The sequence below is a fragment of the Priestia endophytica genome, from assembly GCF_026790145.1.
Classification (GTDB): Bacteria; Bacillota; Bacilli; order Bacillales; family Bacillaceae_H; genus Bacillus_I; species Bacillus_I endophytica_A.
Map to the genome: position 1 here is coordinate 172,767 of NZ_JALAMS010000001.1, position 112,168 is coordinate 284,934.

111 protein-coding genes, 1 tRNA gene, 1 pseudogene and 1 riboswitch (1 of these 114 running past the window's edge) are annotated in these 112,168 nt (G+C 35.9%); of the genes and pseudogenes, 81 read left to right on the top strand and 32 right to left on the bottom strand.

The annotated features are described in order from the left end of the window. Both MOC86_RS00915 and MOC86_RS00920 read right to left on the bottom strand, forming a co-directional pair. Positions 1-866: the 5' end (the start) of an efflux RND transporter permease subunit gene (locus MOC86_RS00915; protein ID WP_268582349.1), read on the bottom strand. 2,185 nt of this gene lie to the left of the window's left edge; the window shows 866 of its 3,051 coding nt (coding positions 1-866); it begins with the start codon at positions 864-866; its stop codon lies beyond the left edge, outside the window. Next, positions 863-2,056, bottom strand: a complete 1,194-nt coding sequence (locus tag MOC86_RS00920) for an efflux RND transporter periplasmic adaptor subunit (RefSeq protein WP_268582350.1) — start codon at positions 2,054-2,056, stop codon at positions 863-865. Before MOC86_RS00920 ends, MOC86_RS00915 begins: the two co-directional genes overlap by 4 nt. Before the next feature lie 460 nt (positions 2,057-2,516). Here MOC86_RS00920 and spxA point away from each other — a divergent pair, with 460 nt between their 5' ends. Continuing rightward, positions 2,517-2,915, top strand: a complete 399-nt coding sequence (gene spxA, locus MOC86_RS00925; RefSeq protein WP_019393828.1) for a transcriptional regulator SpxA — start codon at positions 2,517-2,519, stop codon at positions 2,913-2,915. On the opposite strand, the gene MOC86_RS00930 is transcribed toward spxA, so the two are convergent. After that, a complete protein-coding gene (locus MOC86_RS00930) occupies positions 2,905-3,543 on the bottom strand; it encodes a TerC family protein (RefSeq protein ID WP_268582351.1) in 639 nt (212 codons plus the stop codon). The two genes, spxA and MOC86_RS00930, sit on opposite strands and share 11 nt — an antisense overlap. 463 nt (positions 3,544-4,006) lie before the next feature. Between MOC86_RS00930 and mecA the strand changes: the two genes are divergently transcribed. The 4 genes from mecA to pepF all read left to right on the top strand — a co-directional run bounded on the left by mecA (position 4,007) and on the right by pepF (position 9,569). Continuing rightward, the gene (gene mecA / locus MOC86_RS00935; RefSeq protein WP_061803305.1) at positions 4,007-4,684 is read left to right on the top strand and encodes an adaptor protein MecA; all 678 of its coding nucleotides are present in this window, start codon (positions 4,007-4,009) and stop codon (positions 4,682-4,684) included. A gap of 121 nt (positions 4,685-4,805) precedes the next feature. Continuing rightward, a complete protein-coding gene (gene cls, locus MOC86_RS00940; RefSeq protein WP_268582352.1) occupies positions 4,806-6,311 on the top strand; it encodes a cardiolipin synthase in 1,506 nt (501 codons plus the stop codon). 104 nt (positions 6,312-6,415) lie between these two features. Continuing rightward, a complete protein-coding gene (locus tag MOC86_RS00945; protein ID WP_268582353.1) occupies positions 6,416-7,603 on the top strand; it encodes a competence protein CoiA in 1,188 nt (395 codons plus the stop codon). Positions 7,604-7,757: 154 nt separating this feature from the next. Then, positions 7,758-9,569 carry an oligoendopeptidase F gene (gene pepF, locus MOC86_RS00950; RefSeq protein WP_268582354.1) on the top strand — a complete coding sequence of 604 codons (1,812 nt, stop codon included), beginning with the start codon at positions 7,758-7,760 and terminating at the stop codon, positions 9,567-9,569. Positions 9,570-9,601: 32 nt separating this feature from the next. Here pepF and MOC86_RS00955 read toward each other — a convergent pair whose 3' ends face one another. The 5 genes from MOC86_RS00955 to MOC86_RS00975 form a co-directional block, all read right to left on the bottom strand. Continuing rightward, on the bottom strand, positions 9,602-9,778 hold the full coding sequence (locus MOC86_RS00955) for a hypothetical protein (RefSeq protein ID WP_019393822.1): 177 nt from the start codon (positions 9,776-9,778) through the stop codon (positions 9,602-9,604). A gap of 286 nt (positions 9,779-10,064) precedes the next feature. Further along, on the bottom strand, positions 10,065-10,946 hold the full coding sequence (locus MOC86_RS00960) for a ClpXP adapter SpxH family protein (RefSeq protein ID WP_326847697.1): 882 nt from the start codon (positions 10,944-10,946) through the stop codon (positions 10,065-10,067). Then, a complete protein-coding gene (locus tag MOC86_RS00965; RefSeq protein ID WP_040057143.1) occupies positions 10,943-11,344 on the bottom strand; it encodes a globin in 402 nt (133 codons plus the stop codon). Before MOC86_RS00965 ends, MOC86_RS00960 begins: the two co-directional genes overlap by 4 nt. A gap of 246 nt (positions 11,345-11,590) precedes the next feature. Further along, positions 11,591-12,235, bottom strand: coding sequence for a lytic transglycosylase domain-containing protein (locus MOC86_RS00970; protein ID WP_268582355.1), 645 nt, complete (start codon positions 12,233-12,235; stop codon positions 11,591-11,593). After that, positions 12,228-12,824 carry a CYTH domain-containing protein gene (locus MOC86_RS00975; RefSeq protein ID WP_268582845.1) on the bottom strand — a complete coding sequence of 199 codons (597 nt, stop codon included), beginning with the start codon at positions 12,822-12,824 and terminating at the stop codon, positions 12,228-12,230. The genes MOC86_RS00970 and MOC86_RS00975 overlap by 8 nt, the downstream gene beginning before the upstream one ends. A 226-nt stretch (positions 12,825-13,050) precedes the next feature. Here MOC86_RS00975 and MOC86_RS00980 point away from each other — a divergent pair, with 226 nt between their 5' ends. The 4 genes from MOC86_RS00980 (at position 13,051) to MOC86_RS00995 (ending at position 15,939) form a co-directional block, all read left to right on the top strand. Next, positions 13,051-13,431: a hypothetical protein gene (locus tag MOC86_RS00980; RefSeq protein ID WP_268582356.1), complete on the top strand. Its 381-nt coding sequence runs from the start codon at positions 13,051-13,053 to the stop codon at positions 13,429-13,431. Positions 13,432-13,475: 44 nt separating this feature from the next. Further along, on the top strand, positions 13,476-14,099 hold the full coding sequence (locus tag MOC86_RS00985) for a GTP pyrophosphokinase (protein WP_061803313.1): 624 nt from the start codon (positions 13,476-13,478) through the stop codon (positions 14,097-14,099). Between the two features lie 22 nt (positions 14,100-14,121). Further along, positions 14,122-14,916: an NAD kinase gene (locus tag MOC86_RS00990; RefSeq protein WP_019393815.1), complete on the top strand. Its 795-nt coding sequence runs from the start codon at positions 14,122-14,124 to the stop codon at positions 14,914-14,916. A gap of 123 nt (positions 14,917-15,039) precedes the next feature. Next, on the top strand, positions 15,040-15,939 hold the full coding sequence (locus tag MOC86_RS00995) for an RluA family pseudouridine synthase (RefSeq protein ID WP_268582357.1): 900 nt from the start codon (positions 15,040-15,042) through the stop codon (positions 15,937-15,939). Between the two features lie 16 nt (positions 15,940-15,955). On the opposite strand, the gene prpE is transcribed toward MOC86_RS00995, so the two are convergent. Further along, positions 15,956-16,711 carry a bis(5'-nucleosyl)-tetraphosphatase PrpE gene (prpE, locus tag MOC86_RS01000; protein ID WP_268582358.1) on the bottom strand — a complete coding sequence of 252 codons (756 nt, stop codon included), beginning with the start codon at positions 16,709-16,711 and terminating at the stop codon, positions 15,956-15,958. A gap of 261 nt (positions 16,712-16,972) precedes the next feature. Between prpE and mgtE the strand changes: the two genes are divergently transcribed. From mgtE to MOC86_RS01025, 5 genes are all read left to right on the top strand, one after another. Then, positions 16,973-18,346 carry a magnesium transporter gene (mgtE, locus tag MOC86_RS01005; RefSeq protein WP_268582846.1) on the top strand — a complete coding sequence of 458 codons (1,374 nt, stop codon included), beginning with the start codon at positions 16,973-16,975 and terminating at the stop codon, positions 18,344-18,346. A gap of 34 nt (positions 18,347-18,380) precedes the next feature. Beyond that, the gene (locus MOC86_RS01010) at positions 18,381-20,261 is read left to right on the top strand and encodes a monovalent cation:proton antiporter family protein (RefSeq protein ID WP_268582359.1); all 1,881 of its coding nucleotides are present in this window, start codon (positions 18,381-18,383) and stop codon (positions 20,259-20,261) included. Positions 20,262-20,374: 113 nt separating this feature from the next. After that, positions 20,375-21,154, top strand: coding sequence for an enoyl-ACP reductase FabI (fabI, locus tag MOC86_RS01015; RefSeq protein ID WP_268582360.1), 780 nt, complete (start codon positions 20,375-20,377; stop codon positions 21,152-21,154). Positions 21,155-21,298: 144 nt separating this feature from the next. Beyond that, the gene (locus tag MOC86_RS01020) at positions 21,299-21,754 is read left to right on the top strand and encodes a CotO family spore coat protein (RefSeq protein WP_268582361.1); all 456 of its coding nucleotides are present in this window, start codon (positions 21,299-21,301) and stop codon (positions 21,752-21,754) included. Between the two features lie 57 nt (positions 21,755-21,811). After that, positions 21,812-22,147, top strand: a complete 336-nt coding sequence (locus tag MOC86_RS01025) for a DUF1360 domain-containing protein (RefSeq protein WP_268582362.1) — start codon at positions 21,812-21,814, stop codon at positions 22,145-22,147. A 36-nt stretch (positions 22,148-22,183) separates the two neighbouring features. Here MOC86_RS01025 and MOC86_RS01030 read toward each other — a convergent pair whose 3' ends face one another. Continuing rightward, positions 22,184-22,951 (bottom strand): hypothetical protein, encoded by a 768-nt coding sequence (locus tag MOC86_RS01030; RefSeq protein WP_268582363.1) that lies wholly within the window; start codon positions 22,949-22,951, stop codon positions 22,184-22,186. 156 nt (positions 22,952-23,107) lie between these two features. Continuing rightward, positions 23,108-23,830 carry a hypothetical protein gene (locus MOC86_RS01035; protein WP_268582364.1) on the bottom strand — a complete coding sequence of 241 codons (723 nt, stop codon included), beginning with the start codon at positions 23,828-23,830 and terminating at the stop codon, positions 23,108-23,110. A 269-nt stretch (positions 23,831-24,099) separates the two neighbouring features. On the opposite strand from MOC86_RS01035, the gene MOC86_RS01040 reads away from it, so the two are divergent. From MOC86_RS01040 to MOC86_RS01060, 5 genes and pseudogenes are all read left to right on the top strand, one after another. Then, the gene (locus MOC86_RS01040; protein WP_268582365.1) at positions 24,100-24,561 is read left to right on the top strand and encodes a hypothetical protein; all 462 of its coding nucleotides are present in this window, start codon (positions 24,100-24,102) and stop codon (positions 24,559-24,561) included. A 120-nt stretch (positions 24,562-24,681) separates the two neighbouring features. After that, complete coding sequence (locus MOC86_RS01045) at positions 24,682-24,831, top strand: hypothetical protein (RefSeq protein ID WP_268582366.1); 150 nt, start codon at positions 24,682-24,684, stop codon at positions 24,829-24,831. Positions 24,832-24,916: 85 nt separating this feature from the next. Further along, entirely contained in the window at positions 24,917-25,111 is a 195-nt protein-coding gene (locus MOC86_RS01050) for a hypothetical protein (RefSeq protein ID WP_268582367.1), read from the top strand. Between the two features lie 154 nt (positions 25,112-25,265). Next, positions 25,266-25,346 (top strand): annotated as a pseudogene (locus tag MOC86_RS27440) (YjcZ family sporulation protein); the annotation flags it as partial. A gap of 136 nt (positions 25,347-25,482) precedes the next feature. Further along, on the top strand, positions 25,483-25,737 hold the full coding sequence (locus tag MOC86_RS01060; protein ID WP_019393801.1) for a stage VI sporulation protein F: 255 nt from the start codon (positions 25,483-25,485) through the stop codon (positions 25,735-25,737). Positions 25,738-25,765: 28 nt separating this feature from the next. Here MOC86_RS01060 and MOC86_RS01065 read toward each other — a convergent pair whose 3' ends face one another. Continuing rightward, positions 25,766-28,039, bottom strand: coding sequence for an ATP-dependent helicase (locus tag MOC86_RS01065; RefSeq protein WP_268582369.1), 2,274 nt, complete (start codon positions 28,037-28,039; stop codon positions 25,766-25,768). Between the two features lie 153 nt (positions 28,040-28,192). Between MOC86_RS01065 and MOC86_RS01070 the strand changes: the two genes are divergently transcribed. Continuing rightward, positions 28,193-28,426 (top strand): hypothetical protein, encoded by a 234-nt coding sequence (locus tag MOC86_RS01070; RefSeq protein WP_268582370.1) that lies wholly within the window; start codon positions 28,193-28,195, stop codon positions 28,424-28,426. A 335-nt stretch (positions 28,427-28,761) separates the two neighbouring features. Here the strand turns inward: MOC86_RS01070 and MOC86_RS01075 are convergent, their stop codons facing one another. Together MOC86_RS01075 and MOC86_RS01080 are read right to left on the bottom strand one after the other, a co-directional pair. After that, entirely contained in the window at positions 28,762-29,274 is a 513-nt protein-coding gene (locus MOC86_RS01075) for a YjcG family protein (RefSeq protein ID WP_268582847.1), read from the bottom strand. A gap of 97 nt (positions 29,275-29,371) precedes the next feature. Continuing rightward, a complete protein-coding gene (locus MOC86_RS01080; protein WP_268582371.1) occupies positions 29,372-30,097 on the bottom strand; it encodes an alpha/beta hydrolase in 726 nt (241 codons plus the stop codon). Positions 30,098-30,273: 176 nt separating this feature from the next. Here MOC86_RS01080 and MOC86_RS01085 point away from each other — a divergent pair, with 176 nt between their 5' ends. Continuing rightward, complete coding sequence (locus MOC86_RS01085) at positions 30,274-30,804, top strand: phosphatidylglycerophosphatase A (RefSeq protein WP_268582372.1); 531 nt, start codon at positions 30,274-30,276, stop codon at positions 30,802-30,804. A gap of 39 nt (positions 30,805-30,843) precedes the next feature. On the opposite strand, the gene MOC86_RS01090 is transcribed toward MOC86_RS01085, so the two are convergent. From MOC86_RS01090 to MOC86_RS01100, 3 genes are all read right to left on the bottom strand, one after another. Continuing rightward, positions 30,844-31,314 (bottom strand): GNAT family N-acetyltransferase, encoded by a 471-nt coding sequence (locus tag MOC86_RS01090; RefSeq protein WP_268582373.1) that lies wholly within the window; start codon positions 31,312-31,314, stop codon positions 30,844-30,846. A gap of 70 nt (positions 31,315-31,384) precedes the next feature. Further along, positions 31,385-32,137: an arylamine N-acetyltransferase family protein gene (locus MOC86_RS01095; protein ID WP_268582374.1), complete on the bottom strand. Its 753-nt coding sequence runs from the start codon at positions 32,135-32,137 to the stop codon at positions 31,385-31,387. A gap of 101 nt (positions 32,138-32,238) precedes the next feature. Further along, entirely contained in the window at positions 32,239-32,376 is a 138-nt protein-coding gene (locus tag MOC86_RS01100) for a hypothetical protein (RefSeq protein WP_268582375.1), read from the bottom strand. A 143-nt stretch (positions 32,377-32,519) separates the two neighbouring features. On the opposite strand from MOC86_RS01100, the gene MOC86_RS01105 reads away from it, so the two are divergent. Beyond that, entirely contained in the window at positions 32,520-32,885 is a 366-nt protein-coding gene (locus tag MOC86_RS01105; RefSeq protein ID WP_268582376.1) for a hypothetical protein, read from the top strand. A 123-nt stretch (positions 32,886-33,008) separates the two neighbouring features. Continuing rightward, positions 33,009-33,080, top strand: a tRNA-Val gene (locus tag MOC86_RS01110). A 137-nt stretch (positions 33,081-33,217) separates the two neighbouring features. On the opposite strand, the gene MOC86_RS01115 is transcribed toward MOC86_RS01110, so the two are convergent. Then, complete coding sequence (locus MOC86_RS01115; RefSeq protein ID WP_268582377.1) at positions 33,218-33,520, bottom strand: MTH1187 family thiamine-binding protein; 303 nt, start codon at positions 33,518-33,520, stop codon at positions 33,218-33,220. Between the two features lie 269 nt (positions 33,521-33,789). Between MOC86_RS01115 and MOC86_RS01120 the strand changes: the two genes are divergently transcribed. The 8 genes from MOC86_RS01120 (at position 33,790) to MOC86_RS01155 (ending at position 42,198) form a co-directional block, all read left to right on the top strand. Further along, on the top strand, positions 33,790-34,449 hold the full coding sequence (locus MOC86_RS01120; protein ID WP_268582378.1) for an HAD family hydrolase: 660 nt from the start codon (positions 33,790-33,792) through the stop codon (positions 34,447-34,449). Between the two features lie 517 nt (positions 34,450-34,966). Next, positions 34,967-36,067 carry an amidohydrolase/deacetylase family metallohydrolase gene (locus tag MOC86_RS01125; protein ID WP_268582379.1) on the top strand — a complete coding sequence of 367 codons (1,101 nt, stop codon included), beginning with the start codon at positions 34,967-34,969 and terminating at the stop codon, positions 36,065-36,067. Next, entirely contained in the window at positions 36,045-37,148 is a 1,104-nt protein-coding gene (locus MOC86_RS01130) for a DgaE family pyridoxal phosphate-dependent ammonia lyase (RefSeq protein WP_268582380.1), read from the top strand. Before MOC86_RS01125 ends, MOC86_RS01130 begins: the two co-directional genes overlap by 23 nt. Position 37,149: 1 nt before the next feature. Further along, positions 37,150-37,905 (top strand): 2-dehydro-3-deoxy-phosphogluconate aldolase, encoded by a 756-nt coding sequence (gene dagF, locus MOC86_RS01135; protein WP_268582381.1) that lies wholly within the window; start codon positions 37,150-37,152, stop codon positions 37,903-37,905. After that, a complete protein-coding gene (locus MOC86_RS01140) occupies positions 37,898-38,914 on the top strand; it encodes a sugar kinase (RefSeq protein WP_268582382.1) in 1,017 nt (338 codons plus the stop codon). The genes dagF and MOC86_RS01140 overlap by 8 nt, the downstream gene beginning before the upstream one ends. After that, entirely contained in the window at positions 38,914-39,639 is a 726-nt protein-coding gene (locus MOC86_RS01145; RefSeq protein WP_268582383.1) for a GntR family transcriptional regulator, read from the top strand. Before MOC86_RS01140 ends, MOC86_RS01145 begins: the two co-directional genes overlap by 1 nt. 79 nt (positions 39,640-39,718) lie before the next feature. After that, the gene (locus MOC86_RS01150) at positions 39,719-41,044 is read left to right on the top strand and encodes a gluconate:H+ symporter (RefSeq protein ID WP_268582384.1); all 1,326 of its coding nucleotides are present in this window, start codon (positions 39,719-39,721) and stop codon (positions 41,042-41,044) included. Between the two features lie 296 nt (positions 41,045-41,340). Beyond that, complete coding sequence (locus MOC86_RS01155) at positions 41,341-42,198, top strand: dimethylarginine dimethylaminohydrolase family protein (RefSeq protein ID WP_268582385.1); 858 nt, start codon at positions 41,341-41,343, stop codon at positions 42,196-42,198. 30 nt (positions 42,199-42,228) lie between these two features. Here MOC86_RS01155 and MOC86_RS01160 read toward each other — a convergent pair whose 3' ends face one another. Next, positions 42,229-43,725, bottom strand: a complete 1,497-nt coding sequence (locus MOC86_RS01160) for a sodium:solute symporter family protein (RefSeq protein WP_268582386.1) — start codon at positions 43,723-43,725, stop codon at positions 42,229-42,231. Next, positions 43,725-43,928 (bottom strand): DUF3311 domain-containing protein, encoded by a 204-nt coding sequence (locus MOC86_RS01165; protein ID WP_268582387.1) that lies wholly within the window; start codon positions 43,926-43,928, stop codon positions 43,725-43,727. The genes MOC86_RS01160 and MOC86_RS01165 overlap by 1 nt, the downstream gene beginning before the upstream one ends. Before the next feature lie 371 nt (positions 43,929-44,299). Between MOC86_RS01165 and MOC86_RS01170 the strand changes: the two genes are divergently transcribed. From MOC86_RS01170 to MOC86_RS01265, 20 genes are all read left to right on the top strand, one after another. Next, positions 44,300-45,181, top strand: coding sequence for a foldase protein PrsA (locus MOC86_RS01170; RefSeq protein ID WP_268582388.1), 882 nt, complete (start codon positions 44,300-44,302; stop codon positions 45,179-45,181). Positions 45,182-45,489: 308 nt separating this feature from the next. Beyond that, positions 45,490-46,218, top strand: coding sequence for an amino acid ABC transporter ATP-binding protein (locus MOC86_RS01175; protein WP_019393769.1), 729 nt, complete (start codon positions 45,490-45,492; stop codon positions 46,216-46,218). 25 nt (positions 46,219-46,243) lie between these two features. Continuing rightward, positions 46,244-47,065 carry a transporter substrate-binding domain-containing protein gene (locus tag MOC86_RS01180; protein ID WP_268582848.1) on the top strand — a complete coding sequence of 274 codons (822 nt, stop codon included), beginning with the start codon at positions 46,244-46,246 and terminating at the stop codon, positions 47,063-47,065. A 73-nt stretch (positions 47,066-47,138) separates the two neighbouring features. Beyond that, positions 47,139-47,792 (top strand): amino acid ABC transporter permease, encoded by a 654-nt coding sequence (locus tag MOC86_RS01185; RefSeq protein ID WP_268582389.1) that lies wholly within the window; start codon positions 47,139-47,141, stop codon positions 47,790-47,792. Positions 47,793-47,806: 14 nt separating this feature from the next. Continuing rightward, positions 47,807-48,457, top strand: coding sequence for an amino acid ABC transporter permease (locus tag MOC86_RS01190; protein ID WP_243514324.1), 651 nt, complete (start codon positions 47,807-47,809; stop codon positions 48,455-48,457). Between the two features lie 151 nt (positions 48,458-48,608). Then, positions 48,609-49,175, top strand: coding sequence for a shikimate kinase (locus MOC86_RS01195; protein WP_243520964.1), 567 nt, complete (start codon positions 48,609-48,611; stop codon positions 49,173-49,175). Between the two features lie 181 nt (positions 49,176-49,356). Further along, positions 49,357-51,978 carry an endonuclease gene (locus tag MOC86_RS01200; RefSeq protein ID WP_268582390.1) on the top strand — a complete coding sequence of 874 codons (2,622 nt, stop codon included), beginning with the start codon at positions 49,357-49,359 and terminating at the stop codon, positions 51,976-51,978. 163 nt (positions 51,979-52,141) lie between these two features. Continuing rightward, positions 52,142-52,252 carry a YjcZ family sporulation protein gene (locus tag MOC86_RS01205; RefSeq protein WP_019393763.1) on the top strand — a complete coding sequence of 37 codons (111 nt, stop codon included), beginning with the start codon at positions 52,142-52,144 and terminating at the stop codon, positions 52,250-52,252. A gap of 193 nt (positions 52,253-52,445) precedes the next feature. Next, on the top strand, positions 52,446-53,384 hold the full coding sequence (locus MOC86_RS01210) for a phosphate/phosphite/phosphonate ABC transporter substrate-binding protein (protein WP_268582391.1): 939 nt from the start codon (positions 52,446-52,448) through the stop codon (positions 53,382-53,384). Between the two features lie 90 nt (positions 53,385-53,474). Beyond that, on the top strand, positions 53,475-54,245 hold the full coding sequence (gene phnC / locus MOC86_RS01215; protein WP_019393761.1) for a phosphonate ABC transporter ATP-binding protein: 771 nt from the start codon (positions 53,475-53,477) through the stop codon (positions 54,243-54,245). After that, a complete protein-coding gene (gene phnE / locus MOC86_RS01220) occupies positions 54,242-55,051 on the top strand; it encodes a phosphonate ABC transporter, permease protein PhnE (RefSeq protein WP_268582392.1) in 810 nt (269 codons plus the stop codon). The genes phnC and phnE (MOC86_RS01220) overlap by 4 nt, the downstream gene beginning before the upstream one ends. Then, positions 55,048-55,851, top strand: coding sequence for a phosphonate ABC transporter, permease protein PhnE (gene phnE / locus MOC86_RS01225; protein ID WP_268582393.1), 804 nt, complete (start codon positions 55,048-55,050; stop codon positions 55,849-55,851). The genes phnE (MOC86_RS01220) and phnE (MOC86_RS01225) overlap by 4 nt, the downstream gene beginning before the upstream one ends. Positions 55,852-56,326: 475 nt before the next feature. Continuing rightward, on the top strand, positions 56,327-56,941 hold the full coding sequence (locus MOC86_RS01230) for a DUF47 domain-containing protein (RefSeq protein ID WP_243520962.1): 615 nt from the start codon (positions 56,327-56,329) through the stop codon (positions 56,939-56,941). Positions 56,942-56,953: 12 nt separating this feature from the next. Beyond that, a complete protein-coding gene (locus MOC86_RS01235) occupies positions 56,954-57,952 on the top strand; it encodes an inorganic phosphate transporter (RefSeq protein WP_243514297.1) in 999 nt (332 codons plus the stop codon). Between the two features lie 70 nt (positions 57,953-58,022). Continuing rightward, positions 58,023-58,679, top strand: a complete 657-nt coding sequence (locus MOC86_RS01240; protein ID WP_268582394.1) for an MOSC domain-containing protein — start codon at positions 58,023-58,025, stop codon at positions 58,677-58,679. Positions 58,680-58,950: 271 nt separating this feature from the next. Beyond that, positions 58,951-59,739, top strand: coding sequence for a 5'/3'-nucleotidase SurE (gene surE / locus MOC86_RS01245; RefSeq protein ID WP_268582395.1), 789 nt, complete (start codon positions 58,951-58,953; stop codon positions 59,737-59,739). Beyond that, complete coding sequence (locus tag MOC86_RS01250; protein WP_268582396.1) at positions 59,739-60,758, top strand: ABC transporter substrate-binding protein; 1,020 nt, start codon at positions 59,739-59,741, stop codon at positions 60,756-60,758. The genes surE and MOC86_RS01250 overlap by 1 nt, the downstream gene beginning before the upstream one ends. A 13-nt stretch (positions 60,759-60,771) precedes the next feature. Next, positions 60,772-62,499, top strand: a complete 1,728-nt coding sequence (locus tag MOC86_RS01255) for an ABC transporter permease (protein WP_268582397.1) — start codon at positions 60,772-60,774, stop codon at positions 62,497-62,499. After that, positions 62,496-63,572: an ABC transporter ATP-binding protein gene (locus tag MOC86_RS01260; protein WP_268582398.1), complete on the top strand. Its 1,077-nt coding sequence runs from the start codon at positions 62,496-62,498 to the stop codon at positions 63,570-63,572. Before MOC86_RS01255 ends, MOC86_RS01260 begins: the two co-directional genes overlap by 4 nt. Positions 63,573-63,715: 143 nt before the next feature. Beyond that, positions 63,716-64,297 carry a TIGR00730 family Rossman fold protein gene (locus MOC86_RS01265; RefSeq protein ID WP_268582399.1) on the top strand — a complete coding sequence of 194 codons (582 nt, stop codon included), beginning with the start codon at positions 63,716-63,718 and terminating at the stop codon, positions 64,295-64,297. Between the two features lie 147 nt (positions 64,298-64,444). On the opposite strand, the gene cspD is transcribed toward MOC86_RS01265, so the two are convergent. Then, positions 64,445-64,642: a cold-shock protein CspD gene (gene cspD, locus MOC86_RS01270; RefSeq protein WP_019393750.1), complete on the bottom strand. Its 198-nt coding sequence runs from the start codon at positions 64,640-64,642 to the stop codon at positions 64,445-64,447. A gap of 321 nt (positions 64,643-64,963) precedes the next feature. Here cspD and MOC86_RS01275 point away from each other — a divergent pair, with 321 nt between their 5' ends. From MOC86_RS01275 to MOC86_RS01285, 3 genes are read left to right on the top strand one after another with little or no spacing between them, the layout of a single operon-like run. Beyond that, complete coding sequence (locus MOC86_RS01275; protein ID WP_268582400.1) at positions 64,964-66,538, top strand: bifunctional metallophosphatase/5'-nucleotidase; 1,575 nt, start codon at positions 64,964-64,966, stop codon at positions 66,536-66,538. A 27-nt stretch (positions 66,539-66,565) separates the two neighbouring features. Next, a complete protein-coding gene (locus MOC86_RS01280; RefSeq protein ID WP_268582401.1) occupies positions 66,566-66,934 on the top strand; it encodes a DUF1992 domain-containing protein in 369 nt (122 codons plus the stop codon). 50 nt (positions 66,935-66,984) lie between these two features. Next, positions 66,985-67,818, top strand: a complete 834-nt coding sequence (locus MOC86_RS01285; RefSeq protein WP_268582402.1) for an alpha/beta fold hydrolase — start codon at positions 66,985-66,987, stop codon at positions 67,816-67,818. 19 nt (positions 67,819-67,837) lie between these two features. Here MOC86_RS01285 and MOC86_RS01290 read toward each other — a convergent pair whose 3' ends face one another. Further along, on the bottom strand, positions 67,838-68,914 hold the full coding sequence (locus tag MOC86_RS01290; protein ID WP_243514266.1) for a branched-chain amino acid aminotransferase: 1,077 nt from the start codon (positions 68,912-68,914) through the stop codon (positions 67,838-67,840). 244 nt (positions 68,915-69,158) lie between these two features. Between MOC86_RS01290 and MOC86_RS01295 the strand changes: the two genes are divergently transcribed. Then, positions 69,159-69,764 (top strand): histidine phosphatase family protein, encoded by a 606-nt coding sequence (locus MOC86_RS01295; protein ID WP_268582403.1) that lies wholly within the window; start codon positions 69,159-69,161, stop codon positions 69,762-69,764. A gap of 378 nt (positions 69,765-70,142) precedes the next feature. After that, positions 70,143-71,045, top strand: a complete 903-nt coding sequence (rocF, locus tag MOC86_RS01300) for an arginase (RefSeq protein WP_243514261.1) — start codon at positions 70,143-70,145, stop codon at positions 71,043-71,045. Positions 71,046-71,105: 60 nt separating this feature from the next. On the opposite strand, the gene MOC86_RS01305 is transcribed toward rocF (MOC86_RS01300), so the two are convergent. Further along, complete coding sequence (locus tag MOC86_RS01305; protein WP_268582404.1) at positions 71,106-72,311, bottom strand: ornithine--oxo-acid transaminase; 1,206 nt, start codon at positions 72,309-72,311, stop codon at positions 71,106-71,108. Positions 72,312-72,614: 303 nt separating this feature from the next. On the opposite strand from MOC86_RS01305, the gene MOC86_RS01310 reads away from it, so the two are divergent. From MOC86_RS01310 to MOC86_RS01320, 3 genes are all read left to right on the top strand, one after another. After that, positions 72,615-74,024 (top strand): sigma-54 interaction domain-containing protein, encoded by a 1,410-nt coding sequence (locus tag MOC86_RS01310; RefSeq protein ID WP_268582405.1) that lies wholly within the window; start codon positions 72,615-72,617, stop codon positions 74,022-74,024. A gap of 195 nt (positions 74,025-74,219) precedes the next feature. Beyond that, positions 74,220-75,158: an arginase gene (gene rocF, locus MOC86_RS01315; RefSeq protein WP_113713758.1), complete on the top strand. Its 939-nt coding sequence runs from the start codon at positions 74,220-74,222 to the stop codon at positions 75,156-75,158. 258 nt (positions 75,159-75,416) lie between these two features. Next, on the top strand, positions 75,417-76,853 hold the full coding sequence (locus tag MOC86_RS01320) for an amino acid permease (protein WP_243514253.1): 1,437 nt from the start codon (positions 75,417-75,419) through the stop codon (positions 76,851-76,853). A gap of 29 nt (positions 76,854-76,882) precedes the next feature. Here MOC86_RS01320 and recQ read toward each other — a convergent pair whose 3' ends face one another. Beyond that, positions 76,883-79,015: a DNA helicase RecQ gene (recQ, locus tag MOC86_RS01325; RefSeq protein ID WP_268582406.1), complete on the bottom strand. Its 2,133-nt coding sequence runs from the start codon at positions 79,013-79,015 to the stop codon at positions 76,883-76,885. 261 nt (positions 79,016-79,276) lie between these two features. Here recQ and treP point away from each other — a divergent pair, with 261 nt between their 5' ends. From treP to MOC86_RS01350, 5 genes are all read left to right on the top strand, one after another. Continuing rightward, on the top strand, positions 79,277-80,713 hold the full coding sequence (gene treP, locus MOC86_RS01330) for a PTS system trehalose-specific EIIBC component (protein ID WP_268582407.1): 1,437 nt from the start codon (positions 79,277-79,279) through the stop codon (positions 80,711-80,713). 30 nt (positions 80,714-80,743) lie between these two features. Next, positions 80,744-82,405, top strand: a complete 1,662-nt coding sequence (gene treC, locus MOC86_RS01335) for an alpha,alpha-phosphotrehalase (RefSeq protein ID WP_268582408.1) — start codon at positions 80,744-80,746, stop codon at positions 82,403-82,405. A gap of 56 nt (positions 82,406-82,461) precedes the next feature. After that, positions 82,462-83,178, top strand: a complete 717-nt coding sequence (gene treR / locus MOC86_RS01340) for a trehalose operon repressor (RefSeq protein WP_268582409.1) — start codon at positions 82,462-82,464, stop codon at positions 83,176-83,178. A 77-nt stretch (positions 83,179-83,255) separates the two neighbouring features. After that, positions 83,256-83,696, top strand: a complete 441-nt coding sequence (locus tag MOC86_RS01345) for a YrvL family regulatory protein (protein ID WP_268582410.1) — start codon at positions 83,256-83,258, stop codon at positions 83,694-83,696. Between the two features lie 306 nt (positions 83,697-84,002). After that, positions 84,003-85,439 (top strand): amino acid permease, encoded by a 1,437-nt coding sequence (locus MOC86_RS01350; RefSeq protein ID WP_268582411.1) that lies wholly within the window; start codon positions 84,003-84,005, stop codon positions 85,437-85,439. 45 nt (positions 85,440-85,484) lie between these two features. Here MOC86_RS01350 and MOC86_RS01355 read toward each other — a convergent pair whose 3' ends face one another. From MOC86_RS01355 to MOC86_RS01375, 5 genes are all read right to left on the bottom strand, one after another. Continuing rightward, positions 85,485-86,252: an energy-coupling factor transporter transmembrane component T family protein gene (locus MOC86_RS01355; RefSeq protein WP_268582412.1), complete on the bottom strand. Its 768-nt coding sequence runs from the start codon at positions 86,250-86,252 to the stop codon at positions 85,485-85,487. After that, on the bottom strand, positions 86,242-87,915 hold the full coding sequence (locus MOC86_RS01360; RefSeq protein WP_268582413.1) for an ABC transporter ATP-binding protein: 1,674 nt from the start codon (positions 87,913-87,915) through the stop codon (positions 86,242-86,244). Before MOC86_RS01360 ends, MOC86_RS01355 begins: the two co-directional genes overlap by 11 nt. Beyond that, the gene (locus MOC86_RS01365) at positions 87,890-88,498 is read right to left on the bottom strand and encodes an ECF transporter S component (protein ID WP_268582414.1); all 609 of its coding nucleotides are present in this window, start codon (positions 88,496-88,498) and stop codon (positions 87,890-87,892) included. The genes MOC86_RS01360 and MOC86_RS01365 overlap by 26 nt, the downstream gene beginning before the upstream one ends. Next, positions 88,495-89,106 (bottom strand): YkoF family thiamine/hydroxymethylpyrimidine-binding protein, encoded by a 612-nt coding sequence (locus MOC86_RS01370; protein WP_268582415.1) that lies wholly within the window; start codon positions 89,104-89,106, stop codon positions 88,495-88,497. Before MOC86_RS01370 ends, MOC86_RS01365 begins: the two co-directional genes overlap by 4 nt. A gap of 97 nt (positions 89,107-89,203) precedes the next feature. After that, positions 89,204-89,307: riboswitch (TPP riboswitch) on the bottom strand. Positions 89,308-89,374: 67 nt separating this feature from the next. Beyond that, positions 89,375-90,592, bottom strand: coding sequence for a DUF418 domain-containing protein (locus MOC86_RS01375; protein WP_268582416.1), 1,218 nt, complete (start codon positions 90,590-90,592; stop codon positions 89,375-89,377). 180 nt (positions 90,593-90,772) lie between these two features. Here MOC86_RS01375 and MOC86_RS01380 point away from each other — a divergent pair, with 180 nt between their 5' ends. From MOC86_RS01380 to MOC86_RS01390, 3 genes are read left to right on the top strand one after another with little or no spacing between them, the layout of a single operon-like run. Continuing rightward, the gene (locus tag MOC86_RS01380; RefSeq protein WP_268582417.1) at positions 90,773-91,489 is read left to right on the top strand and encodes a response regulator transcription factor; all 717 of its coding nucleotides are present in this window, start codon (positions 90,773-90,775) and stop codon (positions 91,487-91,489) included. After that, positions 91,486-93,240 (top strand): sensor histidine kinase, encoded by a 1,755-nt coding sequence (locus MOC86_RS01385; protein ID WP_268582418.1) that lies wholly within the window; start codon positions 91,486-91,488, stop codon positions 93,238-93,240. The genes MOC86_RS01380 and MOC86_RS01385 overlap by 4 nt, the downstream gene beginning before the upstream one ends. An 18-nt stretch (positions 93,241-93,258) precedes the next feature. Continuing rightward, positions 93,259-93,792 (top strand): DUF5823 family protein, encoded by a 534-nt coding sequence (locus MOC86_RS01390; RefSeq protein ID WP_268582419.1) that lies wholly within the window; start codon positions 93,259-93,261, stop codon positions 93,790-93,792. 13 nt (positions 93,793-93,805) lie between these two features. On the opposite strand, the gene MOC86_RS01395 is transcribed toward MOC86_RS01390, so the two are convergent. Both MOC86_RS01395 and MOC86_RS01400 read right to left on the bottom strand, forming a co-directional pair. Next, the gene (locus tag MOC86_RS01395) at positions 93,806-94,141 is read right to left on the bottom strand and encodes a hypothetical protein (protein WP_268582420.1); all 336 of its coding nucleotides are present in this window, start codon (positions 94,139-94,141) and stop codon (positions 93,806-93,808) included. A 370-nt stretch (positions 94,142-94,511) separates the two neighbouring features. Then, positions 94,512-95,606 carry an AbrB family transcriptional regulator gene (locus tag MOC86_RS01400; RefSeq protein WP_268582421.1) on the bottom strand — a complete coding sequence of 365 codons (1,095 nt, stop codon included), beginning with the start codon at positions 95,604-95,606 and terminating at the stop codon, positions 94,512-94,514. Between the two features lie 172 nt (positions 95,607-95,778). On the opposite strand from MOC86_RS01400, the gene MOC86_RS01405 reads away from it, so the two are divergent. The 3 genes from MOC86_RS01405 (at position 95,779) to MOC86_RS01415 (ending at position 98,775) form a co-directional block, all read left to right on the top strand. After that, positions 95,779-97,131: an NCS2 family permease gene (locus tag MOC86_RS01405; protein ID WP_268582422.1), complete on the top strand. Its 1,353-nt coding sequence runs from the start codon at positions 95,779-95,781 to the stop codon at positions 97,129-97,131. A gap of 123 nt (positions 97,132-97,254) precedes the next feature. After that, positions 97,255-98,166: a DMT family transporter gene (locus MOC86_RS01410; RefSeq protein ID WP_268582423.1), complete on the top strand. Its 912-nt coding sequence runs from the start codon at positions 97,255-97,257 to the stop codon at positions 98,164-98,166. A gap of 330 nt (positions 98,167-98,496) precedes the next feature. Continuing rightward, positions 98,497-98,775 (top strand): hypothetical protein, encoded by a 279-nt coding sequence (locus tag MOC86_RS01415; RefSeq protein ID WP_243514204.1) that lies wholly within the window; start codon positions 98,497-98,499, stop codon positions 98,773-98,775. A 54-nt stretch (positions 98,776-98,829) separates the two neighbouring features. On the opposite strand, the gene MOC86_RS01420 is transcribed toward MOC86_RS01415, so the two are convergent. Next, a complete protein-coding gene (locus tag MOC86_RS01420) occupies positions 98,830-99,756 on the bottom strand; it encodes a manganese-dependent inorganic pyrophosphatase (protein WP_268582424.1) in 927 nt (308 codons plus the stop codon). A 233-nt stretch (positions 99,757-99,989) separates the two neighbouring features. On the opposite strand from MOC86_RS01420, the gene MOC86_RS01425 reads away from it, so the two are divergent. From MOC86_RS01425 to MOC86_RS01475, 11 genes are all read left to right on the top strand, one after another. Further along, positions 99,990-100,664 carry a response regulator transcription factor gene (locus MOC86_RS01425; protein WP_243514198.1) on the top strand — a complete coding sequence of 225 codons (675 nt, stop codon included), beginning with the start codon at positions 99,990-99,992 and terminating at the stop codon, positions 100,662-100,664. Beyond that, on the top strand, positions 100,661-101,998 hold the full coding sequence (locus tag MOC86_RS01430) for a HAMP domain-containing sensor histidine kinase (protein WP_268582425.1): 1,338 nt from the start codon (positions 100,661-100,663) through the stop codon (positions 101,996-101,998). The genes MOC86_RS01425 and MOC86_RS01430 overlap by 4 nt, the downstream gene beginning before the upstream one ends. Before the next feature lie 147 nt (positions 101,999-102,145). After that, complete coding sequence (locus tag MOC86_RS01435) at positions 102,146-103,072, top strand: ABC transporter ATP-binding protein (protein ID WP_046216739.1); 927 nt, start codon at positions 102,146-102,148, stop codon at positions 103,070-103,072. Next, entirely contained in the window at positions 103,053-103,787 is a 735-nt protein-coding gene (locus tag MOC86_RS01440; RefSeq protein WP_268582426.1) for an ABC transporter permease, read from the top strand. Before MOC86_RS01435 ends, MOC86_RS01440 begins: the two co-directional genes overlap by 20 nt. Before the next feature lie 15 nt (positions 103,788-103,802). Further along, entirely contained in the window at positions 103,803-103,994 is a 192-nt protein-coding gene (locus tag MOC86_RS01445; protein WP_268582427.1) for a hypothetical protein, read from the top strand. 44 nt (positions 103,995-104,038) lie between these two features. Continuing rightward, positions 104,039-105,379 carry a sensor histidine kinase gene (locus MOC86_RS01450; protein WP_268582428.1) on the top strand — a complete coding sequence of 447 codons (1,341 nt, stop codon included), beginning with the start codon at positions 104,039-104,041 and terminating at the stop codon, positions 105,377-105,379. Then, positions 105,357-106,022, top strand: a complete 666-nt coding sequence (locus tag MOC86_RS01455; protein WP_243514183.1) for a response regulator — start codon at positions 105,357-105,359, stop codon at positions 106,020-106,022. The genes MOC86_RS01450 and MOC86_RS01455 overlap by 23 nt, the downstream gene beginning before the upstream one ends. 261 nt (positions 106,023-106,283) lie before the next feature. Beyond that, complete coding sequence (locus MOC86_RS01460) at positions 106,284-106,460, top strand: hypothetical protein (protein ID WP_074842839.1); 177 nt, start codon at positions 106,284-106,286, stop codon at positions 106,458-106,460. A gap of 152 nt (positions 106,461-106,612) precedes the next feature. Beyond that, positions 106,613-109,765 carry a type 2 lanthipeptide synthetase LanM family protein gene (locus tag MOC86_RS01465; protein WP_268582429.1) on the top strand — a complete coding sequence of 1,051 codons (3,153 nt, stop codon included), beginning with the start codon at positions 106,613-106,615 and terminating at the stop codon, positions 109,763-109,765. Positions 109,766-109,780: 15 nt separating this feature from the next. Then, positions 109,781-111,922: a peptidase domain-containing ABC transporter gene (locus MOC86_RS01470; protein WP_268582430.1), complete on the top strand. Its 2,142-nt coding sequence runs from the start codon at positions 109,781-109,783 to the stop codon at positions 111,920-111,922. A gap of 28 nt (positions 111,923-111,950) precedes the next feature. Beyond that, on the top strand, positions 111,951-112,112 hold the full coding sequence (locus MOC86_RS01475; RefSeq protein WP_268582431.1) for a class II lanthipeptide, LchA2/BrtA2 family: 162 nt from the start codon (positions 111,951-111,953) through the stop codon (positions 112,110-112,112). Positions 112,113-112,168: the final 56 nt, after the last annotated feature.

Consider the following 112,168-nt stretch of genomic DNA (forward strand, 5'->3'; position numbering starts at 1 on the left):
GTTCCGGACTGTTTTAAAATAGAAAGACCAACAGCATCTTTTCCATTTAAATAACTTAACCCATTTTCTCTTTGTTCTTTTTGTTCTATTTCTACTAAGTCGTTTAAAAGAACAGTTCCTTTCTTAGTTGGAATGGGAAGCATTTCTAAATCATTTAAAGAGGCAAACTTACCTGTAATGCGAATTGGCAGTGTTTCTTGGTGATCTTCCACATTTCCGCCAGGTAAATCAATATTCTCTGATCCAATGATTTCTTGTAGATTCTTCAATGTGATGCCATAAGAAAGTAGCTTTTGCGGGTTTGCAATAAGTTGAACTTCTCTTTCTGGTCCACCTTCAATAGAAGTTGAGGCAATTCCATCGAGCCGGTCAACCGCTGTCTTTACTTCCTTCTCGGCTACTTCTTTTGCGTTTTCAATATTTCCCTTTGTATCTGTTATAGCAAGCTGCATAATGGGAAGGTCACTTGGATTGAAGCGAAGTACTTTTGGTGTTTGGACACCGTCTGGCAGAATATCACGAACAGCATCAATTTGTTCTCTCATTTTTAGAGTGGCAAAATCCATATCTGTTCCCCAATTAAACTGAACAAGAACAAGAGCACCACCATTTTGAGAAACAGAAGAAACCTTTTCGATATTTGGAATGGTCCCCATTGCACCTTCAATCGGTTGGGCAAGCAAATTTTCTACTTCTGTTGGACTCGCTCCATCATATGTAGCTGTCACAACGGCTGTAGGAAACGTAAGCTCAGGAAATAAATCAATAGACATGTTTTTAACGCTAACACTGCCAAGGATAATAAGAAAGAAAATAACCATTGACATAGCGATAGGACGAAGAACAGAGAATTGGACAATTTTCATGAAACGTCTCCTTTGATCACTTCTATATCACTGGTGTCTTTTACATCTTCTTTTCCTTCAATAATTACAAGGTCTCCTTTTTTTAGCCCTTTTTTCACTTCATATGCATTATCACTTTTTATTCCAAGTTCAATTTCTCTTCGTTGTGCTTTATTATCATTTACAACATAAACGTATGGTTTAGAGTTGTTATAAAGCAAAGCTTCTACTGGAACTGTAAGAGCATCGTTGACTTCTTGAACAGAAACTGAGGCAGAAACCCGAACACCACCTTTAATGGCACCGTTCTCATTTTGTACAGAAATGGAAGCAGGAAATAGGCCTGTCTCTGGATTTGCCGTTGGAGAAATGCTTGTAACTGTTGCTCGGTAGTTTTCTTTAATTCCATCAAAAGAAAGGGAAGCATTCATATTCGGTTTTATTTCTGCTACTTCATAGCTGTTTAGCTGAAATGTTGCCGTTATTGTATCTTGATTCACAATGACAGCAGCGGGAGAGTTTGGTGAAAGCGGACTTCCTTCCACAGCTGCAATATCTGCAACTTGTCCACTGAAAGGAGCACGAAGTACAGTGTTTTCAATCGCTGTCTTAGCTTCATCAACAGCTGCTTGTGCTTGTTGTTTTTGTAGATTCAACGTTTCTGCTGGGACAGTTGCTGTTTGGTTTTCTAGAATCTTTTGAGAAAGCTGAGCCTGAGTTACCACTACTTCTAGTCCTTTTGCTAAAGCTTCTTGTTGTACTTTTTCTCCTTGCTCCATTCCCTCTAACAGAGATTTAGAAGCAGAAATAGAGGTTTGCAAATCTTTACGAAGCTTTTGAACTTCAGCACCAACTTCTTCATTTTTAGTTTCATTTAGGATGGAATCAATAGATGATAATGTATCTGATGCTGTATTAAGCTGTTGCTGAGCTTTTGTATCGTTAAGCGTGATAAGCACATCTCCTTTTTCTACGCTATCGCCCACTTTAACATGAACTTTTTCCACAGGAAGGGAGAGAGATGTTACAATAGGAGCCTGTTTGGCAGGCTTAGCTACGCCTGATAGCTCCATTATCCCTGATATATCTTGTTCTTTTACTTTGGCTGTTTGAATGGGGATGGCTGTTTTCTCATTATTATCTGTTGTAATTTCTTTTGGAGCACAAGCAGCTAAAGTAAGAATACTGGTTATTAACCATAACTTACGCATATGTTCACCGCCTTGATGAGTTTATGTAGTATTTCTTCATAAATAAATGAAATCATATTTAACGTGCGCTCTTTTTCAACTTTTATAACGAAAAGGGAGGAATATTCCTTCAGGTAAGCCAAATTTTACAGGAGAATTTCTTTTTTAAGAAAAGAAAAATAATTTGTTCAAAAAGTTGTCACGAATATTTATCAAGAACATGAAACCCCTTATGACGTTTATTCGTATATTAGGTGTGGTAAAAAAAAGGGAAGCACAAGAAAAATTCGAAAAAGTATACCATTAAGGTCAGATTTGTTGTATAATACTGATAGAGATTCTCAATTTAAACTTATTTTAAATTAGTATCTATTTTAAATAAGTATTATACAAACTATGCTATTTTTAGTATACAAAAAAGAACCGCTTCCATCATATTTGAAGTGTTTATGATTTTATTCCAATGAGGAGGAATGAAAGAATGGTTACACTATATACTTCACCAAGTTGTACTTCATGTCGAAAAGCAAGAGCGTGGTTAGAGGAAAATGATATTGCTTATACAGAACGTAACATTTTTTCAGAGCCATTGTCTATTGATGAGATTAAAGAAGTTCTACGTATGACTGAGGACGGAACAGATGAAATTATTTCAACTCGTTCTAAAACGTTCCAAAAGCTGAACGTTCAGCTCGATGCAATGCCATTAAAAGATTTATACAGTCTAATTAAAGACAATCCTGGTTTATTGCGTCGCCCAATTATTCTTGATGAAAAACGCCTGCAAGTTGGGTATAACGAAGATGAGATTCGTCGTTTCTTGCCAAGAAAAGTTCGTACATTTCAACTACGTGAAGCACAAAAATTGGTTAACGAATAAGAAACATATTTCTTTCTATAAAAAAAGTGAGTGTTGGAACAATGTAGAGAGTTGACGAGGAGTGAAAGAAAAAAGCAAGCTTTTCTTCGTGGGTGATCATTTTACCTGCTGTAAACGCAAGGATACCAGAACCAACGTATACAAGAAAAGAAAATTGCTCCATTAAGTAAAGAACTATTTTGCTTCCCCAGACAATAATTGGAACTGAAACAAGCAAGCCAATGACAACAAATGTTAAGTTTCCATGTGCAGCTCCAGCGACAGCTAGTACGTTATCAAGACCCATTACAATGTCCGCAAAAACAATCGTTTTGATGGCTGCAAAAATGGACACACTAGCCTTAATATGTTGTTGTTCTTCTTCTTGGATCAGTAGCTTAATGGCAATACTTATGAGCAAAATACCACCAGCGAACTGTAAATAAGGAATAGTAAGCAAATAGACAGCAATCATGGTCAGAAGAATGCGCACTACAATGGCAAGGCCTGTACCAAGTACAATCGCTTTATTGCGCTGGTTTTCTGGTAAGTTGCGGCAAGCAAGAGCAATAACAATGGCATTATCGCCTCCAAGTACAATGTCAATGCCGATAATCATTAAAATAATGGTGAGCGCTTCAAGTTCCAATTTGACATCCTCCCATCTTCATTACCTAAATATATTCAAAAAAGTCTCAAGCTTGTCTGTTATTTTTTAATTGAAGAAAAAAAGTGATATGAGAGTCTTCCCAAACATTTTATTTTCTTTCTGAGGTATTTTGTCATACAATGAAGATATAATTTACCGTAGTAATGAATATCTACAGTGAGAGCAGAAGTTTTTAGTACCGAAGTCTTCCACTTCTATTCAAAGTCCTTTTAGGGAAACTAATGATAAGATTTAAAAAGGGAGAGAGGAAGAAACTTTACGAAAAACGTGTTCTAGTGTAGAATATGTCCAACGCAAAGCAAAGAGCTGATGTATAACGTTTTCTCGGAGCGATTAAGAATGAATGTAAGTGGGTAAAAGAAATACAAAAAAGGGGTCATATCGTCCCTTCAGAAACAGGTCAAATGCCTTGTAATGAAAACGAGAAGGGAGAGAGCTACGCATGGAAATAGAACGCATAAATGAAAATACAGTAAAATTTTACGTTTCCTATATTGATATAGAAGAAAGAGGCTTCGATCGAAATGAAATTTGGTTTAGTCGCGAACGAAGTGAAGAACTCTTTTGGGATATGATGGATGAAGTTCATCACAAAGAGGAGTTTACAATTGAAGGTCCTCTTTGGATTCAAGTGCAAGCAATGGATAAAGGAATCGAGGTTGTCGTTACAAGAGCAAGTCTTTCTAAAGATGGGCAAAAATTTGAAGTCCCTGTTGGGGAAGACAAAAAAATTGATATTCCTGTTGATGAAAAACTGGAATCCTTACTTGATGATCATAATATAAGTGAAGTTGCTGAAGATGAAGATGATGAAGAATCCCTTCAGTTTGTTCTTCATTTTAAAGATTTTGAAGATCTAATTTCTTTAAGTCATCGTATTCAGCTTCCCGAAATTCCGAACAATTTATATGCTTTCGAAAATCGTTACTACTTATACGTAGAGTTTTTCAACTGCCAAGATGACATTGAAAAATTAGACGATATTCTTAGCATTTTGCTTGAATATAGTGAAGAATCAAGAACAACTGTTCATCATCTTGAAGAGTACGGTAAGCTTGTCATGAAAGAGAATGCACTAGAAGAAGTAAAAAAACATTTCCCACTTCTTGCAAATTCTTAACTTTTAGTTTTGAGCTTGAATGTTGTGCGATATATATAATATGTGGAGAATGAGTCGTTGCCTTGTTATGGTAACGACTTTCTGTTTTTTCACAATATAAAATGAAATAGGTGCATATTTGTTGAAGAACGGAATTAAGCTTATTTTATTTGTTGTCGTTACCGTCTCCTTCGTTCTATTAACTGAACATTTATGGAACAGTACACTGCTTGGCATCTTGAGCGTTCTTATGACAATAAGCGTTATTTTCATTAGCATCCTTATTTCCTTAGAAAATCGCCATCCTAACCAGACGCTTACATGGCTCGTTGTTCTTGGAAGTTTCCCGCTTTTTGGCTTCATTTTTTATATATTTTTTGGACGCAATGTTCGGAAACGAAGACTTTTCGAAAAGAAAGGGAAGTTAGATGAAAAAGTCCTCAAAGAACAAGAGGGAGAATTATTTAAAGATGTTCAACATCCGTTTAATCAGCACGAAAAACGATTGTTCCATCTTGCTCATAATGTTGGGAAAAGCCCAATTTCCTTCAAAACTGAAACAGAGACATTAACAAATGGAACGGAAACGTTTGCTACCATTATAAACGCTTTGTATAGTGCAAGACATCACATTCATTTAGAATATTATATTGTAAGAAGTGATAAGTTAGGAAATCAGATTAAAGAAATTCTCATTGAAAAAGCTTTGCAAGGTGTGAAAGTTCGTTTTTTATACGATGCAGTAGGAAGTTTTAAACTGAAAAAAAAGTATATAAAAGAGCTTGTAAAGGCAGGAGTAGAAATGGTTCCTTTTCTGCCTGTTACTTTCCCGTTGCTAACAAGCAAAGTGAATTTTAGAAACCATCGTAAGTTAATTATTGTAGACGGCTCTATTGGTTTTGTTGGTGGATTGAATATTGGAGAGGAGTATCTTGGACATAGCAGGCATTATGGATTTTGGCGTGACACTCATTTGAAAATAAGAGGAGAAGGTGTTCGTTCTCTTCAGCTTACCTTTTTACAGGACTGGTATTACATGACAGGAGAGGATTTGTTGAACTCTATGTATCTTTTTTCAACGCTTCCTGATGTGAAAAAAGACGGTGGTGTCCAAATTATTGCTGGAGGTCCTGATAGAGAATTTCAAGTGATTAAGCAGCTTTTTTTCTCTATGATTACGACAGCAAGAGAGTCTGTTTGGATTGCATCTCCTTATTTTATTCCTGATGAAGATATTGTGACTGCTTTAAAAGTCGCTTCTTTGAGCGGTATTGACGTGCGAATTTTAACTCCGAAACGGCCGGATAAAAAGATTGTTTTTTATGCTTCTCGGTCTTACTTTCCTGAGTTGATGGGGGCTGGAGTAAAAATATATGAATATGAAAAAGGTTTTTTACACAGCAAAATTATTATCGTAGATCATGAAATAGCTTCCATTGGTACAGCTAATATGGATATGAGGAGCTTTCATCTGAATTTTGAAGTTAATGCTTTTCTTTATAAAACGGGAAGCACTCAGAAACTTGTGTATGCTTTTTTAGAAGATTTTGAGGATGCGAATCATCTAGAAAGTAAACAATTTGCTCAAAGGTCTTTAGCCATTCGTCTTATAGAATCAGCGTGTAGACTCCTATCTCCTCTTTTATAAAGTTCTCTTATTGAGAACTTTTTTTATGGGAAAAAGGATTTTAGAAAATATTGTCGAATAATGACTCGTACTCTAAAAAACTAAAAAGGGGAGGTTTTTAAATTTTGCTTGTTGCTCAAACTGAAACAGGTCAAAAGATTGCTTTGTTAGAACGCTATTCATATGATTATTATCAAGCGCTAAAGGAAACAAAGTTTTACTGTCCAATTTGTAAAGGAAAGCTTATATTGAAAGTAGGGATAAAAAACATTGCTCACTTTGCTCACGAACCGAAAGCCTCATGTGCCTTCGAATATGAAAGGGAAACACCTTATCATTTAGAGGGGAAAAAAGGCCTCTACAGATGGCTCGAAGAACAAACAAAAGTAAAGATGGAAGAATATTTGCCTTCTATATCACAGCGTCCTGATCTTTTTTTACCTGATTCTCATATCGCTATTGAATTTCAATGTTCAGCTCTTTCGCTTGAAGCACTTCGAAAGCGAAATAAAGGCTATTCCCGTTTAAATATTACCCCTCTTTGGATCTTAAGTGCGAAACGTTTTAGAAGAAATGCAAAAGGAAGTCTGAAGGTATCCTATAATGAATGGAAGTTTCTTCAACCACCAGTCTCTCATTCATCTCCCTATCTCCTCTATTATTGTCCGAATTTTTCCCGTTTTACTATCGTTAGCGATATTATAGCTTTCTCCCCGACATCTGTATTTGCCACTGTTTCTTACTACAGCACAGCTTCCTTATCTCTTGACTCTCTTTTTCACCCCGGTTCCTCAAAAGCTTCTTTCTTTGTGCCTTGGGTTATTAAAAAAGGAGAATGGAGAATGAAATACGCCTTATATCCAAAAAATCCGTACGCCCCTCTTTTAAAACTTCTCTATACTCACCATATTCCTCCTTCTCATTTTCCTAGTGAGGCAGGTCTGCCTGTACAAAGTGGTTATTTCATTGAGAGCCATTCTTGTGTGTGGCAACTTTATATATTACTTGATCATTTTCTACCTCAAAAAAGAAATTGTATCATCCACTATGAAACCATTCTCAAGCAGTTTAAAAGAAGGATACAAAGTCGACATGTAAAATTACGAGAACTTCCAATGATAACAAAAGGAAGCTTTGAAGACGCTTTGAAAGAATATTTAAGTTTGCTTAGTACTGTTGGATTTATTACTGAAATAGAATCCAATCGCTTTTCAATCAACAGAGTGTGGACAACAATGCCTATACACAAGCATCCAATTGATGGGGACTATCAAATTATGAATAAACTCCAACTCAAACAGCAAAAAGGATGACAGCATAGAAAGAAAACGATACGATAAAAGGATAGGAAAAACATCCCTATGTTTGAAAAAAAGCAGGGAAGCATAGAATAAACAAAGAATTTATAAAGAAGTAGTAAATTTTTTAACAACTAACTTTGAACAATTAAGATATGGAGGGAAAATGATGACAGAACAAACTAAAAAACTACCAGCACGCAGCGAAATTCCTGAGAAGGATACGTGGAGACTAGAAGATATTTTTGCAACAGATAAAGAATGGGAAAAAGAATTTGATGAAGTAAAAGAACTTATCCCATCTGTTACAGCTTATGCGGGTAAATTAGGAGAGTCATCAGAGAACCTATATAATGCTTTAAAAACACAAGATGAGGTAACACTAAGAGTAGAGAAACTGTATGCATATGCACATATGCGCTACGACCAAGATACAACAAATAGTTTTTATCAAGGATTAAATGACAGAATCCAAAATTTATACACGCAAGTAGCAAGTGCCTTATCATTTATGACACCAGAGATTTTAGCTATTGAAGAAGAGAAGATTTCTTCTTTTTTAGAAGAGAATGAAGCATTGCGTCTTTATAAACATGCTTTAGAAGAAATAACAAGACAGCGTCCACATGTTTTATCCGCTGAAGAAGAAGCATTACTAGCTAAAGCAGGAGATGTTTTAGGAGCTTCAAGCACAACATTTGGAATGCTGAATAATGCGGATCTAGAGTTTCCAACGATTAAAGATGAAGAAGGAAATGAAGTAGAAGTAACACATGGCCGCTATACAAGGTTTTTAGAAAGTGAAGATCGTCGTGTTCGAGAAGAAGCATTTTCAGCAATGTATGATACATATGGAAAATTTAAAAATACGTTTGCAAGCACGCTATCTGGAACAGTAAAACGTGATAATTTCAATGCGCTTGTTCGTCATTATGAGTCAGCTCGTCAAGCAGCTCTTAGTGCAAACAATATACCGGAAGAAGTATATGATAATTTAGTAACAACAATTAATAAACATCTTCCACTTCTTCATCGCTATACAAAGCTTCGCAAAAAAGTGTTAAACGTTGACGAGCTTCATATGTATGATTTGTATACTCCGCTTGTTAAAGACGTTAATATGAAAGTAACGTATGAAGAAGCAAAAGAATATACATTAAAAGGCCTCGAACCTCTTGGAGAAGAGTATAAAAGCGTACTTGAAGAAGGATTTAACAATCGCTGGGTTGATGTGCATGAAAACAAAGGAAAACGCAGTGGAGCCTATTCTTCTGGTTCGTATGGCACAAACCCTTATGTACTCATGAACTGGCAAGATAATGTGAACAATTTATTTACTTTAGCACACGAATTTGGCCATTCTGTGCATAGTTACTATACAAGAAAAACGCAGCCGTATCCTTATGGAGATTACTCTATCTTCGTAGCAGAAGTTGCGTCAACAACAAATGAAGCACTTTTAAATGAGTACTTATTAGAGAATTTAGAAGATGAAAAACAAAAACAGTATGTGTTAAACCACTATTTAGAAGGGTTCCGTGCAACTGTATTTCGTCAAACAATGTTCGCAGAATTTGAACATGATATTCATGTGAAAGCGCAAAATGGCGAACCGTTAACACCTGAACTTCTTTCTAAAACATACTATGATTTGAATAAGAAGTATTTTGGGGAAGATATGGTTATTGATGAAGACATTAGTTTAGAATGGGCACGTATTCCTCATTTTTACTATAATTACTACGTTTATCAATATGCAACAGGTTTTAGTGCTGCAACAGCTTTAAGTAAACAGATCCTAGAAGAAGGAGAGACAGCTGTTGAACGCTATCTAGAGTTCTTAAAGGCAGGAAGCTCCGATTATCCAATTAACGTATTGAAAAAAGCAGGCGTAGATATGACAAGTGCAAAACCAATTGAAGAAGCTTTAAAAGTATTTGAAGAAAAACTTGATGAAATGGAAAAACTTCTAAATCAATAAGAAGAAAGGCAGGAGCTTTTTCCTGCCTTTTTCTATTTGAATCCTGAAAAGCGCTTTCGGTTATTAAGATAGGAGAAGAAAGCTAAAATAACAAGGAAAAAAAGCGGAGCAGCAATAAGCAAAGAAACAAGGTTTAATAAAGAAAGACCATAGAACAGGAACGAGCAAAAGGCAGTGAAAAAAAGCAAAAGTGGATAAAGTTTTTTCATGTTTTTCTCCTTTCTGTACTTTTGCTACTATATATATGAAGAAGAAATCATAACATCCATATTAAAAAGTTTGACAAAAATGTGAAATGAAATACAAAGTACTTGTCAGCACTAGATAATATTTGCTATATTATAGATGTGAAATTAATCACAAACATATACCCCTTTGTTTGACCGTGAAAAATTTCTCCCATCCCCTTGTTGTCTTAATGACAACGAGAAAGACCCAGCAAATTTGCTGGGTCTTTCTTTTGTTTAAAAAAGATATAAGGACTGTTTTAAATGATTAAATAATATAGCGCCAAAATGATCCATGTTTGACAGGGACTTTTTCAACACGCTGTTGAAGCTGAAGTTTTTTTAGCACTTTTTCAGCTTGTTCGATTGATAAATCATAAACAACTGCAACTTCTTTTGTGGCCACAAATGTATAATATTCTAAAAAGATTTCAAGTGGTGGCAGTGGAGAAGGATCTGGCACTTCTTTTAACATTTCAAATAAAATGTTTTTAAATAATTCATAATCATAGTATCCAGAAACTTTAATTCCTTCATCCTCAATATTTTCGTTAAAGAAAACAAGTGTTGGACTTTGATCAACGTCCATTTCATACATAATCTTTGCATCACATTGGAAAGCTTTTGCAGAGCTTTCGCTGAATAAGTCTTTCTTAAATTCTTCGACATCAAGTCCTACTTGTGCGGCAAGGTCAAGGAGTACATCTGGGTCTGTAACATTTTGTTTTTCAAGAAAAAGCGTTTCTTGCATTGCTCTTAAAAAACGTATACCATGCTGTTTTCCTTGAAGCCACGCTGATTTAATAGCAATTGAAGCTGCATGTGGAGTAGAGATTGGATTTTCTAGCCACAAGCTTCCATCACAGGACATTCCAGAGCGACTCCCTGTTTTTTCCCAAACTTGCGCCATTTTTTCAGGCTTTGCTTTTTTTAACGTATTCAGACTCGTTAACTGAGCAGATAAAACATGTTTAAGACTAAAATACTCTCCGTATTCAATTTGAAGTTTTTTAACAATCGGCTCAAGTGCCCAACATTCTGGACAAAGTGGATCAACAAAAAAGTAGACTTCGATCGGCTTTTTGTTTGATCCTCTGCAAAGGTGTTGTAAAGAGAACGCCTTTCTTTTTTCACATTGTTTATTGTTCAAGGTAATACGCCTTCTTCATCTGGAGTATTCACCATATGCTGAGCAGTGAGCGTGAGCCGATGAAAAATTTGGGTTCGCAACATACCGTTAAGTCCTACTTCATCCATTGCGTCACTCATACAGGAGAGCCAAGCCTTTGCTCGCGCTGGCGTGATTTCAAAAGGCAAATGCCGAGCCCTTAACATTGGATGTCCATGTTCATTTGTATAATCGGAAGGCCCTCCTAAATACTGTGTTAAAAACTGTTTTTGTTTTCGAGCTGTTTCAGTTAAATCGTCTGGAAAAATTGGAGCTAAGTCTGGATGATTTCCCACTCTCTTATAAAAAGCTTCTACAAGGTCAGAAATCATGTGTTCACCCCCGATAGCTTCATAAGGCGTCATATCTCTTTTTTCCATTGTCATAACTCCTTTATAAAAAATCTCTATTCAAACATAAAATTGTGAATAAATTCAAATTAGCTTTGTTTAGGTTATGTCCGCTTTCGTTAATATATTGCCAAAAACTTAATGATTCTACTATAGCAATAACAGTCAGAAACAACGGTTTACTTTGTTATATTGTAGCAGTCGTCTCTCTTTAACTCAAACTATCCGCCTATAAGCATCATGCAAAAAAAAGCTCCTGTCTTAGACAGGAAGCCTTTATACTTGATAATAACCCATTACTTTTTTCACATATTCTTTTGTTTCAGTAAAAGGAGGAATTCCTCCATATTTGTCTACATTGCTAGGACCTGCATTATAGGCAGCAAGAGCAAGGGAGACATCTCCATCATATTTCTCAAGCATCTTTTTCAAATATTTTGTTCCTCCTCGTATGTTTTCAAGAGGATTTAAAGGATTTAGTACACCTAGACTTTGTGCTGTAGCTGGCATAAGCTGCATAAGGCCTAATGCTCCTGCGCCGCTCTTAGCATCTTTTTTAAAATTAGATTCTTGCGTAATGACGGCTTTGATGAGTTTAGCATCTACTCCAAATTCTTCGCTCGCTTTATGAATAAGGTCCATAAATGGAGTCTCGCTTTTTTCTGACGCTTGTGCTTGTACAGGTGGGCTCGTCATCGTCACACTCAGAGGAGATGAAAGTGTAAGCTGATTCTGTAAAAAGGCCGTGCTAGATGAACTTTTTTCCGCTTCAGGCGATGAAGCAGATGTCAGCAATACATCGCTAAGGGTCGATGAAAATAGAGAGTTTAAAGATGATTCATTTGCGGGTAGTTTATTAGATGTCATCGTTTGAAAAGCCTGAAGCTGTAGAAGTGCTAAATAAGATTGAATATTATTCATCATGCTCTCCTAGTTGCTTATATTTTAAGTTGAAAAAACGCTGAATTTTATTGTTCGTTTCTCGCATTGGAATATGAAAACGGTTGAGAAGCTCTAGGAATGCTTTTTTTCCACTTTCTTCATTTCTTACTTCATATTCAAGTTCAAAATCTTCATGATTAAGGTATGTGCTATGATCTAAAACAAGCAGTCCGTCCTTATAAGGAACCTCTGCTCTTTTCGTTGTAAGGCTGCCAAATAAGTTAACTTTCCTTACTTCAATACCAAGGGTTTTGATTTGTTTTTCCATTGAAGAAGGAAGAGGAGATTCACCCTTTAATAAACGAGTTGTTTCCTCCTTTGTCAGCGTTTCATGCGTTTCAAGAAGGCCAACTTTACTTGGCTGTTTAAGTGTCAAAACATAGCGATCATTTTTACATCGTATCCGAAGAGCAGCTCGTTTTTCTTTAATATCAAAATTTGGAGTATCGAAATAATAGTTTGTTTGTTCTTTAAACTGACTGTTGTCTATATGAAAAGCATCCATAAGCTTGTGAAATTCAGTAGAAGTTAATAAATTTTTAAATTCAATCTCAATTTCTTGTTTCATCATCTATTTCCTTTCCTTGTAAAAAAAATAATATCCTTTCTATTATTCCATGTTTTGAAGGTAAACTCAATTGTCTCTTTTTTTCTTTATTAAGTGCCTTTCTTTACTAGCATGACTTCTCTACGAATTTTAGCTTTAATATGGTAAAATGAAGGCGGGTAATTCAGAGGTTTTAGTCTAAATATACATAATATGCTCATTTATTGTTGAAGGGAGATTTACTGCTATGTCAAACAGAATTGAAATAAATGGTACGGAATGGAAAGAGGGACGCTTATATATTAAAACAGAAGCGTTAAATCAAAACATTGAAACAATAGAAGATACAGGTCAAATGATTGTTGATTCTGATAATTTATCTTTCATTTATATTATAGATGTAAACGAAGCGTTTGTTTATGTTAGTATTACGGAGCCATACTGGAATGACATTAAGGAAGCGAAAGAAAATAATGCCAATGTTGTAGCTCTTGTAGGTGAACATGAAGTACAACTTGAAAATATTTTCACAGAATTAGAAGACCTTGTAGAAAACATCGAAGGAAACTCTAACTATGGAGAAGAATTTATGGGTTCTGTTGAAAAAATATTTTTAAATAAAGCTTAAAAGAGCACATATTTTCTTGAACAAAATTGGTGGTGTAAATCAGTATGTTAAAACATTGGGATTTATTTTTAGCTCCTTATAAACAAGCGGTTGAAGAATTAAAAGTAAAATTAAAAGGAATGAGATCTCAGTATGAGTTGAAATCAACTCATTCTCCGATTGAATTTGTAACAGGTCGGGTGAAGCCGATTCCGAGTGTCCTTGATAAAGCAGCGAGAAAAGGGATTCCGCTAGATCGTTTAGAAGAAGAAATGCAGGATATCGCGGGGCTACGTATGATGTGTCAGTTTGTCGATGACATTCCCTCTGTTGTAGAGATTTTAAAAGAAAGAAACGATTTTGAAGTTGTAGAAGAAAGAAACTATATTACAGAGAAGAAGGAAAGTGGCTATCGTTCTTATCATGTTGTACTACGCTATCCTGTTCAAACGATTGAAGGTGAGAAAAAAATTCTCGTCGAAATTCAGATTAGAACGCTTGCGATGAATTTTTGGGCAACAATTGAACATTCGTTGAACTACAAATATAGCGGCAACTTTCCAAAAGAAATTAAAGAGCGTTTACAACGCGCTTCAGAAGCAGCTTTTCAACTTGACGAAGAGATGTCTAAAATAAGGGAAGAAATCCAAGAAGCCCAAGTTATGTTTTCACGAAAGAAAGAAAAATAACAATCAATGGAGGGAGCCACAATTGAAATTTGTAGTAACGTCAAAAGGTGATGAAACATCGAATACGCTCGCACAAAAAATGCGTACATATTTGCTTGATTTTAATTTAGAGTATGATGAAACACATCCAGATATTGTTATCTCAGTTGGAGGAGATGGAACACTTCTCTATGCTTTTCACCGTTATCAGCATCGTTTAGATAAAACTGCTTTTGTTGGAGTTCATACAGGACATTTAGGCTTCTATGCGGATTGGAGACCGAAAGAGATTGAAAAGCTCGTTATTGCAATCGCTAAAACTCCGTTTCAAATTGTGGAATATCCCCTTGTTGAAGTGATTATTCGCTATTTAGGTGGAGGGAAAGAATCGCGCTATCTTGCTTTAAACGAGTGTACAATAAAAAGTGTTGAAGGTTCTTTAGTTGTAGATGTTGAAATTAAAGGGCAGCTCTTTGAAACGTTTCGAGGGGATGGTCTCTGTATTTCGACTCCTTCTGGAAGTACTGCTTATAATAAAGCATTGGGAGGAGCTATTCTTCATCCATCTCTTCAAGCTATCCAAGTTGCAGAGATGGCTTCTATCAATAATCGCGTATTCAGAACAATTGGTTCACCGCTTGTTTTGCCAGCTCATCATACAGGGATGTTCAAGCCTGTGAATGACGTCGATTTTCAAATTACAATTGATCACCTGACGTTGCTTCATAAAGAAGTAAAGTCTATTCAATGTCGTGTGGCTCAAGAGAAAATTCGCTTTGCGCGCTTTCGTACATTTCCGTTTTGGCAAAGAGTACGAGATTCATTTGTTACAGAATAAAAGGAGGCAGCTTTATAAAAAGCTGCCTTTTTTGTATATTTTATATAAAGCGCGAGTTGCGTTTTCTTTTTTAAATAAGTAATAAAAAGTTTTTGATTTATATTAAATAAAGAGGTAGAGATAATGGAAAAAAGGTTTACGCTTTCTTGGGAAATTCCAGCACACTATGATGGAACAATAACGAGAGACTTTTTAAAGGATCATTCCATCTCAAAAGCATCGCTTACAGCAATTAAATTTCAAGGTGGATTTATTAAGGTTAATAATCAAGATGAAACAGTACGATATATATTAAAAGAGGGTGATGTTTTAGAGGTAGCTTTTCCACTTGAAAAACGAAGTGAGAACATTAAAGCAGAGAAAATGCCCTTGGATATTCTATATGAAGATGAGCATTTTCTCGTTGTTAATAAAAGGGCAGGTATTGCGACAATTCCTTCACGAGAACATCAATCAGGTACGTTGAGTAATGCGCTTTTGTACTATTATGTACAGAACGATATTCATGCAACACTACACTTTGTTAATCGACTTGATAAAGATACATCAGGACTTCTTGTTGTGGCAAAGCATAGATATAGTCATTATTTATTTTCAAAAGCGCAGCAAAGTCATAAAATCCATCGCTTTTATCAAGCATTTGTTCATGGTGTTCCTACAGAAGAAGGAACAGTATCAGCTTCAATTGGTAGAGCAGATGATAGCATTATTAAGAGAGAAGTTGTAGAGAATGGCCAGTATGCTGTAACTCATTACAAAGTGCTTGAACGCTTCAAAGAGGCAGCTATTGTTGAGCTTTCTTTAGAAACGGGAAGGACGCATCAAATTCGCGTGCATATGAGCTATATCGGGCATCCTTTACTTGGAGATGATTTATACGGAGGTAAGCAAGGGAGAATGAACCGTCAAGCGCTTCACTGCTATAAAATGGAATTTAAACATCCGTTTACGGGTCAATATTTATCATTTATAGGAGAACTACCAGAAGATATGTTGAAATGTCAAAGAGAGCTTGCACAGTAAAGCAAGCTCTCTTTTTTTAAGAGAAAGTAGAAAATTTCTCTTCAACATATGGCATTGAGGAGGGAATAGACATCGTTTCATATTGAGGATATCGGAAAGCTGTGAGAGCTCCTCCGAAAACTACTCCAGTATCAATGTTATATGTATTATTCACTTTTCGGACATTTTTAACAGGTGTATGCCCATAGACAATAGTTGCTTTCCCCTCATAGTGCTGAGCCCAATCTCGACGAACTGGGGAGCCGTTTGAATGCACTTCTCCTGTGATGTCTCCATAAAGAACGAAGGTTTTCACATGATGACTATGTTTTCCAATATCTTTTTCCCGGATGCCAGCATGTGCAACAACTAATTTTCCTTTATTCAGCACAAGATAAAGAGGAGCTTTTTCATACAGTTTCATGAACTGTTCACGAACGAGTGCCTGCTTGTCTTTGGAAAGGGATCTATATTCAGCAACAGTTGTTTCAAGGCCGTGGGTGATTTGTACTTTATTTCCTTTAAAGAACCGATAAAGTTTGTTGCAGTGGTTACCAGGACAATAGAAAGCGGCCTTTTTGCTAACGAGTTTTGAAACGATATCTATAACAGCTAAGGAATTTTTTCCTCGATCTGTTAAATCACCTAAAAATACGAGTTTCCTTCCATCTGGATGTAAGGGAATATCGGTATTCCACTGGTAACCAAGCTCTTTTGTTAGAAGGACAAATTCATCATAGCAGCCATGAATATCACCGATTACATCAAATCCTTGCGCAGATTGTTTAACCATGTTATCATTCCTTTTTAAGTTTATCCGTAGTTGAATTTTAGAGGATTTTCTTCTATATTTCTCTTCGATATGTGGTAATTCTAGAGGAAACGTTCGAAGTTTCTAGAACTTTTTCAACACATTTTATCATGTCCTATCCGTTTTCTTTCTACTCTAACATTAAAAGATAAAAACTAAAACAAAAGAGGGTACATTGATTTTATCGGAATACATGTATCCTCTAGCTTCTATAGATGAACAACTTCATGGAGGTGGGTTATGATGAATAATGAAAAAGTGCAAGAAAGAAAGGAGCAGACAGAGCTCATTTTGTTTCATTTACTTCATTTACGTGACATTGAAACATTTAGAGAAGAGTTTCTGAATCTCCATTCTTATGATCAAGCTCAGTTTTATGAAGAGCTTAATGAAGAAGAACGCCTTATTTTATATAGTTTCCTCTCACCAGAGGAAATGGCTTCAATCTTTGAAAGTATTGAAGTTTCAGAGGAAGAGTATAAGGAGCTTCTTGGCGAAATGATGCCGGACTTTGCAGCTAATATGTTAGCAGATATGTACGCTGATGATGCGGTTGACGTGTTAAATGAGCTTGATAAAGAACAAGTTGCAAGCTATTTAACGATTATGGATGATGAAGCAGCAGATGAAATTAAAGAGCTTCTTCATTATGAAGAATCAACTGCTGGCAGTATTATGACAACAGAGTACGTAGCTATTTATGCAAACGAGACAGTAAGTTCAGCAATGAGAATTTTAAAAGAAAAAGCACCTGTTGCCGAAACCATTTATTATGTATTCGTCATAGATGATGAGAAACGCCTTGTTGGAGTTATTTCTTTACGTGATCTTATTGTGGCAGAAGATGACACGTTAATTCGTGAAGTAATGAGCGAAAGAGTTGTATCTGTATCTGTTGCTGAAAATCAAGAAAAAGTAGCACGTACAATGCGAGACTACGATTTTTTAGCTCTCCCAGTTGTTGATTTTCAACACCACCTCCTTGGAATCATTACCGTTGATGACGTAATGGACGTTATTGATGAAGAGGCATCTGATGATTATTCAAAGCTTGCCGGGATTTCAGACGTTGATGATACGATTCGGACTCCCTTTTCAGCGGCAAAGAAACGCTTGCCGTGGCTTGTCATCCTGCTATTTTTGGGAATGCTAACAGCAAATCTTATTGGGCAGTTCGAAGAGACACTTGATAAAGTGGCAATACTTGCAGTCTTTATTCCTCTTATTGGTGGAATGGCTGGTAATACAGGAACACAGGCATTAGCAGTTGCTGTTAGAGGAATTGCAACAGGTGAAGCGGATAAGGAAAGTAAATGGAAACTTATCGTCCGTGAAGGATTAACAGGGGTAATAACAGGAGGAAGCTGTGGAATCTTAGTCGTTTTTGTTGTTTATATATGGCAACACAGCTTCGTGTTAGGACTGCTTGTTGGAGCTTCTATTTTTGCAACTCTTATTGCAGCAACAATTGCAGGAGCGCTTGTTCCGATTATTATGCACAAATTTAAGATTGACCCTGCTGTTGCTTCAGGTCCATTCATTACAACCGTAAATGACATTATTAGTGTATTAATTTATTTTGGGCTTGCAACAACATTTATGAGTTATCTTACTTGATAGTAAATAAATTAAAGAAAGAAGGTGGAGTAACATGGAAGAACATGCTTCAGTTGTCTCACTAGCTATTGTTGTTATCTGTGCTTTCTTAACTCCTATTTTGCTACATCGTTTCAGGTTAAGGGTGATTCCTGTTGTTGTAGCTGAAATCATTGTTGGTCTTATTATTGGAAAAAGTGGATTTGATCTTGTTCAACAAGATATGTGGCTTGAAACATTATCAACCCTAGGATTTATCTTTTTAATGTTTTTGAGCGGAGTTGAAATTGATTTTTCTGCTTTCACGGGTAGTAAGCAAAAAGAGAAGCTTCCGAATGGGAAAAATGCTCCAAATACGTTTGTAATTTCAACCTTGATTTTTGTAGGAGTTTTTATTCTTTCCCTTCTTCTTTCATACTTGTTTGTATGGATGGGGTTTATCGACAACGCATTCTTAATGACGCTTATTATTTCAACTATTTCCCTTGGTGTTGTAGTTCCAACCTTAAAAGACCGCCAAATTATGAAAACAAATATTGGGCAGATTATCCTGCTTGTTGCCGTTATTGCTGACTTGGTGACAATGATCTTGCTTGCTGTTTTTGCCTCTCTTCACGAAGGGGGAGGAGGCAGTATGTGGCTTCTTCTTATCTTATTTGGGGCTGGAATTGTTCTTTATATTTTTGGAAACTACTTCAAAAAGAGATCGTTTGTAGAGTCTCTATCCACGGGAACGATTCAAATTGGAACCCGAGCTATCTTTACCCTTATTATCGTTCTTGTTGGATTATCAGAATCTATTGGGGCAGAAAATATTTTAGGAGCATTTTTAGCAGGTGTTCTGGTGTCTCTGTTATCACCAAATCACGATATGGTACAAAAACTTGATTCATTTGGATATGGGTTCTTAATTCCGATTTTCTTTGTAATGATTGGAGTGGATTTAAATTTAGGTGAGATGGTAAGTGATTCTAAAGTAGTCATTCTTATTCCACTTCTTGTGATAGCGTTGCTTATCTCAAAAATTATTCCGGTTTATATGTTAAAGAGATGGTATGATACAAAGACCGTCTTTGCTGCGGGATTTTTATTAACTTCCACATTATCTCTTGTAATTGCAGCTACAAAAGTTGGTGAAAATCTAGGCGTTATTGATAAAAAAATGAGTGATGCTCTTGTTTTAGTTGCTGTTATTTCAAGCATTATTTCACCAATCTTATTTGCTAAGCTATTCCGTAACCCATCGTCAGAAAACCCAACGGTTCGGGTCAAACTGATTGGAGCAAACCAGCTTACTTTACCTGTGACAAAAGAGCTTAGCCCATATGTATATGATGTTACATTGTTTCATCCAGTACAGGAAAAAGTGGAAGATGAAACATCAAGTTCACTATTTGATATTGTTGAAATTGAAAGCTATGATATAGGAGAACTAAAGAAGCAAGATGTATTTGATACAGACATTCTTGTTGTGACATCTGGAAATGAGGAACGAAATGCAGATATTGCTCTTTATGCGAAAGAGATAGGTATTGAGCGTGTTATTGCGCGAATTGAAACGCCAACTTTACAAGACAAAGTACGCGAACACGATGTTGATGTTTTTTCAGTATTAACTTCAACAACGTCGTTAATGAAAGCTCTTATCGAGTCACCAAGCTTAATTGGGATTTTAACAAATAGAGATACAGCTCTTTATCAAATTGACGTTCATAATCCAAAGTATATGAACATTCCACTTCGAAAATTTCCGTTTACAGGAGATGTGATTTTTGTTCGGATTTTTAGGGGGAACGAGTCCCTTATTCCTCATGGAGACACTGAACTATTAAGAGATGATCAGATTATTGTAACGGGTTCTACAGAGTACGTAGAAGAATTAAAGCGAACATTGCAGTTTGGAAAAAGTCATTCAATCGAGAAGCCTGAACTTTAAGTTCAGGCTTTTTTTTTGATAAGCATTTGTTGAGAAGTGATAATGTGGTATACTGAAGATGATATTAGTACCTGATACTAATACTAACAATAAAAATGTGAGGAGAATCTTCAATGAAAAGTTTATCCTTAGAAGGCCGTACATACGTAGTGATGGGGGTTGCTAATAAACGAAGCATTGCTTGGGCTATTGCACGTTCTTTACACGAAGCAGGTGCTCGCCTAGTTTTTACATATGCAGGAGAACGTCTTGAAAAGAATGTTCAAGACTTAGCTTCTTCTTTAGAAGGAGCAAATTCACTTGTATTACCTTGTGATGTAACAAATGACGAGGAAGTTGAAAAATGTTTTGCACAAATTAAAGAAGAAGTTGGAACAATTCACGGAATTGCTCACTGTATCGCATTTGCAAACAAAGAAGAGTTACAAGGTGAATACATGAACACAACGCGCGAGGGATTCCTGCTTGCGCATAACATTAGTTCTTATTCATTAACAGCTGTTGCAAAAGCAAGCAAAGATCTCATGACAGAGGGTGGCAGCATTGTTACACTAACTTATTTAGGTGGAGAACGCGTTGTCCAAAACTACAATGTAATGGGCGTTGCCAAAGCTTCTCTTGATGCAAGTGTGAAATATTTGGCATCTGATCTTGGTCAGCATGGAATTCGCGTAAATGCTGTTTCAGCAGGTCCAATTCGCACGCTTTCTGCAAAAGGAATTAGCGATTTCAACTCTATTTTAAAAGATATTGAAGAGCGTTCACCACTTCGTCGCACAACAAACCCTGAAGAAGTTGGGGATACAGCATTATTCTTATTCAGCGACCTTGCACGCGGAATTACTGGAGAAACAATTCACGTTGATTCTGGTTTCCATAGCATGGCACGATAACTAAAAAATCAGCTTTTCATTATGAAAAGCTGATTTTTTTTTATGTTTTTTAGAGAAACGAACAAACTTTGCTCCCTTACAGCATACATTTTTAAAAGAATGTCGCAATTTTAAGTGAACGTCAGCATGGAAGGGGAGAAGAGTTTGAAAAAGTTTAATAATGAAGGGGAAAACACGCCGCTTATGTATATTGTCCAACCAGAGACGATAGAAAAGCCAAAGCGATCGATGCAATCTGTGTACCAAAACTCATTTTTTAAGAAAGTGAAGAAAACAAGAGATGAACGTCAAAAAGTAGCATCGCTTTCAAAAGCGCTTGAAGTAGTCCAAAATCCTTTAGCAGAAAAAGAAAAAGAAAAAGAGAAAAAAGAAAATAAAATGTTTCAGAAGATGAGTATTGAGGAAAAAGCGGCTTTTTTAGCTGATTTTCCACCACACCTCTCACAGCCTGTTTGCCAAGTAGAAACAAAAGAACGAACTTATAGTGGCACAATTGTGAAAGTAGAAGATGAGACTCTTTACATGATTAATCCAGCTAAAACAGAACAAACTGTTGTTCCTACAAGTGGGGTAAAAGATATTACCATTTTAAAAATATAGGAATCTTAATTGAGCTAAACACAATGTCTAGACTATGAAAGGAAGGCAAAAACTTTTATGACGTGGATGACTTTGCTACTGCTCGTTCTTGCTACATTTCGTCTAACACGACTCATTGTTTTTGATAAGATTACCTCCTTTATTCGTCGTCCCTTTCATGAAATTGTAGAAGAAACACTTGAAGATGGTTCTGTAACTACGTATATAAAAATGAAAGGAACAGGTCTGAGAAGGTGGATTGGGGAACTGTTAAGCTGTTATTGGTGCACAGGAATGTGGTGTGCTATTGGTCTTTATGTACTTTATTCAATATATCCAGATATTTCATTTCCGTTTCTCTTTGTGCTTGCGATTGCAGGTGTAGCTGGAATTATTGAATCCTTTGTAGAATAAAAAACAAGGTGTGGTCTTGAACCACACCTTGTTTTTCTAAGATGAGAAGTTGAATATCGCCTTATTTAAGAAGGGAACACCTTCTTTGAACTCAGCTGTGTATGCATATCCTTCTAAAATAAAAGACGAAAGACTAGAACTAAGAGTTAGTTGAAAAGAATCAAAGGTAACAGATTCTCCTGGAGGAATTTCATGCGTTTTTAAAGGTTTCAACCAATACTCTCCATTTTTTTGAACGCGTTCTTTCCAATCCTTTACAGCGTATTCCCATCCTTCTGAGTTTTGTTCTGAAAGACCAGGTTCTTCTTTATGAGATGAATCTCGAATTTTCCCGCTTATAATACACTTTGGTTCACTTACTTTTAAACATAAAAGGGGAGCGTGGACTGTATCCTCCGTTTCATTTTTAATAACAGCATTTCCAATGAGTGTTACATCTTCTTCTTCTCCGGCCGGAATAATTGATGAGTACATAAAATAACATTTCAAAGTTGCGAGAGTGGCTTTAGGAGAAGAGAGAATTCTTTCTGCCTGCAAGCGTTCATTAATCATTTTTTGTTCAGAAAGCTCATTTTTTAATAGAGAAAGTTCTTTTTTTAAGACTTCTGTCTGTCCGTCGTCTAATGAATGAATAGGTGGAATATATTTCTTTTTCCAAAATGCTACATTTGCTCGTTCTGTTTCAAGATCTTGCTCGTACTTTTTTATTGTATGTTCCAATCGATCAATTTCAGATTTATAGTGAATAAGTTTCTGTTGTAACTGTATAGATTGATTAGAAGATGAAGCTGTTTTTTTACCCATCGTTTTACCTCCTCTTTTTATATGTATGAAGATACGAAGATAGATTTGTCAATATTCTAAAAAACTCTCTGCTTTATAAGAAAAAGGCAATTGGAGGGGGCCAATCGCCTGTTGACACATCACTTATTGAGGAAAGAGAGGAGAAAAAATCTCCTCTTATTCATATAGAGAGTAGCCAGGGAAAATCTCTGGGCACTGTGGCGGAGCCTGTTTTACAGGGCAAGATCCGTTTGTAACAATGTCGATATCTGGACGTGGATCACAGAACTTTCCTTCAACTTCAATTTTTACATATGCTTCCATTTGGATGTCTAAGCAAAGTGTTAAGCATACATCAAGCTGTTGGAAGCAGTTATGTGGGTTGCTGATAATTGATGCGTGACAGTCAGCAAACGTAACATGACCTACAAGTTCTGTTCCTTCTGGAGCGCATAAGAAGAATGTTTGAATTGTTGCAAAAGGCTGTGGAGCTGAGTAGCAAAGATCTCCATCTTCATCCAGAATACGAACAACATAATAACCTCTTACAAGTACTTTAACTCTTTGAAGTGTTACACACTCTCCATCTGGAAGTGTAACTGTTACTTCAGGACGACCGCCTGATTGAATAATTTCTGTAATTTCTAATCCTTCTTCGCAGTTGTAGTCAACTGGATTACCAGAAGAATCTGTAATCATACAAGATGCTTCACAAGTTTCTGATAAGAAATCAAGTTCATACGGATCTGTATCTCCTGGTAAGTCGAAATGAAAATCAAAGTCTAAGTTGTCAAATCCATGTTTCCCCATATGACAAGAAACAGGTAATTCAATTTCGCGATTAACCCAATCGTAGACTTTTGGCACGCGGATGCATAGTCTCTCTTTAATAGGTTCCATCGTTTTACCTCCTATAAATAATTGTCCTCGCTCTCATCCCTGAAACACGTTTAGGACTAATACATAGTATGAAGAATGCTCTGTTATGTTCCTTAACGATAGCGGAATTTCGTGGGTAAAAGCGGAATTATTTGCTCAGTGACAGCATATTCATAAATGACAAAAGTGTTAGTGTTCTTTTGAAATTATTTTAGATTTTTCGTCAAGATGGATAAATGTTCTGTGCGCTTATATGAGAGTTCATCAAAGACAGCAAGGAGTGTATGACAGTGTCTCAAACAAAACCAACATATGAACAGCTAAAAGGCTATCTACAGCGAATGAGGGCAGAGCTTGAATTTTATAAAAGTGAATACAATAAGAATCGTTTGAAAACGTTGAACTTACATGATATTGAAGAAGAATTAGCGGAGCAGTGGCTTGAGGAAAAAGAGCAAATTATGCTTGAAAAAGAGCAAATTATACTTGAAAAAGAAAAATGGCGTGAAAGAGCCGAGGAACTAAGTGAAAAAATTGAAATGGTTGAAAAAGAGAAAGAAGAAGAACTTCTTAAACGTCAAAAAGAAGAAACAGCTAAGCTGAAAGAGCAAGTTGCTATTCTAGAAAAGAAAGTGCACGATCAGAAGCCTGCTGACCAATCTTCTAATGTAAAGAACTATGATAATGATTGGTTTATGCGTAATTTAAAAGAGCAAAATTTCTATAAAGAGAAGCGAAGACCAAGAAAATAAGGTAAACATCCTATCAACAGAGAACGTCTTGAAGAATATAGTAAAGAGAGAGTTTCATATTGTTTTTCATACTCGTGCTAGTAAACGAAAGCATGACAGTAGAAAAGAGGTGAATTAAACATGCAATATCCTCAATATCCTCAAAACGGTCATGTCTATTATCCTTCATCACATAAGCATCTGCAAAAGAAACCCAAGCTTTATGCAAACAAACAACAAGTTAAAGACTGTGGATGTGGAAAGAAGTTAAAAGTAGATCCAAAACGTTAATCACGAGATTATACGAAAGAAAGGGCAATGTATTATTGCCCTTTTTTCTTTTGATGAATAAAGATGAAAGTGTGAGGTGAAAGGAATGAGTGATTTCTTAGAGGAGCTTGAAACTTTTTTTGAGAACTTCCATAGTAACAAAATGGAGAAAGAAGAAGAGCAAATACAGAAACTAGAAAGATATGTAGAGAAGATGGAACACGAGAAAAAAATGCATGACATTGAAAAAAGTGAAGAAGCGTTTGGGAAATATGAGATGAATGATCCTTTTGGAAAATAAAAAAAGAAAAACGACATGCGCCCATACCAAATGTACTCCTTCAACATATCGTGTTAAGGAATAAGGAAAGAGGAGGTGTAAAGATATGGGCTTTGGATATGGTGGTTACGGTTGTGGCGGCTATAGTTACGGCGGTGGCGGCTACGGTTATGGTGGCGGCTACGGTGGCGGCTTTGCGCTAATCGTTGTATTGTTCATTCTATTAATTATCGTTGGTGCTGCTTTTTGTCACTAAACAGAACTTTGGAACACTTCCCTCCTAAACAATACTGTATGTTAAAGAGTGCGAGTAAACTTTTACTCGCACTTTCTTTTTCACCAATTCTTCTTTAATTTCATACGATATATTACTGTGATAAGGAGGTATCATGATGGATAACAATCTCTTTAAAAACATTGAAAAGAAAACAGGCGTAAATATGAAAGACGTATTTGAACTTGCTAACTCTGTGCAAGGAGCAAACTTCAAAGATGAAAAAACAGTACGCAATCTTGTGCGCCGCGTTTCACAAATTGCAAACAAACCTGTACCAAAAGAAAAAGAAGATAAAATTGTTAAAGCGATTACAGATAACGGTCAATCACTTGATTTTGGAACAATCGCGAAAATGATTAATAAAAAATAAAACCCCATCTTAAAGATGGGGTTCTTTTTTAAAATAAACCTTTGAGGAAGCGGGATGGATGGGCTTTCTTTCCTCTACGGTGTTCTGGTATCGACAGAAAAAGAGATTGTTTAGCTCGTGTCATCGCTACATAAAGAAGTCTTCTTTCTTCTTCAAGGGGGGCCTCGTCCCCATTTCGATAGGCATCAAGAGCATAGTCATGAGGGAGAGCTCCATCAACAACTCCTAATATATATACATGGTTATATTCAAGGCCTTTTGCACGGTGAATAGTTGTAAGTGTAATCGAAGAAGGAAATGTTTTGCTAAGTTTCTTCATTTCTTCATTCATTGCTTTCATGTGATCAGCATGTTCTATAAATTGTTTTACAGTGTTAAATTTTCTCGCTACAATTTTTAAATCCCGAATATCATCAGAACCTTTTTCAATAGCATTTCCTTCATTGCCACGCTTTTTTACAAACTGATTAAAGCCCATTTCTTTTTCAATAATATCAATTGCTCCAAGAGGAGAACGATTTTTTAATGTCGAAAACAGTGGAACAAGCTTCATAAGCTTTCGTTTTTGAAAACTTTGAAGGTTTGTTAAATGGCCAAGCGCTTCTACATATGAACAATCATGCAAAATGCTCAATGCTTTTACATCATTCAAAGCAGAAGCTTTTAAAAATAAAGCAGGTAAAAGTTGCCCTAAAGCTTCCTGGTCGTTCTCATTTATACTCAATCGTAAGAAGGCAAGCATTGCTTTGATCATACGTCTGTTATAGAAAGAATCTGCACCATAATCAATTGAAAAAGGTAAATTAGAAGATGACAGTCGCTCAAAGAGAGCTCTTGACATCGTATGTGTGCGATATAGAATGGCAAAATCACTAGGATCTGCTCCCTGTTCAATCTTTTCTTTAATATCCGTTACGATCATTGTTGCTTCTTCTTCTTCATCATAAGGAGAAAAGGAGAGCGGAGTGAACTCATTTTCAAACTGAGCGCGCATTTTTTTAGTATAGCGATCTTTGTTTCGCTTAATAACCGCATTTGCTCCGTCCACAATAGCATGACTTGAACGATAGTTTTCACTAAGTGTAACAATCTGGGTGTCGTCATTGTCATTGCTAAAGTTTCGAATAAAACTTGGATTGCTTCCACGAAACGCATAAATGGATTGATCATCATCGCCAACAACACAGATATTTTGAGATTTTGCACTTAAAAGCTTCATGATTTCGTATTGCACAAGATTAATATCTTGAAATTCATCAACTAGAAAGTAGTGAAAACGGTCTTGATAATAAGCACGAATTTCTTCATTTTCTTTTAAAAGCTCATAGCAACCTAGAAGCATGTCATCAAAATCAAACATTCCTTGCTCTATTCGCATTTCTTCATAGCGTCTGTAAAGATATTGAACATCTTTTTCCCATTGATTCTCAGGCTTAACATCACTCGGTAAGATGAGGGTGTTTTTCCAATAGCTTATTTCGTTTAAAGCTTGGTCAAAAGGAAACTGTTCTTCTTCAATATCAAGCTCTCGTGCTGCTGTTTTTACAAACTTTTCGCGCTGCCATTCCCACTTCATTAGACGGTCATTTCGCCACTCTTGTGGCTTATGATAGCTTAATATTCTGTAAAAAATGCTGTGAAATGTTCCAACTACCATCTTTCCTATCATGGAGGACTGAATCCCCTCATATGAACGAAGACGCTCTTTCATCTCTTGAGCTGCTTTTGTTGTAAAAGTTACAAGCATAATGGAAGAGGGATCTACTTTCTTCTCCACGAGCAGGTAGGCAGCACGCGCTGTGAGAACTCGTGTTTTTCCACTTCCAGCTCCAGCCAAAACAAGCAATGGCCCCTCTGTCTTTTTTACTGCTTCTTCCTGCTGTATATCAAGAGACAACCCAGCATAATTAATAACCGTGCCTCTCCGTGTTTTGAAGGAACTTTGAGAAACAAGCGCTTTTGTTTTTGTAAAAGGCACATCAACAGTTGCTGTATTGCCACTAATTGCTCTACTTGTAGGTAAGCGAAATCCAGCACTTTCACGGTAGGCAGGTTTTGTTTCTTTTACAACCTTTTTTTGCGCCTTTTCTTCTATGCTTTTTATGCATTCAGGACGTTCATAAGGTTTTAAAGCATGATAAAAATAAGGTTTTTTTTCCATCCCTATATAAAGCTTTACACTTTCATGACAGTGAGCGCATGTAACGAGTCCACGCTGACTTTCTTGATACAAAGATTGATAAAGCTCTCTTTTCATTGTTGAAAGTGAAATCATTTCATTTTGATAAATGGCTTGATTCATGAAATAGTCTCCTCACTTTGCACTTATCTAAACATTATAATCAAACTTCATCATATCAGAATGGAAAGGAGAACGAAAGAATAACAGTATTTTGAGAGGATTAGAAGGAAACAAATGAAGGCAAATAATAGGAAATAATAGGAGGGAGAAAGAGTGGGATATATTTTACCAATTGAAAATTACACGTACCTTCAATACATTAATAGAACAGTAAAAGGTTATAAGGGCGGAGCAGTGCATAAAATAGTTCCAACACAAGCTTTATACGGAAGTAATGAAAGATTTCAAAAAGAAGAAATAGAAATGAGAAGGCAAAAGAATATGCAAATAAAAAAGACGATAAGTGAAATAACTGGAAAAGGAAAGTTCTTTAACGATCTTGTGTAAAGAGGGGAACTTCAAATTCACTTTAAAGAATATTTAAGGAAAATATTTACTTTTTATAGTAACTAATACTTGTAATTAACATCGAAAACATATTATCATATAGGGTGTTACTAGTAACATGACATTTTGTGGAATTTAAGATGTAGTTTGATAAGAGTAAGGAGATTTTGCAATGAAAAGCGTACATAATCTTTTTTATTATTTTGTTCAGAGTTTTAAAGTTTCAGCAGCATTGTTTGTTTTTGTAGGAGCTCTTTTTATGTTTAAAATTAAAAAAGCACGGTAGAATCCTTGTAAGATTAGGGATTCTACCGTGCCTTCTTTTTTAATTGATGTTATTCATGTCCAAAACGAAATGTTTCATAAACCGTCCATGAACCATTATCAAGTTGGTAAAGAAGATGAAAACGATCAATAACTTCTTTATGATTAATATCAACAAGTTTAAGTTGACTGTATACATCAAGATGTTCATCATCTGATAGGTTTTGCCCAATTGTAATGTGAGGAATATAGGAATATTCTACTTCTTGAGCAAGAGGTCCGCTATGAAGGTGCTCATATAGCGTTTTTAAATCATCATTTTTTTCAACTTTTAAATAAACTGTATTATTTGCAGGAGAAAAAGAACTAACTTTAGTGACATTAATAGTGATTGGCTTGAGTTTATGAGCGATATCACGAAATGTAGGAATTAACGTCTCAATCTCATCATTAGACGTTTCAAATTGTTCTTTAACTGTAATATGTGGCGGGATTAGAGCATATCTAGAATCATAGCGTTTTCGATAAGAGTTTGCAGTATCCTGTAATTTTTTTGATGGAAATAAAACAACTCCGTATTTCATCATACAGTCCCTCCTTAAATTGTATAAAGATGCAGTTTCTTGTTAATTATAGCAAATTTCTGAAAAACATTATATTCTCAAAAGTATGGTAGTTAACTTAACATAACATTTTTCTTAAAGCGCGAGGTATATCTTTCTGCCAATATCTCCACGTATGATTTCCTTCCATCTCTTCATAAAAGTAAGAAAATCCTTTTGTAGTAAGAAGTTGATAAAGTTCTCTGTTAGGTGTTAGGAAGTCAGCAATTTTCTTGTCCGTTGTCTTAACTTCTGTCTCCTGAAGACCAATTGTATGATAAATATGTAAGGCATTTGGAGAAGCAAAGTCTGCAACTTTATTTAGAAGCGTTTCATTCACAAGCGGTGACTGAGCCACAACTTTATTAAATGTGTGAGGATATTGAAGTGCTGTTAATAACGAAACTGTTCCACCTAACGAATCTCCAATAAGTGTTCTTGTTCCTCCCATTTTATGAGTTGGAAGAAGGTCGTCTAAATAAGAAAGGAGTTCATGAGCTAAAAATCGAACGTATTGTTCAACTTTTTCCCCGTCAGGATGATACATTTTGCGTCGCTCATCTACTGATTTATAAGGAATACCTACTGCAATTGTTGGTTCAATTTCCTCTTCCTCAGACAATTCATCAAGCGCCCGTGATAGCTTTCCAAACATAAAATAATCTTTCCCATCTTGAGCAATTAATAAGGAATATTTATAAAGTGGAGAATATGTTTTTGGAAGATATAAAAGCAGCGTCATTTCTTCCTGAAGTTCTTCACTATAAAACGTTAGTTCCTCAATCTTTCCAGGGCGATAATCCATTAAAAATCCTCCAAACTTGAAAGCGTTACCTTTATTTTATCACAGGAAAAGCAGCGGGGGAAAGCGGTGTGTGCTGTTTTTCGTTTGTCCTTCTGTCGTATTCTTTTCACTCTCTTTTTCACATGATACAATAAAAAAGAACACCTTACTGCGTTCATAAGAGGAGGAACTACATAGTGGAAAAAAAACCTTTTGTTTCAAGCAAAGAAATTACAGAAGCAACCTTCAATTTATTAAAAGAACGTGGCGTCACTGTTGTGGATATAGCCAAAATTGTTTTTGAAATGCAAAAGCCCTACAATGATAAGCTAACAATCGAAGAATGCGTTACAAGTGTTGAAAGAGTCCTTACAAAAAGAGAAATTCAGCATGCTATCCTTGTTGGAGTTGAGCTTGATAAGCTTGCTGAAAAGGGGATGTTATCAGAGCCGCTTCAAACGATTGTAGAACAAGATGAGGGGCTGTTTGGCGTTGATGAAACAATTGCTTTTGGTGCCACATTAACATATGGAAGTATTGGTGTTACAACATTTGGTCATCTTGATAAGTGTAAAATTGGTATTATTAATAAACTTGATACAGATAAAAAGAGAGGCGTTAATACGTTTCTTGATGATCTTGTCGCAAGCGTTGCGGCAAGTGCAGCAAGTCGTCTTGCTCATAAACAACGTGATTTGCTTGAAGAAGAACAAGAAAGAGTTAATTAATAAAAAGATCATCCTAATTTTGTTAGGATGATCTTTTTATTAATGGAGTTCATAAGCCATTAATTTTCCAATCTCTTTCATGCCAAGGCGGTTATAAAAAGCAACAGCATTTTGATTAAATGACCATACATTAAGATGAATTGTCTTTGCTTTATTTTGTATAGCCCATTTCTTTACTTCCTCAAACAGTTTACGTCCAATGCCGCTCTTTTGATGAGAAGTATCAACGCCCAAGTAGTACATATAAGCAGCACGCGAACTAGAACGTCCAATTCCAGAACTAGTTGCCGTAAGTTCAGTTATTGAATATCCAATAAGTTTTCCATGCTCTTCAGCCACCAGTATGTGAAAGTTAGAACCATGAATCATTGTTTGATAATCAGGGTAGGGGATGACTGTCCGCGATATTGAAAAAAGCTCTGGAAGTGCGTTAGCATGCATGCGCTGTGACTCAAATAAAAGCGTGTTTAGGGCTCTAAAGTCCCTAAGTGTTGCTTTTCGAAAGTTCATAACTGTCTCCTCTCCATGTTCATCCCAAGATAAAACAGTATATGAGCAAAAGCCAAATAGGGTGTTAAGTTTATAAAGAAGAGGAAGGAATATGAAAGTAAGTTTGTAAAATATGAAAAAACTGATCTTCTTTGAATGTTTTTTTTGTTTTGGTTTCTTCATGCGCGATTGTTAGCGTATTGTCAGAGAGTGTTACACGTCCTCTTGGCGTAGCGATTGTTACAATTCTGCGACCTGTAAAAGGAGAAATAGGAGACGTTTGAGTAAAAATACAGGCCTCTTTAAAGGAATCTGTAGCTTTTTCTTCTGTAGAAAAGAGATATTTTGTTATCCATTTTCCATTCAGCTTTTTTTGTAAGCAAAATTGGTGTTGAGATTGGAAAATTCGGTGTGTTCCACTAACGTCACGGACCATTTCACCTGAAAGAGGTAGAGGCTGACGCACTGAATCTCCAAATCCAACATCAACAAGATATTCTTTTCCATTAAGAAGAACGAGCGTTGTAGCATGGCTTTCTTCTCTAAATGCTTTCCCTTGTTCATCTTGAACAGTAGCGCTAAGAAGTTTTGCTTGAAATCCGATTTCTTGTAAAAAAGCACAAAAGAGACTGTTTAGCTCATAGCAAAACCCACCACGATTTTTCTCAATGATTTTATGAAAAAGAACATCTTCATTTAACACAATCTCTTTTTTATAGACAACATCTAAATTTTCAAACGGAATATGAAAAAGATGCTGTTGTTGTAAATAAGTTAGATAAACGAGCGTGCGCTCTTGTTTAAATACGGCATGAATTCTCTCTAAATAGCGTTCAATATTCATACAAAAGCCCCCTTTTGTTAACAGCCGTTCTTTTATAAGAATATCAAATACTGACTAATTTTGTCATATAAAAAAGGAACAGAGAAGGGCTCTGTTCCTTTTTATCTCTTTTCTTCATAGGCAATCAATACAATATGCTCATTTAAAGAAGAAGCAATTTCTTGTTCAAGCTGCTGAATCTTTTCAAGATGCTCTTCTGATAATTCTGCAACTGGGTAACCTTCATAGTTTTTGTCCATTTTAATCCCTCGTTTTCTAAAGTAAGAAAGCCATTTATTAGAATATCCGAGGTGCTAATTTTTATCCGGAATTTTTTGTATAAAAATAAGGAAACTGTACAGTCTATGAAATGGATAAACATAACAACATGGAGGTTTTTACAATGAAAAAAGGGCTTTTAATTCTCGCGGCATCTCTACTCGCAAGTTTTGGCCTTACTGCTTGTAACAATGGCGGAAATGACGATAATAACCAGCAGGAAGAAAACGATGTGACCGATGATAATGGCACAGACAATGAGAATAATGATGAAAACATGGATGAGAACATGGATAATGAAGATATGAATAATGAAGATACGAACATCACAGATGACAATACAGACAATGATAATGATGGTAATACAAATGATGTAGACGACAATGACAATGTTGACGATGATGCAAATATTAATGACGACGGTGCTGATAACAATGATGATCCAAATTACAGCGGTGACGAGAATAAAAAAGAAGATAATAACAAGTAAGAAAAAAAGGCTGACTAATAATCAGCCCTTTTTCTTTTTCGGACTGCTTCCTACTTTATGAGCGACTTATAAAAAGGTTGACAATAAAGGAAGCAATCCATAGAATTAAGACTATACTATGTTGATCTGATAGTTCAGCGGGAGAACACTACCTTGACAGGGTAGGGGTCGGGGGTTCGAATCCCTCTCAGGTCATTACAAAAAGCGTATTCTCAAATTGAGAATACGCTTTTTTATTATGAGAAAGAAAACCTAGAATAGGCTCAAGGTTCCAAAAAGCCTTTAGGCTATGAATGTCTTTCTTCTATATCATTAAATTGAAGAAGAAACATCTATTGAGAAGCTTCTTTCACTGCCCTCATTTGATGACTAATATTCATGTCTTTGTCTGAACGTTCTTCAATTCTAAGGTTCGTTACGACACGGTTAGCGTTCTGCTTTAGCGAATGTTTATGAATATCCTTAGCTACTTCCATTACCTGATCGATCTCACCTTCAATTACCGTAGATGATGGGCCAATGTGATAGTTTAAGCCCTTGTCTTTAATTAACTTAACTGCATCTGTGACATACTCCTTATAACTTGTGCTTTCTGTTCCAACAGGGGTGACACTTATTTCAAGTAATGTGGTCATTTCTTGTTCCTCCTTTTCTTCTCGACTGTTATTCATTCTTTTACCGATTTTGGACTGAATGAAACATGTTAAAAGAACAGGGGAATACAGGGGATTGATCCTTTTTTTTAAAGCAGTCTATTTTGTTTGCTATTATCAATAAGGAATTTACTCAATCATCTTTTTAACGTCACATGAGCATACCTTTTAGAGTATTTACGACTATGGTATTGTTAAAGGAGGTCGTCTAGGCAAATTATGATGAATAGGTCAGCAAGGGGGAATAGAAAATGGGAAAATTAGCTGTCATCTTTGATATGGATGGTGTCATTATTGATAGTGAACCAATTTACCGGAGTTGGAACAAGGATGTATTCAAGAAACTGAAGATTCAGGTGGACGAGGAGACCCAACTTAGTTTTGTGGGAGGAACAGCTAAAAGAAAGTGGACAATATTAAAAGACAAATATTTATTATCGCCAAGTGTAGAAGAGCTGATTTGTTTGCAAAATGAGATATTCTCACAGAAAGAATGGGCTTTTAAATCATTGTTATTTCCTGAAGTTTTGCCACTTTTACAAGAGTTAAAAGAACACAGTATTCCTACTGCATTAGCCTCTTCCTCTAATAAGAAAAAAATATCAGATGTATTAGACCAATGTGAATTAAGATCCTATTTTGATGAGGTGATAAGTGGAGAAGACTTCGAAAGAGGGAAGCCAGATCCAGATATCTTTCTCCATGCTGCTGAAAAACTTGGAGTTCCAACATCAAATTGTGTAGTTATAGAGGATTCGTACAATGGTTTAACAGCTGCTAAAAGAGCTGGTATGCATTGCGTTGGCGTTAGGCATAAAGAAATTTATATGAATTTATCACAGGCAGATAGGACTGTAGGTTCCTTAGGTGAGATACATATAGAAGACTTAAAAGAGCTTTCTAAAAGGTGAGAGTTACAAAATAACATTCACCATTAAAAAAAGCGTAAGGTGCCAATATGACAAAGATAAGCCAGCTAAAAGGTTGTTCTGCAGCCTTATGAAGGGATTGTCTAAACCTGAGAGCCCTTGGCGTCTAGATGTAAACACAAAACGAAGCTCAAAAACTTATATTTCTTATATTTTGAAAAAGGACGGTGATTTCTTAAAATCACTGTCCTTTTTCGTGTATTCCTTTATGAAAGGAGAGTGGAATTAACATCGGTATGGAATTTCCGTTCTAAGGAAAGCTATTGTAAAGGGCCTTCGTTCCTTCTTGATAAGGAGGTTTGAGTATGCTGTCCTATTGGTGAAATTAATCAAACTTAATAAAATGTACTCCTTCACGGAATAAAATGGTATAACAAACATTATAACGTTATATTTACTTTGTTGATTTTCTATGCTAATCTAAATGTGTGAAAAAGAAATATGAATGTAACTCATTCTGAAAACGTATTCAAATAGATTTGAAGAAAAGGTGAAATGAATGAAAAAGCGATTCGTATTACGTAACGTGAAACGTGTGAGTGGAGAGGCAATTGATATCGTTATCAAAGACGGTAAAATTGCTGAAGTGACAAAGGCTGGGAATGGACATGGACAGCTAGTATTTGACTACTCAGGTGTGTACGTATCAAGTGGTTGGATTGATTTACATGTCCACGCATTTCCTGAGTTTGATCCATATGGTGATGAAATTGATGAAATAGGTGTGAAACAAGGTGTAACAACAATTGTTGATGCTGGAAGTTGTGGGGCAGACCGAATTGCTGATTTGGTTGCGAGCAGAGAACAAGCCAAAACAAACTTGTTTGCTTTTCTGAATATCTCCCGAATTGGCTTAAAACGTGTTGATGAGTTATCAAATATGGAATGGATAGATAAAGAGAAGGTCATACAGGCTGCTAAAAAGTATCAAGATGTCATTGTTGGACTAAAGGCGCGTATTAGCAGCAGTGTTGTCCGTGATAGTGGGGTTGAACCATTGCGTGTTGCAAGAACAATTTCTCACAAAACATCTTTGCCATTAATGGTTCACATCGGTTCTGCACCGCCACGTATTGAAGAGGTTATCCCACTCTTAGAAAGAAATGACGTTATTACTCACTATCTTAATGGGAAAGAAAATAACCTTTTCAGTGATAAAGGAGAACCACTTCAAGTGTTAATTGATGCAATTGAACGTGGTGTACATTTGGATGTGGGGCATGGGACAGCAAGCTTTTCGTTTAAGGTTGCTGAAGCCGCAAAACAACATCATATCGGTTTGAATACAATTAGCACAGACATCTACCGTGGAAATCGTTTAAATGGTCCCGTATATAGTATGGCAAATGTTCTCTCGAAATTTCTTTACCTCGGATACTCACTTGAAGAGGTGATCGCAGCAGTGACTACCCATGCGGCCAACTGGCTTAAAAAACCAGAACTTGGGCGAATTAAAGTTGGAGACATTGCAAACTTAACGCTATTTACAGTTCAAAATAATCCGATTACATTGATTGATTCTGAAGAAGACAAGCGTGTAGCAGAAAGAACAATAGAAACAAAAGGAGTTGTTGCAAATGGTGAACTCATTGAATGCTAAATATGGACTTAAACGTGTAATTAATGCAAGTGGACGAATGAGTATCCTTGGCGTGTCGGCCCCAACAGATACAGTCATGGATGCAATGAAACAAGGCGGACAAAATTATGTAGAGATTGCCGATTTAGTTGATAAAGCAGGTGATCATATCGCAAGAATTCTCGATTCAGAGGCGGCTGTTGTTGTTAATTCAGCATCAAGTGGAATTGCTCTTTCTGTTGCAGCACTTGTGACTCAAGGAAATCGCCGCAAAAGTGAACGTCTGCACCAAGAAGAGCTTTCTAAAAATGAAATCATCATGCTGAAAGGACATAATGTCCAATATGGAGCCCCTGTTGAAACGATGATTTATTTGGGCGGTGGCAAGTTAATTGAAGTGGGCTATGCTAATGAAGGTAAAGCAGAACATATCGAAGATGCTATTTCTGAAAACACAGCAGCCATTCTTTATGTGAAATCTCACCATGCTGTTCAAAAAAATATGATTTCAGTTGAAGAGTCATGGGAAGTTGCCAAGCGTAATGATGTTCCACTTATCGTGGATGCGGCAGCAGAAGAAGATATTCAAAAGTATGTGAAATACTCGGATCTTGCCATTTACAGTGGTTCAAAAGCTATTGAAGGACCAACTTCAGGAATTGTTGGTGGTAAGCGAAACTATATTGAATGGTTAAAAGTACAATTGCATTGTATTGGAAGAAGTATGAAAGTTGGTAAAGAAACCACCTTTGGTTTACTTCAAGCCCTTGATGAATACGGTGACAAAGAAGACAAAAGTGAACAAGAAAAAGAAACGTTACAAACGTTGATGTCATTAGAAGAAATTGAAGGTGTCCAAGTTACGATTGTTCAGGATGAAGCAGGTCGAGCTATATTCCGTGCTCGTATTCAAATTAATCCAGAACAAACAAACACAACAGCAAAAGAAGTTGTGAAAGGGTTGCGTGAAGGAGACATTGCCATTTACACACGTGATTATGGTGTAAGACAAGGTTATTTCGATATCGATCCACGTCCACTTCAAGGTGATGATATCCATGTGATTGAATCTCAAATACGTGAATTATTAGGAGGAAAATAATATGTCAACAATTACAGAACGTTTTTATAAGGAACGTGTTGCTTTAAATGTATTAGCAAATAGTGTAGAGAATGCCAAAGAAGTATTTGAAGCAGCCGAAGGACATGTCTTAGTTGGTGTTCTTTCGAAAGACTATCCAACGGTAGAAGAAGCAGTAGCAGCAATGAAGAAATATGGAGAAGAGATTGAAGAAGCGGTATCAATTGGGTTAGGGGCTGGTGACAATCGTCAAGCTGCTGTCGTAGCAGAGATTGCAAAACACTATCCCGGAAGTCATATCAACCAAGTATTTCCTGCTGTTGGCGCAACACGTGCTAATCTTGGTGAAAAGGATAGCTGGATTAATAGTCTAGTTTCCCCAACAGGACGTGTTGGTTATGTAAATATTTCAACAGGACCTGTAAGCGCTGCACAGGATGAACAGGCAATTGTACCTGTTAAAACAGCAATTGCTCTTGTTCGCGATATGGGCGGGAATGCATTAAAATACTTCCCAATGAAAGGATTAACACATGAGGACGAATTCCGTGCGGTTGCAGTAGCATGCGGTGAAGAAGGATTTGCGTTAGAGCCAACAGGTGGGATCGACAAAGAGAACTTCGAAGCCATTTTACGCATTGCCTTAGAAGCTAACGTGCCGCAAATCATTCCTCATGTGTATTCATCAATTATTGATAAGGAAACAGGCAAAACAAACGTCAAGGATGTCCGTGAATTACTTGGAACAGTAAAGAAATTGGTGGATAACCATGGCTAAGAGAGTGGCTTCTTTTGGAGAAGTTATGATGCGCTTGCAAGTGCCAGGATATGAGTTCCTGTCACAAGCAAGCACATTAAATTATTCTTTCTCTGGTACAGGAGTAAATGTAACCTCAGCTCTAGCGCGTTTTGGCCATACGGGGTATCTTGTGTCTACATTACCAGATAACGCAGTTGGTGATGCGGCCGCATCCTATCTTCAGAAATTAGGGATTAACCAGTTGTTCATCCACCGAAGCGGGGATTATGTTGGAATGTACTTTTTAGAAAATGGATTTGGGGCGCGCCCTAGTCGCGTTACCTATTCCAATCGATTAGAAAGCAGTTTCAATACAGCTTCGGAAGGAACGTATAATTTTGAAGAAATTGCACGTAAAATCGATGTTGTGCATTTTTGCGGAATTACACTTGCGATGAATGATTCTATCCGCCAACATATGAAAACATTCGCGAAAGCGGTGAAAGAGAATGGTGGCACAGTTGTCTTCGATTGTAACTATCGTCCGTCCCTCTGGGGTGAGGACGGATATAAAAAGTCAAAAAGATATTATGAGGAAATGCTAGATTTAGCTGATATCGTCATGATGAACGAAAAAGACGCAATTTTTGTTCTTGGTATGAAAACAGAGAAAGAAGAACGTACAGAACAACTTGTGGAGCTTATTCCAGCCGTTGCAAAAAAGTACAAAATCTCTGTTATAGCGGGGACGCATCGGTCAATTAACGGTGACAATACTCATTCATTACGTGGTTTTATATTTAAGAATCAAACATTCACATTTTCTAAGACCGTCACGTTTTCTGTCTATGATAGAATAGGAGCAGGAGATGCTTATGCAAGTGGTATTATACATGGTGAGATGGAAGGCTTTTCACCAGAAAAAACAGTCGCATTTGCCGCAGCGGCAGGAATGCTTGCGCATACGGTCGTAGGGGATACCCCTATATCATCGGAAGCAGATATATTCCGAGCGATGACAGAATCAGTGGGCGATGTAGAAAGGTAGTGAATGTAACAGTGAACGTATCTCGAAAAAAAGGACCATTATATTTACAAATTAAGAATATCTTAAAGGATCGGATTTTACACGGTGTATATCCTATTAAAACGAATATCCCTTCTGAACCGCAACTGGAGAATGAATTCAATGTCAGTAAAATTACCATTCGAAATGCAATTAAAGAACTTGTTCAAGAAGGGTATCTCGAAAAGAAGAGTGGTAAAGGGACAAAAGTCATTCGCAATACTTCCGCTTCAAAACTTTCTAAAGGGAAACGTTTTACAGAAGTTTTAGTAGAAGAAGGTCATAAGATTCAAAGGCAGTTGTTGCAGGCAGAAGTTGTATGCAATGAAGAGGGAACAGAACCGTACCGATTATTTGGAGAGCATTGTCTTCGTGTTGAACGACTTTATCATCTTGATGATATACCGTATATCCATTATACACATTATGTAACGACACAAATTGAAGGCACTGAACGCTCAGACTTAAATACTCAATCCTTGTACGAAGTGATTGAAGAACAAGATATTTCTTTAGAAAAGTTTCGAGATCAGTTTGCTGTTGCTATTGCTCCTTCTTATGTAGAAGATAGATTACATGTAAAAAGGAAGACACCTTTATTAAAACGATTGCGCTATTCTTATGATGAAATGGGTAATTTGATTGAGTATAGTGAAGGGTACTACAATACGGAAATGCAACATTATGTTGTAAATTATGATGTATAAAGGCAGCGAGAAAATGTAGCACTCTTTTCTCGCCGCTCTTATGAAAGCGTTTACTTAGTGGGGGAGAGAGGGATTGAATATGGATATATATGTATTAACTATTACTTTATTATCTATTGTAATTGTTATTTTAGGAGTATCATGGTGGAAATGGCATGCCTTTATTAGTTTGACTGTTGCAAGCTTATTTTTAGCCATTATGTCGGGATTATCAATGGATAAAATTGTTGGTGCCTATGAAACTGGGGTTGGAAGTGTTTTAGGGCATTTGGTTGGAATTTTAGCATTAGGGACAATTTTAGGGAAAATCATGTCAGATTCAGGTGCTGGAATGCAAGTAGCCGATTTCTTTGTTCGATTGTTTGGAGTGAAGAAATTACCGTGGGCAATGTTATTTTCAGGTTTTATCATCGGAATCCCTGTCTTCTTTGAAGTAGGAATTGTCATCTTATTACCTCTTGTTATTTCTATTCGTAAAACAACAAAACAAAATATTTTGCTAATTGCGATACCTGTTATTGCGGGGCTATCTATTGTACATGGTCTTGTACCCCCACATCCAGGAGCTATGACTGCAATCGGTATTTATAATGCTGATCTCGGAAGAGTCCTTCTTTACTCACTCATTATTGCCCTACCTACAGCTATCATCGCAGGTCCATTGTTTGCAAAATGGGTGCATAAACGAGTGATTCCTGAAGGAGAGCCAGAGTTAGTTCGTGTGAATACAAGTCTACAAAAATTACCAAGTGTAAGAGTTTCATTTTTCGTTATTCTATTACCTGTTCTATTGATGATCTTGTCTGTTGTCGCACCATATATCACAATGCCTAATGTATTGATGAATTTCTTCGTATTTATTGGTAGTCCTGTCATTGCGCTTCTCATCTCTTGTTTCGCGGCCTTCTACCTACTTGGCATGCGTCAGGGGATGGATAAAAACTTCATTAAAAAATTAACAGATGAAAGCTTATTACCAGTTGGCTCAATTATTTTGATTATTGGTGCTGGTGGTGGTTTCAAACAAATTCTTATTGATAGTGGCGTAGGAACAACGATTGCGAATATGTCCGAAAGTTTATCTCTATCTCCCATTGTTTTAGCATTTATGGTAGCCGGATTAATTCGAATTGCAACAGGTTCAGCAACAGTTGCTTTAACAACAGCAGCCGGAATTGTTTCCCCCATTATTGCAAATATGTCAGGTGTGAACTTGGAATTACTTGTTATAGCAACAGGAGCAGGATCACTCATGCTCTCACATGTAAACGATGCTGGTTTTTGGCTAGTAAAAGAATACCTAGGATTAACAGTAAAAGAAACCTTTAAGACATGGACAGTAATGGAGACATTGCTTTCATTTATCGCTTTCGGAGCTGTTTTATTGTTCGATATGTTCATTTAAAGGCAAACTCCTTCTGCAGATCTGTAGAAGGAGTTTGTCTTTATTTTATAAGGGAAAAGTACTTTGATGGACACGTAAATTTGAAGTACAGATGTGAGAGCGGAAAACTTTGGTGGAATGGATATATTAGGGATATAGTCTGAAGGAAGAAACAAGAAGATAATAGAAGACTATATACATAACTAGATTCAATCTGATATAGTCGCAGCCCATCTAGGCCATCGAAATTTCTACATGTTATATCTTCATGAAAAACGGGAACAATAAACATAACGTATATAGAGGAGGAAAAAAACTTGCTACCAGAACAATCATTTCAACCACTTGTTCCAAGATGTAACACTGAATATGAACCATTACGTGATGTGTTTTTATGTGAACCAAAGCATATGACAATTGTCGATGTGATTAACGAAACACAGAAGCATTTTAAAGATGAAAATATTAACGTCGAAAAAGCCATGGCACAGCATAAACAGTTTGTAGATACGTTAAGAAAGTATAATGTAAATGTTCATCTTTTAACTCCTGGTGAAGATCGTCCAGAGCAGGTTTTTGCAAGAGACATCGGCTTTACGATTGGAGGTAAAGTGTTTATTGCTGGTATGAGCAATGATATTCGTTTTGATGAGCAGAAAGTGTTAAAGCAGGAGTTAAAAAGCTTAGGAATCGATTACATAGATTTAAAAGGGACGAACATTGAAGGCGGAGATGTTGTTGTTGATGGAGATCATGTTTTTGTCGGAATTAGTGACCGTACAACAGAAGAAGCAGTAGACGTATTAAGAGGGCATCTGGAAGGCTATGAAGTTGTTCCTATTCCATTTCATCCTAAATATCTCCATTTAGACTGTGTATTTAATATTTTATCTCCAAAGGAAGCTCTTGTATTTAGAGGAGCAATGGAAGAGAAATATGAAACTGTATTAGCGAAACATTATGATTTAATTCATGTTGAAGAAGATGAACAGTTTACGTTGGGAGTGAACGTGCTTTCAATTGGAAACAAAAAGGTCATCAGCTTGCCAATTAATAAGAATACAAATAAAGAATTGAAAAAACGAGGCTATGAAATCATTGAAGTGGATATTACAGAAATTATTAAATCAGGCGGTTCCTTCCGCTGTTGTTCAATGCCTATTATAAGAAAATAAAAGAGCGGCTTTTAAAGCCGCTCTTTTATTTTATGCACTTTTAGAATTACCTTCCTCTTTATTCGTACTATAGAATAGTGTGTTTACAACATCATTTCTAGAACGCTGTGCTTTTTTTACAAAGAAAGGATTTATAATGGCCATTGTTACGACGTTTGCGCTAAGGCCCCAGAAACCTTCATAAATACCAAAGGATGAACCTGTTGAATAAACCGTAAAAGTTACAATAAGTCCGACTAAGAGTCCAAAGGTAGTTGCTTCTTTTGTTTGATTACGCCAAAATAAGCTGATGACAATTGCCGGGAAAATCTGAACCATTCCAGATACTCCTAAGAGTTGTAAAGAAACAAGAGCTTGTGGGAAAAGGAGCCCAAATAAAAGAGCAAGGCCAATAACAACAAATACCATTGAACGAGTTACAAGTGTTAATGTTTTAGGAGTTACATCTGGCTTAATCAAATCGCGATAAATGTTATTCGCAAATAGATTTGATGCTCCGATTGCCATGATTGAACAAGGAATTAAAGAAGCAAGAGCAATTGTTGAGTAAGCAAGTCCTTGTCCAACTCCACCGTATGAAATTTGAATGAGATTTAATAGAGCGAACTTTGGATTTGTATCTTCAGGAAGAACCAGAGCAGCGACAAACCCAAGGAAAATAACGAGAATAAGCACAATATTATATAAAGGCAAGAAGATAGCATTTTTACGAAGTGAAGCTGCACTTTTTGCTGTAAATACACCTGTTGCTGCATGAGCCCACATAAAGAGCGCAAGTGCTGATACAAGGGAAGCGGTAATGAACCATGGAATTCCTTTTGGACCTTCCGTTGGGAGTGTAAGCATTTCAGGTGCTTCTTGTGAAATCTTATTAATCATTGTTCCCCAGTCCCCAAAATGAATAATAGGAAGAGACACAACCATGAAAAGCATAATAACCCAAACTAAAATATCTTTAATAATAGCTGTATACGTAGGACCTTTAATTCCGCTAAAAAATGTATAAAGACCAACAAGAAGAAAGGAGATAATAACAACTACCTTTACATTGATATAACCTGTACCTGCAGCAGTAAGAGTGTCTTGAATCCCGCTAAGCTGTAAGCAAATGTAAGGGATAAGCATAAGTACACCAACAATAGCGATTAAAGAAGATAGAAACTTGCTGCTAAACCGTTCACGAGCATAATCGGCAAGTGTTGTTAAACGATGTTTGTTTGCGACACTCCACAGTTTTGGTAAGAAAAAGTAAGAGATGAAAAAAGCAATAACAGAATATGGAATCGCAAAGAAAGCAGTGCTCCCTCCTTGGTAAGCAGTACTTGTTAAACCGAGGAACGTATATGCTGTATAAAGATCTGCCCCAACTAATAGCCAAACAAGAATACTACCAAAACGTCTTCCTCCAACAGACCATTCTTCAACAGAGCTTCGCGATGATTTGTCCCGCCCTGCTAGAAAACCAATAAAGACAACAGCTAAAATGATACAACATGTGATTAACAGTGCTGTTAAATTTCCTTGCATTACTCAACATCTCCTTCTGTACTTTGTACACGATAAATAATAAATGTAATAATAGGCGTTAAAATAATCCAAAGAAAGAGCCAAAAATGAAGTAGTGGTAATCCAAAAATAATAGGATGAATGCGGTTTACGAGAGGTAAAAAAGCAAACTGACCTATAAATGGAATTAATGATAATAAGAATATTGTGAATTTTTTGTTCAATTTAAATCCTCCTATCTTACGTATGACCAACTAGGTTGTGATAATGTTCACTATGATAGCAATTCTGACATAATTAAGCAAGAGAATATTATTAAAATAGTTTGATAAAATAGAAATTTTAAAAAATAACGCTTTCATCTTAAGTTATTTATTTTTAATATTGTTTTTCAATTTACATAAAGGAAAAAGAAAATATTTATAAAAAATAGGCAGCGGACATCTTCCTGACACATTCAATTGTTACATTATGAAAGAAGAACAAAAGAGCTTATGCTTATCTCCATAAAGATGCCTCTCTCCGGCATAAGCTCTTCCCTGTAAAAAATACATGCTAAACAAGCATTATAGAATAGAAAAAAGGAGTTTAAAAGATGAAGAAACTATTTAAACGTAAGGTTATGTATATTATTTTAAGCGTAGCTCTTGTCGCACTCATTGTTTGCGGTGGATGGGTTTATTCAAAAGAAAAAGTTGTTGCGAGCGTTGACGGAAGCGATATTACCAAAGACGATGTGTATAACCTTCTAGCAGACCAAAATGGAGCAGCAGCTGTTGATACTCTTATTACCGAGAAGATTATCGATAAAGAAGCCGAAAAGGAAGATATTAAGATTACGGCTAAGCAAGTGAATCAAGAGTTGGATGATTTAAAAGAACAATATGGTGGAGAAGATGCGTTTAATCAGACACTTGAAGCAAGTGGTGTGTCGTTAAGCTCTCTTAAAGAAGATATTAAAAAGAATAAAGAGATTGAAGAACTTTTACGACCATCCATTAAAATTACAGAAAAGGAAATGAAAGAATACTTTAATGAAAATAAAGATAGTTTTGCACAAGCAGCGCAAGTGAAAGCAAGTCACATTTTAGTTGATGATGAAAAAACAGCTAAGGAAATTAAAGAGAAGTTAGATAAAGGAGAAGATTTTGCAACATTAGCGAAAAAATATTCCACAGACACGGCAACAAGTGAAAGTGGTGGAGAGCTTGGATACTTTGAAGAAGGCACAATGACTGATGAATTTGATAAAAAAGCTTTCTCGATGAAGAAGGGAGAAATTAGTGACCCTGTCAAAACAGACTATGGCTATCATATTATTAAGGTAGAAGATGTTAAAGAAGCCAAACAAGCAAGTTATAAAGATAGCAAAGCACAAGTAAAAGAAGCAATCTTCAACGAGAAACTTCAAACAGAATATTCAACATGGTTAGAGAAGAAGAAAAAAGAATATGATATAATAAACAGTTTTGAATAATAAAAGACCTCCCCTTTTAGCATACCTATGTTAAAAGGGGAGGTCTTTCTTGTTTGAAAATAAATCTTTTGGATTATATAGAAAAAGTTTAAAAAAAGTTTTAGCTATATTATCTATATGAAGTAATACATATTAACTATATATGTGTAAGAATCTGTAACAAGCTTGTTTACTTTGATAGAGAAAGGTGTTAGAATTTACTAAAATATCAGAAGATTTTGACATATACACTCTTTAACTTTATATAATTGAAGTAAGCTTATCTTTATTTAAACGTGTATAGATAAAAAGCACTTAGGGGGCCCATTATGATTACATTTGAGGGAGTTAACAAGCATTATGGAGATTTTCATGTTTTAAAGGATATTAACCTCGAAATTCATAAAGGAGAAGTTGTCGTTGTAATTGGTCCATCTGGCTCTGGAAAAAGTACAATGCTTCGCTGTATTAATAGGCTTGAAACAATCTCAGATGGCAAGCTTCTTGTGAACAGCGCAAGAGTAGATGATAAAAAAACGGATATTAACAAGCTTCGTCGCAACATTGGAATGGTATTTCAGCACTTTCATCTTTATCCACACAAAACAGTGCTTCAAAATATAACACTTGCTCCAATGAAAGTACTAGGGATTTCCCAAGAAGAAGCAAAAGAAACGGCTATGTATTATTTGAATAAAGTTGGCATTCCTGACAAAGCTTCCTCGTATCCATCACAGTTATCAGGAGGACAGCAGCAGCGTGTTGCCATTGCAAGGGGCCTTGCAATGAAGCCTGAAGTTATGCTTTTTGATGAACCAACCTCTGCTCTTGATCCAGAAATGATTGGAGAGGTATTAGACGTTATGAAAGCTCTTGCGAAAGAAGGAATGACAATGGTGGTTGTAACACACGAGATGGGTTTTGCTCGTGAAGTAGCAGACCGTGTCGTCTTTATGGATGAAGGAAGAATCATTGAAGAGGCTACACCGGCTGAATTTTATGCGAACCCGCGTGAAGAGCGAGCTCGTTTATTTTTAAGCCGTATTTTAAATCATTAATTATTTAGGGGGAGTAGCTGTGTCGATGAAAAGATTACTAAAGACAGGACTTATTTCATTAATAGCTGTTGTTTTACTTGCAGGCTGTGGAAGCGGAGGAAGTAAAGAAACTTCTTCTTCAAGTGATGGGAAAAGTACACTAGAACAAATTAAAGAGAGAGGCAAGCTTGTTGTTGGAGTTAAAACTGACACTCGTTTGTTCGGATTGAAGAACCCGAGCTCAGGAGACATTGAAGGATTTGACATTGATATTGCTAAACAGCTTGCCAAACAAATTCTTGGAGACGAAAATAAAATTGAACTTAAAGAAGTTACGTCAAAAACACGCATTCCGATGCTCCAAAACGGAGAAATTGATGCAATTATTGCGACGATGACAATTACAGATGAGCGCAAGAAACAAGTTTCATTCTCAGATGTTTATTTTGAAGCAGGACAGTCTTTACTTGTGAAAAAAGGAAGCTCTATTAAAGGAATTGATGATATTAAAGCAGGAACTAAAGTTTTAGCTGTTAAGGGTTCAACCTCAACTCAAAATATTCGTGAAAAGTCTCCGGAAGCAACTGTTTTAGAGTTTGAAAACTATGCTGAGGCATTCACTGCTTTAAAATCAGGGCAAGGGGATACGTTAACAACAGATAATGCTATTCTTTATGGTATGGCAGATCAAGATTCAAACTATACGCTTGTTGGAGAACCATTTACAGATGAGCCATATGGAATTGCGGTGAAAAAAGGTGATGACGAGTTTGTAAAAGAAATCAATAAGGGCCTCGAAAAAGTGAAGTCAGATGGAACCTATGATGAAATTTATAAAAAGTGGATTAAAGAAGATCCATCAAAATAGAAAGCACCATTTTTAAGCAGGATAAGCATTTGCTTGTCCTGCTTCCTTTACTAGAGCAAAGGAGTGAACATCTATGCTTGATTTCTCAATTCTCACCAACAATTGGGATTTATATATACAAGGATTTAGAAACACAGTTTTAGTAAGCTTAATTGCACTTGTAGCAAGTTTTGTATTAGGTGCTATTATTGCTGTTATGAGGATTGCCCCTATTAAAATATTAAATACAATTGGAACTATATATGTAGAATTTATTCGTAATATCCCGCTTTTGCTTATTGCCTTTATTTTTTTCGTCGGTCTTCCTTCTATTGGAATTCGCTTAACTGGATTTGTAGCGGGAACAGTTGCACTCTCCATTTACACATCGGCTTTTATTGCAGAAGCCATTCGAGCAGGGATTATGGCAGTTCCTAAGGGACAAACGGAAGCTGCTCGTTCATCAGGTCTTACCTACTTACAAACTATGTTTCAAATCATCTTACCACAAGCAATCAAAATTGTTGTTCCACCGCTTGGTAACCAGTTTATTAACCTTGTAAAAAACTCTTCAATTTTAAGTGTCATAGCAGGACTTGATTTAATGTATTTTGGTGACTTAGTTGCATCTGCAACATTCGTAACGTTTGATGTTTACATTTTCGTTGCTCTGTTTTATCTTGTGCTTACAATTCCGCTTAGTTTGGGTGTTGGCTATTTAGAAAAACGGTTTGCACGTAGCAACTAGAAAGGAGTGGAACAATGGACTTTGTTGGAGCTTATTCAATGGATCACTTGCAATTTTTATTTCAAGGTTTTTTGGTCACACTAAAGGTTGCCTTTATTTCAATTATTCTCAGCTTTGTTATTGGAAGCATTGTTGGAATACTACGCTATGCTAAAATCCCTGTTGTTTCTCAAGTGCTCGCTGTCATTGTTGAGATTATTCGGAATTTACCGCTATTGTTAATTATTTTCTTTACGTACTTTGCACTCCCTGAAGTGGGAATCAGCTTAGGGATTACAGTTTCTGCTATCGCTGCTTTAACCATCTTTGAATCAGCTATGTTATCCGAGATTGTAAGAAGTGGTTTAAAATCAATTGAAAAAGGACAGATTGAGGCTGCTCGTTCATCAGGTCTTACTTATACTCAAACAATGTTTGGGATCATTCTTCCTCAAGCATTAAAAAGAATGGTTCCTCCAATTGTGAGCCAATTTATTTCCCTGTTAAAAGATACGTCTCTTGCCGTTGTTATTGCTTTACCAGAGTTGACTCATAGTGCGCAAATTATTAATGGACAAAATATTAACTATGTATTGCCAATCTTCTTATTTATTGCCGTCATGTATTTTGTTGTAAATTATGGTTTATCTCTTGTAGCGAGAAGACTTGAGAGTAAAACAGCATAGTGATAAAGAAAGGAAGGCGTTTAAGGCGTGCTTCCTTTTTTATTCAGCAATATAGTACCACTCTTGTCTTTCTTCCCTTATAATGAAAATAATGAAGAGAACTTGTAGCATATTCACATACGAGGGAAGAAAGGATTGAACAGAATATATGATGAGTTATATGAGACAAATCCCTGTAAGGGAAAAAAATATTGTATTAATTGGTTTTATGGGTGTTGGAAAAACAACAATTGGTCAACTAGTAGCGAAAAAACTTTACAGAGATTTCATAGATATAGATGTGGAAATTGAGAAAAATGAAAAAATGCTTATCAAAGATATTTTTAGTAAATATGGAGAGAAAGAATTCCGCCGTATTGAAAGGGAAACAATCGCTGATATTTGTCAGGCTAAGCGCTGCAAAGTTGTCTCCCTAGGAGGAGGAGCTTTTCAACAAGAGGAAGTTCGCAACGTTTGTTTAGAAAACTGCATTGTCCTATTTCTTGATTTGTCATGGGATCGTTGGAAGGAACGGTTGGATCTTATTATTGAAAGCAGACCTGTTTTACACAATCGTACACTTGAAGAAATGCAGGAGCTTTTTAATGCAAGACAAGATGCTTATTCAAAGCATAACTCAAGAGTTCAGACAGACAATCTTGTAGCTGAAGAAGTTGCTGATTATATTGTTGATACCTTAAAACTTGGTTGGGATATTTATCAACCTCAAAAAGATTAAGATAGAAGCCTAAAGCGATCAAGCTTTAGGTTTTTTTAATTTTGGATGATAGAATATAACGATTAAATGGAAAATTTAGAAAAATTTACGATAATTTAATATATAGTTCATTTTATGCGAATATTTGCCATATATCCTTTTAAATAGAACGATCATATTACAAGATGGAGGAGATATACAAATGTTACATAGGTGGTTAGGAAAATGTGGTCTTGTAATGCTTATGCTTCTAGGCATATTTACGATGTATCCACTAACAAACGGACAAGCTGAAGGTCCAAAAGATCCGGCTCCTGAAATTGTTCCTAAAAATGCAAATGGGTTGAAAGTTTTATTTGACAATACTCATGCCCAAACAGCGGGAGCAGCAGATTGGGTGATTGATGGAGCTTTTTCAGATTTTGCCAACGGAATTGCTAACAATGGTTATTATGTAAAAGAATTACGAAAAGAAACGCCTATTACTCTCGATGATTTATCTCAATATGATGTGTTTGTAATCCCAGAAGCAAATATTCCTTTTAAAACATCTGAACAAGAAGCAATGATTCAATATGTGAAAGAGGGAGGAAGTATCTTTTTTATTTCTGATCATTATAATGCTGATCGAAATAAAAACCGATGGGATTCATCAGAGGTAATGAACGGTTACCGTAGAGGAGCATATGAAAATCCTGCAAAAGGTATGACAGCAGAGGAAGCTTCTTCAAAAGCGATGGAAGGAGTCGAAAGCTCAGATTGGCTTTCAGATCACTTTGGCATTCGTTTTAGATACAATGCACCAGGAAATATTAATGCAAATAAAGTTGTTTCTTCAAGTGAATCATTTGGTATTACAGAGGGAGTTCAAACAGTTGCAATGCATGCTGGTTCTACACTTGCTATTACAGATCCTTCTAAAGCAAAGGGAATCGTTTACTTGCCTGAGGGGCTGGATGCAGGGGATAAGTGGAATAATTCAGTTGACCAAGGGATTTACTTTGGTGGAGGAGAAGAGGAAGGACCTTATGCAGCTATTTCGAAACTAGGATTAGGAAAAGCAGCATTCATTGGAGACTCTTCTCCTGTTGAAGATATAACTCCTAAGTATAAACGAGAAGAAACAGGTGGAACAAAACGTACGTATGATGGTTTTAAAGAAGAGGACGATGCAACGCTTTTACTTAACACAATCGATTGGCTTGCAAAAGAGGAGAGTTATACTTCGTTTGAAGAAAAGGGTATTCCCCTTGATGAGCCTTCTCCTATGCTAGAAACAGAAGAGCCAGCAAATTCAAAAGAGCCTCAAGCAGAGCCTTGGTCACAGCCTGCAAAAGGGTATAAGTGGTACGATGCTTCAACATTTGCTTCTGGTTCATATGGCTCATCAGAAAATCCACCCGTTCAGGCTTCTTATGAACTTATTCATCAAGATATATTGCCAAATAACGACGAATTCCAACTTCGTATAAGTGCAAAAGGAGTAGAACCAAATGCAGAAATAAGTGGTCTACAAATCGGAATGTACGTTGAAGGAGGAATGCAAGTAGCCCAAGTAAAAAGTGAAAATGGTATATGGCCGTCCTCTTATGGGTACAGCACGCCTTTTTCGTTAAAAGCGGGTCCAAACGGTGAAGCAACTATAGATTTAAAAATGAGAGTGAAGGAAGGGACAAAAGGAGACGTTAATCTACGCTTAAGGAAAGACGGAGAAAATGTACTAACTAAGTCTGTAAAAGTTGATGATGTGGCAATCCCTCCCCTTCCAGAAGAAAATACAAAAATAACAACAATTAAACAAGCTAGACAAAGTGAACTTGGCCAAATGGTAACAGTTGAAGGGATAGTAACATCTCAACCAGGAATTTTTGGTGGGCAAGGTTTTTATATACAAGATGATACAGGAGGGATCTATGTTTTTCAGCATGAAGCTGATTACAATGTTGGAGATCAGCTAAGAATAACGGCTCAAACAGATGTATATAACGGAGAATTTGAATTAGTTAATCCAGCTTCCATTGAGAAAATGGGAAAGACACAAGTTCCAGAACCAAAAGTTGTTACCAGCTTAAATCAGGAAAATCAAGGCGAGAAAGTTCGGCTTAAGGAAGGCAAAATAAGCAACATTACTTCTGGCCAAGGAGCGTTTGAGTTTGATCTTAGCCATGAGAACGATATAACAAAGGTTCGAGTTGATCATAGAACAGGAATAACACAAGATGAATTCCATCTTCTATATAAAGAAGGAGATATAGTTACGATTAACGGAATATCATCTAATTTTAAAGGAACATATCAGCTTAAGCTATTGAGTTTAGATGCTATTGAGAAAGTCGTTTCTCAAGATATCACACCGCCAACAATCGAAGACATGAGCGATATGTCTGTATTTGTAACAGATGAGTTTTTACAAGAAATTCAGGTGAGAGATGATCAAAGTGGAGTAAATGATGTTATTGTCACACTCAATGGAAAAGAAAGCAATAACCTTCACTTAGCGCCAATGGAGCTAGCTCCAGGAAAGTATCCTGTTACAATTCGCGTAACAGATAAGGCAGGAAATGAGACATCTAAAACATATGAGCTTCTTGTTAAGCTTGACGTAGATCATCTTGATGAGTTACTAGAAGCTGGAAATGAAAGAGAATATCTTAAAAATAAAGGAGCGTTTGTTTCCCTTTCAAAGCAGATTTCAAATATACAAAAGGCAAAGTCTTCTTATCTTCAAGAACAGAAGTTAGAAAAACTGCTTCGTCATATTGATAAACAAAGTGGAAAAAAAGTAGCCGAAGAATTTGTTCCATACTGGAAAATTATAGAGTAAGAAAAAACCTTAGTATAGACTCTATACTAAGGTTTTTTCTGGATATTCGCCCATTCTATCTAGATTACTTCACCATCTCTTCTAAAATACATACGATACAAGTAACAGCTCAGCAAAAAGAGCTGCCCACAAAAAATGATTTTGTAAAAGGAGAGGTTTACTTATGGGTCAAGGATGTAATGATGGTTACGGTGTAGGTTTCGGCGGAGGTTTTGCTTTACTAGTTGTTCTTTTCATTTTGTTAATCATCATCGGCGCATCTTACTGTTGTTAATAAGAAATAAAAGGTGGCTCTCAGGAAGAGTCACCTTTCGATTTTATAAAATAGATGTAATAAATTCTGACGAGTTTACAGAATATTAATCCAAATTAACATATAATTTACAGCAGGAAAATATACAGTAAATATTTGGTTGGTAAAGTTTGTATGTACGACAAAACACTACATATTTTTTAGGGGGCATAATATGTTTAAGAAACTGATAGGAGTTAGTATGTCAGTTGCACTTGCTGCAGGTGTACTAGCTGGTTGTGGAAACAATGAGGAAGCATCAACAGCTTCTGAATCTAACGGAGAAGGCGCAGAGAAAAAAGAGCTAACTGTACAATTTGTTCCGTCACAAAACGCTGATACGCTTGAAGCAAAAGCAAAGCCGCTTGAAAAGCTATTAAGTGACGAGCTTGATAGACCTGTGAAAGTTAGTGTTTCTACAGATTACAATACAATTGTAGAAGCAATGGCTTCAGAGAAAGTAGATGTTGGCTTCTTACCACCAACAGCTTATGTTTTAGCAAAAGACCAAGGAGCAGCTGACGTTATTCTACAAGCTCAGCGCTATGGAGTAAATGATAAAGACGGTTCCCCAACGGACGAGCTTGTTGATTCTTATAAGTCTATGTTCATCGTGAAAAAAGACTCTGGTATTGATAGTTTAGAAGATTTAAAAGGGAAAAAGATTGGCTATCAAAACGTAACATCTTCAGCAGGTTATGTATGGCCAGCAGCCTCTTTAATGGACGTTGGACTTGATCCGCTAAAAGATGTACAACCTGTGACATTGAAAGGTCATGACCAAGCTGTTATTTCTTTATTAAATGGAGATATTGATGCAGCTGTAACATTCCAAGACGCACGTACTATCGTTCAAAAAGATTACGAAGATGTATTTGATCAAACAAAAGTAATTCATTATACAGAGCCGATTCCTAACGATACTGTTGCTGTTCAATCTGATATGGACGAAGACTTAAGAAAAGACATTCAAGAAGCGTTTATTAATATCGGAAAAGATGAAGAAGGCAAAAAGATCATTCGCGATATCTATACACATGAAGGTTATGTAAAGTCTGATGATAGCAAGTTTGAAATTGTACGAGAATATGGAGAAAAAGTAAAAACAGAGTAGTGAAATGAGGATTTTAGAGAGAAAAATCAAGATGGCTGAGCCTTCAGCCATCTTTCTGTTGTCTATACTTACAAGAGTGGGGGATTCCAAATGATTGAATTTAAAAATGTATCTAAAGTTTATCCAAATGGAACAAAAGGATTAAATAATATTAACTTAACGATGCAAAAAGGAGAGTTTATCGTTGTTGTAGGACTTTCAGGAGCTGGGAAATCTACTCTTTTACGTTCAGTTAACCGGCTACATGAAGTAAGCGGGGGCGAGATTATTGTGAATGGAAAATCCATTACAAAAGCAAAAGGAAGAAACTTGTATGAAATTCGCCGTGATATTGGAATGATTTTTCAAAACTTTAATCTCGTGAAGCGTTCGTCAGTTCTTCGTAACGTTTTATCTGGTCGTGTTGGCTATCATTCAACATTACGTATGATGTTAGGGATGTTTCCGCAACATGACAAAGAGCTTGCTCTAAAGGCGCTTGATCGTGTAAATATTCTAGAAAAGGCTTATTCAAGAGCAGATGAGCTTTCAGGAGGCCAGCAACAACGTGTTTCAATTGCAAGGGCGCTTGCTCAAGAGGCAAAAATTATTTTAGCTGATGAACCTGTTGCTTCTCTTGATCCTCTTACAACAAAGCAGGTGATGGACGATTTAAAAAGAATTAATGAAGAGCTTGGTATTACGACTGTTGTTAATCTTCATTTTATTGATTTGGCACGTCAATATGCGACAAGAATTATTGGTCTTCGAGCAGGAGAAGTAGTATTTGATGGAAGTGTTGATGAAGCAACAGATGAGAAGTTCGCCGAAATATATGGGCGTCCAATTCAAGATGAAGAACTGATGGGTGTTGCAAAATGAAAACTGTTCAAGTTAAACAAAACAAAATCGTTCACTATAACAAAATGCCTTCAAAGAAAGTGAAACATATCCTAACTTTTATACTTTTACTTCTATTCATTTATTTGAGTGGAAAGCAAGTTGAGTTTTCACTTTCTAGCTTAGCAACGGGTTTACCTAACATGGGTGATCTTATTGTTCAAATGGTTCCACCAAACTGGGCATACTTTTCAAACATTACAGCTCCTATACTAGACACTTTGCGTATGGCGGTTCTTGGGACAACATTCGGAGCATTGCTAGCTATACCAATTGCCTTATTATCTGCTCGTAATATTTTTCAAACAAAGGTTATTACAATTCCAGCTCGCTTTGTTCTAAATTTAATCCGAACAATTCCAGATCTGCTTCTGGCGGCAATCTTTGTAGCTATTTTTGGAATTGGCCCGATTCCAGGCGTATTTGCTCTAACTGGCTTTTCACTTGGGATCATTGCTAAGCTTATCTATGAATCAATTGAATCGATTGATAAAGGACCGCTTGAAGCAATGACAGCTGTTGGAGCTAATAAAGTAAAATGGATTATGTTTGGAGTTATTCCTCAAGTTCTTCCACAGTATATTTCTTTTGTATTATATACATTTGAAGTTAATGTGAGGGCTGCAGCTGTTTTAGGTCTCGTAGGCGCGGGAGGAATTGGTCTGTTTTATGAACAGACGCTCGGATTTTTTGAATACGACAAAACATCTTCACTTATCGTCTATACTCTTATTGTTGTATTAATTATTGATTATATTAGTACAAAAACAAGGGAGAAGTTAATATGAATAATATATCGTTGCAGCAACCGAAAAGAACAGGGAAAAAGATTCGTAATGGTGCAATTTTAGCCATTGTTATTGCTATTTATGTTTGGGCTTTCGCAGGGATGCCAGCTCTTGAATTTAAAGATACGTCTAAAGAAATAGTTTCTGCTATTTTCTCAGGACTTCTTCACCCAGACTGGGATTATGTGTATTACCCAGATGGAGAAGACTTGCTTCGAGGTCTTTTAGATACGTTGGCAATCGCGCTTTTAGGTACTGTTATTGCAGGGTTATTATGTGTACCTTTTTCATTCTGGACGGCAAAAAATATTGTAAAGAATAAAGGGATTTCTGGTGCAGGAAAGTTTGTGCTAAGTTTTATTCGTGTTTTTCCAGATATTATTATGGCCCTTCTTTTCATTAAAGCTGTTGGCCCTGGATCATTTTCTGGAGTGCTTGCTTTAGGTATCGGCTCTATTGGAATGCTTGGTAAACTTTTTTCAGAAGATATTGAGAGCATTGATTTAGGACCAACAGAGGCACTTGTTGCAACAGGAGCAAATCCTATAAAAGCAATCTGGTTCGCTGTTCTTCCACAAGTATTACCGAGCTATCTGTCATTTCTTTTGTATCGATTTGAAATTAATGTTAGAGCAGCAACTATCCTTGGGGTAATTGGGGCTGGAGGAATTGGAACTCCCCTTATTTTTGCCCTAAGTGTAAGGGATTGGGAACGAGTAGGAATTATTGTGCTAGGTATTATTATTATGGTCGCAATAATTGATTTCTGCTCAGGAAAAATCCGAGCACGTCTCACATAGAGAAAAAACCGTCTTTCAATAAAGGCGGTTTTTTTGTCCTCATTTTATAAAATAGAGAAAATTATTCTATAATATAAGGGGAAATAAAGGAATTAAATAGGACAATTTACATAGTTGAAATTTAAAAGTATAGGCACAATTGTAATGAGTAGCGAAAAAGAGAGAAAAATGTAGTAGATTATCGTTCTCTGTTTCACTAAAGGTATGTTATAATTTGTTTCGTGCTTTTAATAAAAGTACAAGCTGCGGAACGGATGAAAAATGGAAATAAGGATAGGCTAAAATGATAAGTCGTTTATTATTAGAGAGAAAATGATAAACGAGCTTTTTAAAGAGAAATAAAAATGCTGCTTTTTAGGAATGCTTTTATTAAAAGGGTTTTTAAAATTAAGTATATTTCTAATTTATTATTGCATAAAGCATGTAAATGTTCATTTTGGCTCTATGATAAATATTGGAGGGTTTGAAAGTGGCAATGAGAAAGAAAAAAGATAAATTTTCATTACTATTAATGGAAATTGCGAAAAATTTGGATGAAACAGCGGATTTCTTTGTGAACTTTAAGGTAACAAATCAGTCCACTTTGAAAGAATTTGCGGACAAACTTAAAGAGTTTGAAACAAAAGGAGATAATCACGTACATGTTATTATTCGCGAATTGAATAAAGCATTCATCACACCGATTGAGCGTGAGGACATTCTTCAACTTACAATGAGTATGGATGATGTTTTAGATGGTATTGAAGCATTCTCAGCTTCAATGGAAATTTATTCTATTACTGAAACAGATGAGCATATGGATAAGTTTATTGGCTATATTCGCGAATGTGTTCGCGAAATCTTAGTAACAATTGAGCTTTTATCAAACAATCGTCTTAAAGATATCCAACCACATGCGATTAAGATTAAAGAATACGAGCACAATTGTGATAATTTACTTCGTAAATCTTTGAAGAACTTGTTTGCTCTTGTAAAAGATCCAATCAAAGTTATTCAATATAAAGAAATTTATGAAACACTTGAAGAAATTGCAGATAGCTGCCAAAATGTAGCAAACAATCTAGAAACTATCATCATGAAGAACGCGTAATGAGGGATTAGTATGGATTCTTTATTTGTCTTAACCATTTTAATTGTCATTTTTGCTTTAGCTTTTGATTTTATTAACGGATTTCATGATACAGCAAATGCAATTGCAACATCTGTATCAACGAAAGCTTTAAAACCACGTCATGCAATTATTTTAGCCGCAGTTATGAACTTTATTGGAGCAATGACGTTTACAGGGGTTGCTAAAACCATCACTAAGGATATTGCAGATCCCTTCAAGCTCGATAATGGACTAGTTGTAATTTTGGCTGCGCTTATTGCAGGGATTGCATGGAACTTGATCACTTGGTATTACGGAATTCCAAGTAGTTCTTCACATGCCATCATTGGGGCGATTGCAGGAGCAGTTATTGCTTCTTCTGGTTTTGGAGCTATTAACTATAATGGATTTATTAAAATTATTGAAGCACTTCTTATTTCACCAATCCTTGCCTTTGTTGTTGGGTTTATTATGTATACTATTATTAAATTGGTTTTTAAAGATAGTAACTTATCCAAAACAAACAAGCAGTTTCGTCGTGTGCAAATTTTGACTGCAGCTGTTCAGTCTTATACACACGGAACAAACGATGCCCAAAAGGCGATGGGGATTATTACAATGGCTTTAATTGCAGCGAACTTACAAGAAACCGATGAAGTTCAATTTTGGGTACAGCTTTCTTGCGCAATTGCAATGGGTCTTGGAACATCTATCGGTGGATGGAAAATCATTAAAACTGTTGGCGGGAAAATTATGAAAATCCGTCCTGTAAATGGAGTAGCAGCAGACTTAACAGGAGCAGCTATTATCTTTGGAGCTACATATATTCACCTTCCTGTTAGTACAACACACGTTATCTCTTCTTCTATTTTAGGGGTTGGCTCTGCTCATCGTGTGAAAGGTGTAAAATGGGGAACAGCTCAGCGTATGATTATTACATGGATTATTACGCTTCCGATTTCTGCAGCACTTGGAGCAATTATGTATTTTATCTTAGATTTATTTTTATAAGAGAAAGCGTAGGAGGTATTCCTACGCTTTTTTGTTTGTTAAAATAAGGTTAAAAAAAGGGGGGAGAGTTTTGCAAGGACAAATAGTATCCGTTAATGTTGGAAAACCAAAAGAGTTAATTTATAAAGGAAAAAGTATTCAAACAGGTATTGAGAAACAGCCTGTAGATAAACCTCTTTTATTAACTAAAGTAAATTTCGTTGGAGATGGTCAAGCAGATCTTGTAAATCATGGGGGAGAAGATAAGGCAGTATGTGTTTATCCATTTGAACACTATGCTTATTTCAGCAGTGAAGTAGGGCTTTCTCTTTCTTATGGAGCCTTTGGAGAAAATCTAACGCTCTTTGGATTGACAGAAGAAAAGGTATGTATAGGTGATGAATTTCAGATTGGAGAAGCTGTTGTACAAGTAAGTCAGCCAAGACAGCCGTGCTTTAAATTAGCTCATCGTCATGACACAAAAGATCTTCCACTTCGTTTTCAGGAGACAGGTTATACAGGGTTTTATTTTCGTGTTCTTTCAGAAGGAGTAGTTTCTAAAGAAGACTCAGTTCAATTTTTAAGACGGCATCAAGATGAAATTACGATTTCATACATAAATGAAGTACAGTATAAGGATAAAAGTAATAAAGAAAAAGTGAAAAAAATTTTAAGTGTGCCATTTCTATCCCAAAGCTATCAAAAGACGTTTATGAAACGGTTACAGTTATTAAAAAAGCAGAACTAGATTGTACTAGTTCTGCTTTTCTAATTGTGAAGGACGTGTAAAGAGTTAACATATTTTTTATAAAAGAAATGATGAAAAATCAAAAATAAGCCTATTTATAGCCCTTTTGCTTACTCAATTCTTTAATTATTATCATATAGGACATTTACATAATGAATAAAAAAAGTATAAAGAATATTTATATGTCCTTTATAAATGTTCTTTAAAATAAAACTACAAGAAATATGTTATAAATGGTTACGGAAAGAAATAAAGAGAGGTGAACAATTCTATGCGTTTCTTAATTACAAGCAGTAGCGGAATATTTTCACCTGCTGTAGGATCCATCGTTGAAGTTCTTAACCATTTTGGCGAAGTTTTCGTTGTTTGCCCTCATAAAGAGAATTCTTTGGCAGGTTATACGGTTACATTACATAAGCCACTAAAAGTTACAGAGCTAACGGCTTTTGGAGCTGAAATAAAATCATGGGTTGTAAACGGTACTTCAGTGGATTGCGTGAAAATTGGTATTGAGAAATTGATTAAGAAAAAAATTGATTTTATTGTCTCAGGTATACATATAGGCTCACCGTCAGGAAGAGATCTTGCTTACTGCGGAGATATAGCAGCAGCAATGGAAGGCACGTTTTTTCAAATTCCGTCTCTTGCTCTTTCAATAGATGGTATAGAAGAAAGTGAGGTAAACTTTTCGTCTTTTAAAAAATATTTCAATGAGCTTATAGAAGTATTCCTAGCTCATAAACATCCAAAAGGAGTTTGTTTTCATATTCATTTCCCCATTTTGACAGAGAAAAACTGTCAAGGTGTAAAAGTGGTGGATTTTGATTTTACTTTTAGTCGCTACAAGTACGTTACCATACATGATGATCATCAGGATTTTTATGTACTACAACAAAAGGTGAGCGAAAGAAAAGATAAAGAAACTAGAGAGAACAACTCAACAAGAGCGAGTTACATAACTGTTACACCTTTAGAAAACTTAATAAGTCAACGAAAGCATATTCGTCAATTAGAAAGATGGTTCAAAGACAAACAAATTATAGAGAAGGAGTTGCCATAATGAAGAAGAATTGGTTACTGAACGCTTGTCTTGTTCCAGTTCTTTTACTTAGTGCGTGTGGAACAGAGAGCAGCAGTGGAGAAGAACGTAAGCAAGGGGATGTAGGAGGCACGCTTGAATTTTATACTTCACAACCTGATGAAGATGTTACAAAGCTCATTGAAGGGTTCAATAAAAAATACCCTGATGTAGAAGTTAAAGCTTTTCGTTCTGGAACAGAGGAAGTAGTGGGGAAGGTTCAAGCAGAAAAAAGAGCAGGGGATGTAAAAGCAGATGTTATGCTTGTAGCAGATAGTGTTACATTTGAAAAGTTAAAAGAGCAAGATTTGCTTTTGTCCTATAAGTCGAAAGAAATCGAGCATATACCAGACGATTTTGTGGATGATGATTATATGTATACAGGCACAAAAATGATGGCAACAGTGCTAGCTGTAAATACGACAAATGTGAAAGAGCCTAAAGAAACGTGGAGCGTGTTAACTGATAAGAAAACAAAAGGGAAAGCTGTGATGCCAAGTCCTTTATATTCAGGAGCTGCGGCTTATAATGTGGGCGTTATGAGCAGACAGAAGAATTTAAATTGGAATTTCTTTGACGAGTTAAAGAAAAACGATATGACCGTCGTACAAGGAAATGGTGCAGCATTAAAAGCAGTTGCGAGTGGCCAAAAAGACTACGGACTTGTTGTGGACTATCTTGCTTTACGAGCTAAAAAAGAAGGATCACCTATTGAACTCATTTATCCTAAGGAAGGAGTTCCGGTTATTACAGAACCTGTTGGTATTATGGAAGGTACAAGAAATGAAAAGGCTGCAAAAGCATTTGTTGACTATATTCTGTCAGAAGAAGGACAAAAGCTTTCTGCTAACCTTGGTTACGCACCTATCCGACAAGAGGTAGAGGCACCTGATGGTTTAAAATCAATGGAAAGTATTCAAGTATTAGACTCCCCGTTATCAGAGCTGTATAAATCTCGAGAAGAAGATAAGGAGCGGTTTAAAAGAATTTTCGGAAACTAGAGAGGTGCTATAAATGGAACGCTTTTCGTTAAGAAGACAAATTTCTTTGTCTTCTCTTTTGTCGACACGTTTAACACATACTTTATTTATTAAACTCGGGATATTTTGTCTTCTATTTTTCTTTTTTCTGCTCCCTATTGTTCGCCTTATTATAATGAGCTTCACAGAAGGGCATAAAATAAGTTTTTTGAATTATAGCTCTATTTTATCAGAAGCTGCTACATGGTCGATGTTAAAGAATACAGCTATCGTTGTTGGGGGAGCAACGATAGTGTCAATTTGTGTAGGGGTTTTGTTCGCTTGGCTTGTTGCTTACACAGATATTCGCTTGAAAAAATTTCTACAACTCTTCATTATGTTACCTTTTTTAATTCCATCCTATATAATGACGCTCGCTTGGACTCAATTCACAGAGAGAAACAGCGTTTTTATCAGTTTTTTAAAGCCTTTTTTAGGGGTTTCTCATCTTAATCTTTATAGCTATGGTGGGCTAATCTTTTTGCTTGGAATCGTTCATTATCCACTTGTTTATTTGCTGACTCTTCATGTATTAAGAAAGATTCCAAGAGACTTGGAATGGGCAGTAAGAGCTTCGGGAGGAACGCGATTTACGATGTGTAAGACCGTTACACTGCCTCTAGCACTTCCAGGTATTATTAGTGGGGCAATGCTTGCCTTCTTAACAACTATTGATAATTTTGGTATACCAGCCTTTCTTGGTATACCAGCTAATATCCCTGTTTTAAGTACGGCTATTTATCAAGAAGTGATTGGGTTTGGAGAAGATGATTTTGCCAGGGGGGCTGCATTATCAGTCTTACTCGGCGTTATTGTGTGCCTTGTTACTTTTCTTCAATATATACTGCTAAAACGATTTTCTTATCAGGAAACAGGTAGAGCAGAAAATGAACCACGCATTTTTTTAAAGAAAGGGAGATGGGCTGTAGAAATAGTGTTATGGTTATTTCTTCTTTTTATAAGCATTATCCCTTTATTTTCAATGATTGGGACTTCTTTTATTAAGGCATATGGCTTACCATTTTCATTTGAAAATATGACGATGGAACATTATAAATATATTTTGTTTCAGTATGAGAAAGTAAAAATTGGCATTGCAAATAGTTTAAAGCTTGCTTTCTTTACAACTATAATTTGTCTTTTTATTGGAACGGCTATAGCTTATATAAGAATACGATTTGATTGCCATGAAACAAGATTAACAGAAGGAATCATTAGCTTACCATATGCACTTCCAGGTATGGTGCTTGCTCTTGCTATGATTTTAGCTTGGGTCCAGCCTATTCCAGGATGGAAACCTGGAATATATGGAACAATATGGATTTTACTTGTTGCGTACGTTACAAGGTTTCTCATTTTGCAAGTTCGAAGTAGTATGACGGCTCTTTCGCAAGTTTCTACTGAGATGGAGGAAGCCGCACATATTAGTGGTGCTAGAGGTATAGCAAAGTGGCGTTATATTATGCTTCCGCTTCTATTTTCAGGAGTACTCAGTGGAGCTTTTCTCGTTTTTATTACAACATTGACAGAGCTTACGGTTTCGTCATTGTTATGGTCGAGCGGATCCGAGACAATCGGAATGTTAATCTTCAGTTTCGAACAAGGTGGATACACAACGTACTCGACAGCTCTTTCAACCCTTATTTTACTGTTTTTAATGCTCACAAGCCTCATTATCTATTTGCTTATAAAATGCTTCAACAAGAAAGTAGGGAAAGTATGAATACAGTTGTTAAAAATGTATCAAAAAAGTTTGGAGAAACATCAGCTTTATCCAGAATTAATTTAGATATTAGCAATGGGGAATTTATTGCAATTTTAGGTCCATCTGGGTGTGGGAAAACAACTCTTCTACGCCTTATAGCTGGGTTTGATTCACCAACGGACGGAGAAATTATGATGAATAAAGAATGTGTGGCAGAAAAGGGGAAAGTGGTTCCACCTGAGAAACGAAATATTAGCATGGTATTTCAATCTTTGGCCCTTTGGCCACATTTAAAAGTAAAAGAGCAAGTAATGTTTCCATTGAGGCATCATAAATTTATTGATCAGGAAATTAAAAAAAATGCAGACCAGCGGGTGCAGCAAATGCTTGAACTTGTTGGCTTACAACGTTTAGCAACACGTATGCCTCATGAATTATCAGGAGGTCAGAAGCAGCGAGTTGCAATTGCAAGAGCTCTTGCTCCAAAGCCTTCTCTTTTATTAATGGATGAACCGTTAAGTAGTTTAGATGCTGAGCTACGGGCTGAATTGCGCAATGAAATTCAAACGATTCATAAGGTTACAAATACCTCTATTCTCTATGTTACTCATGATCAAACAGAAGCTTTAGCAATGGCAGATCGTATTGTTGTTATGAAAGAAGGAGCAATTGAACAAATTGGTACACCAGAAGATATCTATCATAATCCAAAAACTTCTTTTGTAGCCACATTTGTTGGGAAAGCGAACCTCATCCCTGGTAATTGGAAAGGAAACTACTTCCACCCTTTTTCACATCAGACGCTAGCATGGAATATTCCTTTTTCAACCTTTTTAAAAGAGGAGGGAAGCTGTGCAATAAGACCTGAACAACTTTTGTTAGATCGTGTAGGAGAAGGAATTCCCTGTACGGTTAAAAATGTTCTTTTCCAAGGAAAAGAAATTCATTACACAATAAAGCTTAGCAACTGTACAGTGCGTGTTATAGGTAGTTTGAAAAAACGATTTAGCGTTGGAGAGAAGGCTGTCTTAAAGCTGAGAAGTGTTGAAGAACCAAGTCAAGAGATGGCTTCTATTATCGGAGTGAATTGAAAGTAGCTAAAAATTTAAATATAAACTCAAAATGAAAAATAAAATTAAAGAACATTAAAAAAGAGGGTTAATAAGACTCTTCAAGAAACTATATATTATAGAAGGTTTATATTACTACTATAAAAAAGGATGGTGCGCAGACATTGAAACGTGTATGTGTTTTTGCAGGATCTAACATGGGACTTAATCCAGAGTATGCTAAACAAGCGAGAGAACTTGGGCGAGTCATTGCAATGAATGGGTTTCATCTTGTTTATGGTGGTTCTAAACTAGGGCTAATGGGAGAAGTAGCAAATGGCGCTCTAGAACAGGGGGGGCATGTTACTGGAGTTATGCCTAGAGGTTTATTTAAAGAAGAAATAGCTCATAGAGGTGTGAGCGACTTTATTGAAGTAGCAGATATGCATGAACGAAAAGCGAAAATGTCAGAGTTAAGCGATATGTATATAGCTTTACCTGGAGGATATGGAACATTTGAAGAGCTTTTCGAGGTCATCTGCTGGGCTCAAATTGGTATTCATAAAAAACCAATTGGGTTATTAAATGTGGAAGGATATTATGATCCACTTCTACAGCTTATTGAACATACTGTTGATTCAGGATTTATGCCGCGTGTGCATGGACAGTACGTTATGCAAGGATCCAATCCAAAATGTTTACTAGAATATATGCTTGATTTTATTCCAGAAGGATACAAAAGTAAGAGAGTTCCTCCTGCTGGTTGAGAAATAAAACAATAGAATAGACAAAACGGTCATAACAAGTTATGACCGTTTTGTTTAGACGGAAATCTCCTCAAAAGAGAAAACTTCATTATTTAATGAGACTCTCATAGCACAAAGCTTTCAATACGTCCCATGTTGGTGAAGAGCTTACTTTTGAACGTTAGCAGCTTGTGGACCACGAGCGCCTTCAACGATTTCAAATGTAACAGCTTGACCTTCTTCTAAAGTTTTGTAACCTTCACCTTGGATTGCAGAGAAGTGAACGAATACATCGTCTTGACCTTCTACTTCAATAAAACCAAAGCCTTTTTCAGCGTTGAACCATTTTACTTTACCTTCTAACATGTTATTGCCTCCTACTTGTGGAACAAAACCACTTGAAAATGTATATCCATTTCCACTCTTCTTATTCTAAAAAAGCGTTTTCTAAAATAAAGAAAGAGCTACAATGGACAATTATAGTTTAGCAAGTTTTTTGAATAATTACAAGACTTTAAATGTTGGATTTAGGAATAAAATGTTAAGAAAGTGTTTTCCAAGGTATTTATAGTAAAGTTCATCGATTCTTACTTGTTAAGAAAATGTAAATTCACTAGTAAAATAAATTTCACTCTTGCATAATAGCAATTATTACAATATATCAAATAAATACAAAGGAGTAGTTATATGGAGCTAGTTATTTTACAAACGAGCGATATACATGGACATGTGTTACCAATTCAGTATGGAACAAATGAGAGAGCAGATCTAGGGATAGCTAAAATAGCAACAATGCTCAAACAAGAGGAAGAAAAAAGTGAACATGTATTAAAAATAGATAACGGAGATTTAATTCAAGGAAGTCCTTTGCTTACATACTATATGAAATATGAACGAAATCATAAAAATCCAATGATCGCTATCTTAAATCATTTAAAATATGACGGGGCAGTTGTTGGAAATCATGAGTTTAATTACGGACGTGTAGCTTTAGAGGAAGCTGTCGCACAATCAGACTTTCCATGGCTGTGTGCTAACATTTTGGAGAAGGAAAAAGAAACACCTTTTTTAGGAACACCTTATATAATTAAAGAAATAAATGGAGTAAAGGTAGCTGTTTTAGGAGTAACAACTCACTATATTCCAAATTGGGAAGAGCCTGCTCATATTGAAAACCTAGTCTTTGCAGATGCTCTAAAAGTAACTGAAAAATGGGTAACATATATTCGTGAACACGAAAAACCCCATCTTCTCGTTGTGTCTTATCATGGGGGATTTGAGCGGGACTTGGAAACAGGTGAAGCTACTGAAACGTTAACAGGAGAAAATCAAGCCTATGAGATGTGTCAGCGTATTAAAGGTATTGATGTTCTTTTAACAGGGCATCAGCATCGCTCCTTAGCAGGAGAAGTAAATGGTGTGACAATTGTCCAGCCGAGCTTTTTTGGACAAGAAGTAGGAAAAGTTGTGGTTAAGTTTGAAAAAGAGGAAGAAGGCTATTCTATTCTAAAAAAAGAGAGCATGACACTATCTACTAAAGAATTTATTGAAGACGAGGAAATAGTAGAACTTGTTCGTTATTATGAAGAAGGAACACAAAAGTGGCTTGATGAGAGAATTGGAACTGCAAAAGAAAGTATGAAAATCGATGATGTCTTCCAAGCGAGAATAAAAGAACATCCACTTATTGAATTTATAAATAAAGTCCAAATGTACGCATCAGGGGCCCAGATTTCTTGTACAGCCTTGTTTAACGACAGTGTAAAAGGATTTGATAAAGAGATTACAATGCGTGACATTGTCTCGAATTATATTTATCCTAATACATTAAAAGTTATTAGAATAACAGGATCTGACATGAAGGCAGCTTTAGAAAGATCTGCTTCCTATTTTGCGTTGGACGAAAATGGAGAATTAACCGTAAGCAAAGACTTTTCTTATCCGAAACCACAAGCCTATAATTACGATATGTGGGAAGGCATACAATATAAAGTTGATGTTTCCAAAAAAGTAGGCGAGCGTATTGTATTTCTAGAAAAAGATGGAGCGCAAATAGATGAAGAAGCCTTTTATGAAATTGTCACAAATGCGTATAGAGCAGGTGGCGGCGGAGATTATGAGATGTTTAAAAATAAGGACGTTGTAAGAGATATAACAGTTGCAATGACAGACTTAATTGCTGAATATATTACAACGTTCTCTCCTGTAGATGTTTCTGTTAATCATAATTGGGAAGTGGTAGCTTCCGAAAAACTAGAATAACGATGTTCTTTAGAAGGAGATGAAAGAATGGATTTCACTAGGTTAGTAGAAGAGAAAATCAAGAAATCAATTGCTGATGGAGATTTTGAAAATCTAGAGGGAAAAGGAGAACCGCTCAAGCTAGAAGACTTATCACATGTGCCAGAGGAACTTCGTACTAGCTATAAAATTTTGAAAAACTCAGGATATCTTCCTGAAGAAATGATGTTGAAAAAAAATATTGCAGAATTAGAAGATTTGCTTTCTGTTTGTGAGGGTAAAGAAGAAAAGGAGCAACTTGAGGAGAAAATAAGTGAGAAACTGCTTCGTTTTAATCTTCTGATGGAGAAAAGGAAGCTAAGCCATTCACGTGCATTCAAGCAATATCAATCTAAAATTCACAACCGCTTGTTTTAATAAAAGCGCTCCGAAGTACAAGAACAATAAGTCAACAGGAGGAGCAACAATTGAAAGCATTTATTATTGGATTACTAACATTGCTTATTGTTTTCCTTGGAATATGGAAAACACAAAAAGCCGTTGGTGAGCAAGGACGATATGAACCTGTTTTGCTTTTCCATGGTTTTCTAGGTGGAGAACGTTCTTATAAGACTCTTATGGAGCGATTTGAGGAAAATGGCCAAGGGTATAAAGCAGCTGTTTGTCGTGTTAACGAACGTGGTGTTGTTTCGTGTGAGCATAAATACCATTTTCAGCAAAAAACAGATCAGTTTCCTCTTGTACAAGTCATTTTTGCAGATGATCATGCAAGCATAAGTAAACAAGGGAAATGGGTTCAAAACGTAGTAAAAAAACTTAAAGAAAAAGAAAAAATGGAAGGGTACCATCTCGTTGGTCATAGCATGGGTGGACTTGCCGCTATTAAATATTTAGAAGAGACGAAAGATAAAAATGTTAAATCTCTTACAACGATAGGTACCCCTGTTGGAGGATTGGATATTGATGAACTTGCTGTAAACTTTCCTAAAACAGAAAGCAATCGTACGTCAGAAGGAGCAAAAGATTTACAATATCACTCAGAAGCCATTACAAAACTTCAAAAAGAAGCAACAAAGCTGAAAGAATTACGTATTCCGATTCTTTCAATTGCCGGAAATGTAAAACATAAAGGTGGAGATGGAAGCGTTCTGACAGAAAGTGCATTTTCGTTAGAAAACTATGTGCCTAATGTAAAGAAAAAAGAGTTTCCTTTATTACACTCAGCTCTTCATGAAAGTTTCGCAGTTGATAAAGTTCTTTATACTTTTTTGAAGGACAGTGAAAAGGATGACCGCAGATAGCGGTCATCCTTTTCATTTGTTAATCAATTTTAAGTGTCCAGTTCAGTTCATCCTCTACAGTACCTGTTTGAATACCTGTAATTGTATTGTAAACGTCTAGAGAAAGCTGACCAGCTTTTCCATTACCTACTGTTAATTCACGTTCTCCCCATTTTAATTTTCCAACTGGAGAGATAACCGCAGCTGTACCTGTTCCAAAAATCTCCTCTAATTCCCCACGTTCAGATGCTTCAAAAATTTCTTCAACTGAAATACGTTTTTGTTCAACTGGGATATTCCAATGTTCGAGAAGTTCAATCACTGAAGTTCTCGTAATCCCATCTAGAATACTTCCGCTAAGTTCAGGTGTATAAACTTTTCCACCGATTTTGAAGAAGATATTCATACTTCCTACTTCTTCAACATACTTCTTTTCAATTGCATCAAGCCAAAGCACTTGATCATAGCCAAGTTTCTCTGCTTCTGTTTGAGCACGAAGGCTTCCTGCATAGTTTCCTGCTGTTTTAGCAATCCCTACGCCACCGCGTACAGCACGAACATATTCATTTTCAACGTAAATACTAACAGGTTGAAGCTGCTCGCCGCTGTTGTAATACGCACCAACAGGAGAAAGAATGATCATAAATTTATATGTTGATGAAGGACGCACTCCTAAAAATGCGTCTGTTGCAATAATAAATGGACGAATGTAAAGAGAACATCCTTCTTCAGTTGGAATCCACTCTTTGTCAATTTCAATTAAGTTTTTTAAAGCTTCCATTGCTAAATCTTCAGGGATTTCCGGCATGCTTAAACGTTCGTTAGATAGATTCATTCGTTTTACGTTTTTAAGAGGTCTAAAGAGTTGAACACGATTGTCCGCTGTTCTGTATGCTTTAAGGCCTTCGAATACCGCTTGACCGTAATGGAATACCATTGAAGATGGTTCTAAAGTAAGCGGAGCGTAAGGAGTGATTCTTGGACTATGCCACCCTTTGTCAGTAGAGTAATCCATTGTAAACATGTGGTCTGTAAAAAATTTTCCGAAACCAAGTTCACTGTGATTAGGTTTTGTTTTTTTCTGAGAAGTTTTTGTTACTTCAATTGTTTGTAGCATATTTCTTACACCTCTTATAAAAAGAATTTTCAATCTATTTTTTTATTTTATGATATTACTCTATATTAATTTAAGTAATAACGCAATGATTAGAAAACGCTTACAATATAAAAAATAAGAATTTATTCACTTTCTAAATGGTTTACTATGTTTAATAAATAAAACTTATTACCTGTCATATTAAGAAAATGAGTATGATAGAATAAGAGGATTAAAATTTTTGACGAAAAAAGGAGCGAAAAACATGCTGTATTTAGTTCGCCATGGTCAAACTGATTGGAATAAAAATGGACTCGTTCAAGGGCAGACAGATATTCCATTGAATAGTACAGGAGTTGAGCAAGCTCAGGCGTTAGCAAAAAGGTTTCAAAAGGAAAATATTGATGTGATTTATGCTAGTGATCTTAAGCGTGCATATGGAACTGCTGAAGAAATTGCAAAAGTAAAAAATATGAGAGTATTAGAAGGCCTTCGGGAACTGCGTGAACGGTCATTTGGGGAGCTAGAAGGAGCAAATCTTCCTTTGCTGCAAGAAAAATTTCCTAATCTTAGTACAGATTGGAGAGAGGATCTTCCTCTTAATATAGAATCACTAGGAAATATGCAAAAACGAATGGTGAAGGAACTTACAAATATTATGACGAATCATCAAGATGAGGATGTTCTTGTTGTAAGCCATGGAGCAGCTATTAACGTATTTATTCACTATGTTACAGGTGGGGAAAACGGAACAGGAAAAATGCTTTTAGCAAACACAGCTGTTAGTACATTTACTTTTGAAAATAAAAAATGGGCCATAGGTACGCTAAATGATGCGTCACATAGGATAAAAGAAGCGAAAAATAGCTAAAAAGTTGTGAAAATAATGTCTTAATTTGTTGACATATGTCGAAATGTGTAGTAAATTTGTAAATAACTTATTAATACTGTAACAAAAAACATCTGAAAAAGCGATCAAATTTTACATTTGGCGTTTTATTATTCTCTTTTTTAGTCTTTATTTATTCTGTGATCCCAACCTCACATTACGATCTTCCAGTCATCGTAATGTGGGGTTTTTTAATGTCTTGAAAATATACACTATAGAAGATTAGCGTTGATAGATGAGACGTTTAGAAGCAAAGGAAAACAAGAAAGATAACCGTGTATAAAACGTTAAAAAAGAGGTGTAGATTCACTTTTTGTAAACAATTGCAATATAGATGAATTACAGAAGGGGGATAGAATAATGAAACAGAAAATTTCCATTATTGGTGTGCCGATGGACCTTGGTCAAATGAGGCGAGGAGTTGATATGGGACCTAGCGCAGTCAGATATGCTGACTTAAATGAAAGACTAAAAAATTTAAATTATGATGTTACTGATGAAGGAGATATCGAAACTGAAATTAAAGAAAGGGCAGACCTTCATGCTCATACATCTTTAAAAAATCTAGAAGCTGTAGTAAAGGGAAATGAGCGACTAAGTACAAAAGTAAGGGAAGTAGTGGAAAAAGGAAACTTTCCTCTTGTGATTGGGGGAGATCATAGTATAGCAATTGGTACGCTTGCAGGACTAGGAAAACGGGCTAACAATCTAGGGGTGATTTGGTATGATGCCCATGGAGACTTAAATACACTTGAAACCTCTCCATCAGGGAATATTCATGGCATGCCACTTGCAGTTAGTTTAGGAATAGGACATGAAAAACTAACGAATATAGGCGGATATATGCCAAAAATAAAACCGGAAAATGTAGTAATAATAGGGGCTCGCTCTCTAGATGATGGAGAGAAAGAATTAATCCGTAATAAAGGAATTAAAGTTTATACAATGCATGAGATTGATCGATTAGGAATGACCAAAGTAATGGAGGAGACCATCTCTTATTTAAAGAAACGTACAGATCAAGTTCATCTTTCTCTTGATTTGGATGGTTTAGATCCAAGGGAAGCCCCTGGAGTTGGTACTCCTGTTGTTGGAGGGATTAGTTATAGAGAAAGTCATTTGGCAATGGAAATGCTTGCAGAAGCAGAATTTATTACCTCAGCTGAATTTGTAGAGATAAATCCAATACTTGATGACTCCAACAAAACTGCCGAAGTTGCGGTTGCTTTAATCGGTTCTTTACTGGGAGAAAAGCTTCTTTAACAAGAAAGAACTCTCTAAGTTTAGAGAGTTCTTTCTTGTTAAAGAAAGATCGTTATTTTACTAATTAGAAAGCACAGAGTAAATTTTACGAATAGCCCAATCCAAATCTTCTTCGGAAATAATAAGTGGTGGTGCAAAGCGAATGACAGTATTATGTGTTTCTTTACAAAGAAGTCCTTCTTCTTTCAAACGTTCACAATAAGGACGAGCAGGTGTTGTTAACTCTACGCCAATAAAAAGACCGCGTCCTCGAATTTCCTTAATAACAGAGCTGTTAATTTTCTTGAGTTGTTCTTTAAAATATTCACCTAATCTAAAAGAGCGTTCTGCTAAATATTCCTCTTCTAACACTTGGAGAGAAGCTAATGACACGGCACAAGCTAGAGGGTTTCCGCCAAATGTCGAACCGTGTGAACCAGGATTAAAAACACCTAGAATATCTTTGTTTGCCACAACGCAAGATATAGGAAAAACCCCACCTCCCAATGCTTTACCTAGGATAAGCATATCAGGTTCTACATCTTCCCAATCGCATGCAAACATTTTACCAGTACGAGCTAAACCAACTTGAATTTCGTCTGCAATAAATAAAACATCTTCTTTTTTACATATGTTTGCTGCTGCTTTTAAAAACCCTTCTGGGGGTAAAACAATGCCAGCTTCACCTTGAATCGGTTCAATGAGAAAAGCAACTGTGTTTGGTGTAATAGCTTTTTGTAAAGCTTCCAGGTCACCGTAAGGAATTCGCTTTATCCCAGGAAGTAGTGGACCAAAGCCTCGCTTATATTCTTCCTCAGATGAAAGAGAAACAGCTGACATTGTTCTTCCGTGGAAATTTCCATCACATGCGATAATTTCTGCTTTATTTTCTTCAATCTGTTTGTTTGTATATCCCCATCGTCTTGCAGCTTTAATAGCTGTTTCAACAGCTTCTGCACCTGTGTTCATTGGGAGAGCCATCTCTTTTTTCGTCAGTTTACAAATTGTTTCGTACCAAGGACCAAGTTGATCGCTATGAAAAGCACGAGATGTGAGCGTTACACGATCTGCTTGTTTTTTTAACGCATCAATAATTTTTGGATGACGATGTCCTTGGTTAACAGCTGAATAAGCGCTAAGCATATCCATATAACGATTTCCTTCAGGGTCTTTTACCCATACTCCTTCAGCTTCTGAGATAACAATTGGAAGAGGATGATAATTGTTTGCTCCATATGCTTCTGTTTGATTAATAATTTCTTCAGAATGATTGTATTTTAAGTTCATTGTAAAACCTCCTAATTTATTCTTAATCATGTAGTAGATCCTGTTTATTTGAGCCATAAGAACTTTTGTACTTCTGTCTACTTTATAATGCAAGAACTGTGCCAACTATTTTTGTGCAGTAAGGATAGGGTTGCTCTAAATATATGGAGATAAAAAGCAAAAAAATTAAGCGTTTATGTAGAAAAATAAGCATTAAAATTTGGCATTTTCTTTTATATCGACAGAAATATCATAAAAAATTTTGCGTATTGAAATTGTTTCTGATTAAATAAAAAAAAGCAGTGTAAAAAGGAGCGAACTTAAATGTATGAAAAAAATGTAGAATATTTAGAATATTTAAAGCGAACTTATGAGCGAATTATGGATGAACTAGATGTGGGATTACATGTTGTAAATAAAGATGGTAAAACCATTTTATATAACAAAAAGATGATGGAAATGGAATATATGAAAAGTGAAGATGTGTTAGATAAAGATTTACTTGAAGTGTTTATGTTTAAAAAAGGTCAACAAAGTACACTGCTTAGAGCATTAGAGGCAGGGGTAGAAACAAAAAATGAGAAGCAAACGTACTTTAACAATAAAGGGAAAGAAGTAACAACGGTCAATAATACATTTCCTATCGTGGAAAAAATGGAGATTCAAGGAGCGGTGGAAATTGCCCGGGATATTACCAAAATTGAGAGATTAGTAAGAGAGAATATAAAGAGAAAGAAAGAAAGTAAGTTTACTTTTGAGAACATTATTGGGAAAAGCCCAGCTATTCAAGAAGTAATTGAAAGTGCTAAACGAGCAACGCGTACCTCGTCTTACGTACTGATTGTAGGAGAAACAGGAACAGGCAAAGAACTTTTTGCTCAAGGAATCCATTACGAGAGCAATCGTGCCTCACGTCCTTTTATTTCTCAAAACTGTGCTGCTCTTCCAGATAATTTGATTGAAAGCTTGCTTTTTGGTACAAAACGAGGTGCTTTTACAGGAGCTGCTGATCATGCGGGATTATTTCAACAAGCAGAAGGGGGGACATTGCTTCTCGATGAGATTAATTCTTTAAATATTCATCTTCAAGCTAAGTTGTTGCGTGTTTTGCAAGAAAAGAAGGTGAAGAGAATAGGAGATACGAAGGAAACGTCTGTTGATGTAAGAATTATTGCGCATATTAACGAAGATCCAATTGATGCTATTGCAAACAAGCATTTACGAAAAGATTTATATTATCGTTTAGGAGTTGTGACCCTTTTTATTCCACCTTTACGAGAAAGAAAAGAAGATATTTCGCTTCTTGCTCAGCATTTTATCCTAAAATATAATAAACTTTTTCAGATGGATGTTCAAAACATAAGTGAAGATGTTTTACAACTATTTTTATCTTATGAATGGCCCGGTAATGTAAGGGAGCTAGAGCATGTTATTGAGGCTGCCATGAATATTATGGGGGATGAAGAGGAGAGGATTGAACGTTATCATCTACCTATGCAATATAGAACAAAATGGGAAGCGCGTAAAGAAGTAGAAGAGAAAGATCCTTTGTTTAAAATGAAGGCTTTTCAAACTCTTTCTCTGAAAGATCAAATGAAATCATTTGAGAGATATTGTATTGTCCATGCTTTAAGAGAAAACAATTTTAAAATCTCAAAAACAGCTCATATGCTAGGATTAAGTCGTCAAAGTTTACAATATCGGATGAAGAGGTTAAATATTGAGAAAGAATGAAAGGGAAAATGTGAGTATGCAGTTGTTTTTCTTGTGATCTATAACTAAAAAGCTCTCCTGAAAAGCAGAATAACAGGCTAAAAAGAAAAAATGTAAGATAATTTAAATATGTATAAATAATCAAAAAAATGTCGAGTTGAGTCATTTACCCTTTATCACTTACACTAAAAGATAAGAAACGAGAGGGGGAGAAACATGAAAAGGGAAATTTCGATTATTGGAGCACCAATGGATTTAGGTCAAGCAAGAAGAGGGGTAGATATGGGGCCAAGCGCAATTAGATGTGCAGGCTTAAGTGAAAGACTACAACGTTTAGGATACGAAGTTTATGATGAGGGAGACATTGAAATCGAAATTAGAGAAAGAGCAAAATCAACGTCGTCTACTCACTTAAAAAACTTAGAGGCTGTTGCAGAAGGAAATCAACGGCTGTGTACAAAAGTTCAAGAAGTCATTAGTTTAGGACGTTTTCCACTTGTTGTTGGCGGAGATCATAGCATTGCGATTGGAACGCTTGCAGGTGTATCAAAACGTGCTGAAAATTTGGGCGTGATTTGGTATGACGCACATGGTGATTTAAATACAGCTGAAACATCGCCATCAGGAAATATCCATGGTATGCCGCTTGCTGTAAGTTTAGGAATGGGTCATCCGCTTCTAACAAACATCGGTGGATACCTTCCAAAAGTAAAGCCAGAAAACATCGTTATCATTGGAGCTCGTTCTCTTGATGTAGGAGAAAAAGAATTAATAAGAGAAAAAGGAATTCGCGTATATACAATGCATGAGATTGATCGTTTGGGAATGACAAAAGTAATGGAGGAAGCGGTTTCATACTTGAAAGAAAGAACAGATCATGTTCACCTTTCACTTGATTTGGATGGGCTAGATCCAAAAGAAGCTCCTGGTGTTGGAACACCTGTTGTTGGTGGAATTAGCTATAGAGAAAGTCATCTTGCTATGGAAATGTTAGCAGAAGCTAATTTTATTACATCTGCTGAATTTGTCGAAATTAACCCTATTTTAGATGACCTTAATCGAACAGCTGAAGTTGCTGTTGCATTAGTTGGGTCTCTTTTAGGAGAAAATCTACTCTTTGAACAAAAAAACTTGCTTACATTAACTTCTTCTTAATAAAGACTAAAAGATTAAGTGAAGAGAAAACAAGATAACCAATCTCCTGTAAATTTTTAATTGCAGTGATGATTGGTCTCTTTTTTACTAAGGAATGCCAAGTTTTTTGGCGGGATAATTAAAAATTTGGCGTTTATATTAATCTGAAACCTCGTTTAACTAGGGATATTTATATGGCATAAAACTTGCACTATATATTTAACAAGTAAAAGATAGCTTACTCACTTGATCAGGGATAGAAAACGAAGGGGTGTTTCTATGGGAAGAGAAAAAGAGCAACAATATGAATTAAAGAGGACAATGAATTCTAGGCACTTGTTTATGATTTCTTTAGGTGGGTGTATTGGAACAGGCTTCTTTATTGGGTCAGGGTATACGATTTATGAAGCTGGTTCAACAGGAGCCATTTTTGCATACTTAGTTGGTGGATTTATTATGTACTTAACCCTGCTTTGTCTAGGTGAACTTTCCGTTGCAATGCCTGTATCAGGATCATTCCAAACATATGCAACAAAATTTATCGGATCCGGAACAGGATTTGCTATCGGGTGGCTCTATTGGTTAGGATGGGCTGTAACGATTGCTTTAGAGTTTTTGTCAGCTGGACAGCTTATGCAAAGGTGGCTTCCGGGTTCACCTGTTTGGATGTGGTGTATCATTTTTGCTGCTCTTATGTTTTTCTTAAATGCTCTTTCTGCAAAAGCTTTTGGTGAAACAGAGTTTATCTTTTCAAGTATCAAGATCCTTGCCATTATTTTATTTATTGGAGTTGGCGGAGCTGCTATGTTTGGTTTGATTGAAATGAATGACGGTCAAGCTGCTCCATTTTTCTCTCATTTTACAACTGATGGTCTTCTCCCGAACGGGGTAACAGCTCTTCTTATTACAATGATTAGTGTTAATTTCTCATTTCAAGGAACAGAACTAATTGGAATTGCAGCAGGAGAAAGTAAAAATCCTGAAAAGACAATTCCTCGTTCCATTCGTCAAACGGTTTGGAGAACACTTTTTTTCTTTGTACTTTCTGTATTTGTTCTCGCAGGCGTTATCCCAAGAACGGAAGCAGGAGTTTCTGAGAGCCCTTTCGTTGTTGTGTTAGACCGCATTGGTGTCCCGTATTCAGCTGATATTATGAATTTTGTTATTTTAATTGCTCTTTTATCAGTAGCCAATTCAGGGATGTATGCTGCAACACGTATGTTGTATTCTTTGTCACGAGAAGGAATGGCAAGCCCTCGTCTAGGAAAAGTAAACAAGCGCGGCGTTCCCATTAACGCTTTACTTATTACACTCGCTATATCAGGTCTTTCATTATTATCAGGAGTATTTGCTGCTGAGACGGTCTTTGTTTGGTTGCTTTCATTAGCAGGACTTGGTGCACAGATTGGATGGATTGCCATTACGGCTTCTTTGCTTGGCTTTAGAAAAAAATACATTAGTCAAGGTGGGAAGATAGAAGATTTAAAGTTTAAAGCACCACTTTATCCCATTTTGCCTGCTGTGGCTCTAATTGCAAACTGTATTGTTATGGCAAGTTTAGCCTTTGATGCTGAACAGCGTATGGCCCTGTATTGGGGAGGAGGATTTTATATTTGTTGTTACCTTGTTTATCATCTTAGAGTGAAGAAAAAACACCGCATTAAAACATACGAACAAGAACTTCAGCTTAACGAAGGAAAAAAGATGGTCATGTAAAAAAAGCAGCTCGCATAGGGGCTGCTTTTTTATAATTTATGTTTGCATAGTACAGATTGGATCATAAAATATTCAATTGATGCTGGAAGTTCTTCTTTTATTGGTTTTAATCGCTCTGTTCCCACTTTTTCAATAGCCGTTAAAATGGCTTCTTCTTGCTCTCGCGTGAAAATTTTATCCCATTCCATTGGATAGCCTTCTTCTACAGCTCGCAAAATGTGTTTTTCAACCGTTTGTTGGGTCATAGAACGCTCTTTTGCAATTGTTTTAGTATCATGACCTTGTTGAAAAAGATCATATGAAACAACATAACTTTTTTGATCTCCTGTTTCTTGTTTAGAAGATGGAGTATCTGATAGCTTTTGAATTGGCGTAATATTATTTTCTAATACAAAAGCTGAAATAGCTTCTAAAAACGGCTGGCCGTAACGTTCAAACTTGACTTCGCCAACTCCATTCATATTCAAAAAAGCTTCTTTTGTTGTTGGATAGTAGCGACTAAAATCTTTAAGAGTTCCATCTGCAAAAATTAAATATGGTGGATAGCCTTTTTCATCAGCTATTTCTTTTCGCAATGTTCGCAAACGCTCAAATAATTGTTCATCTATTATTTGCTCCGGAGCTGTTTTCGTTTCAATCTCACGTTTCCATACCGTTTCTTTTCCTTGTAAAAGGGAGTAGCCTTTCTCACCGATATAAACGGTCGGATATTGATGGTTTGTAAGTAGAAGGTACTTTTCAGCTAACAAATAATGAATAAGGGAAGAAATTTGTTTTTCGGTTTTCTCTTTCATCAGTCCGTAGGTTGACAAAGTTTGAAAGTTAAACTGGAGAATTTTCTTGTTTTTGGAGCCTTTCAACACTTGAGCAACCAATGTAACACCGAAGCGTTCTTTCATTCGTTTCACACAAGAAAGAATCATGAGCGCTTCTTTTGTAATATCAATTTTTTCTCCCGTATCAAGGCAATTTGAACATTTGCCACATGTGCTCTGATCTTCTTTTCCTTGAAAATAAGAAAGAATATAGCTCTGCAAGCATTGCTCTGTATGACAATATTGAACAATTGTTTGTAAGTTCTCATATTCTTGTTGCTGTCGTTCTGCTGATGTAGATTGTTCAATAAGAAATTTCTGGACACTCACATCTTGAGAATGAAAAAGAAGAATACATTCGCTTTCTTCCCCATCACGACCAGCGCGCCCTGCTTCCTGATAGTAATTTTCAATATTTTTAGGCATGTTGTAGTGAATGACATATCGGACATTAGATTTGTCGATTCCCATTCCAAATGCATTTGTCGCAACAATTACTTGACAGTTGTCATAAATAAAATCATTTTGAGCCTCTTGTCGCTCAACGTCTGAAAGACCAGCATGATAAGCCCGAGCTTTGATTCCTTTTTTAGTTAATAATGTTGAGAGTTGGTCACAGAGCTTGCGAGAAGCAACATAAATAATCCCTACTTCTTTTTGATGATTTTCAATGTACTGTAGAAGGTATTTTTGCTTATCAACTCCACGAAGAACTTGAAACGATAAATTTTCGCGTGCAAAGCCTGTTACATAGGTATCTTCTTTTTCAATAGAAAGAAGAGTACATATATCGTTCATTACTTCTTCTGTAGCAGTTGCTGTTAAAGCTGCTACAACAACATTTTGAGGAAGAGAAAAAATACGGTTTACAATAGACCGATAGCTTGGACGGAAATCATGTCCCCATTTTGAAATACAGTGAGCTTCATCAAAAGCAATAAATGTTAAAGGGAGCTTCTCAAGCCATGTAACAAACTCTAAAGACTCAAAGCGTTCTGGTGCCACATATACAATTTTATAAATGCCGTTTTCAATTTCCCACATTATATCTGAGATTTCTTCATATGAAAGAGAACTATTTAAAAATGTAGCAGGGATATGAATAGAGTTTAAAGAGTCTACCTGGTCTTTCATGAGGGAAATTAATGGAGAAATAACGAGGGTAATTCCTTCAAAAAGGAGAGCCGGAATTTGATAACAAATTGATTTCCCACCACCAGTTGGCATAATACCGAGCGTATTTCGTTTTTCGAGGATGCTCGTAATCACTCCTTCTTGTCCAGGACGAAATGTTTCATATCCAAAGTGTTTTAATAGCATATTTTCTGCGTTTTTCAATTCTACCAAAATAATCACCAGCCTAATCTAAAAACATATGATGAATAGATTAAAATTCATAATCTACTATTCCCATTTTATTATACATGAAGAAAGAAGAGGAAGAAAATGAAAGCTATTTATTTATAGTTGACGAGACATGTATATACAAGGTAAAATCATATTGTAACTTGTATATACATGTTTTTATTTTATTTTTATTGAATCTTATCAAAAAAGGAATTAAATGAGAAATTTGTAAGCGTTAACAAAAAAGGGGGCGTTTCCATAATGAACAGAGCATCTGTAGAACAGATTGTCCATGCTTTAGGAGGAAAAGAAAATATCTCAACAGCAACACATTGTGTAACACGTTTACGACTTGTGTTAAAAGATGAAAGTAAAGTAAATCATGAAGATCTAAATAATATAGATCTTGTTAGAGGATCTTTCTCAACAAATGGACAATTTCAAGTTGTTATTGGACAGGGAACAGTTGATAAAGTGTATAAGGAATTTGTGAACATTACAGGGGTTGGAGAAGCTTCAAAAGAAGAAGTGAAAGATGAAGCATCTAAAAAAATGAATCCGCTTCAACGTGCTGTCAAAGCTCTTGCTGACATCTTTATTCCGATTCTTCCAGCTATTGTAACCGCAGGTCTTTTGATGGGGATTAATAATATATTAACAAACCCAAATATCTTTTTTGATAGCAAATCTGTTGTTGATGTATACCCACAATGGGGGGATTTTGCAAATATTATTAATTTAATTGCTAATACAGCCTTTACCTTCTTGCCTGGATTAATCGGTTGGTCAGCGGTGACAAAATTTGGGGGGAGTCCGATATTAGGAATTGTTCTCGGCTTGATGCTTGTTCACCCAGATCTTTTAAACGCGTGGGGATATGGAGAAGCACAAAATAAAGGTGATATTGCAACATGGAACTTATTCGGTCTTGAAATTGAGAAAGTTGGCTACCAAGGGCAAGTTCTGCCTGTGTTAGTAGCTTCGTACGTTCTTGCTAAAATTGAAAGTTTCTTAAGAAAAAGAATACCAGATGCAATTCAACTGTTAGTGGTAGCTCCAGTAGCCCTTTTAGTAACGGGGTTCTTATCTTTTATTATTATTGGTCCAATCACAATGAGTCTTGGTGGCCTTATTACAGACGGAGTTGTTTATTTATTTGATAAAGCTCCGATTGTTGGAGGCCTTGTATACGGGGGGCTTTATGCACCGCTTGTTATTACAGGAATGCATCATACGTTTTTAGCAGTTGATCTTCAGCTTATTGGTACAATTGGCGGAACTTTCTTGTGGCCTATGCTTGCTCTTTCTAATATTGCTCAAGGATCAGCGGCTCTTGCAATGATGTTTGTTGTGAAAAATGAAAAAGTTAAAGGTCTTGCAGGTGCTTCATCTCTTTCTGCTTACTTAGGTGTTACAGAACCAGCTATGTTTGGAGTTAATTTGCGTTTCCGCTATCCTTTTATTGCGGCAATTATCGGTTCTGCTATTGGAGGGGTAGTGTTAGCAACAAACCTTGTTAAAGCTTCATCTGTTGGAGTTGGAGGATTACCTGCCTTTTTCTCTATTATGCCATCATTTTGGCCTGTCTTTTTCATGGGAATGGGCATAAGCATTGTTGTTCCGTTTTTACTAACCCTTGTAATGGGGAAGTTTGCAAAGCGAAAAGAAGTGGAAGTAAAACGTTCTATAAGCCAATAAAGAGATAAAAAGAGGAGAGGATAAAAGGTTATGAAACATGAATGGTGGAGAAAAGCCGTAGTTTATCAAATCTACCCTAAAAGTTTTTATGATACAGAAGGAACAGGAGTTGGCGATCTTAAAGGGGTTACAAAAAAGCTTGATTACTTAAAAACATTAGGCGTTGATGTTATTTGGCTAACCCCAATTTATGAATCACCTCAAAATGATAACGGTTACGATATTAGTGATTATTATAAGATTTACGAACCTTATGGAACAATGGAAGATTTCGAATACCTTCTTTTTCAAGCCCATGAAAAAGGATTAAAAATTGTTATGGATATTGTTGTTAATCATACATCAACAGCCCATAAATGGTTCAAGGAAGCAAAAAAAGGTCCCTTTAACCCTTATCGAGATTTCTATATTTGGAAAGACGGCAAAGAAGGGGGTCCACCAACGAACTGGAAATCCAAGTTTGGTGGATCAGCATGGGAATATGACGAAGATAGCAACCAATATTATTTACATCTTTATGATGTTACCCAAGCTGATTTAAACTGGGAAAATGAAAAGGTACGACAAGAAGTTTATAAAATGATGAACTTCTGGTTTCAAAAAGGTGTGGATGGCTTCCGTCTTGATGTTATTAATGTAATTTCAAAAGATCAGCGCTTTTTAGATGATGATAATGGAGACGGCCGTAAATATTATACAGATGGCCCGCGTGTTCATGAATATATGAATGAAATGAATAGAACGGTATTTTCAAAATATAACGTAATGACGGTTGGAGAAATGTCATCAACAACTCCAGAGGAATGTGTAAAGTATACGAATCCAGAAAGACAGGAGCTAAATATGACTTTCAACTTTCATCATTTGAAAGTTGATTATAAAGACGGTGAGAAATGGAGCAATGCACCGTTTGATTTCTTACAGCTCAAAGAAATCCTCTCACACTGGCAAGAATATATGGACAAAGGGGACGGCTGGAATGCACTTTTTTGGTGCAACCATGACCAGCCGCGAGTTGTCTCCCGCTATGGAAATGATCAAGAATATCATAAAGAATCAGCAAAAATGCTTGCAACTGTTGTTCATATGATGAAAGGAACACCATACATTTATCAAGGTGAAGAGATTGGAATGACAAATTCCTATTTTAGTGATATTGAACAATATCGCGATGTTGAATCACTGAATATGTTTAAAGAAAAAAAGGAAGAAGGATGGTCAGAGGAAGAGATTCTGACCATTTTAAAGCAAAAGTCTCGGGATAACTCGAGGACACCAATGCAGTGGAATGATGATAAGCATGGTGGTTTTACGACAGGCACACCATGGATTTCACTTGCTCCGAACTATGAGCGTATTAATGTGAAAGAAGCATTAGAAGATGAAGAGTCCATTTTTTATCACTATCGAAAGTTGATAGTACTTCGAAAAACGTACAATATAATTACAGAAGGTGATTATAAGCTATTATTACGAGATGATGAGCGGATTTTTGCTTATACACGTAATACAGAAGAAGAACAGCTTGTTGTACTCAATAACTTTTATAGTGAAGAACAATCATTTTCTTTACCTGAAAGTGTGATAGGAAATGGTGAGCTTCTGTTAGGAAACTACAATGATGCACCTTCATTACAAAGAACAATAACGTTACGACCTTATGAATCAGTTGTTTATCTTTCTAAAAAATAATAATAGCTATTGCCATACGTAATAAATAACAATTACACTTTATAATGGTGATGAAAATGAAAGAAAATAAATATATGAGTATATATCAAAATATTGTCCAAGACGTGAAAAGAGGGGAGTACAAGCCAGGTGACAAACTTCCGTCAGAGCACGAACTTGCTGATCATTATGAAACATCAAGAGAAACCATTCGTAAATCGCTAAACTTGTTAGCTCAAAACGGCTATATCCAAAAGATTCGTGGGAAGGGATCTATTGTTCTGGATATGACACAATTTAACCTCCCTATTTCAGGCCTTGTTAGCTTTAAAGAGCTTTCTAAAGAGATGAGTAATCCACCTGAAACAAAAGTAAACAAGCTTACGGAAATGGAAGGGAACGCATTTTTAGAGAAAGTGTTAGAACTCTCACCAGGAGAGAAGGTGTGGCAAGTTGTCCGCTCACGAAATTTTGATGGAGAAAATGTTATTTTAGACAAAGATTACTTCAAACAAAGTATTGTTGAGCAATTGACAGTTGAGATTTGTAAGAATTCTATTTACGAGTATTTAGAGAAAGACTTAGGGTTGATTATCAGTTTTGCCAAAAAAGAGTTTGTTGTGGAAAAATGCACAGAAGAAGACTACGCATATTTAGATTTAAAAGGATATGACCACGTTGTTGTTGTGCGCAACTACGTTTATCTTGAAGATGCGACTCTTTTTCAATACACCGAATCAAGACATCGCCTTGATAAATTCCAGTTCGTCGATTTCGCCAGAAGAGAAAAATAGACACGGCATACAGCCGTGTCTATTTTTATTGTGAAGAAAGAAGAATAAGGATTAAAATAATGGTTAGGAGGGAAACTATGGAGAGAAATTCAAAAAGCGTAGGAAGCCATATTATTGCTATAACTTTAATTGTACTTCTCGTCTTATTTTCAGCTAGTATCCTCTTCTTTAGTGTTTTATTTGGAACAGTTGGTTTTTTTCATATTTCAAACTCAAGTTATGACTCTATTTGGTCTATTTGCTTATTTATTTTACTTCTTTCTTTTGTAAGTGGATTTTTAGAGCTTTTTGAGTATCTATTGAAGATTATAATAACGGGGATCTCTGAACAGTCTAAAGTAACCGTTCTTTTAAAGTATGGAGTAGAACTGCTCTTTCTTTATGGATCTCTTTCCATTGTAGATGACTGGATGGAGAGTATATCGCTATCTTCGTATAGTAAACTATTTTTCGCTATTTTACTTCTTATCATTGGGAATACTGATTCTTTACAAAAAAAGAAGCATAAAAATAAATGAAGAGTAATGAATAGATTAAATTTCTAGTTCGTTAGCCCCTTAATAAAAATTCGCTTGTTATGTATAATGATGTAATTGTTGTGAGAGAAGAAAAAGTGGAGTGCCGGTAGAAAATGTGCTGTACTGCCTTTTTACCGGCTATTTGTGATGAGAAAAAAACTAAGTGTAAAATTATTCAAATAAACTAATATTCAGTCTATTTATTTACCTCTAGAACTTCTCTTTCAAGTTCAGTAGAATAGAGAAATGAGCTTATTTTATGTATAACCTATTCATTATTTTGAATACGGTTAAAGGAGTGTTTTCATGAGTAATAATGGACAACAAAATAATGGCTTACAAAGAACAATGAAAGCCCGACACTTGTTTATGATTTCCTTAGGAGGCTGTATTGGAACAGGCTTCTTTTTAGGATCAGGATATACAATTAACCAAGCAGGTTCACTAGGTGCGGTTTTATCATACTTAGTAGGTGGGCTTGTAATGTACTTAACCCTTGTTTGTTTAGGTGAGTTGTCTGTTGCAATGCCTGAGTCAGGATCATTTCAGACATATGCTACAAAATTTATTGGTCCTGCAACGGGATTCGCTATTGGCTGGCTATACTGGCTAGGTTGGGGTGTAACGGTTGCCCTAGAGTTTTTATCATCAGGACAGCTTATGCAACGATGGTTTCCAGATTCGCCAATTTGGATGTGGTGTTTAATCTTTACTGTTGTTGTCTTTTTACTAAATGCTTTGTCAGCAAAAGCATTTGGGGAATCTGAATTTGTCTTTTCGAGTATTAAGATATTAGCCATTCTATTATTTATTATTGTCGGAGGAGCTGCAATGTTTGGGCTTGTAGACATGAAAGGTGGAGAAAGTGCGCCATTTTTCTCTCACTTTGTTAGTGACGGTCTTTTCCCGAATGGCGTAACAGCTCTTCTTATTACTATGATTAGCGTAAACTTTTCGTTTCAAGGAACAGAGCTTATCGGGATTGCGGCAGGAGAAAGTGAAAATCCTGAAAAAACAATTCCAAAATCCATTCGACAAACGGTATGGAGAACGCTTTTCTTCTTTGTTCTTTCTGTAGTTATCGTAGCAGGAGTATTACCAAGAGAACAGGCTGGCGTTGTTGAAAGTCCATTCGTGGCTGTATTAGATAAAGTGGGAGTACCGTATGCAGCAGATATTATGAACTTTGTAATTTTAATTGCGCTTTTGTCTGTTGCAAACTCAGGTCTTTATGCAGCAACGCGTATTCTTTATTCGCTTTCTAAAGAAGGAATGGCAAGCCCTTCGATTGCTAAAGTAAATAAAAAAGGGATTCCAATGAATGCGTTGCTGATTACACTTGCTGTAGCACTTTTATCGCTTCTTTCAAGCGTTTTTGCAGCAGAAACCGTATTTGTTTGGCTTCTGTCACTTGCAGGATTAGGAGCGCAAATTGGTTGGATTGCTATTACCTGGTCACATCTAGCGTTTAGAAAGAAATATGTGCAACAAGGCGGAAAAGTAGAAGATTTAAAGTTCAAAACTCCGCTTTATCCATTCTTACCCGCAGTTGCTTTAATTGCAAATCTTATCGTTATGGCAAGTATGGCGTTTGATGGAGAACAACGACTAGCTCTTTATTGGGGAGGCGGCTTTTTCATTGCTTGTTATATTTACTACTTTATTCGGGTAAAAGGCAAGCGAGAAGGAAAAGAGTTTAAACAAGAAGTAGAGCTAAAAGAAGGAAAACGAATGATGATGTAACACAAAAGGAGCGATTTCTCACATGAGAAATCGCTCCTTTTTGTGTTAAAACGTAAAGTGAAAAAGCTTAGGAGCATAATAGCAAATGGCCATCACGAGGAAAGTAGAGAGAAGGAAAATGACATCCTTCTTTTTTATAGACGTTGTTTTATAAAAAACGCGTCCTTTCGCCCCTGTAAAGCCTTTCGACTCCATAGCCAGTGCTGTTCGTTCTGCTTTACGAATAGCGCTTGCTAAAAGAGGGATAATATAACGCTTCAACTGATGAATGCGGTCGTTAAGTGTTGTTGCTCGTTTAATTCCGCGAATACGATGAGCATTTTGAATGGTTTGAAACTCATCTTTCATCTGAGGTAGAAAGCGATAACCTGCTAGTATACCGTAAGCAAACTTAGGTGGTAGCTTACATTGCTGCATAAGACTTAACATCAACTCTGTTTTATCTGTTGTAAAAATAAATAACAGTGAGAGGGAGGCAAAACCAAGCACTCTTAAAGCAAGGCTAAGTCCATTTTGAAGCGTTGTCTCTGTAACCGTAATAAACCAAAAATGAGCAATAACTTTGCTTCCTGTTTTAAATTCTTCGTCTGCAAAAACGATGGAAGTCCACAAGTAGCCAAAAGCCACAAGCAGAAAAGGAAGCAGAACAAGGAGCCATTTTTTTAAAGAAACCTTCCCAAATGCAAATGTGGCTAAAACGGTGATGATAAAAAATAATAAAGGTGTCCACACTGTCAAAAAGAGTGATAAGAAAATAACAGAAAGCAAGACAACAAGTCCTTTTATAGCAGGATTAATCTCTTCAAGTTGCAAGGAGTTCACCTTCTTTCTCTAGCGCACATTGGACTTTTATTTCAAGCGGGAGGTCAAGATTGGCTTTTTGAAGCAAATCTTGTTCTTTCCAAAGCGATTCTGTTCTTCCATTAAAAAGCAACTTTCCTTCATGTAAAACAAGAACCCGATCAGCTTTTTCGTGAACAAGCTCCATATCATGAGTAATTAAAAGCACTGTTGTCCCGTCCTTGACACGCTGATCCAAAAGGGTTAGAAGCTCTTTTGTTGTTTGTGCATCTTGTCCAAATGTTGGCTCATCTAAAATTAAAAAGGATTGTTCATCGACAAGCATTGTTGCTACACTTAAGCGTCGCTTTTGACCTTGACTTAGTGAAAAGGGATTTTGATCTCTAACATGCAGAAGCCGGAACGCCTCTAGCACATGTTTCGTTTTCTCTGTTATCTCTTCTTCTAGTAAACCTTGTAGACGAAGGCCAAATGCTACTTCTTCAAAAACACTATCTGTTACGAACTGATGCTCAGGGTTTTGAAAAACATAGCCTGTTTTTTGACGAAGTGTTTTTTCGTCCCATTCTTTTAAATTCTTATTTTCTAATAAGATTTGGCCTGAAGAAGGTTTTTTTAAACGAGAAAGCAAGGTGGAGAGCGTAGACTTTCCAGCGCCATTTGTTCCAATAAGAGCTACAATTTCACCTCGGCCAATTTTAAATGAAAGATTGTTAAGAAGGGAAGGGCCTTTCTTTTGATAAGAAAAAGAAACATCTTGAACATCAATAAGCGTTTCTTTTTCTATTTTCTTTTTCTTCCTATTGAAAAAGGGAGGAGAAGACTGAAGTCCTTTTAGAAACTCTTCCATTGAAAGAGGCAAAGCGCCTTTTTTGTACCAGCCTTGTTCAATTCCTGTATAGGCAAGAGAACTAATATGTGGAATCCATGTCCCATGTTCAATTAAAAGTTCATAGTGATGTTTAAAACAGTCTTCTAACGAAGTATCAAGAATCATTTCGCCATCTTTATTAAAAACTAAACAGCGCTTTATGAGATGAACCCAGTCATCTAATTTATGTTCAATAACTAAAAGCGTAAATTTATATTCCTCCTGTAGCGTTGAGACGAGTGAAACAAGTTCTTTCGTTGAAGCAGGATCAAGATTTGCAGTTGGTTCATCTAGAATAAGAATGTCTGGTTGAAGAGCGAGCACACAAGCAAGTGCTAGCTTTTGTTTTTGACCTCCAGATAGAATTGAAATAGAGCTTTGTTTATAAGGAAGAAGTCCAACAAGAGAGAGTATTTCATCAATACGCTCTTCCATGTTTTCTTTTGGATAGTTAATGTTTTCAAGCCCAAAAGCAACTTCATCTTCAAGCGTTAACATACAAAACTGATTATCTGGATTTTGAAATACTACTCCTACGCGTTGGCAGGTTTCTCCGGCTTCAAAAGAAGAAAGATCTCTTCCAAAAATCTGTACTTCTCCATTCAAACTACCGTCAACGGCTTCTGGATACAATCCATTAAGGCAAAGCGTGAGAGTACTTTTGCCTGCACCACTTGGGCCTAATACAAAAATACTGTCACCTTTAGACGCTGAAAAAGAAACATTCTGCAGCTTTGTTTCTTCATCTTCTTCAAATGAAAAACTTAAATTTTTAACATTAAGAGGCAGTTGATTTTCGATCATTTTTTGTTCCCACCCGTTTTTTACGTTCTTTTCCAAGCGCAAAACCATTTAAAACACCTGTGTTTGCCAGTTGATCACTTAGCCATTTACCAAGTAAACCAGCAAGAAGAGCTCCGCTGACAAGTCGGACAGCAAGCATTGTACTAACATAAGAAGGATCAAGAGCATTGTAGCCTGACAAGAAATAGCCCATGATAAAACTTGTTACAGAGGCCCCCATACCAGCAAGCATAAGAATTGGTAGCGAGTATCGTTTCCAACCAGTAGCTGCGAATACAAGCTCAGGACCTATTCCTTGCACAACTCCTGTTAAAAGAAGACGAGGACCTGAAGCATTTCCAATCAGTAGTTCAACAGCGGCAGCAATTGTTTCTGAAATGAGGGCTGCTCCTGGTTTTCTAATGATATATGCTGTAATAATTGAAACAATAAACCATATTCCGAAAATAAATTCATATCCTAAGAGTCCGAACATTCCGAACAACACATTTCCAAGCTGTGTGAAAAGAAGGTACACAACAGCAAACACAACAGCTAATGCAGACATTACGACAATTTCTTTTAGTTTCCAGCTCTTTGTCATTTTCCATCACCAGGCTTTCTTTTTGTTGAAGGGCTGTTCGCTGATAAGTTGACGGTCATCACAACGTGACTTGCTTCTTTTTGGGAAGAAAGAAAAGCATCCTTAATTGTCCGGAAAATAGTGTGTGTATCTCCATCAAGATGTGTTGCATAGTGAACGCCAGCAACAAATACTCCCTCGTCTTTTGCTGTTTTAACGCCATCCATAATCACGTCCATATAGTGGGAAATCCCCATCGGATAAAGAGCGAACTGCATAGCTGTTTCAATCGAAATATCCTTGCTTTTCTCCTCGTTTAAGAGCACATCATCTTCGGATAAGTAAACATCACCTTCAGAGTCTCCAGGGCACCCAACAGAGAAAGAACCATTCAATACAACGTGAACACCTGTTTTAGCTGCGTGAAGATAAATAGCTTTTACAACGTCGAAAACATGTTCATTCCGTCCGCGTACACATGTGCTCACATTATCCGTTTTAATCCATACTTTTGATGTATCAACTTCTCTTAGTGCCGTTTTAATCACTTCAATAAAGTTATCGCACATTGGATAAAGAGAGAAGCGACATCCATAGATTCTGCTTGTTCCGCAAAGCTGTTCATTCATTTCTACTTCCTCCTAAAAGTTTATAAACACAAAAAAACTGCATCTTAAGGAAGATGCAGTCACATAGACAAAAATGTAGAGTCAATCAACATAAAAGTCGTATATTGCTACACTTCCCCACGCTAGTATTATCTAGATCGGGTTATAAGGGATCGGAACAAATGTTCACATCTCAGCTAATTAGCACCCCTAGTGCGTTATACTATACAGTTTTTTCGCTTATACACATCATAAAAGAAAGATGCTTTTTTGTAAATAGAAAGATAGATTACAAACCAGCAGAAATTTGCGTAGGCCGCTTTGTTTTCTTTCTTTTAATGCTAGGAATCTTTAAATATGTCCAAAGTCTCCAAATCCATTCCAAAGGTCCAATGATGAAGAATTGGAGCCACAGTTTGCTAAGGAAAAGCTGAATCGTAAAGAAAACAATGGTAAATACAATACCGCCTGTAACTCCTACTTTGCTGAATAATCCAAATCCATATCCATAAAAAAGGAAGGTAAAGAAGATGGATTGAGAAAGATAGTTTGTTAGTGAAAGTTTTCCAGCTCGAGCTAACGCATTTGATAGTTTTTTCCATCGTTTACTATAGGTTAAAAGAGCAATGCTTGAAATATAAAAAATGGCGACAAGAGGAGCTCCTAGTGAAGCACTAAGACCTTCTAAACTTTCATTTTGCATAAACTGTGGGACGATCTTTAATGGAAATCCAATGAGAAGAGAAATCCACCACATTTTTTTATAAAGAGAAACATAGCGATCTGGTTCATGTAGCCACCTTTTAGCCGCAACATACGCTCCTAAAAAGAACATAGGAAGAGAAGCAAGAACACTAAAGAAACCAAAAGCAATCATCTCTCCATCGCTTGTATCTTCAAAAGGCATACTATTGTTTCTAAAATGAACAACTTCACTATAAGAGCCTGTTGAATATACCTCTTTTTCTTGTGCAAGGTAGGAAGGACTTGTTGCAAGAGTATCTTCACTTCCTTCTTCAACAGGAATAAATGAAAAAGCGCTCATTAAACCGATAATCACAAGAGCAATTGTAAGCCATACTTTTGGTTTGCACCAGAGAAACAAAAATAAACAAAAGCCACATAAAGCATAAGATGTTAAAATATCGCCTTCCCAAATATAAGTTCCATGTAAAAGTCCAAATGCGAGAAGAAGAAGGAGACGACGTAAGTAAACGGTCCAAAAACGTCGCTTTTTTTCTCGACTTCGATCTCTTAAAATCATAACACCAAATCCAAATAGAAAAGAAAAAAGGGTTACAAAGCTTCCAGTACCAAAAATATTAATGAAGGAGGCTGAAATCTTTTCCAATCCTTGAGATGTTTCAATATATTCATATTCACCAAATAGTCCATATTGAAAAATGAGCATATTAACAAGCAAAATTCCAAAGAGCGCAAAGCCTCTCATTGTATCAACAGAAGAAATTCGTTCAGCACCTCTGAGAGGGGAAAGAGCATTTTTCATATATTCAATCTCCTTTATATAAGTTCTAACTCCACTATATCGTATGAACATTACCAGCCTTCAACTACTAGCTTAACAATACCTTAATTATGGTTAAATAGTCATAAAAAGTAATTCTCAATTTTTTAGGATAATGCTACGATTGGATTATTAGGAATAATGTTCCAAGGAGTGTTAGTAATGAACAATGAAAAAATATTGCTTGTTGATGATGAGAAGGCTTTAACAGAAATGCTTAGTGTTGTGCTAAAGAAAGAAGGATTTTCAAATATTAAAATAGCTCATAACGTAAAGGACGCATTTTCATATTGTAAGCAAGAACAGTTTGATTTAATTGTGTTAGATATTATGCTTCCAGATGGCTCTGGATTTGATTTGTGTCCGCAAATTAGACAGCTTACAAATGCCCCTATTTTATTTTTAACGGCACGTCAGTCAGATCTTGATAAATTAACAGGATTTGCGATTGGAGGAGATGACTATATTACAAAACCATTTAATCCGCTTGAAGTGGTGGCTCGTATTAAAGCACAGCTAAGACGTCGTGGGTTAAATGAAGCAGAAGTCACACGTGAGCAAGAACAGTTTTCATTTGGAGATGTTGTGCTCTGTGAACGAGCAGGAGAGCTTACAGTAAAAGGGCAAAGAATAGAGTGTCCTGCTCAAGTTTTTCAGCTTCTTCTCTTTTTTTGTAAGCATCCAAACCAAGTGTTTAGCAAAGCGCAAATTTATGAGAAAGTATGGAACGAACGGATTATTGAAGGTGATGAAAACACGGTAATGGTTCATATTCGTCGCATTCGGGAACGAATTGAGGAAAATCCAAGTAAGCCAAAACATCTAGTAACGGTAAGAGGACTTGGCTATAAGCTTATGACAGAAGGAATTTTGTCATGAAATTAAAAGGAAGGTTTATTTTCCATTATGGATGGCAATCGTTACTTTCTATGGTACTAGTTCTTCTTGTTACTTTTGGTGCTTTTATGTTTCTTGGGTTTGGTATGGGAGAGTATGAAATGAAACGAGATTTTGCTAGAGGTGGCCTTGAATACATGGGAGATTTTATGGAGGAAGGAGAAGGAGAAGTGAAATTCAGCCAAAAATATTTAGATGCTATTAAAGAACATGGAGGCTGGCTCCAAGTATTAGATAATAAAGGGCATGTAAAAGCCTCTTTTTATACTCCTAGTGATGTTCCAACACGCTACAATCCAGCAGAACTTGCAGATAAATGGGAAAGAAGAACTGAGTCAAACTATCAACTTTTTCTTTATCGAGGAAGCAGTGAGAAGTATACGCTTCTTTACGGTGAAAAACCAAAAGCTGAGCAATGGATTGAAAAAGCTAAACAGGATGGAAAAGTTGTAGAAGGCGAGTTGATACTTCCAGAACAGTTAAAAAAAGAGTTAAGAGAAAACGATGCCTCTCTTCAAGTGTTTAGCAAAGATGGAGAAGAGGAATTCTCCTTCAATAAAACTATTTATAGTAAAGATCAATACACTTTAGAAGATTTAACAACTAATGCCACATATGATGCAAGATATGAAACAGACATTTCTTCTCGCTATGATAAAGATACAGGAAGAACATGGGTTGTAAATGTCCCGCATGATACCCAGATTCAATTTCCGTATAGCAATGCTCAATCGTTTGAAGAATATGCCATACACATCTTTATTTTTGTAGCCGTTATTATTTTAATGATGTGGATCCTCTTTGCCCTTTGGTATTCAAGGCGTCTTACAAAACCAACGCTACATATGGTGGAATGGCTTCATAATCTAGCCTACGGTAAGTATGAAGAACCGTTAACAAAGAGAAAAGAAAGCAAAGCTTTTAAGAAAAATGGAAAGTTAAAAAGGTCATATCGTCTTTTCCGGGAAGTCAACACATCTCTTGCCCATTTAACTGAAAAGCTTCGTTACAACAAAGAAATGCGCCTTCGAATTGACGAGATGCGCGAAGAATGGATTACAGGGCTTTCTCACGATTTAAAAACTCCACTTGCTTCGATTAACGGATATGCACAGCTTCTTGTAGCAGATGAGCAGTATAACTGGAGTAAGGAAGAGACTCAAAAGTTTGCTCGGACAATTCTACAAAAAGGAGCGTATATGTCTGAGCTTATTAATGATTTGAATTTAACGTACAGACTTCAAAATGATCAAATCTCACTTGACTATGAACAGGTGGAATTAAATGAATTTGTAAGGCGCTGTGTAATTTCGTTTATTAATGATCCAAGTCATGGCCAACAGCTTCATTTTGAAAGTTATCAAGAGTCTATTTATGTTTCTATTGATCAAGCTTTATTTCAGCGTGTGTTAGAAAACATTATTGCAAATGCCATTAAGCATAATGAGAAAGGTACAGATGTGTGGATTTCTATTTTGGCTACAAAAGAGGATGTTTTCATTAGCGTGAAAGACAATGGTTCAGGAATGAGTGAAGAGACAAAAATTAACTTGTTTCAACGCTATTACCGGGGAACAAACACAGAAGAGCGGAGCTGTGGAACAGGTCTCGGGATGGCTATATCTAAACAAATTACACAACTACACGGTGCGGAAATTAATGTAGAAAGCGAAGTTGGGAAAGGAACGACAATTACAGTAAGTTTCACAAGTGTTCTTCATAAAGCATCTTAATTTAAAGGAGTGGAAAGTATGCTTATTGAAGTATTAAAAGTAGGAGTGAATTTTTTAATCGAGCTTTTTTCCGGAAATCTTCCTTCTTTATATTATATATGGTTCGTTGTTCTGTTTTTAATCTATTTTTCTCTTGGACTAATTATAAATCGCTTTTCAACCTTGAAATATAAAGGGTGGGAGCTCATTGCTGGATTTAGTATTGGTATTGTTGTACATATTTCATTAGCAAAGTTTCTTTCAATAATTGTAGAAGATGCCATAAAAAGCCCAAGTGCTATTTCTTATTATTTTCTTGGCTTAATTATGCTGACAGGAAGCGTTATCGTTGAAACCTTATATCGTTGGATTAGAGTCAAATCAAAAAGACCACTTGTTTCCTTTTTGATTTTGCCATCCTTTATTATTCTTCTTTCAATCTTCTACTTTTCAATGAAGGATATAAGTGCTATTGCGACTGCTTCAACTTCCTTTATTGTAACGTTAAGTATTGTGACAACTGTCCTTATGATGGGGCTAATTATTTTATTAGAGAAAGAGGAAGCGGCTTAAGCCACTTCCTCTTTTATTGAGCACGTTTAAATGTTTCTTCTAAATGCTTACCCCATTTTAATGTGTTACCTTCCAATTCATACTTAACAGTACGTACCCCAGCTTCTGTTGAAAGCTGAAGTTCTGTTGCACTGACAATTTGATATTTACCAACTTTAACGCCTGAGCGAAGAAGTTGTCCACTAGGTGTTAGTTCCATCATTGTTCCACTTTGAGTGTTTTCCCATTTTCCTTTTATATCTCCTGCTGCTAGTGTGTGATGTGACATTGTTTCGTATACAATAGGAGCAACCATTGTCCATGACAAAATAAACAGAGAGGCAGCAACTTTAACTACCATCTTTTTCACTTTTCTCACCTTCTATTCAAAGTATTAAAGGTAGTATGTGGAGAATATGACTTTTTTACTCATATTTTTATAAAAAAATCAACTTTCTCTGTTTATGTAACGTTATAGAAAATGACATGAAGAAATTTATTTTCTATTATATAAGTGAAAAAGAGAGGAGAGGGAACAAAAAGAGAATAAATATGTTAGAAGTTCTTACATAAAAGTGGAGAGAAAAGAGAGTTTCTTTTATTATAAAAACAAGATTAGATTGTCTCCTGAAGATGTATCTTATCTCTCAGTATACATACTGAGGTTCCCTACACCCAAATCCCCATCTTTTGTTATTTTGGGAAGCCCCACTTCTACTTGGAAAGAAGCGGGGTTTTACTTATGTTCTTTGTTTTTCTGTCCGTTGTTCTAAACGCTTGAAAAAAGCTTGTTTAAAGAGCCACCTTAGAAATGGGGGCATAAGAAATAAAATAAATAAGATGCGAAACAGTTGAAAACTTGTTACAACAGCTAGTGATGCTTTAACTTCTTCTGCTACAACGGCCATTTCAGCCATTCCTCCAGGCGCAACACTTAAGAAAGCAGTTGTTATAGGAATGTCAAAAAATAAAAAAAGAAGCATTCCGGAAAGAAAAGAAAACAAAATAAGTGAAAAAGCTGTGCAAATGGCAAAAAAACTAAAGCGAGCTTTATGTGGGAGTTTGTTTGGTTTTAAAATGAGTCCAAGATATGTACCCATTAAGAGTTGAGCTCCATCTGTAATAAGATCAGGGGGATGTGGAGCTGTCCCGCCTGCAATAACAAAAATACCAGTTGTTAAAATAGGGCCAAGTAAGAAGCGTGTGGGAAGTTTAAAATATTTTCCGGCTATAGCACATAGCAAACCAATTAAAAGAAGCCCTATGTATGTAAAGAGATCATGAAGCGAGAAAGTAGTTAAAATACTTTTCATGGGTGTTCGTTCTTGATTACTAAAAAAAGAAGCCAAAAATGGAACTGTAAAAACAACGGCCATAAGCCTTGTTGCTTGAATAAATGTCACAACAGTTAAATCAATTCCCTTCAACTCTTCCCCAAGCACAATCATTTGAGAAAGACCTCCAGGAATGCTGCCTGTTAAAGTACTCTTTAAATTAATATTTGTTACCTTTGAAACGTAATAAGCAAGGATGCTGCTAAATACTAAAATAAGAATCGTTAGAAGAAGCATTGATGGAAGATGATGAATCATACGAAGTAGCGTTTCTTTTGTAAACGAGCGACCAAGCATATAGCCAATCAAAAGAAGCCCTACATTTCTCAGTTGAACAGGCCAAAGAAGTGGAAAGGATGAAAATCGTGAGAAGACGAGCGTTGCTGTTAATGAGCCAAGCATCCAGGAAAGTGGAATGTGAAAAAATGAAAATATAGTACCTCCAACAACAGCAAGTATGAGTGTAATGAGTAAGCGAATGGGACTTGAATAAAATGACATGTAGAATATCCTTTCTCTAACAACGCTATGCGTAATATTTGAAAATAAAGACTTCTCTTATTTCCCTAGTAAATCTCTTTTTTTCTTATTATAATATAACGCAATACGTATGAAATGTCAGAGCGGATATTTCCGTTCTTTTTTTCTTTCAGCAAAAAAGGAGTGAAAGAATTTGGAAAAGCAAAAGCCAGAGTCATCAAATGATTCTTTCGCTTTTTTGGATCGTTTTTTTGAGCTATCTGCTCGAGGCACGACGGTAAAAAAAGAAATGTTGGCAGGTCTGACAACATTTATGACTGTAAGTTATGTTATCGTTGTCATCCCACTTATTTTATCAGAGACAGGAATGCCAAAAGAGGCAGCATTAGCAGCTACAATTTTTGCTATTGCCTTTAGTACTCTTCTCATGGCTCTTTGGGCGAACTTCCCGGTTGTTACAGGTCCTGGAATGGGGCTCAGCGCCTTTTTTACTTATTCCGTTGTAATTGGAGAAGGACTTTCATGGGAAACAGCACTAGGAGCTGTTTTTATTTCAGGGGTCATCTTCTTCATCCTCACCGCAACAGGGATAAGAGGGAAGATTATTGATGCTATTCCTTCTGTGCTAAAGTCTTCAATTACAGTTGGGATTGGGCTTTTTGTGGCCTTTATTGGATTGAAAAATGCCGGAATTATTGTGGGAGACGATTCTAACTTTGTTGGGTTAGGAAAGTTAGCAAGTCCAGGCCCTATCGTTGCGCTAGTAGGAGTTTTGTTATCTGCTGTTTTTATGGCGCGTAAGATGAAAGGTGCCATTATATTAGGGATTATCTTAACAACGCTTCTTGCCATGATCACAGGTGTGCAAAGTCTTCCAACTCATGTAAGTGATGTGTTCACTTTCCATCTACCGAGCGTTGCGCCGACTTTTATGAAGCTAGATATTGGAGCAGCATTTGCATACGGTATCTTTTCTATTGTGTTTTCATTCACAATCGTTGAACTTTTTGATACATTAGCAACACTTATCGGATTGTCGCGTAAAGCAGGATTAGAAGATGAGAATGGAAAGATTCCTAATTTAAATCGGGCGTTAACAGCAGACTCTATCGGTACGATGGCAAGTGCTTTATTTGGAAGTACAGCTCTTAACACATATATTGAGAATGCGACAGGAATTACAGAAGGTGGTCGAACAGGATTAAAATCGTTAACAGTAGCTGTTTTATTTTTGCTGACCCTGTTTTTAGCTCCTCTTATTCAGTTTATTCCAACCGTTGCAACAGCACCTCCGCTTATTATTATTGGAGCGCTTATGCTTAGTGACATTAAAAATATTAATATGGAAGATTTCACAGAGCTTATTCCTGCATTTTTAACAATTGTTATGATGCCTCTTACGTTTAGTATTGCGGACGGACTTGCTTTTGGTTTTCTTTCTTATACATTTCTAAAATTATTAACAGGTCGTTATAAAGAAATTCATCCGTTTCTTTATATTATTTGTATCGCTTTTATCATTAACTTTTATATGATTGGCCACTGATGGAAAAAGACCTAGTCTTTTTCCATCTTTTTATTTTGTCCGTCAAATTCATTCTTTCAGGAAAGCTGGAAAGGAGTTACAATAAACATTGGATATGTGAATAAGGGGAAATCAGGTGAAAAAGTGAAGAAAACAACGGTATATGCACTTCTTGTAGCAGTAATGGCAATGTGGGGATTAAATATTATTTGGCTCAAGCTTTTAGTGAATGAATTTGCGCCTGTCACAATGACTGCTTTCCGGATTTTTGTAGCGGGTGTAGCTGTCCTTCTTTTTCTTTCTGTAAAAGGAGTGGTGCGAAAACTCACATTTAGAGAATTTAGTTTTATTTGTGTTGTGAGTTTGTTCAATATTGTTGGTCACCACTACTTTCTATCGGTCGGTTTAACAAATACAACGGCTATGAACGGAGGACTAATTCTAGGCCTTGTTCCTATTTTAACAGCTATTGCATCTCTATTTTTGTTAAAAGTAAAGTTTAGCATAATGAAGGTAGTTGGAATTCTTTTTGCGTTTTTTGGAGTGAGTTTTGCTCTTGTAGCAGGGCATGGCGGAGCAATTAGTACATCGTACGGTGATGTGCAAATCTTTTTAGCTGCGGTATCCCAAGCAATCAGTTTTGTGCTTATTAAAAAAGCCTCAACAAATATTGATGCCCGTCTTATGACAGGATGGCTTATGATTGTTGGCTCAGCTGTTTTATTCTTTGTTAGCCTTGCTGTTGAGCCACAAGGATTAGCTACGATGAAAACAGATAACTATTTAATTTGGCTTGTTTTTATAGGTTCGGCACTTCTTGCCACAGCTTTTGGGCATATGACATACAATTATGCAATGCAGCACATTGGAGCAAGCGAGTCTGCTGTATTTATTAATTTAAATCCATTTTTTGCGTTAATTTCGTCTTATCTTTTTCTTGGAGAATCGCTTTATATAACACAATTTATTGGATTTCTGCTTATTGTTTTTGGCGTTTTAGCTGGAAGTGGAGCGGTTGAACAATGGAGAAGAGCGAAGGTTACGTATAAGATGTAATGATAGAAAATAGGCATTGAATCAAATGATTGAATGCCTAGCTTTTTTATGTTACCTATAAGAAGAACATTTTTATAAATCTGAATCTATAAATCTTAGTTAGCTTTTATGTTATGAGCTGTTTTCAGGAAAAAAGCCCAAGATAATATTTGTGAATTTTTTTACTAAACCAAGGAGAGTAGTTCAAAATTTTACGCATTCATAAATATCATTTAATGCTTACTGTAGGTCTTCCTTTTTATTAAAAAGAAAACTATAAGGAGTTAGGGTGTGCTCTCTTCTGTGTGTTTTTGTTGGAAAGGGGAATGATAGTAAGGGAGGAGGAAGAGAATGATTAGTTCACATCCATATATCCATATTACAAAAAAGATTAAACATAATCGTCAAGAATATGAGGAGTTGGAATATCAGCTTGAACTTTACGAAGATAAAATTGTAGCAGGAGGGGAGCAGTTTGCTATTAAAGCTGTTCTTGATGTCTCGTATCGGATTACAACAAAAAGCTATGGTTTTCTCTACTTACATACAACAAAAGGAGTGTTTTCTTACTTAGTAAAGGAAAATCCTCAGTTATTTATTAGGCACTGCAAAGAGAAACTTAACTGGTGAGAAAATAAGGTGTTTAATAGAAAAAATCCTTGGAGAGGCCTCCAAGGATTTTTATTATGATAAAGCTTCAGTTAGTGGTGGAACGATTTGTTTCTTACGAGATACAACACCCTTTAGAAGAGCTTTGTCGTCAACAAGAGAAACATCAAACGCTTTTTCAACTGCTTCTGTTTCTTTACCGATTGCAAGCGCCATTGAGTTGCTATTAAGAATATCTGTTACAACAAGAACAAAAAGATCTAAGCCTTTTTCTGCAATTGTTTCTAACATAGCATGTTTCAAGTCTTCTTGACGGATAAGAACATCGTTTGTATCAACAGCATTGATTTGCGCTACTTCAACACGATGCTCACCCATTTGGAATTCTTTAGCATCTAATGTGATAAGTTCTGCAATCGTTTTGTCGCTTAAGTCAGCTCCAGCTTTAAGCATAGCTAAGCCATACTCTTCTGCATCTACTTCAGCAATTGATGCAAGTTCTTTTGCTGCTTTTACATCTTCTTCAGTGCATGTTGGTGACTTGAATAAAAGAGAGTCTGAGATAATAGCTGAAAGCATTAAGCCAGCTGTATCTTTTTTAATTTCAACACCGTGTTCTTTATAAAGTTTGTTTAGAATTGTTGCTGTACAACCAACAGGTTCAGCACGATAGTAAAGCGGATCAGTTGTTTCAAAGTTTGCAATACGATGGTGGTCAATAACTTCTAAAACACGAACATCGTTAATATCTGATACACTTTGTTGACGTTCGTTATGGTCAACTAAGATTACGCTGTTTACTTCGTTTGCTACAGTCTCCACAAGACGAGGTGCTGAAGTGTTGAATTTGTCTAAAGCAAATTGAGTTTCTCCGTTTACTTCTCCTAAGCGAACAGGTTCAACGTCAAAGCCTAGAGCTGCTTTTAATTCAGCGTAAGCAATAGCTGAGCAAATTGTGTCTGTATCTGGGTTTTTATGACCGAAAATAAGAATCTTTTCCATAATTAATCTCCTTTTTCCTATATGTAAAATAAGTATACATACATACTATACCATCTCTCTCAGTTTGTAAAAAAGTCTTAGGCAAAAATTATTCTTTTTTATTGACTGATATGAAATAGAGCTTAACTATCATTTTTTATTATAGAAAAGAAGGAGATATACCGCTTTTTATTTGTTAGAATAAGGATAAAAAGTAAGCTAGATTAAAAATTCTAATGAAAGAGGGAAGCTGATTGGCAAACACTATTCTCTACATAGAAGATGATACAGAAATTGGTACTTTTACAAAAGCATTTTTAGAATCAAAAGGATTTGAAATCATTTGGCTAAAATCATCATATGATCACGAAAAATACTTAGAGAAAGCAGACTTGGTGTTGTTAGATATTATGATTCCTGGTTTGGACGGCTTTACGGTTGGACAGCGTATTAAAAAAAGAAATGCCGAAACTCCTCTTTTGTTACAAACAGCTCGAACTTCAATTGAAGACAAGTTAAAAGGGTTAAATTTTGCGGATGATTATATTACTAAACCATTTCATCCTGAAGAACTTGCAGCCCGGATTGATATTCTTTTAAGGCGTTTTGATAAAGTAAGTGAAGACTGTATTGAAATCCATCATCTTAAAGTAAATATAAAAGAAAAGCGTATTATTAATGTTGAGAAAGACGAAGAGATTTTATTAACAGAAAAACAGCTTAAAATTTTCTTTTATTTGCTTCGTCATCCAAATCAAATTTTAACGAAAGAACAAATCTATGAAATGGTATGGGAAAGAACATTCATTGAAGGGGATAAAACGCTTATGGTGCATATAAGACATTTGCGACAAAAAATTGAGAAGGACCCAAATAATCCTGAAATAGTGGAAACGATCCGAGGAATTGGGTATCGAATTAGACAATGAAGCTTTCTAAAAAATATCTACTTATTATTGTAGCATCAATCCTTTTTTTTCCTATTTCCTACCTTGGAGTCAATTTTATTTATTATTCCCTTCTTATGAATGTGGCAAGCAATAATATTGATATTCATTATGAGCCTCAGAAAGTTGAAGCAAAATGGAAAAATGATATAGAAAATTTACAGGGAAAAAGCGTAAAAGATATTCTATCATTTTTTAATAACTCAAAAGAATATAAGGAAGCGCGAATTGTTTGGATTAGTACCGATGGAGACGTATACTTTGATTCTTCTCAAACGCCAAATTCAAAATGGTCTATTGCATATACTATTGAATTTATGGAGAAAGGCAGTAAAGGGAACGATCTTTTGTTGAAAGAAGAGCTTGGTAACGGGACAAAAAATGGTTACGCAATGCTAGAGATTCCTGAAGAATATGTAGGTTCGAAGTGGAAAATCTTACGTGAAAAATATGTATATGTATGGTATTTGATGTTGTTATTCCTATGGGCTTTATTTATTTTTGTTTCATGGTTTTTCTTTTATGGGATTCAGAGACGTCTTATTTTTATCCAACGCCATATGGAAAAGGAAGGGAAAGATGGAATTCCAGAAGGATTTAAAGTGAAAAATAAAGATGAGCTAGGTCAAGTGGAGCTTTCTTTTAATAAAATGGTAGAGAAATTAAAAGAAAGCCGGAGAAAAGAAATTCAAGAAGAAGAGCTACGAAAGAAATTTATTTCAGACGTTTCCCATGATTTAAGAACACCACTTACGATTATAAGAGGGCATACGTTTACCTTAAGTGGAGAAAATTTATCTCCTCAAGGAAAGCAATCTGTTGAAATTATTAATAACAAGATTAGTTTTGTTGGGGATTTGATTGATAACTTATCTTCGTTTAATTTGTTAACAGCTCAAAAAATGCCTATGAACCGGAAAAAGGTAGATGTATTAAAAATTATTCGTTCGTCGCTAACAGCCTGGTATCCAATTTTTGAAAAAGAGGGGTTTAAAGTTGATATTGGTCTAGAAAAAAGTTTAATTTGGAACATTGATGAAGTGTGGATGAAGCGTATTTTAGATAACTTGTTTCAAAATATTATGAGACATGCGAGCAGTGGAAAATATGTATCTGTGCGTATTGAAAGTGATGATAAACATGAGTACCTTATTGTAGAAGATAAAGGTCCTGGTTTACAGGCGAAGTCAGATCATAAAGGTTCAGGAATTGGTCTATCAATTGTGGAGATTATGGTAAAGCAGATGGGATTAATACAAGAAATTTCAAGTGGGAAGAATGGTACTACTTTTAAGATTTATCAAAAAGAAGAATGAAGACTGCCTAAGAAGGTAGTCTTTTTTTATTGTGGTAAGAAAATAGAATGAAATTTAAACGAAATTTAAACTGAAATCAACCCTTAATTTAAATTAGCGCGTCTATACTAAAAGTAACAAAAGGAAAGCGAAGGGAGAGAAAAGTTGATGGTTAATATTTTAAAAGCAGAGCACATTAACGTTTCTTTAAAAGATAAACAAATTTTAAAAGATATTGATTTGTCATTTGAAAAAGGAAAGATTTATGGACTGCTAGGACCAAATGGAGCAGGGAAAACAACGTTGTTAAAAGTACTGCTCGGTATATTTCCCCCAACATCAGGCGAGGTTTTATTTAATGAATCTAACCTATACAAAAACCCAAAAAAAGACGTAAGAAATTCAATTGGTAGCATTATCGAATTCCCAGGATTTTACGATAATTTAACGCTGTATGAAAACATTGTTCTACATTTAAAATACGTTCAAAAGAAAATGTCTAAGCAGGAGATTTATTCGATTTTAAATACGGTAGGTCTTTACGAGCACAGAGATAAGCTTTTTTCTCAAACATCGCTTGGAATGAAGCAAAGGTTAGGCATTGCAAGAGCAATTGCTCACAATCCAAGTCTTTTATTACTTGATGAACCCACAAATGGACTTGATCCACAAGGAATTAAGGAAGTTAGAGAGATGTTGTTAAAAGAAGTGCGTGACAAAGGAGTAACAGCTATCGTATCAAGCCATCTTTTAAGTGAAATTAATCTTATGGCTGATGAACTCATTATTATGAATGGCGGAGAGGTTATTTTCGAATCTCAGTTTATGAAAAATGATCAGGAAGTTTTCCTATATAAGATGCCTAAGCATATTTCCTTCCATAAAGACATAGAAGAACAAATTACAAACTATAGAGTGACAAGCAATGGAGATACTCACGAGTTTATTGCAACTCTTCCACCTGATCAATTGCGAGACATATTAAAACAAAATGGCTATTCAGCAGAGGAAATAGAAGCTTACACGCTTTCTTTAGAAGATTTATATTTAAAACTTATAACAAAGGAGAAGAAAAATGAATTTATTAGTGCGTAATGAATTTATGAAATTAAAAAGATTAAAATCCATTTACTTTGTTTTTGTACTAAGTTTCTTCCCTTATATTGTAAATACAGTAGGGCTGTTTTTAAAGGCAACTCAGTATGATGCCACCAAGTATTATATGTTTGTCTTTAATCAGTATGCCTTCTTATTACCAGCTGTTGTGTTTATCTTTTCAGGGTTTTATTTTTATATCGAATTTAAGAATAAAACGATGCTAAATTGGATGTCTTATCCGTTTAAAAATTTTCAGCTTATTTTTTCAAAGATTGTCGCTACATTTATTGTTTTATTTAGTATTTCCATTGTGAATCATATTTTACATTTGGCAACATTATGGATCATCTTTCAAAATGAACAAAGTTTTAATGACGTATTATCAATGTTTCTAACTTCTCTTTTGTTTACAGTCTTGAGTTTATGTGTTATTCCTATTGCCGCTTTACTTGCATCTATCACAAAAAATATCATGGTTGTTTCGATTGCGGGAGTTTTATCTTTCTTCGTGATGACGATTCTTCTAGGTGGAAATGTTTCGATACTGTTCCCATTCTCCTTTATTTATCGCATTAGTATGCAAACATTTGATTATGAAATGGGATATAGTGATTTTGCCCTTCAGGCTGGAGGATCTGCTATCTTTGCTGCTTATATTTTGGCTGCTTTTATCGGTTTATATGTTTATTCAAAGAAAACAAGAAGTTATTAAAAGGAGGAAACTGTAATGGAACAACTATTTTTTATCATAGCGATTGCATCACTTGGAATAGCAGCGGTTATTTTTATCGGAAAGATATTAACAGAAGGTTTAGGAGGTTCCACTTTTAGGGTCTCTCAAAAGTCTGTGAAAATAATGCTCAGCTTCTTTGCTTTATATGTTGTTACATTTGCCGTTTATATGTTTATTAGTAATTAGAAACTTTCCAGGCTACTTACCGTTTAGAAGAAGGATGGTGTAAAATGAAGCATTTTACTAAAAATAGTGTGCAAGAATGGGGAGCTGTAATATTCCCATTCTTGCTTATGAATATCTTTCTTTATATTCTCTTTAAAGATATATTAACGATTCAGAATTATATGCTGCTTGTATTAATGGGAACCATCCTTCTTATATGGTATTCGGTTATGATTGGAAGGAAAGTCAAAAAAGTTGAGACACTGTTCAAGGAAGAATCAAAGTATGGAAAGAGTTTGTTTGGCTTTTTAGAGAAAGGTTACAAAGAAAACAATATGAAGAATTTGATGCACATTCTTAAAAATGAAATTTCGAGCGTATTGAACATTCAAAATGTGTATGTGTGTCATTACTGTGAAGAAGAGAAAGTGTTTAAGACAGAAGATGATGTGATAGCAGACTTGGATCATATTGACCTAGCAGATACGTATTTTGAAGTTGGAAAGCTACAAAATATCCCCACTGGCTATCTTTTTTTAGTAGGAAAATATCGCTCTTTCTCTCTTTTCATTTACTTGAAGCACGGCAAAAAGAAGATTGAACTGAGTTATTATGATGTAGGTTGGCTAAACAGAATGGCTCTTTATACATGTATGACATTACAAACATTTATGCTTACAAAAGATTTTGTTAAAGAAATTGAAGGATACGAGTTAAGAGCTAATCATTCTCCCTTTTTGAGCAAGCTCGTTTTCTTTCTGTCTGAAAATGAACGAATTAAACTTTCACAAGATATCCACGATACTATTCTTCAAGAGCTGATTTTTATAGCTAGAGAATTAGAAAAAGACGCTCCTACACAACATCAAGTACAGAAAATAAGAGGAAAGCTACTCGAAAATATCCAACAAATAAGGGAAACTTGTTATGAACTTCGCCCACCTTTTTTACTAGAGATGGGCCTTGTAGGCAGTATTCAAAACCTCGTGTCTAAGCATCAGGAAAAAGGAAATTGTTCAATTGAATTTCTCCATAACTTAGCAGGTGAAGAACAAATCAGTGAAGAGATAACGGTAAATCTTTACCGAATCGCTCAAGAGTTACTAAATAATGCAAGAAAGCATTCACAAGCTAAGTTTATTGTTTTATCACTTTATAAAAAAGGCTCAACTCTTTTATTTTTATATGAGGACGACGGTATAGGAATGGATATGAGTGAACATAAGGGCGAAAGAGAGCATTTTGGAATTAAAACGATTAGAGAGCGTACTCATAGTTTAAATGGAAAATTTGATCTCTCTTCTAGTATTGGAGAAGGCATGTTGATTAAAGTTGAATTAAGCATACAAAGAAACACCAAAACAATAGTGGAGGACCTTATTTATGATAAACATACTGTTAGTTGATGATCATATAGGCGTTGCTCAAGGTACAAAAGCTATTTTAGAAAAAAAGGGTGAGATGGAAGTAGATATTTTAGGTGATAGTAAAGATACGTTCACAGCCATTGAAGAATGCTGCTATGATATTCTACTTATTGATTTGTATATGCCAACTTTAAACGGCTTAGAGCTTTCGAAACAAATTTTGGACAAGTATCCAAACGAAAAAATCTTAATTTATACAGGCTTCGATATTGGAACCCATTTTAATCTTCTTGTTGAAGCGGGAGTTGTAGGTTTTATCAGTAAGTCTGCTCCAGAGGAAAAGATTATAGCTTCTATTCAATTAGCTTTACAAGGTGAGACGGTCATTCCTACTGAACTGTTTCGCCAACTTCGAAGAACTGAAATTGCATCTGCACAAGGTACAGAGCCAGTAAAAGAGCCCTTAATAAGAGATCTTACGCTAAATGAACGAGAGCAATATATTTTATCAGGAGTAGCAGAGGGGCTAACAAATCGAGAATTATCTTCAGAGTTGTTAATTAGTCAGCGTGCAGTAGAATATATTCTTACAGGGATTTTTAAAAAGCTCGGTGTTAAATCCCGCACCGAAGCTCTTATAAAAGCAACGAAACATTCATTAATTACGGTTAGAAGTTTGTGAAATACAAAGGACAAGCTGAAAATATAAAAGAGCAAGAACCCTCTTAAAGGTTCTTGCTCTTTTATATTTGCGTTACCGAACAGCAGTATGCAGATTATTGCAATCTATCATCGTAAAGACCGCCAAAAGAATGCGGTTTTCCGAATGAAACCTTTCGCTGAATTTTGAGAAAATTTGTATTAATATAAAAATATAGAAATTGATGGTAAAAGAAATGGATTTAAAACCCATTAATTTCTAAATTATTAGGAGGTGGCAGATGTGGAAGAAAGACTTTATGGATTTGCTGGAAAGTTAGAAGAGGAGTTAGAAGAAATCGCGCTTAAAGAAATTAGTGGTGGAGCAGAACAAAGAGGCATTTCACAAGGTAACGATGGACATCAGTGTACAATTACTTGGGAATGCAGTATTTGTCCTACTCATACGTGCTGGTGCTAGTAACTCCTAGGATGGCCGTTTTTAAACGATAGTAGTTTTGTAAACGGGTAGCTACATAAAACACTATAGCGTTTAAATATGGTCAGTGTACGTCTGTATTTAAAAGAGGGGTATGCCAGTACCTCTCTTTCTAAACATAAGGAGTGATCGGAATGAATAACTTAACCAACATCTTAATAAGTAAGGAGAAAAAAGTCAATAAAAACGATATAAATGAAGATGCTTTTTTTGAACGAAATCTTGCTCTTGTGTATAAAAATGATCTTCATTTAGCAAAAGAAAGCATTTCTCATATACTTTCAGTGGATTCATTAGATCAAATGAAAAAACTGTACAAAACAGAAACTTCTAAATCCACCTTTAAACTAAGTGTATTTAAGAATGTTGCTGAAGAAATATCCAAACAAAAAATTGACTCTTCCCAAATTGATAAAAGAGTGATGTTTCATGCTTTTTCTTTAAAAATTGCGTCTTATTTTATTAATCTTACAAAAACGTCTCCTCAATATTTATTACATACGTCACATATTCTAGAAGAAACTAGTTTTCTAGATAACATAGAAAAGCAGTTTCAACAACATATTTTAAAAGTGTGCTACAGAACGCTTGTTTTTGATTTGAATCTTCAAAGAGAACAGGGAAATCTTGTTGGTGAGACCAAGAAAGAGAAATACGAGCACTATAATGACGTCTTATTAACAGATAGCACATACGTTTATCACTTTTTTACAGTATACCCAAGTTTGCTAAGAATTATAGCTAATGAAATAAGAAAAGTAAAAAAATTTATAGGGGAATTTCTTAAGCGTTATAGCAGTGATTATAAACTAATTACAAATAAATTTTTTTCATCATTACAAAGCAATAAAATTATGACATTTGAGCTAGGACTCGGGGATGCGCATTCAGATGGTCGCAAAGTAGCGAAAGTTTCTGTTGAGCAAGGAACGATAATCTACAAGCCGCGAAATATGAAAATTGATTGCTTATATAATGAGCTTGTTGCTTTCTTAGATGGAGAGATAAAAGATAAGTCTTATAAAATTAAAACGCCGCTAGTTTTAGAGCGGGAGAACTATGGATGGGCTGAATATATCAATTTTGAAGAATGTAAGAGTAGCGTAGATATTCATGCTTTTTACCAAAACTTAGGTAACCAAATTGCGCTTTTATATGCTTTGAATGCTGTTGACTTTCATTCGGAAAATTTAATTGCGCATGGCTCTCAGCCTGTACTTATCGATCTTGAATCTTTATTTCATGTTCCATATGAAAGAGAAGTGAAGGAAGATGCTTATTTTAAAGCTCAGCAAAAATTGAATACATCCGTTCGTTCTCTTGGTCTTCTTCCTTTCTTTTTTGGAGGGAAGAATGTAGACATTAGCGGGATTGGACGAAGAGGAAAAGTGAAATCTGTAATGAAAGTTCCTCAAATTGTTAATCAATACTCAGATGATATGAAGATTGAACGGAACTTCATTGAAATGAATCCTTCGATGAATCATCCTGTTTTAAAAGGAAAGCAAATTTACGCAAAAGACTATGTAGAAGATTTAAAAGTAGGCTTTAAACAAATGTTTGTAAAAATCAAAGAACATGCTAATAAGCTCGTAGAGATTATTGAAAAATTTGAAGCGGATACTTATGTTCGATTTATTGCACGACCAACGGTAAAATATAGTTCTCTTTTAGAGCTAAGCTTTCATCCGCGTTTTTTACACAATTCAATTGATCGTGAAGCTTTTCTTGCAAAACTATGGGAAGAGTCAAAAGATAGCGATGAATATGTTCCACTTATCAAACATGAGCATAGTGATTTAATGAACAATGATATCCCTTATTTTAAGGTAGAACTAAACTCTACAAATCTTCTCAATTCACGAGGAAAAAAGATTCCTTCCTATTTTAAAGAAACACCTAGTAACCTTGTGAAAAGTAAGATAAGACATTTGAGTGATGAAGATTTAAGGTTTCAATTAAATATTATTGAGTTATCAATGCTCGCTTCAGAGGATGATCGTCAAGAAGTTATTAAACAGTTTGTTTCAAAGGATCCCTCACAATACGAAGGAAAAAAGGACCATAAAGCTTATTTAATTCATAAGGCGGAAGAATTAGCCATGCGTATTACTAAGGAAGCTTATCAAGGAGTAGAGGATGGAAAAAGAACATATAGCTGGATGAATACAACACCAGTAGGAGTCGATGAAATTCAGTGGAATGTTTCGGTGATGGGTGACATGCTCTATGAAGGTTTATCAGGGATGGCCTTGATGTATATGGCTTTATTTCAGGCTACTCATAATGAAAACTACTTAGATATGGCAGAAGACATTATGAAAGATATTATGTCAAGGTTTGAAAATATTGAGTCTAGTTTACCTAACGGAACAGAAATATCAATCGGGGCTTTTTCAGGCATTACTTCTATTGTTTATACTCTTCTTAACTTTTACGCGTTTACAAAAAAAGAACAGTACAAAACATGTGCGAAAATGATAACGAAGGTCATTCCAGAACTCGTTGAGAAAGATAAAGATTTGGATCTTATCAGTGGAACGGCAGGAGCTTTAGTTGTTCTTATCCGCTATTATGAAATGACCGGCGACAACGAGACGTTGCTTTTAGCTAGGAAGTGTTCAAATCATCTTTTGAGTCAAGCTATTAAAACAGAACAAGGACTAACTTGGAAAGGGGTAGCTGGAATTCCCCTCACAGGATTTTCTCATGGAAACGCTGGTATTATTTTTGCGCTTCATCTCTTCTATCAGTACTGCCCTGAGAAAGAAGTAGAAGAGGGGATTAAAGAAGGATTGAAATTTGAAAACAGTTATTGTATTAACGAAAATTGGATAGATCTTAGAAAACCTCAGGAAGAAGTAGCATCTTCGGCGTGGTGTCATGGAGCACCAGGAATCCTACTTAGCAGGATTGAATTAAGTAATTCTTCAATCCCACAGGTAGCAGAGCAAGCTCAAGCTGATATGGATAAGGCTTTAGGTAACATTTTTGTAGATGGATTTGGGAGAGAACAAAGCTTATGTCATGGAGATGTTGGGAATTCAATGATTTTACTAGACTATGGCAGAAAAATGAAAGATGAAAAGATAATTCACATTTCCCGAAACTTGTTAGCAGAAAGTATTATGAGTAAAGAAAATGGTGTTTACCAATGTGGAATTGGAAAAACTGCAGAAACACCAAATTTAATGGTAGGTTTTGCTGGCATGGTGTATGGCATGATTTATGCCTATCATGATAAACTACCGAACCTTTTAACTTTAGAAGTTAACCTACCTTCTTAAAGAGGGGAAAGTAAAATGACAAAACGAAAAAGAAAGCTTCCTGTTATTCTTCAAACAAATAAATATGATTGTGGAATTACCTGTTTGGCTATTGTAATGAGCGGTGAGGAGAAATTTAGATTAAACCCTAAAATTTTTAGAGGTGGAAGAGATTTTATTGGACGTGAAGGAACAAATTTATTCTTTTTAAAGGAGACCGCTGTAAAGTACGGCTATACCTTTAAGGCTTATCGAACAACTCAGCTCGAAAACTTAGCTCATCTTGTTAAAGATGCCCCTGTTATCTTGCACTGGAATCATAATCACTTTGTTGTTCTCGAAAAAATGGACAACGAAAAAGCGTTGATCATTGATCCTGACTCAGGTCGCAGTGATATTCCTTTAGATGAATTTCAGGAAGCTTATAGCGGGGTTGCTATTCATGTTAAAAAGGATGTCCAATCTAAAGGGGAATCTCTTTCCTCTGTAAAAGAACAACATTCATTTATGAAAATTGGAAAATACCTTTTTAACAATAAAAAATTAATTTCTTACATTATCTTACTTTCTTTTGTTTTCCAAATCTTAAACTTAGCAACGCCTTTTTTAACTCAGTATATTGTAGACTCATTTTTAGAAGGGAAAGCAGAGGCCATCTCTCTTAATATGCTTTCACTGTTCATTATTTTATCTGTTGTATTGTTCTTCGTTCTTTCGTTTGTGAGGATGCTGTTTATTATTAAGCTACAAGTTTATCTTAATAAAAATATGACAAATCATTTTATTCAAAAGATTGTCTCACTGCCATTAAAGTTCTTTGAAGTCAATTCAGCTGGAGACATTGCAACACGAATTAATAATATCTCTGTGATTAGAGAGGTCATCTCACGACTTGCTTCTACCTTAATCCTAGATATTAGTCTTCTTATTGTATTTTGTTTTGTAATGTTATTTTATTCACCGATTTTATCTGTCATTGTATTTGCTGGAGCCTTTGTTCAAGTGCTTAGTACAAAGTACCTCTTACCTAAAATAGAAACGTACACAAAACAAGAAGTAAATAGCCAGGCACATTTCCAGACGCAGCTTGTAGAAATATTAAGATCTATGACATTTATTAAAACAATTGGTAATACAGCTACAATTGAAAAAGGAATGAAATCTTCATTTAATCAACAACTGACTCATTTCTCAGACCGAATGCATTATTCATCTTTATTAGGAGCAATTTCAAATTCAATTAATTTATCCCTACCTCTTCTTGTACTAACAGTCGGAGTATGGTGGCAAGGGCAGTCTGCCTTAACAATTGGGGCTATTGTAGCTTTTTCTAGTATTGCTAGTAGATTTATGACGCCGCTTGGTTCTATTATCGGTAGCTTAGAGTCTATTAAAATGGTGGAAGAAATGGTCGATCGAGTAGAGTCTGTATTACAGGAAGATGGTGAACAGCTTAATCAAGATCAACCTTATACATTTAATGCTAAGCAAGATTCCATTACTATTCGAGACTTAACATTTGGCTACACAAAAGAAAGTTATATTTTTGAAAAAGCTCATATGGAGATTCATCCAGGGGAAAAGATGATGATTGTTGGTAAAACAGGAAGTGGAAAATCAACCCTTCTAAAAGTTATCTCAGGCTTATATGAACCAACAGACGGTGAAATTCGCTATGGAAATCAAGAGAGAACAAAGATTAACTTGAAGAAACTGCGTGAAACGATGGGATTCATTGTTCAAGATATTAATTTATTTAACGATACCATTTTAAATAATATCAAATATTTTAATGAAACCGTTTCTGATGAATTGGCTGTTGAGGCTGCCAAACAAGCTTGTATTCATGATGATATTATGAAAATGCCAATGGGATATCACACTGTTATTGGAGAAAATGGAATTAGTTTGTCAGGAGGTCAGAGACAGAGAATTGCTATTGCGAGAGTATTAGCAAAACAGCCTCAGATCTTACTTATTGATGAGGGAACAAGCAACTTAGATAAGGAAACCGAAACAAAAATCTTACAAAATATTTATAATAAACAGATTACTGTAGTTGCTATTACACACCGAACAGACTGGCTTCAGCATGCTGACTCTATTTATGAGATTAAGGAAGGAAAAGTAACTCTTGTGAAGCGGAAAAATAAACAATATTTAGTGAGCGGAGATTAAAACACCACTTGAAAGGAGGTGAAAACAAATGAAGAACATTAAAGCAATTGAGGAAGTATCAGAGCAAGAGTTAAAAGAATTAGCAGGTGGAGCAGAAGAAAGAGCAATTTGGACAGTCACAATTCCCATTTCTCTAGCAGCATGCCCAACAACACAATGTGCGTCAATCGTATCACCGTGTAACGACTAAATAAAAAATTAAAGGAGGAAATAAAAATGAAAAAAAACATGAAAGCAATTGAGGAA

Coding starts and splice junctions, on each gene's coding strand:
- MOC86_RS01090 (WP_268582373.1), bottom strand. CDS start 31,314: ATGAACTTTCGAAAAGCAACACTTAGGGACTTTAGAGCCCTAAACACG.
- phnC (WP_019393761.1), top strand. CDS start 53,475: ATGATTGAATTTAAAAATGTATCTAAAGTTTATCCAAATGGAACAAAA.
- MOC86_RS01370 (WP_268582415.1), bottom strand. CDS start 89,106: ATGAATGAACAGCTTTGCGGAACAAGCAGAATCTATGGATGTCGCTTC.
- MOC86_RS01440 (WP_268582426.1), top strand. CDS start 103,053: ATGAATTTATTAGTGCGTAATGAATTTATGAAATTAAAAAGATTAAAA.
- MOC86_RS01200 (WP_268582390.1), top strand. CDS start 49,357: ATGTTACATAGGTGGTTAGGAAAATGTGGTCTTGTAATGCTTATGCTT.
- MOC86_RS01310 (WP_268582405.1), top strand. CDS start 72,615: ATGTATGAAAAAAATGTAGAATATTTAGAATATTTAAAGCGAACTTAT.
- MOC86_RS01430 (WP_268582425.1), top strand. CDS start 100,661: ATGAAGCTTTCTAAAAAATATCTACTTATTATTGTAGCATCAATCCTT.
- MOC86_RS01420 (WP_268582424.1), bottom strand. CDS start 99,756: ATGGAAAAGATTCTTATTTTCGGTCATAAAAACCCAGATACAGACACA.
- MOC86_RS01235 (WP_243514297.1), top strand. CDS start 56,954: ATGGATTCTTTATTTGTCTTAACCATTTTAATTGTCATTTTTGCTTTA.
- mecA (WP_061803305.1), top strand. CDS start 4,007: ATGGAAATAGAACGCATAAATGAAAATACAGTAAAATTTTACGTTTCC.
- MOC86_RS00965 (WP_040057143.1), bottom strand. CDS start 11,344: ATGGAAAAAAGAGATATGACGCCTTATGAAGCTATCGGGGGTGAACAC.
- MOC86_RS01075 (WP_268582847.1), bottom strand. CDS start 29,274: ATGAAATACGGAGTTGTTTTATTTCCATCAAAAAAATTACAGGATACT.
- MOC86_RS01250 (WP_268582396.1), top strand. CDS start 59,739: ATGAAGAAGAATTGGTTACTGAACGCTTGTCTTGTTCCAGTTCTTTTA.
- MOC86_RS01475 (WP_268582431.1), top strand. CDS start 111,951: ATGAAGAACATTAAAGCAATTGAGGAAGTATCAGAGCAAGAGTTAAAA.
- rocF (WP_113713758.1), top strand. CDS start 74,220: ATGAAAAGGGAAATTTCGATTATTGGAGCACCAATGGATTTAGGTCAA.
- MOC86_RS01275 (WP_268582400.1), top strand. CDS start 64,964: ATGGAGCTAGTTATTTTACAAACGAGCGATATACATGGACATGTGTTA.
- MOC86_RS01230 (WP_243520962.1), top strand. CDS start 56,327: ATGAGAAAGAAAAAAGATAAATTTTCATTACTATTAATGGAAATTGCG.
- MOC86_RS00970 (WP_268582355.1), bottom strand. CDS start 12,235: ATGAATAATATTCAATCTTATTTAGCACTTCTACAGCTTCAGGCTTTT.
- MOC86_RS01185 (WP_268582389.1), top strand. CDS start 47,139: ATGCTTGATTTCTCAATTCTCACCAACAATTGGGATTTATATATACAA.
- treR (WP_268582409.1), top strand. CDS start 82,462: ATGAAAGAAAATAAATATATGAGTATATATCAAAATATTGTCCAAGAC.
- MOC86_RS01065 (WP_268582369.1), bottom strand. CDS start 28,039: ATGAATCAAGCCATTTATCAAAATGAAATGATTTCACTTTCAACAATG.
- MOC86_RS01390 (WP_268582419.1), top strand. CDS start 93,259: ATGCTTATTGAAGTATTAAAAGTAGGAGTGAATTTTTTAATCGAGCTT.
- MOC86_RS01465 (WP_268582429.1), top strand. CDS start 106,613: ATGAATAACTTAACCAACATCTTAATAAGTAAGGAGAAAAAAGTCAAT.
- phnE (WP_268582393.1), top strand. CDS start 55,048: ATGAATAATATATCGTTGCAGCAACCGAAAAGAACAGGGAAAAAGATT.
- MOC86_RS01060 (WP_019393801.1), top strand. CDS start 25,483: ATGGATAACAATCTCTTTAAAAACATTGAAAAGAAAACAGGCGTAAAT.
- treP (WP_268582407.1), top strand. CDS start 79,277: ATGAACAGAGCATCTGTAGAACAGATTGTCCATGCTTTAGGAGGAAAA.
- MOC86_RS01350 (WP_268582411.1), top strand. CDS start 84,003: ATGAGTAATAATGGACAACAAAATAATGGCTTACAAAGAACAATGAAA.
- MOC86_RS01025 (WP_268582362.1), top strand. CDS start 21,812: ATGACGTGGATGACTTTGCTACTGCTCGTTCTTGCTACATTTCGTCTA.
- MOC86_RS01385 (WP_268582418.1), top strand. CDS start 91,486: ATGAAATTAAAAGGAAGGTTTATTTTCCATTATGGATGGCAATCGTTA.
- MOC86_RS01120 (WP_268582378.1), top strand. CDS start 33,790: ATGGGAAAATTAGCTGTCATCTTTGATATGGATGGTGTCATTATTGAT.
- MOC86_RS01170 (WP_268582388.1), top strand. CDS start 44,300: ATGAAGAAACTATTTAAACGTAAGGTTATGTATATTATTTTAAGCGTA.
- MOC86_RS01080 (WP_268582371.1), bottom strand. CDS start 30,097: ATGGATTATCGCCCTGGAAAGATTGAGGAACTAACGTTTTATAGTGAA.
- MOC86_RS01415 (WP_243514204.1), top strand. CDS start 98,497: ATGATTAGTTCACATCCATATATCCATATTACAAAAAAGATTAAACAT.
- MOC86_RS01320 (WP_243514253.1), top strand. CDS start 75,417: ATGGGAAGAGAAAAAGAGCAACAATATGAATTAAAGAGGACAATGAAT.
- fabI (WP_268582360.1), top strand. CDS start 20,375: ATGAAAAGTTTATCCTTAGAAGGCCGTACATACGTAGTGATGGGGGTT.
- MOC86_RS01380 (WP_268582417.1), top strand. CDS start 90,773: ATGAACAATGAAAAAATATTGCTTGTTGATGATGAGAAGGCTTTAACA.
- MOC86_RS01345 (WP_268582410.1), top strand. CDS start 83,256: ATGGAGAGAAATTCAAAAAGCGTAGGAAGCCATATTATTGCTATAACT.
- MOC86_RS00980 (WP_268582356.1), top strand. CDS start 13,051: ATGTCAAACAGAATTGAAATAAATGGTACGGAATGGAAAGAGGGACGC.
- mgtE (WP_268582846.1), top strand. CDS start 16,973: ATGAATAATGAAAAAGTGCAAGAAAGAAAGGAGCAGACAGAGCTCATT.
- MOC86_RS01295 (WP_268582403.1), top strand. CDS start 69,159: ATGCTGTATTTAGTTCGCCATGGTCAAACTGATTGGAATAAAAATGGA.
- MOC86_RS01010 (WP_268582359.1), top strand. CDS start 18,381: ATGGAAGAACATGCTTCAGTTGTCTCACTAGCTATTGTTGTTATCTGT.
- MOC86_RS01130 (WP_268582380.1), top strand. CDS start 36,045: ATGGTGAACTCATTGAATGCTAAATATGGACTTAAACGTGTAATTAAT.
- MOC86_RS01140 (WP_268582382.1), top strand. CDS start 37,898: ATGGCTAAGAGAGTGGCTTCTTTTGGAGAAGTTATGATGCGCTTGCAA.
- MOC86_RS01290 (WP_243514266.1), bottom strand. CDS start 68,914: ATGCTACAAACAATTGAAGTAACAAAAACTTCTCAGAAAAAAACAAAA.
- MOC86_RS01360 (WP_268582413.1), bottom strand. CDS start 87,915: ATGATCGAAAATCAACTGCCTCTTAATGTTAAAAATTTAAGTTTTTCA.
- MOC86_RS00995 (WP_268582357.1), top strand. CDS start 15,040: ATGGAAAAAAGGTTTACGCTTTCTTGGGAAATTCCAGCACACTATGAT.
- cspD (WP_019393750.1), bottom strand. CDS start 64,642: ATGTTAGAAGGTAAAGTAAAATGGTTCAACGCTGAAAAAGGCTTTGGT.
- MOC86_RS01190 (WP_243514324.1), top strand. CDS start 47,807: ATGGACTTTGTTGGAGCTTATTCAATGGATCACTTGCAATTTTTATTT.
- MOC86_RS01095 (WP_268582374.1), bottom strand. CDS start 32,137: ATGAATATTGAACGCTATTTAGAGAGAATTCATGCCGTATTTAAACAA.
- MOC86_RS01150 (WP_268582384.1), top strand. CDS start 39,719: ATGGATATATATGTATTAACTATTACTTTATTATCTATTGTAATTGTT.
- MOC86_RS01175 (WP_019393769.1), top strand. CDS start 45,490: ATGATTACATTTGAGGGAGTTAACAAGCATTATGGAGATTTTCATGTT.
- MOC86_RS01210 (WP_268582391.1), top strand. CDS start 52,446: ATGTTTAAGAAACTGATAGGAGTTAGTATGTCAGTTGCACTTGCTGCA.
- MOC86_RS01435 (WP_046216739.1), top strand. CDS start 102,146: ATGGTTAATATTTTAAAAGCAGAGCACATTAACGTTTCTTTAAAAGAT.
- MOC86_RS01160 (WP_268582386.1), bottom strand. CDS start 43,725: ATGCAAGGAAATTTAACAGCACTGTTAATCACATGTTGTATCATTTTA.
- MOC86_RS01030 (WP_268582363.1), bottom strand. CDS start 22,951: ATGGGTAAAAAAACAGCTTCATCTTCTAATCAATCTATACAGTTACAA.
- pepF (WP_268582354.1), top strand. CDS start 7,758: ATGACAGAACAAACTAAAAAACTACCAGCACGCAGCGAAATTCCTGAG.
- MOC86_RS00955 (WP_019393822.1), bottom strand. CDS start 9,778: ATGAAAAAACTTTATCCACTTTTGCTTTTTTTCACTGCCTTTTGCTCG.
- MOC86_RS01115 (WP_268582377.1), bottom strand. CDS start 33,520: ATGACCACATTACTTGAAATAAGTGTCACCCCTGTTGGAACAGAAAGC.
- MOC86_RS01255 (WP_268582397.1), top strand. CDS start 60,772: ATGGAACGCTTTTCGTTAAGAAGACAAATTTCTTTGTCTTCTCTTTTG.
- dagF (WP_268582381.1), top strand. CDS start 37,150: ATGTCAACAATTACAGAACGTTTTTATAAGGAACGTGTTGCTTTAAAT.
- MOC86_RS01365 (WP_268582414.1), bottom strand. CDS start 88,498: ATGACAAAGAGCTGGAAACTAAAAGAAATTGTCGTAATGTCTGCATTA.
- MOC86_RS01260 (WP_268582398.1), top strand. CDS start 62,496: ATGAATACAGTTGTTAAAAATGTATCAAAAAAGTTTGGAGAAACATCA.
- MOC86_RS01045 (WP_268582366.1), top strand. CDS start 24,682: ATGCAATATCCTCAATATCCTCAAAACGGTCATGTCTATTATCCTTCA.
- rocF (WP_243514261.1), top strand. CDS start 70,143: ATGAAACAGAAAATTTCCATTATTGGTGTGCCGATGGACCTTGGTCAA.
- MOC86_RS01035 (WP_268582364.1), bottom strand. CDS start 23,830: ATGGAACCTATTAAAGAGAGACTATGCATCCGCGTGCCAAAAGTCTAC.
- MOC86_RS01100 (WP_268582375.1), bottom strand. CDS start 32,376: ATGGACAAAAACTATGAAGGTTACCCAGTTGCAGAATTATCAGAAGAG.
- MOC86_RS01305 (WP_268582404.1), bottom strand. CDS start 72,311: ATGAACTTAAAATACAATCATTCTGAAGAAATTATTAATCAAACAGAA.
- spxA (WP_019393828.1), top strand. CDS start 2,517: ATGGTTACACTATATACTTCACCAAGTTGTACTTCATGTCGAAAAGCA.
- MOC86_RS01205 (WP_019393763.1), top strand. CDS start 52,142: ATGGGTCAAGGATGTAATGATGGTTACGGTGTAGGTTTCGGCGGAGGT.
- MOC86_RS00985 (WP_061803313.1), top strand. CDS start 13,476: ATGTTAAAACATTGGGATTTATTTTTAGCTCCTTATAAACAAGCGGTT.
- MOC86_RS01125 (WP_268582379.1), top strand. CDS start 34,967: ATGAAAAAGCGATTCGTATTACGTAACGTGAAACGTGTGAGTGGAGAG.
- treC (WP_268582408.1), top strand. CDS start 80,744: ATGAAACATGAATGGTGGAGAAAAGCCGTAGTTTATCAAATCTACCCT.
- MOC86_RS01180 (WP_268582848.1), top strand. CDS start 46,244: ATGAAAAGATTACTAAAGACAGGACTTATTTCATTAATAGCTGTTGTT.
- MOC86_RS01450 (WP_268582428.1), top strand. CDS start 104,039: ATGAAGCATTTTACTAAAAATAGTGTGCAAGAATGGGGAGCTGTAATA.
- MOC86_RS01400 (WP_268582421.1), bottom strand. CDS start 95,606: ATGTCATTTTATTCAAGTCCCATTCGCTTACTCATTACACTCATACTT.
- MOC86_RS01280 (WP_268582401.1), top strand. CDS start 66,566: ATGGATTTCACTAGGTTAGTAGAAGAGAAAATCAAGAAATCAATTGCT.
- surE (WP_268582395.1), top strand. CDS start 58,951: ATGCGTTTCTTAATTACAAGCAGTAGCGGAATATTTTCACCTGCTGTA.
- MOC86_RS01470 (WP_268582430.1), top strand. CDS start 109,781: ATGACAAAACGAAAAAGAAAGCTTCCTGTTATTCTTCAAACAAATAAA.
- MOC86_RS01105 (WP_268582376.1), top strand. CDS start 32,520: ATGAAAAAAGGGCTTTTAATTCTCGCGGCATCTCTACTCGCAAGTTTT.
- MOC86_RS01375 (WP_268582416.1), bottom strand. CDS start 90,592: ATGAAAAATGCTCTTTCCCCTCTCAGAGGTGCTGAACGAATTTCTTCT.
- MOC86_RS01050 (WP_268582367.1), top strand. CDS start 24,917: ATGAGTGATTTCTTAGAGGAGCTTGAAACTTTTTTTGAGAACTTCCAT.
- MOC86_RS01455 (WP_243514183.1), top strand. CDS start 105,357: ATGATAAACATACTGTTAGTTGATGATCATATAGGCGTTGCTCAAGGT.
- MOC86_RS01445 (WP_268582427.1), top strand. CDS start 103,803: ATGGAACAACTATTTTTTATCATAGCGATTGCATCACTTGGAATAGCA.
- phnE (WP_268582392.1), top strand. CDS start 54,242: ATGAAAACTGTTCAAGTTAAACAAAACAAAATCGTTCACTATAACAAA.
- MOC86_RS00920 (WP_268582350.1), bottom strand. CDS start 2,056: ATGCGTAAGTTATGGTTAATAACCAGTATTCTTACTTTAGCTGCTTGT.
- MOC86_RS01195 (WP_243520964.1), top strand. CDS start 48,609: ATGAGTTATATGAGACAAATCCCTGTAAGGGAAAAAAATATTGTATTA.
- prpE (WP_268582358.1), bottom strand. CDS start 16,711: ATGGTTAAACAATCTGCGCAAGGATTTGATGTAATCGGTGATATTCAT.
- MOC86_RS00975 (WP_268582845.1), bottom strand. CDS start 12,824: ATGAAACAAGAAATTGAGATTGAATTTAAAAATTTATTAACTTCTACT.